We start from the raw sequence: 114172 nt of genomic DNA on the forward strand, positions 1-114172 counted from the left end.
GCCTGAGGTGATGGCAGAACAAGGGCCGCTTGAAGTTCGCCACGCGGCGCGGGCATTTAACGCCATGCAGACGCGTATTCACGACCATTTACAGGAGCGGGCGCGGATCCTCGCGGCGATCTCTCACGATCTGCAAACGCCAATTACCCGTATGAAGCTGCGGGTTGAGATGGCGGAGCGGCCGGAACTACGCGACAAGCTTCTGGAGGACCTGGACAACATGACCCGCCTGGTCAGAGAGGGGATCGCTTTTGCCCGCTCCACCCAGCCGCTGGAAGAGACGCGCCAGCGCCTCAACCTGAATGATTTTCTCGACACTATCGTCTGTGATTATGCTGATGTTGGCAAAGCGGTGCGCTTTATTCCCGGCGCTATCCAGCGACCGGTGCTGATTCAGCCGCAGGCGCTGCGGCGCATTATGAGCAATCTGATTGATAATGGGCTGAAATTTGGCGATAGCGTCACCGTTAGCCTCGAAGATGCGCAAAATGGTGATATTACAATTAAGGTTGCCGATGAAGGGCCAGGGATCCCCGATGATCAACTGGAGGCGGTGCTGCAACCTTTTTATCGGCTGGAGAATTCGCGCAATCGCGATACCGGCGGCACTGGGCTGGGTCTGGCAATTGCCGCACAGCTAGCCAGTCAGATGGCGGGCAAGCTGACGTTGCGCAACTGCTCAAGCGGCGGTCTGGAGGCCTCGGTGCTGCTGTTTGCCACCGCTTTGTATCCTTCTGTATCCCCGAGCGCTACAGATAACTAAGCTGACAAATTCCCGCGATTTCAGACACTTTAGCCATACATACGCCTGCTGTAATGGGTTGGCTGCCGCTTCAGGCAGCTAACTCATCTGAGGAGAGCGTGTATGTCCATTCTGATTGCTTTTTTCGGCGGTATGCTGACGCTGCTGAGCCCCTGTACCTTGCCGGTTATCCCGTTAATTTTTGCCAGCGTGCGCGGTAAAAGGGCTCATCTGCTGCTGATGCTTAGCGGCATGGTGCTGATGTTTACCGCCGTTTCGCTGCTGGTGACGGTTGCCAGCAGTTGGGTGGTGAGCCTGACGCTTGCCGGACGCTGGCTGGCGCTGCTGTTTTTGGCGCTGGTCGGAGTGAGCCTGATATCCACAAAGGCCGCGCAACGCCTGGCGGCTCCGGTGGTGGCGTTAGGTAATCGTATTAACGCGCGCAGCTATCAGCACGCCGGAGGGGCGGGCGCGCTGCTGGCGGGTCTGGCCACCGGCTTGCTGTGGGCACCGTGCGCCGGGCCGGTACTGGGCGCGATCCTCAGCCTTGGATTTATTCAGGGCAGCTCGGTCACTAGCGGATTACTGCTGCTGTCTTACGGCAGCGGCAGCGCGCTGATGCTGGCTCTGTTGTGGCTGTTCGGCTCCCGGCTGACTGCGCGTTTGCGTAAAGGTCTGGCTTTTAGCGAACGCCTGCGTCAGCTGGCGGGCGTGGCGATGCTGGCATCGGTGGTGCTGATAGCCCGCGGGGCGGACAGTTTTCTACAAGGGGCTAACGGATTGACGCAACGGCTGGAGCAGCGTCTCAGCGCTGGTTTGCCGCAGCCGGAGCAAAAAGCGGTTCTACAGCCGGTTGTTGCGCCGCAGCCAACCAGCGAAATGCCTGCACTGGAAGGTGGTAGCGCGTGGATCAATAGTCCGCCGCTCAGTAACGCTTCGCTAAAGGGCAAAGTGGTGTTAATCGACTTCTGGACCCGAGATTGTATTAACTGCCAGCATACGCTGCCCTACGTGCGCGAGTGGTCGAATAAATATCGCGCTGCCGGGCTGGTGGTGGTGGGCGTACATACTCCGGAGTATCCGTGGGAGCGTTCGCTGCCCGCGCTGCGTGAAGCGGTCACAAAATGGCAACTGACTTACCCTATTGTGGCGGATAACGGTTACGCCATCTGGAACGCGTTTGGTAATCAGTATTGGCCCGCGCATTATCTGTTCGATGCCAAAGGCAAGCTGCGCTATACGGCTTTTGGCGAAGGAGACTACGTCCAGCAGGAGAAGATGATCCAGCAGCTGTTACAAGAGGCGAGAGCCTGACAAAGGTTTTAGTGACAACGTCACTTATTTAAATGTAAAAATAAATATCCTCCGGCATAGCCGGAGGTTTTTCATATGCGCCTATAAGGCTCTGTTGCCAGCCGCGCCCTAACAGGCGCATCGCGATCTGACATTTGCATTTATGGATTACTTACGGCCCGTAAACGGGCTGCCCGGATAGGGGATCGAGAGTTGCTCACCCATTTTATCCTCTTCCAACTGGTGCTTTATGTATTCTTGTATCCTGGCTGTATTTTTCCCAACCGTATCAACGTAATACCCTCGGCACCAGAATTCCCTGTTACGGTATTTGAACTTCAAATCGCCAAACTGCTCATAAAGCATCAGGCTGCTCTTTCCCTTCAGGTATCCCATAAAGCCCGACACACTCATTTTGGGCGGGATTTCCAAAAGCATATGGATGTGATCCACACAGCATTCTGCTTCCAAAATATTCACGTTTTTCCATTCGCACAGCTTTCTTAAGATACTGCCTATCGCTTTGCGCTTTTCCCCGTAGAACACCTTTCTTCGGTACTTCGGCGCAAAAACTATGTGATATTTACAGTTCCATCGCGTGTGCGCTAAGCTCTTTTCGTCCCTCATTGGGACCCCCTTTTGATTTCTTGTTGAACGTTTGCAGTTGCCAGACCGCAAACTGTTTTAACAAATCAAAAGGGGTTTTTATAACTGGCTCAAAGCTGAAAGCTTTACAGAACCTCCAGCCTAGCTGGAGGTTTTCTGTGCACAAAAAAGCCGATAAAGTGAATTATCGGCTTTTCAGCGTTTATTGTGAAACTAGCTTACTGCGCCAACAGTTCCTGGGCGGTGCGTTCTACCAGGCTCAGCAGCACCTTCACGTCATCTAAGGTGACGATCGGGTTCAGCAGCGTCAGCTTCAGGCAGGTCACGCCATTGTGTTCGGTCACGCCGACGTTCGCACGACCGGAGGCCAATAGCGCATCGCCAACCCGCTGGTTGAGCAGGGCGATGGCGGCATCGTCGCTGCCCGCCATCTGCTGCGGACGCGAACGGAACAGCACGCTCGCCAGCTGCGGCTGCATTACCAGCTCCAGCGTCGGCTGCGTCTCGATGTAATCCGCCACGTTCAGCGCCATCGTTACGCCGTGATCGATGATCTCCGCGTACTGCTTCTGGCCCAGCGCCTCAAGACCCATCCACAGCTTCAGCGCATCGAAACGGCGGGTGGTTTGCAGCGATTTTGACACCAGATTTGGCACGCCGTGCTCTTCATCGAACTCAGAGTTCAGATAGGCAGCCTGATAGCGCATCAGCTCATAATGGCGGGCTTCTTTTAACAAAAACGCGCCGCAGCTGATGGTCTGGAAGAACTGTTTGTGGAAATCCAGGGTGATGGAATCCACTAATTCAATACCGTCCAGACGATCGCGATATTTCTCCGACATCAGCAGTGCGCCGCCCCAGGCTGCGTCAACGTGCAGCCAGATCTGATGCTCTGCCGCTACTGTCGCGATTTCCCGCAGCGGGTCAATCGCCCCCGCATCGGTGGTACCTGCGGTGGCGACGATTGCCATAATCTGCTCGCCGTTAGCCTGGGCTTGCGCGATTTTCGCTTTCAGGTCCGCAACGTCCATTCGCGCGAATTCGTCGGTTTTCACCAGCGTCACGGAACGGTAGCCAAGGCCCATCAGCGCCATATTCTTCTGCACCGAGAAGTGGGCGTTTTCAGAACATAGCACTTTGTACTGGCGAATATCGCCCGGCAGACCATCCTGCTGGATGGAATGACCCATACGTGCGAAAAAGGCATCGCGCGCCAGCATCAGACCCATCATATTGCTCTGGGTGCCGCCGCTGGTGAATACGCCTGCATCGCCAGCGCCGTAGCCTACCTGAGCGCGCAGCCACTCAATCAGCTTGATCTCGATGATGGTCGCTGACGGGCTTTGGTCCCAGGAGTCCATGCTCTGGTTTGTGGCGTTAATCAGCACTTCCGCCGCCTGGCTAATCACCAGGCTCGGGCAGTGCAGGTGCGCCACGCACTGTGGGTGGTGTACCGACAGGCTGTCTTTCAGGAAGTACTCGATCGCACGTTCAATCGCCGCCTGGTTGCCCAGACCCTGTTCGTTGAAATCAAGGGTGATGCGCTCACGCAGCTCGTCAACGCTTTTCCCCTGATACATCTCAGGTTGCTGCAGCCACTGCGCTACCGCCTGGCTGGTCTGAGCAATCGCTTGCTGATAGGCGTCAATACTCTGCGCGGAACCAGCAAGAATTGGATTCAATTTGGACATTGCGGTCACTTACTCCACTCAGACCGGTTTTACGCCGGCGGCCAGCAGGGCCTGTTCAAATTTGTCGAAGAAAATTTCCAGTTCCGCGTTGCTGATCAGCAGGGACGGCAGCAGACGCAGTACGCAGCCGTGACGGCCACCGCGCTCGAGGATCAGGCCCGCTTCGAAGCATTTCTTCTGCAGCAGTGCAGAAAGCTCGCCATCAGCCGGGTAGCTACCCATGTGATCCGGCGCTTCGTTCGGTTTGACGATCTCGATACCGATCATCAGGCCCAGACCGCGCACGTGGCCGATAACCGGGTAACGTTTCTGCATCTCGGCCAGTTTGCCTTTCAGCCACTCGCCCTGGGCGGCGACTTTATCGGCAATGTTGTTGTCTTTCAGGTGACGCAGTGTGGTCAGGCCGGTAGCCATCGCCAGCTGGTTACCGCGGAAGGTACCGGTGTGGTGACCTGGTTCCCAGGCGTCGAACTGCTTCTTGATACCCAGAACGGCCATAGGCAGACCGCCGCCTACCGCTTTAGACATCACGATGATGTCCGGCTCAATGCCCGCGTGTTCAAAGGCGAAGAATTTACCGGTACGGGCAAAGCCCGCCTGGACTTCGTCGATGATCAGCAGAATGCCGTGTTCCTGCGTCACTTTACGGATGCGCTGCAGCCACTCGACCGGAGCCGGGTTCACACCGCCTTCACCCTGAACGGCTTCGAGGATCACCGCAGCCGGTTTACGCACGCCGCTTTCAACGTCGTTGATCAGGTTTTCGAAGTAGTAGGTCAGCGCTTTCACGCCTGCGTCACCGCCGATACCCAGCGGGCAGCGGTACTGGTGCGGATAAGGCATAAACTGCACTTCCGGCATCATGCCGTTGACGGCTTCTTTTGGTGACAGGTTGCCGGTGACGGACAGCGCACCGTGGGTCATCCCGTGGTAACCGCCGGAGAAGCTGATGATGGAAGAACGGCCGGTGTATTTTTTCGCCAGCTTCAGCGCCGCTTCCACGGCGTCAGCACCGGTCGGGCCGGTGAACTGCAGGCAGTATTCTTTGCCTTCGCCCGGTAACTGGGAGAGCAGGTATTCACAGAAGCGATCTTTTAACGGAGTCGTCAGATCGAGAGTATGTAACGGCAAGCCGCTGGTAATGACACTTTGGATGCTCTGCAGCACATCAGGGTGGTTGTGACCGAGTGCCAGAGTACCGGCGCCGGCAAGGCAGTCCAGGTACTGTTTGTTATCCGCATCGGTCAGCCAAACGCCTTCCGCTTTGGTAATCGCAAGGGGTAGCTTGCGCGGGTAGCTCCTGACATTCGATTCGAATTCAGCCTGACGGGCCAAAAAGGTATCGTTGTTTGCATCTAATAAATCTGCGCCTAAAGTATCAATACGGACTTTATCCGTCATCATATCACTCCCACAACCAGCGTTACGGTTGAATGCTGGTTGAATAAATTGGTGTAAGAAATTGAATCGCTATGCATAAAGCGGGCACAATATATGGCTTTTTAAATCCGCATTCAACGTTTTATTGATTGCGGTATTTTTACGTTATTTTTACATTGTTAAAAATGGGGGTAACTCATTGATAGAAGTGAAGTGTTTTAAAGGATGAAAGACCTTTAAAATTGTAATTATTAGTGAAGTAATTTCTCATTTTTTATTACCGCTTCGCTGACGTTGCTGGCGAAAAAATTTCCGCCAGCACCAGGATGAATCAATGCAGTTCAAGCGCATAATTTGCTAAAGGTGTGACTTTTTTCACCAACTTGTTGTTATATAAAAACTGTTCGTAAGCTTCATAACGTGGTTTATCCAGCTCGGCCGGATTGGTAGCAAACAGAGGAATGGTTTTCAGCCATGCCTGCTTATTGAGCTCGGTGTTGAGCTCCGGATGCGCGGCGGCGAACGCCAGCCAGGTCTCCTGCGGATGGGTGCGCAGGTAGGTGACGCCTTTTTGCAACGCGGCGAGGAATGCTTTGATTTTCGGGGCGTTAACTTCATCGCGGTTGGCGACAATCACCAGTTCGTCATAGGCCGGTACGCCATAGTCCTCGACGTTCATCACCACAGGATCTTTCCCCTGAAGCTTAATTTCCAGCGCTTCTATATTACGGTAACCGCCAATGACCGCATCAACCTGACCGGCCAGCAGGGCACTGGTTAACTGGAAGTTCACATTGATAAGCTTAATGCTATTGGGATCGATTTGCGCGTGCTGCGCCATGGTTGCCAGCGTCGCCTGTTCAATACCGCTGACCGAATAACCGACTTTTTTACCTTTCAGGTCAGCCGGAGTTTTGATGTTTTTATCCAGCGCAATGACCGTGTTTAGCGGCGAGTTAATCAGCGTGCCGACACGCACCAGCGGCAGTCCTTCATCGGCAAAAAAGTGCACCTGTGGCTGATAGGTGATTGCCAGGTCGGCCTGACGGGCGGCCACCAGTCGTGGCGGCAGCGCCGGGTCGGATGGTGGTACAATTTTAACGTCCAGGCCCGCTTCTTTAAACGCGCCAATCTGCTCGGCGACCATTATCGGCGCATGATCGGGGTTGATATACCAGTCCAGCACCAGGGTGAGCTTCTCGTTAGCCAACGCCTGAGCGGTGAGCAGCGCGGTGAAGGCCATCCCGGTGAATATATGTTTATGCATCATTACTCCTTGTATTTCGAAAGGGTTATTCCGGCTTCCAGTTGATCAACCGGTGTAAAAAAGCATCCACCGCCAGCCACAGCAGGACTGTCAGCAGTACCAAAATAAACAGGGCGGCAAAACAGATATCGGTTTGCAGGCGGGCGTTGGCGTTGAGCATGACGTAGCCCAGCCCTTCGGCAGAACCGACCCATTCACCGATAATTGCGCCGATGGGGGCCACGGCGGCGGCCATCCGCAGGCCGGAACCGAGCGCCGGGAGCGCCGCCATCATCCGCACGTGGCGCAGTTGAGCGCCAAAAGATGCCCCCATGGTGCGCGCCAGATCGAGATAGTCGTTGTTGACCCTCCGCAGACCATCAAAAAACGCCGAAGTGACGGGGAAGAAAATCACCAGCACCGCCATCATGACCTTGGCGCTCATGCCGAAGCCAAACCACAGCACCAGCAGCGGGGCGAGGGCAAAGACCGGGATCGCCTGGCTGGTCAATACCAGCGGCATCAGCCAGCGCTGAAGACGCGGCGAGACGATCATGCACAGCGCCAGAACCACGCCGAGCAGGACGCCAAGCAGCAGTCCGCTGAGAATTTCACTCAATGTGATGAGCGAGTGCCAGCCGAGATAAGCCCGATTGACCCATAGCGCATTGCCGACTGCCGACGTTGATGGAAGTAAAAAGGCGGGAATGCCGCTACGACTTGCCAACCACCAGAGCAGCAGCAGGCCGCAGAACACCACGCAGCCACGAAACAGTTTCCCGCTCATCCGTTAGCCCTTATTAGCTGTTGCAATAGTTCCGCCTGGCTCGATAGCAGGTGAGGATCGTCGGGTGCACGCGGCGGAACGCCGGATAAGCGGTGTGAATCGTCGATATTACCGGGGGCGGGAGAGAGCACCAGCAGGCGATGGCTGAGCCGACAAGCCTCCATCGGATCGTGGGTAATCAGCACCACGGTGCGGTTCACCAGCAGCTCGGCGGCCAGCGTCTGAATTTTCGTGCGGGTGATGGTATCGAGCGCTGAAAAAGGCTCGTCCATCAGCACAATGGGTCGGTCTTCATACAGGGTGCGAGCCAGCGCCGCCCGCTGGCGCATACCGCCGGAGAGCGAGGCCGGGCGGTCGTTAGCGCAATGCTCAAGGCCAACCTGCTGTAATAAAGTCGCAACCCGCTGGGTATCAACCCGTTCCCCGCGCAGACGCGCGCCGAGGGAGACGTTGTCACGCACGTTTAGCCAGGGGTAGAGCAGATCTTTTTGCCCCATCCACGCCAGCCGTTTAGCTATCGGCTGACCATCGCTGGCGTGAACCTCGCCCGCAGTGGCTTTTGCCAGCCCAGAGAGAATGCGCAGCAGGCTGGTTTTCCCGGCACCGCTGGCTCCCAGCAGCGAAACCCACTGACCGCCGGGGATATCAAACGTCAGATTGTCGAAAACCAGCCGCGAACCGAAGCGCAGGCTCAGACCGCGCACCGTAATGCCGGGTGCAATCACGCCGGGCGCTCCGTGACGACATTCAGCCCCATTTGCCAGAAGTTAGCTTCCAGCCGCGTGGCGGTGGTAAAAATAGCGCTGAGTTCAGCAAAACGCGCCTCGCCGCCGCGCTGTTGCCAGAGCGTTTCCAGCAGGCTAATGGCGGCATTAACGCCGTTCAGGTAGCCCTCATCACCGTAGTTACGGATCCAGGATGCGTAAGGATTAGTGGTGAGGTTAGTCGCCGGATCGTGCAGCAGACCGAGGCCGATTTCCGCGTATCCGGCAACGCAGGGCATCAGCGCCGCCAGCAGATCCAGCGCGTCGCCGGAATGACCGATATCCAGCACGTAGCGGGTGTAGTTGAGGGTTTCCGCGGCTTCCGGTTCGCAAGCCATTGTCGCCTCATTCAGCCCCCAGCTGTTGCAGTAGCCAACATGCAGCGGGAGTTCGTCGAGGATGGCGTTCATCGACGCGGCGGCGGTACGCATTTCCGGTAGCGTACGCAGTTTACTGACCAGCAACGCATAGCTGCGGGCAAAGTGGATCAGAAACAGGTAGTCCTGGGTCAGATAGCGGCGGAAAGCGGGTTCGGGCAGGGTGCCGTCGGCGAGTTGGCGCAGAAAGGGATGGGCGACGTAATGTTGCCAGTCATCACCGGCCTGCTGACGCAGACGACCGTAAAGACCTTGAGTAAACGCGGGAAGAATCACAGGACCTCCTGATTAAGGGGAGATCCGGGCGTGCTGAAGTGTGAACAGGCAATGGCGCAAAACTGGCGGAAATGCCAACCCGTCCCTTCGCTGGCATGACCCAGATCAGGTTCAAAGGGTTCGGCTTACGCCATCTCAGCCCTCACGGGACACCCCTCGGTTTGGCCAATGTTATACGACATTCGCTTTTTGATTACAATGCTGTGAATTTGGCGAATTTAAGTGACATTGTCACGTTTTAATTTGCCGGGTGGCGGCGAGCCGCCTTACCCGGCCTACGCCAGGATTGTCGCCGTTATCGGTTCGATATTAACGAAACTCAACCCAACTGGCGCCGTTATCTGCTGAACGCACGCAGTTCTCCACCCAATGCACGCCGAGCGCACCGGCTTTCGCATCCGGATACCAGAAGTTTTCCAGCAGCGCGGCGTCGCGGCGATCGGTCGCATCCATGGCGATAGCGAAACGCCGGTACAGATTCGACCAGGCCTCAAACAGCCCTTCGGGATGACCGCCGCCGATCCTGTCGTCCTGCAAGGCTAGCGGATCGAGATAGGCCATCCCGCGTTCCAGAATACGTACCGGCTCGCCCTGGATTTCATAGCGCAGCTGGTTTGGCTGTTCATCCCACCACTCCAGGCTGGCTTTTTCACCGACGATACGTACTTTCTGCCCGTGCATTGAACCGCTGTTGATCGCCGAGCACCACATCGAGCCGATCGCGCCGTTGTCGTATTCCATCAACACATGGGCGTTATCCTCCAGCGGGGCGCGGCTTTTGACAAAGCTCTGGCGAGAGCACATCAGACGGGTGATGTTGAGCTTCGGGGCCATGGTTTCTGCCAGAAACAGCGGATGCGTGGCCAGGTCGCCCAGGACATAGCTGGGACCGACAAATTTCGGATCAACGCGCCAACGGGTGCTGGGGTTTTCCTGCTCTACAGGCTGATTGTGGAAACCGTGTGCGAACTGCATATTGACGATACGGATCTCGCCCAGTAGCCCTTGTTCAATCATCTTTCGGGCCTGCAAAATCAGCTGATGCCCGGCGTAGCCATAGGTGACGCCAATGATTTTGTGCTGTTTTTCGCTAAGCGCCACCAGCGCATCGGCCTCTTCGCCAGTAAAGCACAGCGGTTTTTCGCAGACTACATGCAGCCCGGCTTCCAGCGCCGCCCGGCAAATCTCGTAATGAGTGTTGTTCGGCGTAGCGATGGAAACAGCTTCAATGCCGTCTTCTCGCGCCGCTTCTTCACGAAACAGGGTTTTATAGTCGGGATAGCAACGTTCAGCGCTCACCCCCAACTGCTGACCAAATTCTCGCCCGCGCTGGGCATCAATATCGAATGCGCCTGCCAGCAGGGTAAACGCACCGTCGCGCAGCGCCGCAGAGCGGTGAATATAACCAATCTGGCTGCTTCCGCCGCCGCCAACCATACCCCAGCGTAACGACCGGCCTACAGGTTTTGTACCGTTAATCATGTGGTTATCTCCTGATTAAAATCCGACGGAGCGCAGGTAGCGCAGGCTTTCCGTGACCGCCTGCAAACTGCCTTCGACGTTGCGCGGGTCACGTTCCTGTTCGATGGTTATCCAGCCCTGATAGCCGCGCTTATCCAGAAACGCGTGAACCGCCGGATAATCAATAGCGCCGCTGCCAAGCGGGCACATCACACCTTCCGCGCAGGCGGCGAAGAAGTCGATACCGCGGGAAATCACGCTATCGAACACTTCCGGGTCGACATCTTTAAAGTGCAGGTAGTCGAGCCGGTCAAAGTGGCGATCCAACCAACTAATCGGGTCCATACCCGAGTAGTAGAGATGACCGGTATCAAGGCATAGCCCGGCAACGTCGTGCGGGATCTGCGTTGCCAGCAGGTCTATTTCATCGGCAAATTCGATACAACCGCCCGCGTGAGGGTGGATAACCGGACGAACGCCGTACTCCTGCCACGCCAGTTTGCTGATGGTGACAATGTGGCTAATCATCCGCTTCCAGTCGGTGGGGGAAAGCCGTGGTGCCAGGTCGCTGCGTCCGGCGTATTTGGCCCGTTGCGGATTACCGAAATCAATGATCACCAGGTAGGGCGGCTGGAACGAGTTTCCGGGCGTTTTTTCCGCCGTTGGAACCTGCGACAGATTGCGGCAGAGGTTGTGCGTCAGTTCGACAATGTTCGGGAAGTTCTCTTCGCTGACCAGATCGTCAAAGATCGTACCGGCAACCAGCGAAAGCCCGTGTTTGCTCAGCGCGGCGCTAAGTTCATCAGCCTGAGTCGGCAGGTAGCTCCATGGCCCCAGTTCGATACTCTTGTAGCCCGCGGTCGCCGCTTCCTGCAGCACCTGTGACCAGGGTGGCAGATAGGGGTTTTTGGGATCATCGACGCCCCAACTACATGGCGCATTGGCAATATGTATGGTCATGATGGATTCCTTTGCAGATTGAGGAGAAAACATGACCAGTATTGAATGAATATTTCAAAATCAACAATGATGAAATTTAAATTCCTTGATGTGATTCAAGATTTATTTTGATAGTTAAATTGATGGTTTTTTATCAATCTCAGGCGCGAGAAGGCGCGCAGAGAAAGTGCGCGCGTTGCGGGTAACGCAGGAAATCAGAGATTTTCTTTGGTGAGCAGATCGAAAGGTTGTAGCGCGGAGGTAAACGTCGCCTGCGACTGGCTGGTTGCCTGCACAAACTCGCGTATTGTCGCGGCGGCAAACTCGCTCAGCCGATGCGCAATCATCAAATCAATAGTGCCGTCGATTAACGCCAGCTCGCCGTTCTCCACGGGACCATGGCAAATCAGCGTGACCTGATGCTGACGCTGATGGGCATGTAGCGCGGCGATGATACCCTCAACGCCGCCGCAGGGCGCGTAAATCGCCGTCAGTGAAGGGTATTGTTGCAACATTTTGTCCGTTACCTGATGGGCAATATCAGTCCTTTCATGGCAGCGTACCGGCTCCAGCACCCAATTGCCTTTACCGTGTTCGCGCAGGTAAGAACGGAAGCTAATTTCACAGTTTTCCTGACAGATAAACCGGTTATCGCCGACGATAATGCCGATTTCCCCTTCGCTGTGGCACAGCCGGTCAACCGCCCAGCCAGCAGTGCGGCCTGCTTTCTGATTATCGAGGCCGATGTAGCCGCTGCGTTGCGCGACGGCCATGTCGGAGAGCAGGGTTAATACGCGCACGCCTTTATCGGCGGCCAGGGCGACGGCGTGGCGGATAAGCGGGTTATCCAGCGCCACAATGCCAATGACATCAACTTCATCGCTCAGGCGAGAGATACCAGCGACCATTTCATCGATAGCATTAATATCATAATGTAGAAAAACGGGAGCCTGATTTGGGGCATGCCAGGGCATCGCCGCCAGTTCGAGCGCTTGCGCCAGCTGAGAATAAAAAGAGTGCGATTGCTGAAGCAGGATAAATCCCATTCTGAGAGGAACTGCCGACTGACCGGCGGCCAGCCGATAGTGCGATTGCTCCAGGGCAAACCCTAAGCGGCGCGCGGATTCAAGCACTTTGCGTTCTGTACTTTCTTTGACCGGGGTACGCTTGTTAAGCACTCTGTCCACCGTCGCAATGCCGACTCTGGCATCTCTGGCAATGTCGGTCATGGTCACTTTCTTCGCAGACATAAATGTCACTCCTTATCCGTTAATGATAAAAATCTATCATTATTTGGAACGATAAAAAGCGAAGGGACTCTGGTTTCAGGAAAAGAGAGCTGACACGACATGGTTTTAATGCATATTTCTTCTTAAAAAGATACTATCAGATCCGTGTTCCTTGCTTATCCTCTTGAAATTAAGAAAAATCTCATTTTTATTTCAAATGAAATGCCATCCTGCAATCGCAAACAGTCTTTTGTTTGGCAAAACGGACTATACTTGGCAATCTTCCGGCAATACGTTCAAAAATATATTAATTATTGTTAATTTTACGCTCAATGCATTACCTGCTCATATGATGTGGTTGTTGAAGTGGAAGGTTTGGAAGGGCGGAGGTTTGTATGCTATTAAAAGAACTTGTTATTTTTGACTTATTAAGCACCCCCGTTTGGGTAGTCCATCCTTTCAATGAAAATATCATCTTCGCCAACCAGGCATCTAAGACGCTGTGCGGCAATATGACCCTCGCTCAAATGCGAAAAGGGACCTTCTCAACCTGCCCGGAAACCGCGCTACAGCACTATTTGCGCTACTTGCAGAATATTACCGAAGTTTATGAAATATGGACCATTGAAACCGCTGAGGGACTGGCCTCTATCAGCTGTAAAACGACCCTGATTAACTCAGAGGAGCAGGGAGTCTTAATTCTCTTTGAGGCGGTAAAACTGCTACCGCAGAATAGATCGGTTAATACAGCCTCTCGTTCTTATCAACGGCGTAATAATGGTTTCTTTGCCCGCTTTTTTATGACTAACTCGGCACCGATGCTATTAATAGACCCTAATAAAGATGGGCGCATTGTAGATGCTAATATTGCGGCGCTGCGCTTTTATAACTATACCTCTGAAGAAATTCGCACCAGGCATACCTGGCAGATAAATACCCTCGGTCGCGACGTCCTGCCGATTATGCATAACGTGGTGAGTTTACCCGGGGGGCATAAACCGCTTAATTTTACCCACATACTTTCCGATGGGTCGATACGCCATGTCCAGACCTACGCCGGGCCGGTGATTTTATACAACGTGCGCCTGATGCTGTGCATCATTCATGACATCACCGAAGAGGTGCATTTAAAGAAAGAGCTGGAGTTCTCTGCCTCGCACGACTCGCTCACCGGACTGCTTAATCGTCGCGAATTTTACCGCGTCGTGGAGTCGCCTTCGTTTAAACCGGAAGGATTTTGCCTGTTACTGGTGGATATCGACCATTTCAAGCTGATCAATGACGATCACGGGCACCAGAAGGGTGATGAAGTTCTGCTGGCAATTTCCGCTCTCCTGGCCGCTGCCGGGGGCGTCGACGATAAAATTTATCGTTGGGGCGGTGAGGAGTTTTTACTGTTCCTGCAAAATGCATCGCTGGAAACGGCGCTGGAGATGGCGGAGAAAATTCGCTATGCCGTCAGCGAACATCAGACGCCAGACCTGCTGGTACCTGTCACGGTCAGTATTGGCGTTGCGGAACATCAGCATGGCGAAGAGATAGACCAGTTGTTTAATCGCGTTGATAAAGCGTTATATGCGGCTAAAAAAGCGGGGCGTAACATAGTTCAATTGCATCTGATTGAGAAGTGTTAGCTTCATTGACCTGATATTCAAGTGTAAGGGTCTACAATAAGTGCATCACAAAGACAGGAACAGGATGTCATGACGTATTCAATCTCGAAGAAATTTCTCACTGCAACCTCAGCGCTACTGCTTCTTTCGATGAGCTCTCTACCGGTTATTGCGGATGTGATTTCTCCACTCAGTGAAGAGCACGGATTAAGCGAAGCCGCGAAACAGTATCTCCTGCATTATCCTTCCCATAGCGGCGTTGATGGCAAAACCGTGCGCGAAGATACCGCCGCCGTATTTATTCCGTTCGGCGAAACCCCGACAGGCGGATGGCCGGTGGTGGTCTGGGCCCACGGCACCGTTGGCGTTGCTAATCACTGTGCACCTTCGTTAAACCCGCGTAGCGATCGCGACAAGCAGTATTTGAATACGTGGCTGTCGTTAGGCTATGCGGTGGTTGCCCCGGATTATGCCGGACTGGGTTCTTCGGGTTTACACCATTATCTTAATGCTCGCGGTGAAGCGTGGAGTATTCTGGATGGCGTTCGCGCGGCCCTGAAACAATTTCCGCTTAAGAATGAGCTTATTCTGGTAGGGCAGTCCCAGGGCGCGCATGCGGCGTTCGCCAGTGCGGGATATCAGCCTGAATATGCACCAGAGCTGAATATTCGCGCAACGGTATTGACCGGTACGCCTTATTTTGAAAAAGGGACCACCGCTGCTGACATTCTTCCGCCTGCGGGTGGCAAAGTCCAGATTGGTGGCGATCCGAAAATTCCCTATATCTTCTATATCTATCTTTCAGCCGCCGATGCTAATCCGCAGCTAAATCCCGCCGACTATTTCCAGGCGAAAGCGCTGCCGCTGCTTAAAGAGGCGACCAACCTGTGTATTACGCCATTAAACGATGAAGTGATGAAGGCAGGGCTTAATGCCGGCAATTCTCTCAAGCCGGGTATCGATTCGCTGCTCAGCGCCAGCGTAGGCACGATGCTCTATCCAACGTTAAAAATCGATCATCCGGTATTTATTGGCATGGGTAGCGTTGATGTGAATGTGCCAACGGCGATGCAAAAACGTTTTGCTGATGCGGTGATAAGCGCGGGAACGCAAGCGGATGTGCATATCTACGAAGGACTGGATCATAGCGGTACGGTAAACCCGTCATTGCGCGATTCGGTGCCGTTTTTGATTAAGACGTTAAATAACCAGCAGCAGTAGGCATAATTCTGTGAGCCGCCCGAACAGATGGGCGGTTCAACACAGGTATAACGTAGATTACCAGTACTTAGGAATTAAGTAGCCATACATCACGACCGCGACAACAATCATCACCGTAATAATCGCCCAGTCTGCTTTTAGTGATTTTACTGCGTTCATAAGCTTCTCTTTTTTCAATGAATGACCCTGTCAACTTACCCCCGTCGCGCATGCTGAAGGGTGATGAAGATCACACAATGATATTTGTCGTACAAATCAATAATCACTCGCCAACGCTCACCCAACGCCTACCGACCAGAATCGTCAGCGCCATAATTGCTACTATGGCGGCCAGGTGCATCACGAAATCCAGGGCGTGCAGATGTACCGGGTGACAAAAGGCCAGCAGGCTCACCGCCAGGCTGGCGATCCCCAATCCCGCCATCGCCAGGCTGCGTACCGGGTTGAGCGCGCGGGTGCGCCGCAGGCTGGCAATCATCAGTACTATCATCGGCGAACTTACTGCCAGCAGAAAGGTAAAGCAGCTAATGCTGTCGTTATCGTGCATCACTGGCGTATCACCGGGAATACTGCGCAGGCTTAACCCGAGCCACATCAACCCGATGGGCAGCAATGCTTTCCAACTTAGCGCCTGCCGCCCGGCAATACTCATAGTGAAAGCGCTGCGGATGGCCAGCGTCCCGAGCAAAAAGGCCAACAGTAGCTGCGCGACAGCCCATATGGCCCCCGGCTGTGACCAATCGGTTAACCCTCGCGGTAGCAAGTAACTTACAGCGATAGCGCAGGGCAGCGCCACTACCAGCCAGCCGAAGACCCGTTTGTCTGTTGGCCACGGACGCTTTATCGGCTGCATCTCGCGGCTGAGTTTTTCAATCAACACATTATGATCGGTCATGATGGGCTCCAAAACGGCGCAGATTCTTCAGCGCCCGATGCAGTAGCGACTTCACCGCCGCAACGCTTAGATTGTTATGCTCGGCGGCTTCTGTCAGGCTCATTTCTCGCAGATGCACGTGTTCGACGATTTCACGCTGGCGATCGGGTAGCTGGCGCAAATAATCCGCCAGCTCCTCCTGGGTATCCTGATTTTGCCCAGGCGGCGTGGAGGGAACGTCCGGCAGAGTCTCTTCGTTAATTTCCCAGTGCTGATGACGACCGCGCCGCCGTAGCGCATCAATCACGCGCGCTGAGATAATCGCCATCAGCCAGGGCAGAAAGGGAAATGCCGGATCGTAGGTATGGCGAACCCGATGTACCGTCAGCAGGACATCCTGAATCACATCCTCGACTAGCGTATCATCGCTGATTTGTTTACGTATTTGCGAACGGATCACCGGCACCAGCGCTTTTAACAGCCGGGTGTAGGCGAGCCTGTCGCCCGCCTGCGCCCGTTCCATTAGCGCGGGCCAGCTTTCACGCGCGCTATCGTTTGTTTGCATAATCCGCCTTGTGCTATGACGCTTTTTTACCGGCAGCCTGATTAAGTGCGTTGACCACAATGCCAGGGGTAAGAACCTGCGGCAGCACCTTCGGTGGGCTACCGTCCGCCGGATAAACCACGTATAACGGCAGGCCGCCCTGGCCGAACTGGTTGAGCGCGTCATCGACATCGGGGTTAAATTTTGTGGAGTCAGCCACCATATACAGGGTCCCGGTTTTTGCCAGCGCCTCTTTAACTGCCTGGGTAGAGAGCGACGTTTTTTCATTGACCTGGCAGGTGATACACCAGGAGGCGGTAAAGTTAACGAAAATGGGTTTTCCCTGTCCTCGCTGTTGCGCGACGGTTTGCGGCGTCCACTTCTGCGCGGTCACGTCGGCAGTTTGAGCCTCGGCGGGCGACGTGCCTTCGGCTTTCATGACCCCCGGAAGCGGGACAATAACCGCAGCCACCAGAACCGCGGTGACCGTAAACAGCACCTTGTGACCTTTACCGTGAAAACGACGCTGCTGGGCGATGCCGTACAGCCACGCGGCAAAACTTAGCACGACGGAGGCCGCAAGTAATGCCGCCAGCGCGCTGCTTCCGGCCTGCTGTGCTAGCACCCAGACCAGCCAGGCGTAAGCGCCGAACATCGGAAACGCCAGCACGCGCTTAAGAATATCCATCCAGACGCCGGGACGCGGCAACACTTTTGCCAGCGCCGGGAACAGTGAGATGAGAGTAAACGGTGCCGCGAAACCCAGCGCCAGGGCCAGAAAGACCGTCAGTGCCACCGCAGGCGGCTGCACTAAAGCGTAGCCAATGGCGCTGGCCATAAAGGGGGCGGCGCAGGGCGTTGCGACGACTATAGCCAATGCGCCAGTCAGCGCGGAACGTATAAATTCGCCTCGGTTAATATTCAGCGCCCCGACGCGCTGCGCGGCTAAGCCCACTTCAAATACGCCAAGCAAATTGAGCGCCGCGGACAGAATAATCAACGACAGTAGGGCGATAACCAGCGGTGATTGCAACTGAAAACCCCAGCCAACCGCAGTACCACCGGCTCGCACCGCCAGCAGAATGCCTGCCAGCGCCATCATGGTTATTACCACTCCGAGCAAAAATGCGAGTCCTTCGCGCCGTGCGCTGGCGGCATTATCTGAGTGACGCAGCAAACCCAGCGCTTTCAGCGAGACGACCGGAAATACGCAGGGCATAAAGTTGAGGATGATGCCGCCAATAAAGGCGGCCAGCATGGCAGTTAACATCGCTGGCCTCTGTGCTTAGTGGGTTTGCGGGTGAGATGCGTCGTACTGCTTAACGGCAGCCAGGGTTTTCTCAATATGCGTTTCCGGGTTTCTATCAGTGTAACTCAGTAAGATGTTGCCATCTGGCGCAATCACGTAAGAGGTACGGTCGGAAAGCGTTTTGCCTTTCATCTCCATCAGCGTTTGATACTGCGCCGCGACTTTGGCACCTGGGTCGGCTGCCACGGTGAATTTATCCCGACACTCTAGTTTGGAGAAATCGCTCACCTGATCGGTGTTGCCTGCGGTGACACCAACGACCGTCGCGCCCATTTTGTTGAAATCATCGGTGGCTTCAGCAAAATCATGCGCTTCGATGGTACAGCCTGCGCTAAAGGCCGCCGGGAAAAAGTAGAGCACCACGGGACCTTTTTGCAACGCGTCTTTAAGTGAGAATGTCAGCGATTTACCGGCCAGCGCACCCTGCAGCTCGAAGTCAGGGGCTTTAGCTCCTGCTGGCAGCGCCGCGCTGGCGCTGAATGCAGGTAACGCGATGACGGCGGCGAGGGCCAGGGTAGACACGAGGGTTTTTATTGATTTCATTATCAGCTCCTGCGATGGATGGACAATCTGGGTTTTGGTCAACTCAGTTATTCAATTCGCAGGAGCAGGCAGAAAAGTTGCGCTTAGATGAAAAAAATTTACGGTTTATATTCCCAGGCCGAGAGAAAGACGCTAATCGCACACTCCGCAAGCTGGTCCAGCTTCTCTGGCTCCACCGCTTTTTGCGCAATTAACGCTCCCGGGAGCAGATAGCCCATAATTGCGCCGAGAAACGCGGTAGCCTGGAGGTTCGGGTCGCTCATATTCAGCAGGCCCTGGTCGCGTTTTTGAGTCAGTATTTCGCTTAACGCCTGTAATACGCGACCTGAAGGTCTTTGTTCGAGAGTGAGGTACAGCTCAGGTTTCTGCACCAGAACCTGGATCAGTAACCGCTGAAAATGGATATTTTCCGGCGTATAAAAGTGTTGCTGTACGACTTTCGCGAAACCGCGCAGCAGCGCCGGGAGATCCTGCTGACTTTCCTGTAAGAGCTGGCGCAAAGGCGGCTGCATTTTATCATTGAGAAACTCAAACGTTTCCAGCAGCAGCGCGTCTTTTCCGCCGGGGAAATGGCTGTACAGCGTCGGTCGCGAAGTTCCCGCTTCGGCGGCGATAGTGTCCAGAGATACATCAAGCCCATGCTGAAGAAACAGTTCGCGGGCAGTTTGTAAAATGCGGGGGCGGGCTTTCATTGGTCGCCCGCGTTGATTCGCCATCGATTCAATCCTTACGGTTTGCGTCTTTTCAGTTGCACGATCCCTTGCTGAACCAGCAAGAAAAATAGTGGGACGAAAAGCAACGTCAGCAGGGTCCCGGTGAGCATACCGCCGATCACCGCAGTCCCTATCTCTTTTTGGCTGGAAGCGCCTGCACCGGTAGAGAGTACCAGAGGGATAACGCCGACAACAAATGCGAGTGAAGTCATGACGATAGGGCGCAATCGCAATCGCGCACCTTCCAGGGCCGCTTCAGCCAGCGTTTTTCCTTGTCGGAACTGCGTCAGGGCGAACTCCACGATGAGGATCGCATTTTTGGCGGAAAGGCCCATGGTGGTCAGCATGCCGACCTGAAAGTAGATGTCGTTTTCGAACCCGACCAGCCTTGATGCGCCCACGGCCCCCAAAATACCAAGAGGGATGATCAGCATCACGGCGATCGGGATAGACCAGCTTTCATACAGCGCAGCCAGGCATAAAAACACGAATGCCAGCGACGCCAGATACACCCATAACGTTTGCGTGGATGATGCCTGTTCCTGAAAGGAGAGGCCGCTCCATTGTATGTCGAAGCCGTCAAGAGCGCCCGCCAGTCCGCTTATCTCCGTCATTGCCTTGCCAGAACTGAGGCCCGGGGCCGCGCCGCCCTGAAACTGAACGGCGGATAAACCATTAAAGCGCTGCAACATCTGCGGCCCGGTGGTCCAGCGCGATGAGGCGAAACTGTCGAAAGAGGCCATATTGCCGCTGCTACCGCGCACAAACCAGGCGGATAAGTGTTCTGGCGCTGAACGCCACTGCGCATCACCCTGCATATAGACGCGTTTAACGCGCCCGCGATCGATAAAGTCATTGATGTAAACCCCACCCCAGGCCGCGGAGAGCGTACTGTTGATATCGACCTGATCCAGACTTTGCGCCAGCGCTTTTTGTCGGTCGACATCCACCTGTAGCTGGGCTTTTTCTTCGAGGCTGTTGATTCGCACGGCGTTCAGCTTAGGATTTTCTCTGGCCGCGTTAAGCAGAGCGGTTTGCGCTTCGGTAAGGGCGCGATAGCCATTTCCCGCGCTATCCTGCAACCACAGTTCAAAACCGCTGGATTGCCCAAGGCCGCGAACCGTAGGCGGAGATGTGATGCTGATGGTGGCAATCCGGGACGTTTGATTAAAGTGCTGGTTTGCCCGCGAGATAATGGCCTGTGCGCTATTGAACGCGCCGGGACGGTCATCCCAGTGTTTTAATTCGGCAAAAGCCATCCCCACATTTTGCCCGCTGCCGGCGTTATTTCTCCCGGTCACCATAAAGATAACATTCAGGTTGTTCGCCTCCTCGGTCATAAAATAGCGCGTAATCTCAGCACCTACCTCTTCGGTCATCGACATCGGTGAGCCCGAAGGGAGGGTAAACTGAACCATCACCGCGCCCTGATCTTCCTCGGGGAGAAACCCTGTCGCGAGCTTCTGATATTGCCAGAGCATCAATAGCGACAGCATCAAAGCCAGCAGCACAAAGCGAAAAGGGCGACCGGATATTTGCCGAAGCAGAGCAAGGTAGCGATTCTGGCTTAACTCAACGCCACGATTGAAACAGGTGAAAAATATCCCTTTTTTAACGTGCCCGGGCCGTAGCAGATGGGCGCACAGCGTTGGCGTCAGAGTCAAGGCGACCAGCGCAGAGAGCGCCATTGCGGAGACAATGGTCACGGTGAACTGGCGATAAATAATCCCCACAGATCCGCCAAAGAATGCCATCGGAATAAAAACGGCGGAAAGAACTAACGCGATACCGATGATCGCGCCGGTTATCTCCTGCATGGAGCGCAGAGTCGCCTCCAGCGGCGTGAGTTCTTCCTCCGTCATTAAGCGCTCTACGTTCTCCACTACTACGATCGCATCATCAACCAGCAAGCCGATCGCCAGAACCATTGCAAATAGCGTCAGGGTGTTGATGTTGTAGCCCAACAGGCTAAGAATGCCGAAGGTCCCCAACAGGACAACCGGAACCGTGAGCGTTGGGATCAGCGTCGCCCGCCAGCTCTGGAGAAAGAGATACATCACGGCCACCACAAAAAGAATCGCTTCAATCAGCGTATGCACCACGCTTTCGATCGAGACCGTCACAAATGGCGTGCTGTCTCGCGGGTAAGCGGCGATAACGCCTTGCGGGAAGCGCGGCGTTAAACGCTCTACCTCTGTCCGGACTTTCTCCGCTGTTTCCAGCGCGTTGGCGCCGGATGCTAACTGAATGGAGATCCCGGCGGCAGGGAAACCGTTAAGCGTCGTTTGGTTCTGATAGTTTTCAGCGCCAATCTCAACGTGCGCAACGTCGCGCAAATAGACCACGGAGCCGTCGCTGTTGGTGCGCAGAATGATGTTTTCAAATTGTTGTGGACGCTCAAGGCGTGATTGGGTCGTTACCGTCGCATTCAGATACTGCCCATTTAGCGTCGGAAGTGAACCGATTTCCCCGCTGGTAACCTGCGTATTCTGCGCTTCAACGGCGGCCTGTACATCGGAAGGCATCAGGTTATAGCTGGTGAGTTGCAGCGGATTTAACCAGATGCGCATGGCATACTGCGCGCCAAAAACGGTCGTCTCTCCGACGCCATCAACCCGGCTGAGTGGCTCCTGAAGAGTGCTGATAAGAAAGTCGCTGATATCAATACTGGTTAACTGATGACTTTCATCATACAGCGCGACCACCATCAGGCTGTCACCCTGCGATTTTGTCACCGTGATCCCTTGCTGTTGAACCTCCTGCGGTAAACGAGTCATCGCCTGATTGACGGCATTCTGCACCTGGACCTGCGCCATATCGGGATTGATATGTTGATCAAAACTGAGGCTGATCCGCGACTGTCCGGCTGAGCTGCTGCTGGAGGAGAAGTAAAGCAGGCCATCAATGCCTTTAATCTGCTGTTCAAGAACTTGCGTGACGCTGTCCTCGACGGTTTCAGCGGAGGCTCCAGGATAGTTCGCCGTGACATTGACGCCCGGCGGGGCAATATCCGGGTATTGTTCGACGGGAAGCGTCAATAGCGCAAGGGTTCCGGCGGCCATAATACAAATGGCGATGACGGCGGCGAAAACGGGTCGGAAGATAAAAAAGCGGGCCAGCATCGCGATCACCTCGGATCAGTTAATGGGTTCTTGCAGGGCGAAAATAGGCGGCGGTTCAATAAGACTGGAGTCGGGGCGTTGCCCTTGAAAAGGCGCCGGGCAGTTCAGCACATCGCAGGCTTTGGCAACGAGATATCGATGGATTTCAATGCATGACTTCGTGCGCTGATATTCACTCCAGAGATAGTCGTAGGTCTGGATGCTGAAAATATTCTGTTGTAACAGAACGCGCAGATCGTGTTGCCGTTTCTGCGCATATTCATAGATGAAGAGGGTGCGGCAAAGTTTAGCCTCTGCCGGATCCTGTTCGGGTGAGCACGCCTCCAGTAGATGCGCCTCGCTGGGAACTGGTTTCAGCAACGAGGCGCTTAGCAAACATGGAAAAAGTGATAATCCAATGAAAAAAAACAGCTTTGCCCATTTTTTGCCGCTGAACATCATTTTCTCCCCGCTTATTTATTTACTTTACAGTAAGGTAAATAAATTGTTTAAACAAGTCCTCAATACGATCAACGAGGCTAAGGGAAGAGAGAAGGCCAACGAGAGGTGCTCCGCTGGCTGGTGGGTCAAAACATGCTATTGCCGCTGGCGGTCTTTTCTGGAACGGTTTGGGTGACATCCCAGTGTTCGATGATTTTATGCTGCTCGTCGACGCGGAAAATATCGATGATTGCGCGCGTGACGCCCGGTTCGCGCCCGGTAACCTCGACGTGCAGGATCACGTGATCCCCGTCGACAAACGCCTGCTTAATTTCGCTGTGCGAGTCGGGATATTTGTTCTTCAGGAAAGCGATAAACTGCTGAAAACCCTCCTCGCCATCTTTCGCCATCGGGTTGTGCTGAATGTAACGATCGCCGAGGTAGGGCTTCGCGGCAGCAAAATCTTTGTCGTTTAACGCTTTGTTATAAAACTCAATAACGTTCTTTTTGTTTAACTGTTCACTTTCGCTATTGCCCGCAAAAGCAGCGGGCGATAGCGCGCAAAACAGAGACAGAGCAATGAGCGATTTCTTGAACATAAAACCTCCAGCGATGGTTGTGGTATCAGGCATCTAGCCTGTCAGGTGACGCAATCAACCGCCCCAACGGCTTTTCAGGTAGTTAACGGCTTGCTGGGTTTGTGGTTGATTCAGATAGTTCTCTCTGAACAAAATCGTGCCCTGAATTTGCGGCATTGATTCATTCAGATCAAGCTGCTTTTTCAGTTCAGGCACGCCGCCGCTGACCATCCAGTCGGGCTCGTTCTTTGACGGTTCGCCTACTTTGTAGAGCGCTACGCCGATGTACAGACGGGTATTGGTGGGCTTCACCACGTCAGCCCACCACTTTGCCAGTACATCGTAGCGAGCCGCGTCGCGAGCGAAGGGCCAGTAAATTTGCGGGGCGATATAATCCAGCCAACCCTTCTGAACCCACAGACGGGTATCGGCATAAGACTCATCGTAGGCCGCAGCGCCTCGGGTGTTGGAACCCGCCGGATCGTGCGACAGATTGCGCCAGACGCCCGCCGGACTGACGCCGAATTCCACGTCGGGATTAAGCTGTTTGATGGTGCGGGAGACCTGTTCAATCAGCAGTTGGGTATTGTGCCGCCGCCAGTCTGCCTTCGAGGCAAAACCCTGGCCATACTGTTGGAATGTCCGGTTGTCGTTAAGCGCCGATCCCGGCGATTCAGTGTAGAAATAATCATCGAACTGTACGCCGTCAACCGGATAGCGTTCAACGACTTCAGCAACAATACTGGTTATCCAGTCACGCGCTTGCGGAATGCCCGGGTCAAGGACAAAGCGGTCTCCGGAGGTGCGGATCCATTCCGGGTGCAGGATATATACGCTGGCGGGAACCTGCGAAAGCGTGCTGTTAAGCTCGGTCACGGTTTTAGGACGGGTATTGACGGAGACACGATAAGGGTTAAACCACGCATGAACGCGCATTCCACGCTTATGCGCTTCATCGAGCATAAACTTCAGCGGATCGTAGCCAGGATCCTGACCAATTTTCCCGGTCAGCATGTCGGACCACGGCAAAATCTTTGATGGCCAGAGCGCGGTGCCGTCCGGTTTCACCTGGAAGAACACGGTATTGATCCCGAGATTTTTCAGATTATCCAGCTTGGCGATCAGCGCTTCCTGCTGCAGACGAATGCGGCGACTGGCGTCGATGCCGCCGTTAACGGATTCCAGCGGCGGCCAGTCGAGGCGCGATACGGTCGTTAACCAGACGCCGCGCACCGGCTCATGGCTTTTGGGCAACGTTGGCTGCTTCGCTACGGGCGGTATCGGGGTGACCAGAGAAACAGGTGGCTTACTGGTACAGTGAGCCAGTAACAGAGCGGCGGCTATCACTACACCGGATATTTTCAATTTAGTCAAAAGAGAGCTACGAGAGCGGATCATCATATTTGCCAGCTTTTCTGGTCGTCGTACAAAAGGGTCATTTTCGTATTATTCGATATTAAGTCAATAGTTTAGCTGCATGTGTCGCCGCGTAGATGCGTGAGTCGTAGAGCGATAAATTTTTCCTCGCATCACGTAACTGTTTGCCATGGTATATCATTGATATGCATTAAAACTTGATTGGTTCAGGGCAAGTTTAAACAGGGTTTGTTAAAATTTGACCAAACAATTGACCACCAGTCTTTCATGGTGAGTCGAACTGGGTTAACACAATGAAATATTCATCTTTACGCCGCCATCTGTGGATATTCTTATTTCTGATTACGGTACTGAGCCTGGGTACGGGACTTTGCTACTGGCAAATGCAAAAAAAAGTCGATAAGGATATCCATTCGCGGCTCCAGCAGGCGATAGCCAGTCTCGATGTCACGGTTTCACAAGCGGAACAGGCCGCTAATATGGCCGAACCTTTTATGGGGAAAAACTGTGATGAGAATGTCCTGGCAGAGTTGCGCACCCTGGTTGCCACCATTCCTGATGTGCGGACGGTGAATTTTGGTAAGAATAATGAAATATACTGCACCTCGGTATTTGGGGGACGGAAGTTTCAATTCGATCGGACTCAATATACGCAAGGTGCTCTGCAATTATTCAGCGGTAATGAAATCACGCCTATGCATCCATTGATGGTGTATAGCGAACAGGATGATAAAGGAAATACGGTTCTTGTCGGTGTTGATGGTTATTATTTATACAATATTCTGACCGTTCTTGATGGCGACTCGCATTTGTATCTAAAGGTCGGCGATCGGGTGATGACGCGTAAGGGGGAAGTCATCGCCACGCCAGATATCAAAGCCCCCGTTAGCTTAAAGTCAGAGCAGTTTAACTTCTCGGTCATTGCCGATCGTGCCTGGGCATCCGGGGTGAGGGTGTTTATTCGCTATGAGCAACATACGTTGATCGCGATTATCCTGGCCTCCTTGTTGCTCACGTTTTTATTCAGGAATTATCTGCGCTACCGCAATACGATTGAGTATCAGCTCAGACAAGCGATCGAACTTAAACAGCTCAAACCGTATATTCAGCCCATCGTCAGCGATGAGACGGGAAGGGTGGTTGGCGGGGAAGTGCTGGTGCGTTGGGAGCACCCAAAATTGGGGTTTATTGCGCCGGATAAGTTTATTTCTGTCGCAGAGCAGACCGGGTTGATCAAAGAGATCACGGCGATTTGTTTCGCTGAGGTCATTCGCCAGTTTCGCCGCCAGCAGTCAATGATCCCAAAAGGGCTGTTTATCTGTTTTAACACCAGCTCGGTAAACTTCCAGGACGACGAGATTGTCGCGCTATGCCAGACGTTTATTCAGCAACTGAAAGACTTGCAGGCACGCCTTGTGCTGGAAATTACTGAACGGGAATCGATTGAAAATACCTTGCAAACGTCGGCAGTGACGGATCGGCTCAGAAAAATGGGCGTACAGTTTTCACTGGATGATTTCGGTACCGGGCACGCTAATTACAATTACATTCAGCAGTTTAACCCTGAAATTATCAAAATTGATAAGGTGTTTACTTTTAACATTGTGACCAATAATGCCTCTGCGCTGGTGGTCAAGAACATGGTCAATCTGGCGAAGAAATTTAACTGCCAGGTCATTGCGGAAGGTGTTGAGGATAAGGGCCAGCTTGAGGTGCTTAAGGATATGGGGATCGCTATCTATCAGGGATACTACTTCTCGAAACCGGTACCGGTTAATGAGTACATTCAGATGCTTTCACGCTCGTTTCGCTAAGCAAGAAAGAGAATGAGTGACTTCTGTTCCTACCAAAACACAGGAAATTAAAAGGTGATCAACTCGGCAAAACCGAGTTTTAATTTCCTGTTTTGGCTGAAAATTTGGCACTATTAAGAAATAACTCAACAACATGGAGGTTGTCTTGTTCGAAACTCACCTGAATATTTTTATCCGCGCGGTGTTCGTCGAAAATATGGCGCTCAATTTTTTCCTTGGTATGTGTACCTTTCTGGCTATTTCGAAAAAAATTGATGTAGCTTTTCGTCTCGGATTGACGGTGACGGCCTTGCTGGCGATAGCAACGCCCATTAACAACCTCATTTACAATTATCTTTTAAAAGAGAATGCCCTGATCGACGGGGTTGACCTGAGCTTTCTCGATTTCATCACTTTTATCGGCGTTCTCGCTGCATTGGTGCAGATTCTGGAAATGGTTATCGACAAATACTTCCATGCGTTAAACCATGCCCTTGGTCCGTTTCTGCCGCTGCTGACCATTCACTGCGCCATTTTTGGCGCGACGATTTTTATGGTCCAGCGTGAATACACTTTCCTTGAGTCGCTGACCTACGGCACCGGATGCGGTATCGGCTGGATGCTGGCGATTGTGGCATTGGCCGGGATCCGCGAAAAACTTAAGTACGCGAATATGCCTAAGGAAGGTGCGAACAAGTCCCTGATATGAGATCATGTTTGTCATCTGGAGCCATGGAACAGGGTTCATCATGAGTCATCAACTTACCTTCGCCGACAGTGAATTCAGCAGTAAGCGCCGTCAGACCAGAAAAGAGATTTTCTTGTCCCGCATGGAGCAGATTCTGCCATGGCAAAACATGGTGGAAGTCATCGAGCCGTTTTACCCCAAGGCTGGTAATGGCCGGCGACCTTATCCGCTGGAAACCATGCTACGCATTCACTGCATGCAGCATTGGTACAACCTGAGCGATGGCGCGATGGAAGATGCTCTGTACGAAATCGCCTCCATGCGTCTGTTTGCCCGGTTATCCCTGGATAGCGCCTTGCCGGACCGCACCACCATCATGAATTTCCGCCACCTGCTGGAGCAGCATCAACTGGCCCGCCAATTGTTCAAGACCATCAATCGCTGGCTGGCCGAAGCAGGCGTCATGATGACTCAAGGCACCTTGGTCGATGCCACCATCATTGAGGCACCCAGCTCGACCAAGAACAAAGAGCAGCAACGCGATCCGGAGATGCATCAGACCAAGAAAGGCAATCAGTGGCACTTTGGCATGAAGGCCCACATTGGTGTCGATGCCAAGAGTGGCCTGACCCACAGCCTAGTCACCACCGCGGCCAACGAGCATGACCTCAATCAGCTGGGTAATCTGCTGCATGGAGAGGAGCAATTTGTCTCAGCCGATGCCGGCTACCAAGGGGCGCCACAGCGCGAGGAGCTGGCCGAGGTGGATGTGGACTGGCTGATCGCCGAGCGCCCCGGCAAGGTAAGAACCTTGAAACAGCATCCACGCAAGAACAAAACGGCCATCAACATCGAATACATGAAAGCCAGCATCCGTGCCAGGGTGGAGCACCCATTTCGCATCATCAAGCGACAGTTCGGCTTCGTGAAAGCCAGATACAAGGGGTTGCTGAAAAACGATAACCAACTGGCGATGTTATTCACGCTGGCCAACCTGTTTCGGGCGGACCAAATGATACGTCAGTGGGAGAGATCTCACTAAAAACTGGGGATAACGCCTTAAATGGCGAAGAAACGGTCTAAATAGGCTGATTCAAGGCATTTACGGGAGAAAAAATCGGCTCAAACATGAAGAAATGAAATGACTGAGTCAGCCGAGAAGAATTTCCCCGCTTATTCGCACCTTCCCTAAAGCATTACGCGGATTAGGCAGCGTATTTATTACCGCCGGGTTGATGTCGCTAGGTTTTATGTCGTTTTCCGGTATCTCGTTGTAGGCTTGAGGGAGCAGGGCGAACCCTGCTAACTTACTTGCCCGGTAAAGTTCGATTTATTCAATCAAATCTTTGATGCCACTCAATGGACTAACGGTGCTTATGCCATAGGAAACTTTTTCCTTGTTCCCCTGAAAAACCGCCATATTAATACAAAGACCGGATTAACAGTATTCGGTGGAATATTAAAGCTTACTGGCAGACTTTCTCAGAACAGTGATATCCCTTTTAGGCGACACCTCAAACATCCTCGTATATTCACGACTGAAATGGGATAAGCTTTCATAACCGACAGCAAATGCCGCCGTGGTGACATCATAATGCTCATTCAGCATCAGTCGTCTTGCCTCATTAAGGCGCAGCCATTTCTGGTAACGGAGTGGACTCATTCCCGCAAGTTGCCTGAAATGGTGATGAAAAGAGGGCGTGCTCATCTGCACCCGACTCGCCAGCTCCTCGATACGCAAAGGCGATGCTATATTGGTCTTCAACCAGTCAATGGCTCTGCCGATGCGGTAACCATGTCCGTCTACGGCTGCAATTTGTCTAAGATGATCGGTCTGGTCACTCATCAACAGGCGGTAATGTATTTCCCGCTGAATAAGTGGGCCGAGAACCGGGATGGCTCCGGGCTCGTCAAGCAATGCAAGCAGACGGCAGAAAGGCTCCAGCAGAACATCCGTCACCGTTCCGATTCCAACACCTGTCCCCACGTTTCTTTTTTTGACTGGTGGCAGACCTCCCTGAGCAATTAACTCCATTAATACGCGTTGGTCGAGTTTATAGGCTATACCGACGCACGGCCGTGATGACGATGCTTTAAGTACTTCTGAACTGGCGGGCAGATCGAGAGACGTTACCAGAAACTTTTCCGCATCATATTCGTAGGGTTCACCGCCAACCCACATGGTCTTCGCGCCATCGGTCACCAGAACCACGCTGGGAGGGACCGGGCAACTGACCGGAGAAGCAGGCTCATCTCGTCGGAATAATTCCAGTCCTTCGATAGCAGTGGGGAAATCTCCGGTACCAGGCGTGCGTTGCGCGATATCCTGGGTGAGCATCCTGAGTAAATCCCCAACCGATCTGTCTGAAATCATTTTGTATGCCTCAATTTTGCGCTATCTCTGCGATGTTAACTTACCAGCCAGAAAAATAGAAATAAACGCTTTCACTGCAGGTTCATAGGATCAGGCAAAAAACAAAGAGTATTTTAATAACACATTTCTTCAGGGGCACCCAAAATAGCAATACTCAAATCAGACTCTGGCCCGGTATATATACGCCGATGTTGTGTCTGAATGAATCATGTATACCGTTTGAAAACAGCCCCTTTATCAACGAATGAAAGGTTTCAATATCATGACAATAAAATCTTCAAAGCGCTTTTTCAATAGCGCACTCCTCGCGGGAGCACTGTCCATGATTTCTACAGAATCTGCGCTCGCCCAGCCTGTGTCCGGCACATCAGACCCTTCGGTACGTCTGGTTCAGACGTGGGATAAAACCTTCTCAAGGAGTGACAAAGTGGAGCATCAAAAAGTGACGTTTAAAAACCGTTACGGCATGACGCTAGCCGCAGATGTGTATCTTCCTAAAGATCGCGGCAACAAGAAACTTGCTGCTATTGTTCTTTCGGGGCCTTTCGGTGCGGTAAAAGAGCAGGCCTCTGGCCTTTACGCTCAAACGCTAAATAGATGCGCGGAATAGTAGATCACTGAAAGGGAACTCAGCCCGGATTGTGCGATCTGATCAATCGCCAAACCAACCAAAACCACCAACCGGACTGAGCGATGCCGATCATAGCACCAATACCCCGTGGCGAACGACGCCTGATGCAGAAAGCTATTCATAAAACGCGCGATAAAAATCATGCCCGCAGACTCACGGCCATGCTGATGCTTCATCGGGGTGAACGGGTCAGCGATGTTGCCAGAACTCTCTGTTGTGCTCGTTCATCCGTTGGTCGCTGGATTAACTGGTTTACGCACTCAGGTATTGAAGGCCTGAAATCCTTACCCGCAGGGCGCTCCCGACGCTGGCCTTTTGAACATATCTGCACCCTGTTACGTGAGCTGATAAAGCATTCTCCCGGCGATTTTGGTTATCAACGTTCACGCTGGAGCACCGAATTACTGGCAATAAAAATCAATGAGATAACCGGTTGCCAGTTACATGCAGGAACCGTTCGCCGCTGGTTGCCATCTGCGGGGCTTGTATGGCGCAGGGCCGCGCCAACTCTGCGTATCCGTGACCCACATAAAGATGAAAAGATGGCGGTAATCCACAAAGCGCTGGATGAATGCAGCGCAGAGCATCCGGTATTTTATGAAGATGAAGTGGATATCCACCTTAATCCTAAAATCGGTGCGGACTGGCAGTTGCGCGGACAGCAGAAACGGGTAGTGACGCCGGGGCAGAACGAAAAATACTATCTGGCCGGCGCACTGCACAGTGGCACGGGTAAAGTCAGCTACGTGGGCGGCAACAGCAAAAGTTCAGCGCTGTTTATCGCTCTGCTGAAGCACCTGAAAGCCACTTACCGGCGGGCGAAAACAATCACGCTGATCGTTGATAACTACATTATCCATAAAAGCCGCGAAACACAGCGCTGGTTGAAAGCAAATCCCAAGTTCAGGGTAATTTACCAGCCGGTTTACTCGCCGTGGGTGAATCATGTGGAACGGCTATGGCAGGCACTTCATGACACGATAACCCGTAATCATCAGTGCCGCTCAATGTGGCAGTTACTGAAAAAGGTCCGCCATTTTATGGAAACCGCCAGCCCATTCCCCGGAGGAAAACATGGTCAGGCAAAAGTGTAGCGGTATTAGGCGCAGCTATTTAGCCGAGCGCGGATTCGTGACGCTGGCTTTTGATCCGTCTTACACCGGGGAAAGCAGTGGGGAACCACGCAATATTGCCTCTCCTGATATTAATACCGAGGACTTTATGGCCGCGGTCGATTTCATTGGATTGCAACCTTATGTCGATCGTGAGCGCATCGGTGTCATCGGTATTTGTGGCATGGGTGGTATTGCACTGAACGCCGTTGCAGTTGATAAACGCGTCAAAGCCGTTGTTGCGAGCACCATGTATGACATGAGCCGGGTTATGTCCAAAGGCTACAATGACAGCGTAACCCCGGAGCAACGCGAGCAGGCGCTTGAGAAGCTGAGTCTTCAGCGCTGGGACGATGCGGCAAACGGTGAACCTGCCTATCAACCCCCTTACAACAAACTGAAAGGCGGTGAAGCGCAGTTCCTCGTGGAATATGCGGACTACTATATGACAAAGCGTGGATACCACCCGCGTGCGGTAAACTCAGGAAATTCATGGTCGGTAACAACCCCGATCTCCTTTATGAATTTCCCACTGATGACCTATATTAAGGAAATTTCTCCACGTCCGGTCCTGTTTATCCATGGTGAAAAAGCACACTCGCTTTATTTCTCCAAAACGGCCTATGAAGCGGCAAATCAGCCAAAAGAGCTTTTGATTGTCAAAGATGCTACACATGTTGATTTGTATGATCGGATGGATAAAATTCCGTTCAACGACATCGCAGCATTCTTTAATAAGAATCTTAATAAATAAGTAATAACAGACCCAGCGCAGCCAGGTCATCAAGGTCTAAATATGCAAAATTTTATCTATCATAACACTGCGAAAATTATTTTCGGTCAAAATCAAATATCCGCAATTGAGCATGAAATTGCCGCGGATAAAAGAGTGATGATTAGTGAATGAAGTTATATTTCACGTACTCACAACGTTGTTTAAAAGAGGAAAGGTAGATGTCCTGGAACTTTGACCTGTTAGCAAAAATTGATGCGGCTGATGATCTCAAAATCGCCCCGTTTCATCCTGATATGATGACCACCGGTACGCCAACATGGATTTGGGAGGTGAGGGTAGATAACCGCCTTTTCGTGCGTGCCTATAGTGGCACGGGTTCTAAATGGTATCAGGCAGCGCTGGACCAACAGGCTGGTAAGATACGGGCTATTGGGCAGGAGTTTGACGTCATATTCGTGATGACATCAGATCCTGTGCTTCAGAACAAAATAGACCAGGCCTATCTAACAAAATACGCCAGCAGTCGCTATGTTTCCGCAATGACCGGGACAAGAGCCAGGGCGGCTACCGTCGAAATAGTACTTGCCTGATCGATGCCATATTGGAGTATTTGGGTTTTATATCGTTTTCCGGCATCTTGAAACCCTAACTACACGTTTTGAGAGTGGTTAGGGTTTCCTGACGCTGCGTTTGACGTTGATTGAAGTACGCGTCTTTATTTTATGTATTAATCTGTTATAGCAAGCGGAGTAAATAACTCAATCAAGTTTTCCTCCGGATCGTACAGATGAACTACACGCATACCCCATTCGGGCATATCCATTGGCTTGTTAATGAATTTAATCCCTTTTGCTAAGAATGCCTGATAGCTTTCATCGACGTTATTTACCTCGAAAGATATCATTGATTTTTCTCGATATCCTATAGGGTGTGCTTTTTCGGTGTTTCCAATAACCGGTGCCATCAGGTCGGATGTAAATAGGGCGAAGCCTTCTATTCCTTCAGCTACTTTGAAGCTGGCATAGCAATCTTCAATATCCCAGACCGCTTCCAAACCAAGTTGCTGGGTGTAGAAGTTAAAACATTTGCGGTAATCTTTGACTAATAGCCTTACGTTGCTGAATTTCATATCGACTTCCTTATAGACATCTATGTTTTATTTAGACGGGATAAAAGAGCTATGGGCGAGTTGCGACACACGCTGTGTCAGTTCGGAATGAAGTGAAGTAAATGTACGACAGACCTAATGCAATAAAAGGGAGGTAGCTCAAAATTCACAACATGCTGATTTCTGTGGCTGCTCCAGTGAATCATGATGGCTATTTAACATAATATACATTATGCGCACTGAGGCTGTAATGGCTCAATAGTAATGTCCGCCTGTGGCTCAATTCAGATGTCCGCGCTATGGTAAGCTTCACTGGTCCGTTTAAACTACCGGGAGGCATATCATGAGCGCAGAAAGCTCAGGAGTGTTTACTTTGAAAGAGATCAACCGGATCAAGATTATACAGGACGTCATTGAACGTCGCATCACAACGCGCCGTGCGGCCGAGCACCTCGGTATCAGCGACAGGCAATGCCGCAGACTTCTTGCCCGTTACCGTGAAGGCGGACCGCTTGGTATGGCCAGCAGACGATGTGGCATGCGTGGTAACCGCCAGTTGCCACCCGGGCTCGCAGATCAGGCTCTGGAACTGATCAAGACGCGTTATGCTGATTTCGGTCCGACTCTGGCGCGTGAAAAGCTCGAAGAACTCCACGGACTGTTTCTTGGCAAAGAAACTGTCCGGCGCATCATGGTGCGGGCTGGCTTATGGGTTCCCCGTAAACAACGTGCCGCAAGGATCCCTCAACCACGGTACCGGCGTCCGTGTACTGGTGAGCTGATACAAATAGATGGCTGTGATCACGACTGGTTTGAAGGCCGTGGCCCGGCCTGCACCGCGCTGGTCTATGTTGATGATGCAACCAGCAAACTGATGGAACTGTTGTTTGTTAAATCGGAGTCCACGTTTTCTTACTTCGAAGCCACGCGGCGCTATATCGATAAGCATGGTAAACCGCTGGCACTGTACAGCGATAAAGCCGGTGTTTTTCGTGTTAACAATAAACACGCCACAGGCGGAGACGGGCATACTCAGTTTGGGCGAGCCATGCATGAACTGAACATCCAGACTATCTGTGCAGAAACCAGTCCCGCCAAAGGGCGTGTAGAACGAGCTCACCTCACTTTACAGGATCGTCTGGTCAAAGAGCTGCGGTTACAGGGCATTTGTTCAATGGAGGCTGCAAATGACTTCGCTGAGGCCTATATGGCTGACTATAACCGCCGTTTTGGCAAAGTACCGCGACATGATTTTGACGTACACCGTGCTGTAGAACATGATGAGGACCTGGGGCTTATTTTCACTGTTCGTGAAAAACGTAAAGTCTCAAAATCGTTGACGATACAATATGATAAAATGTTGTACCTGATTGAAGACAGCGAACTGAGTCGCCGTGCAATAGGTAAATATATCGATGTGTATCACTATCCTGATGGCAGAAAAGAGCTGCGCCTGAACGGTACGCTACTTCCCTACTCTACCTACGACCGACTGTCAGAAATCGACCAGGGCGCGATTGTCGATAACAAGCGTCTTGGCCGAACCCTGGAGTTTATCAGTCTGGTGCAGAGCAAGCGGGATAACACGCGCTCTCAGTCAATTCCCGCTGGAGATGGCCCTTCCCGACGACGGCCAAAGCAGGAAGGGAAGAAATCCCAGCGCTCACTGGATAATGATGACATGCTCGAAGCACTCAAACAGCTTCAGTCACGTTCAGAGGACATTTTTGGTAAAAGAGCCCGCTGATGGTACTCACTGGCCGGACAGTGGTTGCTCACCAGTTGATATTGTCCGGCCAGACCCATGATGTATTATTCATTTCGTTCAGCATCTTTATGTCCTGCTTTTCACGGGCATACTTACCCCATAATGAATGAAAAGAACGAACAATACTGATTAACTGCTTTTTTCTTTGCTCCGGAGATAGGCTGATAAAATAGCAGCACCTGCTGTCAATATTATCCTCAATGAAATTAAAATCAGAGTCTGATGCATATTTTACTGTTAGCATAATATCATTCGACGTTGTTCTCTCAGACTCTGTTAATGCTGATTCTATCAGGTATTCAAAGGCATACATGACAGACAGCTGGTTTTTGTCTGTCTGAATATAACCCATTGAGTTTCTGAGTATTGAGGACTGTACCAGGACCAGAGGCCATAAAAGCTCAACACCATAAAGCTTATATGTATCATGTTGATCATACTGATGTTGCTCAACACGACGATTACCTTCCCGTGCTTTACGAATATCATAGGCAAGGGATAACATAAATCCGTCTTTAACTTTAATCAGTGGGCTTTCATCCACGATGTAATGAATGAGTTCATGTAATTCATTCAGGGCTTCTGAATCTCCCCACAGTATAAAACCTGCATTGTTCGGCGTTAACTCGTATCGAAGCATGGGCTCAATCATCCTGTTGTTTCAGTCGGAGGAAAGTCTATCAGTAAAGAGAATGAGAGATCAAAGTGGTCATTTTAATTGAGCTGGATAACGGACATTTCAATTGAGCCTTGACAGAGGCTGTAATGGCTCAATAGTAATGTCCGCCTGTGGCTCAATTCAGATGTCCGCGCTATGGTAAGCTTCACTGGTCCGTTTAAACTACCGGGAGGCATATCATGAGCGCAGAAAGCTCAGGAGTGTTTACTTTGAAAGAGATCAACCGGATCAAGATTATACAGGACGTCATTGAACGTCGCATCACAACGCGCCGTGCGGCCGAGCACCTCGGTATCAGCGACAGGCAATGCCGCAGACTTCTTGCCCGTTACCGTGAAGGCGGACCGCTTGGTATGGCCAGCAGACGATGTGGCATGCGTGGTAACCGCCAGTTGCCACCCGGGCTCGCAGATCAGGCTCTGGAACTGATCAAGACGCGTTATGCTGATTTCGGTCCGACTCTGGCGCGTGAAAAGCTCGAAGAACTCCACGGACTGTTTCTTGGCAAAGAAACTGTCCGGCGCATCATGGTGCGGGCTGGCTTATGGGTTCCCCGTAAACAACGTGCCGCAAGGATCCCTCAACCACGGTACCGGCGTCCGTGTACTGGTGAGCTGATACAAATAGATGGCTGTGATCACGACTGGTTTGAAGGCCGTGGCCCGGCCTGCACCGCGCTGGTCTATGTTGATGATGCAACCAGCAAACTGATGGAACTGTTGTTTGTTAAATCGGAGTCCACGTTTTCTTACTTCGAAGCCACGCGGCGCTATATCGATAAGCATGGTAAACCGCTGGCACTGTACAGCGATAAAGCCGGTGTTTTTCGTGTTAACAATAAACACGCCACAGGCGGAGACGGGCATACTCAGTTTGGGCGAGCCATGCATGAACTGAACATCCAGACTATCTGTGCAGAAACCAGTCCCGCCAAAGGGCGTGTAGAACGAGCTCACCTCACTTTACAGGATCGTCTGGTCAAAGAGCTGCGGTTACAGGGCATTTGTTCAATGGAGGCTGCAAATGACTTCGCTGAGGCCTATATGGCTGACTATAACCGCCGTTTTGGCAAAGTACCGCGACATGATTTTGACGTACACCGTGCTGTAGAACATGATGAGGACCTGGGGCTTATTTTCACTGTTCGTGAAAAACGTAAAGTCTCAAAATCGTTGACGATACAATATGATAAAATGTTGTACCTGATTGAAGACAGCGAACTGAGTCGCCGTGCAATAGGTAAATATATCGATGTGTATCACTATCCTGATGGCAGAAAAGAGCTGCGCCTGAACGGTACGCTACTTCCCTACTCTACCTACGACCGACTGTCAGAAATCGACCAGGGCGCGATTGTCGATAACAAGCGTCTTGGCCGAACCCTGGAGTTTATCAGTCTGGTGCAGAGCAAGCGGGATAACACGCGCTCTCAGTCAATTCCCGCTGGAGATGGCCCTTCCCGACGACGGCCAAAGCAGGAAGGGAAGAAATCCCAGCGCTCACTGGATAATGATGACATGCTCGAAGCACTCAAACAGCTTCAGTCACGTTCAGAGGACATTTTTGGTAAAAGAGCCCGCTGATGGTACTCACTGGCCGGACAGTGGTTGCTCACCAGTTGATATTGTCCGGCCAGACCCATGATGTATTATTCATTTCGTTCAGCATCTTTATGTCCTGCTTTTCACGGGCATACTTACCCCATAATGAATGAAAAGAACGAACAATACTGATTAACTGCTTTTTTCTTTGCTCCGGAGATAGGCTGATAAAATAGCAGCACCTGCTGTCAATATTATCCTCAATGAAATTAAAATCAGAGTCTGATGCATATTTTACTGTTAGCATAATATCATTCGACGTTGTTCTCTCAGACTCTGTTAATGCTGATTCTATCAGGTATTCAAAGGCATACATGACAGACAGCTGGTTTTTGTCTGTCTGAATATAACCCATTGAGTTTCTGAGTATTGAGGACTGTACCAGGACCAGAGGCCATAAAAGCTCAACACCATAAAGCTTATATGTATCATGTTGATCATACTGATGTTGCTCAACACGACGATTACCTTCCCGTGCTTTACGAATATCATAGGCAAGGGATAACATAAATCCGTCTTTAACTTTAATCAGTGGGCTTTCATCCACGATGTAATGAATGAGTTCATGTAATTCATTCAGGGCTTCTGAATCTCCCCACAGTATAAAACCTGCATTGTTCGGCGTTAACTCGTATCGAAGCATGGGCTCAATCATCCTGTTGTTTCAGTCGGAGGAAAGTCTATCAGTAAAGAGAATGAGAGATCAAAGTGGTCATTTTAATTGAGCTGGATAACGGACATTTCAATTGAGCCTTGACAGAGGCTGTCAGCACAAAGCGTTATTGTCGTCTCAGCACAATTCACACGCGTCGTGTACGCTAAGCCTTCATTTTGCTCAGCACAGGACCGCGATCTTATGTTGGTGACTATGACAGACAAAGAACTTTACCGGCTTGGCATCATTCAGCGAGTATTTGACCGGGCTTTGCTTCAGCGCGACGCAGCAGACATACTTAAGCTCAGTGTTCGTCAGGTGCAGCGTCTTGTGCGTCTGTACCGGACAGATGGCGCAACCGCATTTGCATCTTCCCGCCGTGGACGTCCTGCAAACAACCGGATCGATGAAGAAACACGCTGTAAAGCCCTGGATTTGATCCGGTGCCACTATTCAGATTTTGGCCCAACGCTCGCAACCGAAAAACTGGCTGAACGCCATCATATATATCTCTCTGTTGAAACCATCCGTAACTGGATGACAGCCGACGGTCTCTGGCGTCCTCATTCCCGCCGGCGAACCCGGGTTTACCAGCCGCGCTATCGTCGCGACTGTTTCGGCGAACTGGTTCAGATCGATGGCTCTCACCATGACTGGTTCGAAGGAAGAGCCCCAAAATGCTGTCTTCTGGTCTTCATGGATGACGCCACAGGTCGCCTGATGCACCTGCGATTCTGTGATTCAGAAAACGCGTTTGACTACATGATGGCTACCCGGCAATACATTGATAAACATGGTAAACCTGTCGCATTTTACAGCGACAAGCATGCGGTGTTCAGGGTCAGCGGACCCGAAAGCCGACGTACCGGCACAACCCAGTTCGGACGGGCTCTCCGGGAACTGGCGATCGAATTGATTTGTGCCAACAGCAGCCAGGCAAAAGGTCGCGTGGAACGGGTAAATAAAACGCTCCAGGATCGACTGATTAAAGAGATGCGCCTGCAGAACATCAGCTCGGTTGCTGAAGCCAATCAGTGGATTGAACATTTCATGTCTGATTTTAACCGTCGTTTCTCCCGGCCGGCAAAATACCCTAAAGATCTGCACCGTGCGGTCACACAGAGTCCACTGGAGCTGAATGATATCTTCGCCTGGCAGGAGCTACGGACCTTATCGAAAGCACTGACTTTTCAGTATGATAAAGTCATGTATATCATTGAACCCACCGAACAAAATACGCGCATAGCAGGTGAAAAAATTACCGTTTATGATTACCCTGACGGAAGCATTACTTTCCGGCATCAGCACCGGCCACTGGGTTATAAGATTTTCGATAAACTGACCTGCGTTGATCAGGGGGCGGTTGTTGATAACAAACGACTGGGTGCCGTTCTGAGGCTGGCACAGCAGAAACAGGACGAGCTGGAGGCTGAAGGAAAGCGAATGCGCAGTACAAAAATGCCCCGCAGGCGCGCTCAGGAGCGTGCACTGGAAGAGCTCAGGGCGATCAACCCGGTGCTGGCCAGTCCGCAGGATTTTATCCCCAGCCTGAAGCGATGAGCCCTTCCCTCACCTGCGGATCTGATATGGCCGACAGATGAGAGAAAAATGGACGACAACAAACCAGTGCTCCTGACACTTCACGAAGCGCTACGCCTGGATTTGATTGAAGCCTATATGGCGCGGGAAATCACGCTGGCAGAAGTGGCAGAGTCCATGGAGCTCACCCGTCGTCAGTGCTCCCGCCTGATTAAGCGCTATCGCGAGCTGGGGCCAGCCGGTCTGGTCAGCCGGCGCCGTGGAAAGCCCGGCAATCATCAGTTAAACACCACCATCAGAGATCAGGCACTGCAGCTTATTCGCTCACGCGGCCGGGGTATGAATCCGTCAGCCATCTGGCGAATTCTGATCACAGAATACGGTGTCCGGATTTCAAAAGAGACCGTACGTAAACTGATGATAGCCGAGAAAACCTGGCAACCACGTTCTTCCTCCAAAGCCTGACTCAACCTTAAAAAGGCATTGTCCAGACTCTCCACTGACGTCAGGTCAGCTTTGTTTTCAGCACGACATTTCAACATTGGCTAGACAGAGGCTGTAGAGGCTCAATGCTAATGTCTATTTGTGGCTCATTGAATGTCCAGGCTATAGTTTTCAAACCTGTATGTCTGGTCAACGACTCACTTTTCCTGATGAGGAGTTTTCTATGGCTATACATGACGCCGGGATGTTCACCGTGAATCGCCACGGATAATCTAGACACTTCCGAGCCGTTGATAATACTGGTTTTCATATTCTGTCGGTGACATCTGTTCGCTAGAACCATGCCGACGCTTACTGTTATAAAACATTTCGATGTAATCAAAAATATCACTGCGGGCTTCTTCCCGCGTTCCGTAGATCTTTTTCTTTATCCGTTCGCGTTTCAACAACTGGAAAAAGCTTTCTGCAACCGCATTATCATGGCAGTTACCGCGACGGCTCATGCTGCCTTCCAGGCCGTGTGATTTCAGGAACGACTGCCACTCATGGCTTGTGTACTGACTGCCCTGATCCGAATGAACCAGCACCTGTTTTTGGGGATTACGCCGCCATACAGCCATCAGCAGTGCGTTCAGGACAATGTCCTTTGTCATCCGGGATTGCATGGACCAGCCGATAATTTTGCGTGAGAACAGATCAACAACCACGGCAAGATACAGCCAGCCTTCGTGGGTCCTGATGTAGGTTATGTCCGTTACCCAACGCTCATCCGGAGCATCCGGATTGAACTGTCGCTGGAGCCTGTTGGGCGACACGATACTGGCCTCGCCTTTACGTGCCCGCGGGCTCCGGTATCCGACCTGAGCCTTTATCCCGACACGTTTCATCAGTCGCCAGACCCTGTTCACTCCGCACTGTTGCCCGCTGTCACGCAGATCCAGATGGATTTTGCGATAACCATAGACGCATCCCGATTCCAGCCAGAACTGTTTAATCTGTCCTGTCAGTCTCAGGTCTGCCTGATGGCGTTGTGAATGCGGCTGCTGAAGCCAGGCGTAAAAACCACTGGGATGAACATCCAGCACCCGACAGAGCAGGCGAACAGGCCAGCAACAGGTGTTGTCACGGATAAAGGCGTACCTCAGTCGGACAGCTTTGCGAAGTACGCCGCGGCTTTTTTTAATATGTCCCGTTCGTCGGTAACCCGCTTCAGCTCTTTCTGGAGACGGCGGATCTCGGCCTGAGCATCTGACTGTTCTTTATTTGTGGAAGAATCCGGACCGTACTTCTTTATCCAGGCGTAAAGGCTGTGGGTGGTGATATCGAGACGTGTTGCAACGCTGGCAACAGAATAACCGCGATCAACAACCTGTTTGACTGCTTCAGTTTTAAACTCTTCGGGATAACGCTTACCGCTCATGGGCACCTCTCTTTAAGCCATCTTAAATGACTCTAAGGTGTCTGTTAAACCCGTGGCGATTCATATGCATCCATCTTGCATGCATAGAACCAGACATATTCAGAGCCAAACATCATCAACCCATCGCGAACTTTCCTGGCCCTGAAATTACGGGACTCACCCGGTTCGATACCGAAAATATAGTTGCTCAATGGCTCAGGTGACTGATCCTTGAACATTCGCTGGACTGACTGCAGTTTTGCCTCAAAAAGCTCGTTATAAAAATGGTTATATTGGTAGTTTCCTTGCTGATATATCTTTTTCTGCGACCCATCCGCATGATGGTAGAAACCTTTGACTATCATGCTGGCTTTCTGTTTTTGAATGTTAATTTTTACCCACAGGTCCATGTACTCGCCGGGTTTCATATGGATCTTCTGCTGGCCGCTACAGGAGTATTTGTCGCTATCGTTGTTAAAAAATGCCATAGCCACAAGCAATATTGCCAGAACCACAGTCACGGCGACGATAGGCTTGAACATTTTATTATTTATCATGCTCCCCCCTGAAGAGATAGTTTTTACATACATCACCGGCGCTTGCAGAAGAACGGCAATGAACTAAAGACTCGAATAAAATGTCTACTGAATCATTCTCAAGATAATAAAAAACATCTTGTTCATCACACTGAAATGATTCCGCTTGAATGAGCGCCGCAATACGCTGCTTCGCCTCTTCACTTTTACTGAGCACCTGTACTTTACAGCCAGCGATAGTCTCCGCAGCACTCAATGGCAACGTGCCTAATTGACGCAATGACTGTAAATTGAATAAACCAAAAAATAGCGGTATTAGCAGCAAAGACCACATTATGTAGAATGGCTTTATGCAAGACTTCAGCCCTTTTACCACAGGTAAAGGCTGACTCTCCTGGCGAGTCGTTGATGTGACTTTCACGTCTTCAGGCAGCAGAAGCCCTATCCTGGGTTTAGTCACCAGAATATCTTTATCCACTCCCAGATCGCGGAATCCTTTTCTCAGCATTGAGATATTTTGACTGAGGTTACTGTCGCTATCCACTAGCTCGTTTTTTTTAAAAATATCATCCAGCAGCGTATCTCTGGCGATAACCGCCCCTTGATTTTTAATGAAGTACTCAAGTAAGACGCTGACCGACGTAGCTAATGAGATATTGTCTTTTGTTTCGAGATGGGTCAGAGAGCGATCTAAAGCATCGAATCGTATTGTATCTTCGAAAATATAATTCATATTTCCCCCCCAAAAGTATGGTGGGTAATGTAACAATTTAAAACTAGATAAATTTAGGGATTCTTCTATCTATGAAACATTATCTTTTCTTATGTAAGGTAAATGATAAAGTGCTGATGTTTATCCATAAATTGATTACATCTGCTTATTCTATTGTTTATATATTGAAAAAAATTAACAATGCGCAAAGAGAGAACCAATAGATAAATTTATTTATTTTATTAACAATGAGTTATCGTGTTTCAATTATGTAAAATCATGTTCTTTTTTTACCAAATATTGGCATGAAAATCGATTCAGCACTCCTTCGTCTTTCAGACTACACGAGTCAGAAAACTGTCCTTTTATGTTCTACTTGAGCAGGTGGCTTAAGTATATACACAAAAATAAAGGGGATTGGTCACTTACCGTACGTTATTCTATCTATTCATCTGCCTGAGGTCTAACAGACTCACTCATTTTCAGAATATTCATTTGGCTTAAACTTATCTTCAATGCCCGCGATGAGGTCATCCTTAGAGCAGTAAAGAGGCGGTGTGCGGGGAATATCCCAGAAGGTAGCATGAACCTCCCATACCCGCACTGAAAGAGTGGCAGGCAGGAGATGAATTTATACCCTTATAAGAAGGAGTGTTATTTTTGATATTCCTTGTTATTCTGCTGAATTGTTGTCCAGGTAATTATCATTCAACATGCTGTTCATTCAGGGAATGACCTGGCCACGAAGTTGTACTTGCCGACTCGATATCCAGACCAACAAAGCGAAGTCCGGCGAGCTTATTCACATCTGCCAGACAGGTGTCTTTACCCCAGGGAGAATCACCGTGAAATTTGCATCAATCCCTTTCAATCAAAATCAGGTGGGATGGCCGCTTAATGAGATTGACCGCCAAATACAACCGCAGTTGAGCGGAGACATCAACGCTGATTGGGTCGTCATCGGCTCCGGCTATGCTGGTGTGAGTTTTGCCCGCAGGCTGGCCAGCCTCAACCCGCAGCTGAACATTGTGCTTATTGACGCCGAATCTGCGGCGACCAGTTCCTCTGCCCGAAATTCAGGGTTTGTTATTGGCCTGCCGCATAATATCGGTAGCTCTACCGCCGAGTTGAAAAAAGCGCAGGACTATCGCGCCCTGCTCCAGGAAGGGATCCGCCTGTTAGAAGAAACGGTGACCGCACAGCAGATTGAGTGCGAGTGGGAAAACGTTGGCAAATATCACTGCCAGATTGACCCATCCAGCGAAGCCATTATGCAGGAGTACGTTGATAATCTTCAGCTTATGCAGGAACCCTACAGCCTGTTGAATAGCGAAGAGCTGTATCAGAAGCTGGGAACCCGGATCTACAGTAAAGGTATCTATACCCCCAGCTGTATTCTGGTGAACCCGGCGAAACTGATTGCGGGCCTCGCGCGCCATCTCCCGGAAAACGTCACGGTTTACCATCAGACGCCAGCGCTGGCTATTCACAACGAAAACGGCGGCATCAGGGTGACAACCCTACAGGGGACGATTCAGGCCAGGCAGATTATGCTGGCGACTAATGCGCTTTCTCGTGAGCTCTCTCCCGTGATAAGTCGCCAGGCGTCAATGGCGACCTATGCCAGCATCACCGCCCCGCTTACGGCTGAACAGCGCCAGCGTCTGCCCGCAATGGAAAGCTGGGGGCTGACGCCGGTGAATGCCATCGCCGGAGCCACGCTGCGCTATACCCGAGATCATCGTTTTCTGATCCGCCAGCATGTCGATCCGGCGCTGCGGGGCGTCATCACTGCGGGACAAACTGCCAACGCCGCGCGGCAGCATCTGGCGTTATTCCACAATGCCTACCCGGAACTGCGAGATGTACCGCTGGAAAGGACGTGGTCCGGGACTATTAGCGTCACCCGCAACGGTGCGCCGGTCTGGGGGCGACTTGCGCCGCAGGTGTGGAGCGCCGGAGGCTGTAACGGTGCCGGGGTGTCAAAACAAACCATCGCCGGGACGCTGCTCGCCGACATGGCTCTGGGGCAGGATAACCCGCTGATCGCGGCCATGCAGTCGCTGGGGCAGGCAAACTTTATGCCGCCCTCCCCGTTCCTCGATATCGGCGTAGCCGGTGCATTGTGGAAAGAGCGCTATATGGGACGTAAAGAGACGGCGATGTAGTCGCCACTGGCGGGAGTTAAACAGGTTTCAGTCGGTGGGATTGAAACCTGTTGTCTGGCTTAGTCCGGGATCGCTTCACCTTTACGCAGCGTCAATACCTCAAACCCCTGTGCAGTAACGGCAATGGTATGCTCCCACTGCGCCGAAAGTTTTTTATCGCGAGTGACCACCGTCCAGCCGTCTTTTTTGTTTTTTATCCGGCTATCGCCCTGATTCACCATCGGTTCAATGGTAAACACCATCCCTTCTTTAAGTACGGCACCGGTACCGGGTTTGCCGTAGTGCAACACCTGAGGATCTTCGTGCATCTCTATACCGACGCCGTGTCCGCAGTACTCTCTAACCACGCTGTAGCCGTTGCTTTCAACATAGGACTGGATCGCATGGCCGATGTCGCCCAAGGTCGCGCCCGGTTTAACGACCTTAATGCCCTTCCACATCGCTTCATAGGTTTTCTTCACCAGCCGACGAGCCAGTGGTGAAACATCACCAATCAGGTACATCTTGCTGGAGTCGGCAATCAGCCCACCTTTTTCCAGCGTAATGTCGACGTTAACAATCATGCCGGATTTCAGATGTTCCGTTTCCTTCGGCATACCGTGGCAAACCACGTCATTGATCGACGTATTTAGCACGTAGGGGAAATCATACTGCCCCTTACTGGCCGGGCGCGAATGCAGCTCGTTGACGATGAAATCCTCAACCCGATTGTTGATGGCCATGGTGGTGACGCCAGGCTGAATAAAGGTATCCAGCATATCAAATACCGAGGCCAGCAGTTCGCCTGCGTGGCGCTGGCGGGCGAGTTCGTCGGTGGTTTTAATGGGAATTGATAGCATTGATCACCTCCAGCAAACGATCGGAGCCGGACTTCAGCATCATCAGTTTAATTTGCTGATGGTTAAGCTCAGGATAAAGCTCGCTCATCATCCCAAGGCGGATCCAGTACTCCGCCTGCGCGTTGACCGAACGCGACATCGCCTTGCTGGCATCACGGATGTCGTCATGCAGCAGGTCAGAAATTTTCACAATACCCATTTATACGTACCGTAACGATTTATATATGTATCGTATATTACGCCACCACGGTTAAGCGGACAACTTTGGCGACTAAGAACCGTTCCTTCTTAATTTCACGAACTCACCTCGCGTACCTGGCAACTCATCAGTATGTATTGAGCATCTTTACACTTATGGTGATCTATTAACGGCACAAGTCGCCTGAAATGTTCACTTGCACAATGCCGGTCAAGCGCCGCCCGATCCGGCCACTCTTCGATAAAAATGAAATGACCCGGATCTTTTTCATCAATATACAGATCATAAGCGATGCAAAGAGGTTCCTTTTTAGTGGACGCTATTAACTCGCGGTACAAAGGCATAACAGCCTCAATATCCTCAGGTTTTATAAAATCTTCGGCGATGACTTTTAACATTCCAACCTCCATGAAAAAGAAGAATTTGTACACTATGGCGTAAAGAGATTTTTGGCAAAGGTAACAATGGCCGGAAAAATTGCAGGAAGCCAGGGGATGATCCCGAGGTTTGCAACCGACGATCCTGACTCACGAGTCGGCTATTATAGCGCTGGCGATGTTGGGAATGGGCGTTTTGCTGCCGCTGTTTCGCTTTCTGGTCCCGCTGGTTTATTTCTGGCCGCATCCCTATGCCCAGATCATTCTTTTGCTTAGCGATTTTGTGCTGCTGACGGGCGGCTTGTTATTTGTGACGTTTCACTCCATGCTCGAAGGGATCAGAGCGGAAAATGAGAATAAGGAGTTCATCTGACTATGGCAGTGGTGGTTAATCTGGACAAAATGCTGGTGGAGAGAAAAATGACGTCCAGGGCGCTGGCGGCTTATGTCGGGATCACCGAGCAGAACCTGTCGCTGCTCAAATCGGGAAAGGTGAAAGGTATTCGTTTTGATACGCTGGCAAAAATCTGCCAGGCGCTGGAGTGTCAGCCAGGCGATATTCTCGCCTGGGAGGCGGATTAACGCCCCTTATCAATCATACAGTTCCACTGTTGGCTCACGCTGCTCTGGCTGGTGGCGATCTGTAGCGACAGGCTGGCATCAAGGGTATGCGTGACGCTGTATTCAAGCACCACGTCATCCAGATCGCGGGCGACTCGCTCAATGCGAAACAGCGGGCGCCCCGGCTCAATATTTAACAATCCCGCCGTGCGGGTATCGCAGCAAACCGGCGTATAGCGCTCCGTGGCGTTGGCTGGCGAGTAGCCGAAGGTTTCCCGCAGCTGCTTATACAGCGACCGGCTGCCGTCGACGTGGCTGAGATCGTTATAAATCCGCCCATTTAGCCAGGTCAGAACGTGGCCGACCGGTTTTTCCCCCTGCACCAACAGCCGCTCCAGGCGCATCAGCTGGCTGCCTAAATCTAGCCCCATCTGCTCCGCCACGTCCTTATCTGCCATGGTCGAAATTAGCGACAGCACGTCCACTTCGACGACACCTGGCGCATCAAAGGTGGTCAGTACATCCGGGAGGTCGGTGTAGTATTTCTGCAACGCATCGCGGTTAATAAAGGTCCCTTTACCCTGCTCCCGATACACCATGCCTATGCTTGCCAGCGAATCTATCGCCTGTTTAATGGTGCCGCGCGCGACCTTGAATTCCCCGGCGAGCAGCAGCTCACCCGGGAGTTTATCGTCATAGGTAAAAGAGAGGATCCGCTGCAGGATAACGTCTTTTATCCTTAAATAGAGAGGGAGTCCATCCGACTCAAACATACTTGTGCTCCACTCAGAGGTAGTGTATCTGGCTCCTGTATGTGCTCAGTATATCCTGATTTATCGCCTGATTACCGTCTATGTTTGCGCTGGCGAGAATGGGCGGCGTGCACTCATTTTCCAGCATGATTTCGCAAATGCGCAGTACCAGACTGTTGGCAATCGTCGCGCCCATAATGGTGGATAACGGCGCGGCTTTTTGCGCCAGGCCCGGCAGGCTAACGGACGCATCGCCGTACTCGCAGTGGTTATCGATGGTAATGTCGGCAATATCGACCAGCAGCTTGCCGCTGGAGTGGCGTGATGTCACCCGCGCCGCCGTTGCGAGGCTGGTAATAGCAATAACCTTTGCCCCACAGGATTTCGCCGCCAGCGCGACATCAATCGTAATCGCGTTTCGCCCGGAGACTGAGTGAATCAACAGCGTATCACCCGCCCGCAGCGGCGACTGCTCAACCAGCACTCGCCCCAGATTTTCCACATTCTCCACCGCGCTGGTCAGGGTTAATGGCCTGACGTTAAGCATCAGTGCGGGAGTGAAAAGCGGATTGATAATGGCCAGACCGCCTGCCCGATAACTCATCTCTTCCGCCAGAATTCCGGCGTGGCTGGCCCCGAAAACAAAGATATTGCGCTGTGCCAGGATGCTCTGCGCCATCATTTCCGCCGCCTGCAGTAGCTCATCTGGGCGTTGTTCGAGAAAAGCCAGCTTCTGGCGGATTTGGCTGTAATACTGCTTCAATGCATCGCTCATCTATTTTCTCCCCGTCAGAACATCAGCATGCTGGTCAAAAGGTGAATAAGCGGCGCAAGAACAAACATATCGCTGTCGCCGGCCCACAATGCGGTATCGGGAATGGTGTTGTTGATAAAACCAGTCACGCAGAAATATTGCCCCCACGCGACCACCGTCGAGGTGATAAATCCCGCCAGTAGCGCACCTTTATAGCCGCCGGTAATATTGCCGAAAACGCCTGCCGTTCCGGCGTGGAAGAAAATCACAATCATACTGGGAATAAACACGTAGCCGGTGTAGCGGCCAATCAGGGTCAACCACAGCAGCGAACCAACAAACGCGCCGACAAAGCCTAACACCACCGCGTTTGGCGCAAAGTTAAACAGAATCGGGCAATCCAGCGCCGGTTTTGCGCCAGGAACCAGCCGCGAACCAATGCCGTTAAACGCCGGTACCATTTCACCAATAAACATGCGCACGCCAAGCAGCACCACGGCGATGCCGCCGGTAAACATCAGCGACTGTTTGAGCGCGTAAATATAAAAGCTCAGATCCCCCGATTGCGCGAGAATTTCAGCCGCCTTCGCCGTGCCTTTTATTTGCAGAATAAAGGTGCCGATAAAGAACAGCAGCGACATCGTTAATGCGGTCACTACGTTGGAGTCACGAAGAAAACCGAGTTTTTTCGGGACTTTGATATCCTCAGAACTAATTTTATTACGCGCAAATAGCTGTCCAAACAGCGCCCCAAGCAGAGCCACCGAGGCCGAAGTATGCCCCAGCGCCACGTTGTCGTTACCAGTAATTTTGCGTACCCAGGGCTGGACCAGCGCGGGTTGTAACGTCCAGTACAGGCCCATAATCACCGTCAGCATTAGCGTTAACTGCACCGCTGAAATACCGGGTTCGGTGTTCACCATTACCCCGGCAAAAATCATTGTGGTCCAGAACATCATGTGCCCGGTGAGATAGATATATTTAAAGCGCGTGAGCCGGGCCAGCAGCAGGTTGATGGCGAATCCCCCGGCGATGGCGATCGTCACGCTGCTGCCGTAGCGCTCGCTAAAACGCGCCTGACCGATAATATTGGTCAGGTTCATCGAACTGAGGCCGAATACCTCGGTCCAGATAGGCTGAAATATCAGTAAAGCGGAAACGATAATCCCGGCTCCCGCGCCGATGATCAGAAAGCCCAGAATCCCTTTCAGGGTGCCGGAAACAATATCAGCGAGCGGTTTCTTTTGCAGCACCAGGCCCAGCAACACAATCAGGCCAATTAAAATCGACGCCTCACCAAAAATATTGATCGTTATCCAGCGCAGAACGCCAAGAAATTCACTCATGACGACGCTCCCGGTTTCAGAATATTGGCCTGCGTCAATGCCCGGATTATTTCAGCGTTGTCGATATAGTTATTCACCACCACCACCGGGCAGGATAGATGTTTTAGATTGTCCACCAGCTCGGCGTTGGTGATCACTACATCGGCATTGGCCGATGCGGCTGAAGAAACATCCATATGTTCAACGGAGGCCTGAATACCGTGCTGTTTTAACACCGTTTCGACGTTCATTTTTAAAATCAGGCTTGAGCCCATACCTAAACCACAGACTGTCAGAATTTTCATCGCTATTCACTCCGTGTTAATTAAGCTACAAACGCTGCGAGCAGCCTACGACGCGCTGGCTAACAGCTGATAAAGTTGTTCAGGATCGTGAGAATGCATCAGGGTATGCAGGTTATGATCATCGCTCAGCACGGTGACGATATGCTGGATAAGATGGATATGCGCATCGCTGCTGGTTGCCGAAAGCCCCAGCACCACCTGCACCGGGTCGTTTTCCACATGACCAAACGCCAGCGGCTCGCGCAACCTGATTAGGCTGATTTGCGCCTTAATGGCCCCCTGTTCGGGGCGGGCGTGAGGCAGCGCCAGCCCTGGCGCAATGACAAAATAGGGGCCAAGCTCACGGTAGCTATCAACCATGGCCTGAACGTATTGCGGGCTACAGGCTCCCGCGCGACAGAGCGCGTTCCCCGCTTCGCGGATCGCCTCCTCCGGGCTGCTGGCCGGGCAATCAACCTTTATCGACTGACTTTCGATCATCGGCGGCTCCTTGCGTTAAGTGATGGCGAATAGAGGCCAGGGTAGTCTCCAGCGCCTGCTGAACGAAGGCACGGCCTTTCTCTTCGCAGGCCCTGGTGGGGTCACCCAGCACGGCGTAATCAGAAAACTCGGTCCAGCGTATCGGTTGATAGCGGAAATTCTGTGGAAATACCGGATAGTGCTCACGGGCGTTAGCCATGGTGACGAACTCCGGGGCCAGCGCCAGCATCAGCGAGGTTTCGACCTCATCGGCATGCATATAGCCGGGATAAGCCACCGCCGAGGTTTGCCGCTTTTGCACCTCCTGCTCCATACCTGCCCAGCTGTAGCTGAGCAGCGTGATGTCTTTCTCCTTTAGCTGGCGGGAAGCCGCTTTAATAGCGTCAAAATTGCCGTAATGTGCGTTGATCACCGCCGTGGTGGTAATGCCGTAGCTGGCCATATTCTCCGCCAGCGACACCAGCATCGACGTCAGTTGTTCATTGCCGATATCAATCGCGCCCGCATGCCCGCGCAGCGACCACACCTGGCTGTAAGAAATAACGGGCAGGCTCAGCGCGCACTCGCCTAACTGTTCATCGAGCAGCGCGCAAAAGCGCTCGGCCAGCAGGTTGTCGGTATCCAGCGGTAGGTGATCGCCGTGTGGCTCGACCGCACCCAGCGGTAGCAAGGTAATCTGCGCCTTCTGCAGTGCGAGCCGGGCTTCACGTTCATTTAAATGGTGCAGTTTCATTGCACCTCTCCTTAACCAAAAGCGAAGTAACGCGCCGGATTTTCGACAAAGAAATCATGCAGTAACGCTTCGCCGTCAAACCCGGCCTCCCGCGCCTCTTCGACGAATCTTGGCCGCCAGTCGCTGAGGATAAACTTCAGCCCCAATCCCCCTTTGCCGTAATGCGCGCTCATCGATTTGCGGGCAAAATCGCCGCCGATGAGGATTTGCTTTTGATAACCTTGCTGGCACAGCGCCAGAATGGCCTGGGTGCGGATATGTTCAGGGTAATATTTGATGCGGCTGATACCGTCAAAAGAGAGAAACGCCCCGGTGTTGGCGATCTGACGGTGTAGCCAGGGATCGGGGTTGCGATCCATATGAGCGAAACATAAGCGGGAAAGATCCAGCCCCAGACGGGTAAATATCTGCGCCTGTTCTAATCCCATCGTCCCCATTTCCGTATGGCTGTGCATCGGCGCGCCAGTGCGTTGCTGGGCGCGGACAATGACTTCCATGGTTTTTCTCTCTAACGGAGAAATCGTGTTATATCCCGTACCACACTTCACCACCCCGGCCCGATGCGGGGTTCCTTCGATCCCCTCGGTGACCTCGTGGCAGACGTGCTCAACCAGTTCATCAATTTCTGAGTTGGCAATCCAGTCAGCAAAGCTTTGTGAAGAGCCTGGACGCAGGCTGCTCCACAGAAAGCCTTTGTTAAAACCGGCGGTGGCGATAATGTGCAGTTGCTGACGCTGGGCCATTTCGGCGACGGTTGCCGCATGGCGACCATAATCCGGGGCGGTGGCGTCGTAGATAGCGTTGCCACCAGCAAGACGGAAATCACTTAATTCACGCTCGGAAGCCTGCGGGTCATCCAGCAAAAGGTCGTCATCCTGACGTTCTGCCCAATAAGGCGGAATACAGTAGATATGATCGTGGCTGTAGGTCACGCCCAGTTGATTAGCGGCAATGTCGCCGTTTAAGGTACGAATGATGCCCATGTTTCTTGCTCCCCGGAACGGATAAGAAGGTGCTTTCAACATAGGTGAGCGCCACTTGTCCAGTCAAGTGATCAAGTTCGCATCAGTAATACAAAATTCTTATCTGTGAGCCAGGTCTGATGTTCACGTTTTAACCCGTCGAGCGTGCCCACTTATCACTTGAATACGTTTTTTGCATTTCAGAGTATGTGACGTTGTCACATACGATTTTATCAAAGAGAAAGTTATTCTAATGGAATTAAATCTGCCCCTTTGCGTCATGAATTAATTATTTCCCTTGTAAAAACAAACAAATGCGCACTCAAGCAAGACGGTAAGTTTCAGGCTAATAATTACGTTAATTGATTAAAATGTTTAATTGAATGAATCGATAAAAGGAGTATTGTTAAAAACAATGATGAGCGGAGATAAGTAAATGTTACGAGATTTTTTGTTGGTAGAAAAAGAAGATCGCCTGGTTGAACAACAATGCGCAAGCGACGATATGATAAACGCAACGGATGTCACTGAATGGATCATTATCAATAGCAACGGCGACAAAAAAGGCCGTGTGGCCTTATTTAATCAGTTTACTACCCGTCGTTCGTATTGTGTGAATTACCGCATAACGCAGTTTGATAATAGTGGACGAGTTGTTGTCGACCGTCTGGCGGATTCCATTTAATTACTAAAACCCCACCAGCGGCTAAGAGCCTAATGGGATAGGCTCTTAGTTACGCCCCCCCTCCCCAGCGCCTGAAATTCCTCTGCCTGTAACATAAACGCGACACCGTTCTCATTACCATTTCATTGCTGTGGTTAATCTAAACGTGTGTGTCTTCGTACACACGTTTTTCTATCAACAAGGAAGGTACATGTTTCCAGAACACAGAGAGTTGATTTCTCGATTGAAAACCTCGCACTCACGCTTTCAATCGCTATTCGAAAAACATAACGCGCTCGATCACGATATTTCCCGGATAGAAGGAGCTGACGGCAAAGGATACAGTCTTGAGCTTGTTCATATGAAGAAAGAAAAACTTCTGTTGAAGGATGAGTTACTGAAAATCCTCCAGCATGAGAGCCTGAATCAGGCCTGACGCTTCGATTAAGGCCGCCAGATAGCGGCCTTTCTTCTCTCAACTTCCGGCTACGAACGGATAAACGCCAGCAGATCGGCGTTAATCACATCAGCATGGGTGGTATGCATACCGTGCGGGTAGCCGGGGTAAATTTTTAGCTGGCTATCAGACAGGAGTTTATCCTGCAATATCGCCGCGTTCTGATAGGGAACAACCTGATCATCATCCCCCTGCATAACCAGTACCGGTAGCGTAATGGCTTTTAAATCCTCGGTCTGATCGGTTTCAGAAAACGCCTTAATCCCCTCATAGTGTGCCTTCGCACTGCCAATCATACCCTGCCGCCACCAGTTCTGAATGGTGCCTTGCGACACTTCTGCGCCATCGCGGTTAAAGCCATAAAAAGGCCCGGAAGCGACGTCGAGATAAAACTGCGCGCGGTTAGCAGCCAGCGCCTGGCGAAAACCATCAAAAACTTCAACAGGTGTCCCGCCTGGATTGTTGTCCGTTTTGACCATCAATGGCGGAACCGAACTGATAAGCACCGCTTTAGCGACGCGTCCCTGCGGTTGGCCATACTGTGCAACATAGCGCGCAACCTGCCCGCCGCCGGTAGAATGCCCGATATGCACGGCGTTATGCAGATCCAGATGTTCCGCCACAGCCGAAGCGTCCGCGGCGTAATGATCCATATCATGACCTTCACTCACCTGGTCTGAGCGACCGTGACCGCGCCGGTCAATAGCAATCACCCGGAAGCCTTCCGCCAGGAAAAACAGCATCTGGTTATCCCAATCATCCGCGCTTAACGGCCAGCCATGGTGAAATACAATGGGCTGCGCATCTCTGGAACCCCAGTCTTTATAGAAAATATTAACGCCGTCTTTGGTTGTCACAAATGCCATGCTACAAACTCCTCTAATGAGAAAACAAGGCTGCTGGCTGACGCCTGCAGTGAGTCGGGTATAAGGGGTGAATGTTCTGTCTGGTGGCTATCACGTCTCGTGGGTATGAAAATGGTTTGGCTGAAAAAGTGTAGATGATTTTTGGCGATGCGGGGCGTTCGCATTTCATTGTGCGTTTGAAGGCACCAGATGCTTGATCGGGATGAGTGTCGTGTTACGTGATAATGAATCCATTTCGCCAATAAGAATAAGCTCAATAAGGAAATATTTTTACAACCACAAAACATATTATCGAATTAGCCAACATCACTAACTAACGACCCAACACTGGCTATATCTGCAGACATAAACACAGCATTCCTTACTCAATTTTTGCTTTTTTTTGGTTTTACCCACAAGTTTATGGCTACTATCACACCGCCAAAATACAGAAATATTACATTTGTATTCAGTGAGGTGAGGTATGAAAAAACAGCGCCATCATATAATAATGAAATTTATCAGCATCGAAGGTTTTGTTCGTGTCTCAGCGCTTGCGGATTATTTGAATGTTACGAAAGAAACAGTCAGATCCGATCTCAATGAGCTTTGCAAAAAAGGTTTTGTTAATCGCTGTCATGGTGGCGCGTATATAGACATAAATACGCTTGATTGTGTCACCAGAAATGAAATTATCCACGTCCTTGAATCAGGAGATTCATACGGCGTGGTAAAACGAGGCCCTCCTGTCATGAAAAACAATGTATGCGTACTTGGATCGTTTAATGTTGACATCATCAGTTATCTTCCAAGACTTCCTAATGCTGGAGAGTCGCTGCTTTCCGATAAACTCATATTCTCTGCGGGCGGCAAAGGATGTAATCAGGCGCTGGCCGCCAGCTATGCGGATGCAAATGTTAGCTTCATAACCAAAATTGGCTCCGATCATTTTAGCGAATATGCCAGTTCATTTATTAACGCTTCATTAATCAAAAAACCCGTTATTTACAAGTCTGGCGACGTACAAACTGGCACCGCCACGATTTATGTTGATGAAACCACGGGCGAGAATATGATCGCGATATTCCCTGGCGCCAATATGACGATTACAGCTGATGAGGTATTGCTGCAAAAAAACGCAATTATTGATTCAAATATCGTTCTTTTACAACTGGAGACAAATCCGGACGCGCTAACAAATACAATCCATATCGCCCATGACGCTAATGTTCCGGTGATTATCAACCCTGCTCCCTACAATCCCTGTATTAATCAGTTTCTGGATGGACTGGATTACCTGACGCCCAATGAGACAGAGGCTGGATTACTGACCGGCATCGCTGTCACTGATAGCGCATCGGCCATGGACGCGGCACAAGAGATTCATCGCCGCGGAGTAAAAAATGTGGTGATTACTCTGGGTAAAAAAGGCTCGATGGCCTTTGACGGAAGAAGATTCATTTTCTCCCCTGCATTTCCTGCGGTTGTGAGGAATACCGCAGGTGCCGGCGATGCATTTAATGGTGCTCTGGCTGCAGAACTGGCCAGAGGGCGGTCTCTGGAAAATGCGCTGATTTATGCCTCAGCATTTGCTTCACTGGCGGTGGAAACACCAAACGCATCAGACATGCCTGATAACCAGGCCGTGCTTCATCGAATTAATACCACTCAGTATCACCAAACTTTTTCAGAAAAGAAAAAATAAGGAATCTATTATGAATGCTATCAACAAACCTTTAAATATTCTTTTTATTGGTGAATCATGGCATATTCACATGATCCATTCAAAGGGATATGACAGCTTTACTTCAAGTAAATATGAAGAAGGTGCAACATATTTATTAAAATGTTTACGCGATGCCGAGGTATCTATCACTTACATGCCAGCTCACCAGGTGCAGATTGCCTTTCCAGAAGATTCGGCAGAGCTGGATAAATATGATGCCATTGTTATTAGTGATATTGGCAGCAATACCTTCCTTTTGCAAAACGATACATTCTATCAGTCCAAAATCAAACCTGATGCTCTGGATATGATAAAAGAATATGTTTGCCATGGTGGCGGTTTATTAATGATTGGCGGCTACCTCTCTTTTATGGGTATTGAGGCCAAAGCCAACTATAAGAATACCGTTCTTGCTGATGTTCTTCCGGTCATTATGTTTGATGGCGATGATCGCGTTGAGAAACCTTCGGGGGTATACGCCAGTCCTGTTGAAAGTGGGCATGAAACAGTCAATGAATTTACAAATTGGCCCGTTTTCCTCGGTTATAACAAGGTGGAATCGAAGGACAACGCGACCGTTGCACTGACTATAGACAACGACCCTCTCCTTGTTTATGGCAATTTTGAAAAAGGTAAAACCGCCTGCTTTATGAGTGATTGCTCGCCACACTGGGGAAGTCATGAATTTATGAACTGGAAATACTACACCAGTCTTTGGGTAAACATTCTTCGCTATATATCCAAAAACTAAAATATCGGGTTCGAAGACATTATCTTCGGGCCCACCGCCTGACATATCAAGATACAGGATGGATATATGAACCAACGTAAATACTCCGTTCCATTACTGATGCTGGCAACAATTCTGGCTGGTACGCTGTCACCTATGCAATCAGCGGTAAACGGCGAGCTGGGTCACTGGCTCAATGACGGCAATGCCTGCGCGGTTATTTCATTTGCCAGCGGCCTTGTGGTGATGTTTTTCATCATCATGGCTAAAAAAGAGACCAGACAACAGTTTGCTTCTATTCCTTCACTAATAAAGCAGAAAAAAATACCGCTGTGGAATTGGTTTGCTGGTCTGTGTGGTGCCATGGTGGTGTTCTCTGAAGGGGCCTCCGCCAGCGCTCTGGGCGTCGCGACATTCCAGACGGCATTGATTTCAGCGCTCATTCTTTCCGGATTACTGTGTGACCGCTTTGGCATCGGCGTTAGTGAGAAGAAATATTTCACCTCGTACCGGGTTATCGGCGCTATTTTCGCGGTTGTCGCCACGATATTTGTTGTTTCTCCCCAATGGCGATCCACATCATTCATCCTTCTGGCCATTCTGCCGTTTATGGCAGGCTTGCTGGCCGGATGGCAGCCGGCAGGCAATGCCAACGTTGCGCAAGCGACGGGGTCGATGTTGGTTTCTATCACCTGGAATTTTATCGTCGGCTTCACGGTTCTGGGTACCGCCCTGCTTATTCGCATCGCCCTTGGACATGTGAGTTTCCAGTTGCCTGATACCTGGTGGATGTATCTCGGTGGACCTCTGGGGCTGATGTCAATCGGGCTCATGGCGATTCTGGTTCGCGGACTTGGCTTGTTGATGCTCGGCGTCGCATCCACTGCCGGACAGTTGTTAGGGTCGATACTGATTGACGTGCTCGTTCCTGCTCTGGGCAATACTGTTTATTTTGTCACCCTCGTCGGCACGGTTTTCGCGCTTGTTGGTGCCATTGTCACCACCATCCCTGACTTTAAAGCCGCGCGACTGGCTAAAGCGGAGGCTCAATCATGAAAGGCTACATTCAAACCGTGACAGGCCCAGTTAAGAAAGAAGATATGGGTCTCACCCTGCCTCATGAGCATCTCTTTAATGACCTGTCTTCTGTGGTGGATAAACCCTTTTACGCCTGGTCTGAGCAGATGGTGGACTCCTGCGTTTGCGCGCAGAAGCAGTGGGCATTGAAACACGATCCCTACTGCTGCGCGGATAACATGAGCCGCAAAGACATTGAGGATGTCATTGAGGAGATTAAAAGCTTTATGGCGTTCGGCGGGAAAACCATTGTTGATGCCACCGGGTCGGAATCGATTGGTCGCGATCCTTTATCACTGCGGGAAGTCGCCATCCGGACCGGAATCAACATCGTTGCCTCCTCTGGCCCCTACCTTGAAAAATTTGAAGGAGACAGGTTGCACCAGCAGGTCGATACGCTGGCAGACATCATCGACAGAGAGTTGAACCATGGAATAGCGGATACCGATGTTCGGGCAGGCATGATTGGCGAAATTGGCGTATCGCCGGAGTTTACGGACGCAGAGAAAAACAGCCTGCGCGCGGCATCTCTTGCGCAGATTAACAATCCGGGGGTATCCATCAACATCCATATGCCCGGTTGGCTGAGGCGCGGCGATGAAGTGCTGGACATTGTCATCAATGAGATGGGGGCATCCCCGGAGAAAGTGTCACTCGCCCATTCGGACCCGTCAGGGAAGGATCTTGATTATCAGCGGCGGATGCTGGATCGGGGCGTCTGGCTGGAGTTTGACATGATAGGACTCGATATCACCTTTCCTAAAGAAGGTATCGCTCCGGGCGTTCAGGAAACGGCCGATGCCGTTAGTCGGCTTATCGAGTTGGGTTATGGGAACCAATTGGTATTAAGCCATGACGTTTTCTTAAAACAGATGTGGGCTAAAAATGGAGGGAACGGCTGGGGCTTTGTGCCTAATGTCTTCATGGGCTATCTGGCCACTCGCGGTGTTGATCAGGACACCATTAAGAAACTCTGCATAGACAATCCTGCGAATTTACTCGCCTGACTTAACAGATAAGGCAGCCCGGCTAACGGGCTGCCTCCCAGGAGAAGTTTATGGCTCCTCATCGCACGTGATAGTCACCACTTCAGCACCTGACAGGTTAAGTGAGGTAAGCCCTTGCTCCACCCTTCCCAGCTTTATTAAACCCGGTGAATGGCGGTAATCTTCACGAAAAATAGCCAGATTTCCCCAAGGCGCGTAATACGCGATATCACCCCGCTTCGGCGTTATCGATTCCCGGACGTCTGCCTGGCGCAACTTCGCCGGTAGCCAGGCGATTTTCTCGGTTGAGCCGTAATCCTCAAGCTTCACCGTCAAGGGTAACTGCGCCAAAAACTCGCGTGCGACGGTGCTCTCCTCCAGAGAGCCAACCACTTTCACCCCGTTAAAAACAAACTGAATTTTCACCCTGTTCTCCTGCCCGTTAGCCGATGCGACACCCGTCAGCGCGGCAAAGATAAATAGCGCGGTGCTGAGAGTTTTAAACATAGTCTCACCCGACCAGACCGCGAGCACGCAGCACTTCGCCAACCACCGGCGCGGCGGAAAACGCATTGGGCCATCCCGCATAGAACGCCGCGTGAGTCACTATCTCCCCGGCCTCTTGCGCCGTAAGACCGTTGTCCATCGCCCGATTAAGATGATAGCCAATCTGCGCACTTTGCCCGGCAGCAATCAGCGCACTCACCGTCACCAGGCTGCGATCGCGCGGCTTCAGCCCCGGTCTCTGCCACAGGTCAAGGAAAAGCGGATCGGTGGTGAACTTTACAAGCCCTGGGGAAATGGGGCCGACGTTCTTTTCTACCGTGGCCGAACGCTGGTTTTCAACCTCCTGATTGAGGGGAAGCAGCGCCGGTGAGGCCGCCGCCAGCTGCTCGTGACTAATACCACGAGCGGCAAAAATATCTTTCGTCACGGCGATGGCGGACATGGCGTTTGGCCAGCCGGAATAAAACGCAAGGTGAGTAATCACCTCTGAGACTTCAGCCGGAGTGACCTCGTTATCGAGGGCGATTTCAACGTAATGCTTCAGCTCAGCGGGCTGATTGCGGGCAATCAGAATAGCGATGGTCACGATGCTCCGGTCGCGCAGCGAGAGTTCATTTCTCTTCCAGAGATCCTCAGCCAGGACTTCATTGCCAAAACGTGCAAGCGCCGGGGAGACCGACTGGATATCCGTAGTCGACAATACGGATGGAGTAAATGGAGTCATACTGGTACCTCTTTTTTCTTCAGCACAGGCAAGGTTGCCCAAAATAAGTGACATCGCAGCAACGGCAATAAAACCTTTCATGGTCAACTCCTTGTGGGCAAATTAATTTGAGAGTCTTTCCACTAGCTGGCGCTGATACTCAGGCAACTGGCTGCGAGTGGCGCTCTGAAACACCAGCGGTGGAAGCCAGGTCATTCCAGTATGCAGGGCGCTGGCCTTCATCGGCATAAATACGTCGGCAAGGCTGACGCCAATTCGACCGGACTCGCCGTAGGTCGTGTCGCCTCCCGCTGCGGTGGTCACAATCAGCATTTCCTTACCCTGCCACGACCCTGGTCCCACGCTGCCCCAGGTATCGTTCATCCAGGCTTTCATCATCGGCGTAATGTTGAACCAGTGAGTGGGGAAAATGAAAACAATGCGCGAGTGTTCACGCATAAGGCGTCGCTCTTCATCGGCATTGATTTTTCGCGTGTCATAACCGTAAAGCGTCTCCAGATTGCGCACGGTCACGCCGGGTACGCTTTGCGCTGCGGTCTCAAGACCTTTGGTCATGACCGATTGTTCCGGATAAGGGTGAGAAACAATCACCAGGGTTTTTGTCTCGGCGGCCGCGTGGGTACTGAAAGATCCGATAAAAAAGATGACTGCGGCCAAAAAGCAAAATAGTCCGGGGATACTGCGGTGTTGTAATTTCATTGAGGTCTCCTTCTCTTTTGCCTCAAGGGTAAGGCGCGCATTGCGAAGGAGCCAGCCCCGCTTATCGAATGGGGTTGTGAGTAATTTTCATCAATCAGGCTACAGGCCCAGCGGTTTTAACTCTCTGACAAGATCAATTAATAAGCGCAGCCCTGCGGGAAGCTGATGACGGCTGGAGTAATAGATATAGAACCCCGGCCCGGAAGAAGCCCAGTCGGTGAGGACCAGGCGCAAACGCCCTTCGCTAACGTGCTGAGAAATAAGCGGTTCCGGGAGATACATCAAACCGAATCCCTGCAATATCGCCACCACCCCGGTTTCCGCCTGATCGACCGTCAGCAAAGGGGGGACCTTTATGGTGAGCTGCTCCTCACCGCGCTCAAACTCCCATTTATAAATACGATTATTCCCCAGCCGGTTGCTAACACAGCGATGGTGATGCAGATCGTCTGGATGCTGAGGTTCTCCAAACCGCGCGAGATAGGTCGGAGACGCTGCGACAACCCAGCGAACATCGGCGGAGAGGCGCTGGGCCACCATATCCTCAGGTACTGTTCCGCCGTAGCGGATCCCGGCATCAAAACGCTCTTCCGTCACATCAATAATGCGGTTGCTGGCGGCAATATCCAGTTCAATGTCGGGATAGCGCTCGGCAAAAATCGGCAAAATGGGAGCCAGAAGCAGCGTGGCGGCTTCAACGGCGACGTTAAGACGAATGCGTCCTGCGGGTGAGTCGCGGAACTGATTAAGCTGCTCGATCGCCGCATCGATCGTGGCTACCGGTTCGCTCACCGCGCGGGCCAGGCTCTCACCCGCCGCCGTCAGAGTGACGCTTTTGGTGGTGCGGTTCAGCAAACGTACGCCCAGTCGCGCCTCAAACCCCTTCAGGGCGTGGCTGAGCGTCGAGGCGCTGACGCCAAGCTCGATGGCTGCCTTGCTAAAACTGTGATGGCGTGCGATGGCGCAAAAATAGATAAGATCGGCCATATCGGCACGGTTCAAATTCATACGGTCTCGCTAACGTGGTAGAAAATCAGCTGAAAAAACCACGGTACCTCGACTTGATGCATTGAAGCAATGTGCTGTTTCACGTTTGCGCTGACGAGAAAAATCGCAATGTTCGATTCTTGGTATCAATAATTCCAAAGTTGACATTGACCTCTAGAACTAGTTTACTAGTACAAATTCTTTTTTCCAGGTATCGAAAAATGCAACGCGTGATCATGATGACTCTGCACAGCTGGTGGCGCACTTCCCGTTAACGGGCAGTATCGTCACGTCTGCAGTTTGCACACCGATACCCGGCCCGCCAATAAGCGGGCTTTTTTTTGTCCAGATTTTACGTATGCGGCGCAGGAAAACAGCCCGCGACCGCTGCGTAGTACCCGATTTCACTTCACGTGCAGAGTCCTCACCGGGAGAGATGGAACCCGACTCAGGTACTGCGCATATATTAAGGAGCAATAATGAGCACATTACTTAACCCCTACTTTGGCGAATTCGGTGGTATGTACGTTCCGCAGGTTTTGATCCCGGCGCTACGCCAGCTGGAAGCGGCGTTTGTCAGCGCACGCGAAGATCCGCTCTTTCAGGCTGAATTTACCCATCTCCTGAAAAATTATGCCGGTCGTCCAACGGCGCTAACAAAATGCCGCAATCTTACGCAAGGAACCCGCACAACGTTGTACCTCAAACGAGAAGACCTGCTGCACGGCGGCGCGCATAAGACCAATCAGGTTCTTGGCCAGGCGCTGCTGGCAAAACGCATGGGCAAAACGGAGATTATCGCCGAAACTGGTGCCGGACAGCACGGCGTAGCATCGGCCCTGGCCAGTGCCCTGTTGTGCCTGAAATGCCGCATTTATATGGGCGCGAAAGATATTGAACGCCAGTCGCCTAACGTCTTCCGTATGCGCCTGATGGGTGCGGAAGTGATCCCCGTTCACAGCGGTTCATCCACCCTGAAAGATGCGTCGAACGAGGCTCTGCGCGACTGGTCCGGAAGCTATGAAACCGCCCACTTCATGCTCGGCACCGCCGCGGGGCCGCATCCTTTTCCAACCATCGTGCGTGAATTCCAGCGCATGATCGGCGAAGAGACCTGGGTACAGATGGGTCTTCCCCGATCATGGTGGGAGACTCAGAAGTCCATGTTTAACCTGCCGTAATGGAACATCACAGCTACTTTGAACCGCTCCTTGTTCCGGTATCCCCTCGACTTGATCCGCAGCAGTCTGATCTTGCTGTTCAGCGATTCTGCATTGCCGTTTGATACCCGATGCTTCATCGCATTCAGGATACCGTACAGCCGTTTACGTAACGTTCTGGCGGCACTACTCAGCAGCGGGACGCCAACATCTTTTGCCATCGCTATCCATTCCTGCCACAGGCGTCTGCTGTGCTCGTCATACCGACGGTTCCAGAGTTCCCGCGCCAGCTCTTTCATTGCCCAGCAACGGCTGGTATCAGGCAGGACCATCTGCGCTGCCTCCAGTCTTTCTGCTATTCGACCATGACGCTTATGACGGCCGTACAGCCACAGATAGCGGGAGCGATGTGCACGTTTTCGGGCCTGCAACGGGATCGTTTTCATCTCTGACTGCCGTGTTTTATCCACCACGGCACAGAGCATTTTGGCTACATGGAAGTGATCGAAGGCGATTTTTTCTACTGCGTTGGGTAAGTGGATCCGGGCCGCGCTGATATAGGCCGGGTTCATATCCATCGACAAGGTTTTGATGGATTCGAGCTGGCGGTCACCCAGGTTTCGGAGATAACCGGCAAGACTCTCAACACCACGATCATCCCTTAGCTCAAGCGCTTGTCCCTGCGTATCCGAGATAACGGTGACATACTGATAACCCTTTTTGAAGCTCACCTCATCCACACAGAGGTGACGCGCAGACTGGGGCAACCGTCGGCGCGCCAGTCCTCGCTTTACCGCACGCTGCATGATGTTATCGACGGCATTCCAGCTGAGTTTCAGTTGTTTCCTGACAGCATCAACGGTACTGATTTTCAGCCATGAGAGCACGAAGGATTCGAACAACAACGTATACCGGCTGCCGGGTCCCGCCCACGGAACTGGCAGCGTCAGGCAACCATGTTCCGGGCACATAATGCGGGGGACATCGGCTTCGACTATCGTTGAAAACTGGCAGGTATCGAGATGACGCCATTTGCGATGCCGGTGATCGTGAGCAGGACAGGATTTCCCGCAGGCCGGACAGGTCAACTGAGTATTTTCAGCGATCCCGACAGTAACGGTAACAGACCCCGCATTTTCATCGAGAGAAAGAGACGTTACCTGCCACGGAGCAGACAGGTTGAGGATATGAGCATAGAGGGACTTTTCGTCCATGGTGGTGACCTCTGGCGAATTAATACGCCATTATCATGCCTTTAGCCACCACAACAAGGGAAGACCCGTACAGATACAGGAAAAAGAGGGACGCCTGCCGGATGCCGTTATCGCCTGCGTGGGCGGCGGCTCCAACGCCATCGGCATGTTTGCGGACTTTATCGATACCCCTCAGGTCGGGCTGATTGGCGTTGAACCTGCGGGACATGGCATTGAGAGCGGCGAGCACGGAGCACCGTTAAAACACGGTCGCACCGGCATTTACTTCGGCATGAAGTCGCCCATGATGCAGACTGATGACGGCCAGATCAAAGAGTCCTGTTCTATTTCCGCTGGCCTCGATTTCCCATCAGTCGGGCCACAACATGCTTATCTGAACAGCATTGGTCGCGCAGAATACGTCTCTGTGACCGACGATGAAGCGCTGGCAGCATTTAAAACCCTGAGCCGCGCTGAAGGGATTATTCCGGCACTTGAGTCATCCCATGCGCTGGCTCATGCCTTGAGGATGATGCGCGAAAATCCGGACAAAAAGCAGTTGCTGGTGGTGAATCTTTCCGGTCGCGGCGATAAGGACATCTTTACCGTACACGACATTCTGCAAGCGCGAGGAGAAATGTGATGGAACGCTATAACGATTTGTTTACGCAGTTGGAAAACCGTGGAGAAGGCGCATTTGTTCCTTTTGTCATGTTGGGCGATCCGCAACCGGGGCTATCGCTGCAAATTATTGACGCGCTGGTTGCCGGAGGTGCTGATGCGCTGGAGCTGGGTATCCCGTTCTCCGACCCGCTGGCTGACGGCCCGACCATTCAAAACGCCGCTCTGCGTGCTTTTGCGTCAGGCGTCACCCCTGCCTGCTGCTTCGAGATGCTGGCGGCTATCCGCGCGAAATATCCGACTATCCCCATCGGCCTGCTGATGTACGCCAATCTGGTCTATAACCGAGGGATCGATACATTTTATGCCGATTGCGCCCGCGTCGGCGTCGATTCGGTACTGGTCGCGGACGTCCCGTTCGAAGAATCAACCCCGTTCCGCCAGGCGGCAATGCGCCACAACATTGCGCCTATTTTTATCTGTCCGCCCAACGCTGACGATGAGCTACTGCGCCAGATTGCCGCGCACGGTCGCGGTTACACCTATCTGCTGTCGCGAGCGGGCGTAACCGGTGCGGAAAATCGTGGCGCAGTGCCATTGCAACATCTGGTGGCGAAGCTTAAAGAATACCAGGCTGTCCCGGCGCTACAGGGATTCGGAATTTCAACCCCGGACCAGGTTACGGATGCATTAGAAGCGGGCGCCGCCGGAGCGATTTCTGGTTCTGCTATTGTGAAGATCATTGAGCAACATGTTGACGATCGTGATGCCATGCTGACAGAGCTGAAAGCCTTTGCTGCCCGCCTGAAAGCTGCAACCGTCTGATCAGCATCACGCAACGTTTGTGTATTAAAAATACCGGTCATTGCGGTTAGCCGCAGTGACCGGCAACATCGCCGACCTGCTGAGATGCATGCGTACAGTAGTGTAAAAATTGATGGAGCGCGCTGAGTGAAATGCACACTGTGGCGGTATTCACCAGTGGGTGAAAACCTAATGGTCCCTGTTCATCAACCGAGGCATCAATCAGCACCTTAATTTTCTGAGCCGGATCGTTTAGCAGCGCAAAGGGAGTGACCTCGCCCGGCTCCAGTCCCAAAAGCTGCTTTAGCTCGCCAGGCGTTGCCAGGGAGAGACGGGAGTCACCAATTTCTCTGGCTAACGCCTTCAGATCGGCCCTCTTCTCACCATCGAGAATATAAAGATAGAAATGGCGTCCGCTGTTGTTTTTTAAGAGCATATTTTTAAGCAGTTGCGCAGGAAGCTTCACCGCATAGCGCTCTCGATCGCTGACGCTGTTCATTGCCGGATGTTCAATATAGCGATAATCGATATGCAGATTATTAAGTAGCTGAAGTAATTTATCCCGATTCACAACTTGTATATCCATTTGGCGCGACCAGAGTTCCAGACGCATTAGTATCGATAAACGGCTTCGATATTGTAGCCATCGGGGTCGAGAACGTATGCAGCATAGTAGCCGGCGCCGTACTGGGGCCGTAGACCGGGCAAACCGTTGTCACGGCCACCTGCTTTCAGAGCGGCGTGATAAAACGCCACGACCTCTTCTTCCGAATACGCACGAAAGGCAATATGGGTTCGGGGTACATAAGGGATCCCGACGGTTATCCAGAAGGTTTCCGCCGCCAGCTCCAGCCCGGTCTTTTGTAAATTGCCAAACCCCACCCGCTCGCCCGGTGGAGCTTTACTGATCCCGAGGCCCAGGGCCGAGAGCGCCGAGGTATAGAAAACTTTACTACGTTCAAAATGAGTCACGGTGATGCCGGTATGATCGAACATGAATTTCTCCCTGAAAAATAAGCAAGATGTTCCTTTACTGTGAGTTACCGCAGGAGTCATGCTCAGAGTATTCACAGTTATTATGATAATACCCGTTTAGCATGCATCAGACTGTGATACTACGGACATCGTGACCAGTGCATTCAGCTAATCAACGCTTGCTGCTCTTGCGCTAATATTGCAAAATCGAGCAACAAAACCACCCTGAAAACACCATTCGAGCAATATTGAGCACCTGAATGATTAGTCCTCTCTGAAGGTATCGGCGTGATGCCAACTGAGTACAGGGAAGCCTTACGATCTTACGACAAGGAACATCAATGCACGCTTCTGCTCCAAATGCCAGCCAGTCCCTGGCAACACGTATCGCGTTTTTCATTTCAGGCTTTGCCACCGCAACCTGGGCGGTGATCGTGCCATTCGCCAAAAGCAACACGGCAGTTAACGACGCCATGCTCGGTACCCTGCTGCTGTGTCTGGGTATGGGCGCGCTTATTGCCATGCCGCTGACCGGCATACTGACCAGTCGCTACGGTTGTCGTCGGGTGATTGTGTCGTCAGTGGCTATCGTTATCGTGTCCATGCCTTTACTGGCCATCATTAGCGATGCCCGGCTGCTCGGTTTTGTCCTGCTGATATTTGGTGTGGGCGTCGGCGTGACCGACTGCGCCATGAATATTCAGGCGATTATCGTCGAACGCCAGGCAAACAAACCATTAATGTCCGGCTTTCATGGGATGTACAGCGTCGGGGGAATTGCCGGCGCAGGGGTGATGACTCTCCTGCTGACCGCCGGACTTGCCGTTCTCTCCGCCACCATAACTGTTGCACTGATCGTCACCGGGCTGTTACTCATCTGTACCAAAGGTCTTTTACCGTGGGCCAACCCGTCCAGCGGGACTGCATTTGCTATCCCGCGCGGCATCGTGTTGTTGATCGGCATAATCTGCTTTGCGGTCTTTCTGGCCGAAGGCACGGTGCTCGACTGGAGCGCCGTCTTTCTCACCGAAGTTCGCGGCATGCCGGAAAACCTGGGCGGGCTGGGTTTTGCCTTCTTTGCCATAGCGATGACCGCAGTCCGCCTGAGCGGCGACCGCCTTATCACTCGCCTCGGCTTTGTACCGGTGGTATTTGGTGGTTCCATTCTGGCCGCCATCGGTTTTTGCCTGGTGACGTTTGTCCCCGCCTGGTCGCTGTCGCTGCTTGGCTACGTGCTGGTCGGCGCAGGCTGTGCCAATATTGTCCCGGCGATGTTCTCCGCCGTGGGGCGTCAGCAGGTCATGCCACAATCCGTAGCCGTTCCTGCGATTACCACCATGGGGTATCTTGGTGTACTGGCGGGACCTGCGTTGATTGGTTATGTCGCGCATCTTAGCTCATTGACCTATGCGTTTATTTTTATCACCGTGTTGATGCTTATCGTTGCTGCAATGTCGCGCACGGTTGCGCCGGAAAGGTAGGCGTACAGGCAAGAAACAATCAGAAGCGAGCAACCATCTTGACGGGCTCTGACACACTGACCCAGTTCAGGATGGTTCTCAATTTCTGACAAACTCATTTTTATCCAACAGAGGCGTATTTATGTTACCTGATTGCGATAAAGCCATCGTTCTGCTGCATGAAATTTACGGCATCAATGCGCATATTCAGCGAACCGCAGATATATGGAAAAGACGCGGTTTCGATGTTTATACCCCAATGCTCTTTCCCCACTCAGCGCCTTTCCGCTATGACCAGCAAGATGAAGCCTACCGCCACTTTAGCGATAAAGTCGGCTTTGATACGGCGGATGTCGAGTCCCTGCTAGCCGGTCTAAGGGAAAAATATGACACGGTACTGGTGATCGGCTATAGCGTGGGTGCAACGTTAGGCTGGCTGGCCGCCAGAAGCGGACTCTGCGACGGTGTTATTTGCCATTATGGCTCACGGATCCGTCAGCACAGTGACATTGCGCCGCCCTGCCCGACGCTTGTTATTATTGCCAGCGATGAACCGGCATTCGATCCCCACACAATGCAAAATGAACTTGAGAAAAAGTCGTCTGTGTCCTGTCGAATGTTCAATGCACAGCACGGCTTTTGTGATGCCGATAGCCAGGTGTGGGACGCATGCCTTGCGCAGCAGGCAGCCGAGGCCGCAGAACTATTTATATCCCTTATTCAGCAGAAACAGGAGGCATGATGCATCAGGCATTTCACTGGATGAACGAACCGACAACATGGGCCGATAAGGATGGCGTCCTCAGCGTGGTAACCGACGCGCAAACTGACTTCTGGCGTGAAACCTGGTACGGGTTTGAGCGCTTTTCCGGGCATATCTACGCAACGGAGGTCTCCGGCGATTTCACCTTCCAGGTTCGGGTACGCGCTGATTTCGACACCCTGTATGACCAGGCGGGGATTATGCTGATGCAGGATGAGCGACATTGGCTTAAGGCGGGCATTGAGTATAACGACGGCGCACCCGCCATCGGCAGCGTACTGACGCTGGGGAAATCAGACTGGGCAACCGGCAACTATTCAGGAGATCCCCGAGAGTTCTGGCTGCGCCTGACCCGCCAGGGAGAAGCGCTACGTTTGCAATATTCCACGGACGGTCACCGTTGGCCGCTGCTGCGCCTGTGCCCTTTTCCAACCGGGACGGCAAAGGTCGGCGTGATGTGCTGTACGCCGCAACGCAGTGGACTCAAGGTCGATTTCCACGACCTTTCGCTGCTGCCGCCGAATGGTAAAGATTTGCACGACCTGAGCTGAGACGCCGGGAGGGCACCCTCCCGCCTCTGCTTCTACTCAAATGTCATAACCATCGAATCAAAATCAATCGTCCACTTATAGTGCCTGAGGAATTCACAGGTAAGAGCCCGCGCTGGTTAATCACGATCAATGTAGAACTTTTGGCCCGCCAGGCCTCGTGTCACCGCCATTGCTGCTAGATTGACATGTTACTCAGGCGAAAATCCAGGAGGCTCCATGTTTTCCTATATCATGCTTGGCACCAACGATCTGCCTCGTGCTATCCGTTTTTACGACCCGTTGATGGAAATGCTGGGACACCCGCAGAGCGGTCGGGGCGATGAAGGCGCGTCATGGGGGACATTCAGCGAAAACCGCACCATCGGCCTGTGCGTTGGCAGGCCGTTTAACCAACAGCTGGCAACAACCGGCAATGGCGTGATGGTTGCGCTGAATGCGCGTTCCGTTGAACACATTCAGCAGCTTTATGCGCTGGCGCTAAGCCTGGGGGGAACCGATGAAGGGGCACCAGGACACCGCCCGCAGTACGGTGAAGGTTTCTATAGTGCCTACGTCAGAGACCCCGACGGCAATAAGCTGGCGTTCGTTTATTATGCTGATGTGCACTAAGCACGCAAAACCAGGCCCCTCTTTCTGACGCGCTTTGTATCGCATCAACCTTCAGGAAACATTCCCGATGTAAACGCCGCTCTCATCGCTGCAATCTCCTTTTCCTGCGCCGCGTCTAATGCGGCCAGCATATTGCAGGTAAAATCGACAAAACCGACACCGTTGGCAGTCACCAGATTGCCGTCACGCACGGAAGGGACGTTCTGGTACCGCGCTTCGCCACGATAGGCTGACCCCGCTCTGCCCTGGAGATAGGCCAGGCTGTTTGATGTATGAGCAACCTCATTGAGAAAACCGTTGGCACCTAAAAATGCCGATGCATCACAAATAGCCCCAACCACTAACTGCCGGGCAAGCGCCTGTTCGACCAGAGGCACCACTCGCAGTGCCTCTTCACCCCACCAGTTAAGCCCGCCTACCAACACCAGGGCGGCGTAATCTTCTGGCATCGTCTGGAAGGTATAGTCCGGCAGGCAGCGAACACCACCGATAGAGGTGACAGGGCCCTCATCCGGTGCGACGATTTTGACGTCGTAATGCGGTTCCCATACGCCAAACCCCCTACGTAACCCCGGCGCTAATAATGCAAACTCCCAGTCGGCATACTCTGGGATCAGCACAAACAACACTTCTTTGCGGGTATCCATAGACATCGTTCTCTCCTTTGTAGACACAGATTTCGCCGTGACGGCGTTCGGGTTGCCTGGCGTCGATCTTGCAATCGACGCGATTGACGTGTTGTTACACGCGCTGAGACTGTATAAATACCCAGTAATAAAGGCAAGGTCATTTTTCCTCTCATGGCAACCAGAGTTAATTTTTGCGAGGCAGCTCCCCGGATAGAATAACTATCCGGGGTACTGGCTATTTTCTCCTCAGATCAGCTCCTGCAGACAATGGAATACGCCTGTGCGCCAGGAGAACTTCCGTAGCGATATAAAGCGTATATCCTTCTGGCCTTAATCTTCGTGCTTTCAACGTCTTCAACGTAATACCCACGATATCTCCCGAATCAAGGCGCTTGCGGATTTCGTTGCCGCTCAGGCCCAGATGACTGCGCAGCACCGCCAGCAAGCTGACCTGAAAAGTACGTTCCAGTCTGACTCTTACCCTAACGAGAGAAGTGCGAAGAAGGCTGATTTGCCACCGCTCTTCAACAACGAATTCAGGCGAACCTGATAGCGTTGCGCCGTTGCGCCGCAGAACCTGCAGATCGTGAGAATAGTGCTGAACGGCAGATTCAGCGTTAGCGACAAGTTGCCCATAGAGTTGCGGATTGATTTTGCCGATCGGCAAACGAGAGAACAGGCTGATATTCCAGGTGTAGGCACAGCGCACGCACTTATAGATACTCCAGACATCCAGTACCTTTTTTTGCGAATTGATCCGGAAGGATCCGGATGGCGTGAAATCCTGCGCCCCATGACATGAGGGGCAGCGTTTGCTAATCAGCTGGTAGCCCACAGGACTGACGTTCCATGTGACTTTCATGGTAAACCTTTTTTTTAACCCATACAAAAGCGGAGCCGTCTATAACGGACCGTGATTTTTTGCGATGTGAAAAATATTTAGAGAATACTTTTCAGTGGGTTAAAAAAAGATTTCCAACACGACTACCCTGTCTGACTGCGAACGAATAGGCCAAGAGTAACAAAATGATTGAGCGTTCAATCATGCATGAAATCAATAAATATCAAATTTCATTCACAAACCACCTTGATTACATCTTGTTCACAAAACGAGAAACCGCTCACTGTTCTAACAAACCTAAACGTTTATGTTTTACATCATAAACGTTTAGGTTAATGGAATAATCGTTTATATCACCAGTTGATGCTCATAAAGATAGAGAGTGGAAAATGCGAAAAGCGACAATGCGGGACGTCAGTGAGGCAACAGGATTCTCAATGTTTACCGTCTCACGTGCGCTAAACGGCGGAGATGGCGTTGCGGATGACAGCCGGGAACTGATACTCAAGGTGGCGCGGGAACTTGGCTATGTCCCTAATCGTGCAGCCCAGGCGCTACGCCGTTCCAGCAGGGATTCCGTGGCGGTTATCACCGCACACGCCTCGAACTCCTACTACCTCAACCTGATGTCCGGGATTCAGCATATGCTGCAACCTTCGCAATGGACCGTGGTTCTTGGGGATATTGCGGTAAACGGTATCTACGATCGGACCCAGGAAGATCGCATGATTAACCGTCTGATTGAATCCCGAATGGCGGGTATCATTTCGACGGTGACGCTCCATCCGGAGAGCCTGAGTCTGCTGGCTAAATGGGATATTCCGGTGGTTTTTGTCGATTCCCCTCCTCGGGGCGATCATAATTTTCCCAGCGTGACCACCGATAATTATCATGCCAGCCTGTTAGTCGGGGAACATCTGGCACAGCACGAATATAAAAACTGGCTGCTGCTTATCTACCCTGAACGCTGGACGACACGCTTTGAACGCGAACGCGGGATCCGCGAATCGGCAGAATGCTGCGGCGCAACGCTGCGAGTGCTGGAAACCGAAAACGACGCGCATTCAGCTTCTGAAAAACTGAGTCAATACCTCGATAGCCAGGCGCAGTTGCCCGACGTACTTATTGCCGGTAACAACCCTATTCTGCTGGGTTCGCTTCAACAGCTTCAGCAACGGCAAATCGCCATTCCCGACGATATAGCCCTTATTGGCTATGACGAATTTGACTGGGCGCCGCTGCTAAATCCACCGCTCACCGTACTGAATGAAAATAGTGAAGAAATTGGCAAGCAGGCTGCAGAAATGCTGATCCGATTAATAAAAGAAGAAGGAAAAGGAGACACCACAACGCAACTCAGAGTGCCCGCCGAACTGGTTGTTCGCCAGTCCTGCGGCTGTAGCAAAACTAATAAGAAATAAAAGACGCATTTTCATCTATACCCTAAATAATTCGAGTTGCTTAAAGGCGGCAAGGGAGTGAATCCCCGGGAACATAGATAACTATGTGACTGGGGTGAGCGAGTGTAGCCAACACATAAGCAACTTGAAGTATGACGGGTATATTTAAATAATGGCTGAGCGTTCAGCCAATATTACAAAACAACATCAGGGGATTATTTCTGAGGTTCCCCCATACCTGGCCGTACCGTCATACAACGAGATAATTACAGGAGCAGAACATGACTAAACTTCGCAAAGCATGGCTGGCTGTCGCGGTTACAGCGGTCATTGCCACCATGACCGGCTTTTCTCCCACCGCCAGCGCCGCGTCGCAGGAGGGCAAAAAAATTGCCCGTATTGGACTAATGGTGCAGGACATGTCCAACCCGTTCTTTTCGGCAATGGAGAGAAATGCTAAGCAAGCTGCTGGTGAGATCGGTGCCTCCATTAACGTACAAGACGCGCAGGTCGATTTAGCAAATCAGAACACCCAGATTGATGCGTTTATTCAGCAAAAAATGGATCTCATTATTATCTCTGCGGTTGACGAATCCGGGATTGAGCCCGCAATTCAAAGGGCAAAAGCCGCGGGCATCATCGTTATTGCGGTCGATACGCCCGCTAAAGGTGCTGACGCCGCCATCATGACCAACGCCATCCAGGCCGGAGAAACCTCCTGTGAATATCTGTTCAGCCAGATGGGCGGCAAAGGCAAAGTGCTGCTGGTTGATGGAACGCCGATCCAGACGATTATCGACCGTATTAAAGGGTGTAAAAACGTCGCTAAAAAATACCCGGATATCAAAATCGTCGGTCAGCAGGCATCGCGCAACGACCGTGCTTCCGGCCTGATGGTCACCACCGATATGCTCACCGCCAACCCGGATGTCTCCGGTATTTTCGGCATGAACGATCCCTCTGCTCTGGGCGCCGTACTGGCCGTTGAACAGGCGGGCAAAGCAAGCACTATCAAAGTCACTGGCGTAGACGGCAGCCCGGAAGCAGTTGATGAGCTAAAACGCAGCGGCTCACCGTTTATCGGTACCGCAACGCAAAACCCAGGAGAAATGGTCCGCCAGGCCATATCGCTTGCTCAGGATATCGTGGCGAATAAACCCGTACCTTCCCATACCATTTTAATCCCCAGCGTACTGGTCACGCGCGATAACGTGAGTAGCTATCCGGGTTGGTAAAACATCACTCTGAGACGTGACAAACGGGATGAATATTGGGTTCATCCCGGAGGGTAAAGACAATGACCGACAGATCATCACAACCCCTGCTCCGGCTTGAGGGGATCTCAAAACGCTACGGCGCGACGCTGGCGCTGAACAACGTACGTTTTGATTTATTTGCCGGAGAGGTTCACGCCCTGATGGGTGAAAACGGGGCGGGTAAATCCACGCTGATGAAAATTCTTTCCGGAAATGAGCAGCGCGACAGCGGAGCCATTTTTAAGGATGGGCATGAGATTGATATACGCACACCTCGTGATGCCCGCAAGCAAGGTATCGCTATTATCCACCAGGAACTGAATACGGTTGCGGATATGACGGTGGCGGAAAATCTGTTTCTCGGTCAGGAGCCTACGACCTTTGCCGGTATTCTCGACCGGAGACGGATGTACCGGGAAGCAAAGCATAAGCTGGATCGCATCAATGCGGATATTGACCCGCATGCACCGCTCGGGTCGCTCAGTATCGGGCGCCAGCAGATGGTGGAAATCGCCCGTGCCGTCAGTGAAAACGCCAAAGTGCTCGTGCTTGATGAGCCAACAGCGGCCCTGTCGCGAACGGAAACGCTGCAATTATTTCGCTTGATTGAACAGATGCGTCAGGACGGCGTCGGGATGGTCTATATCTCACACCGCATGGAAGAAGTATGGCAGTTGGCCAATCGGGTAACGGTGTTCCGCGATGGCACCTGGATCGGCACGGAAACCATGGGCAGCGTCTCCACCACTGATATCGTACGCATGATGGTGGGAAGGCAAATTGTCGACTTGTATCAACACGAACCCCGCACGCCTGGAGATGTGCTGCTGGACGTCAGGGAGCTGGCGGGTAGTGCAACCGGCCCGGTGACTTTTGACGTCAGGGCCGGAGAAGTGGTCAGCATGTCCGGACTGGTCGGTTCCGGGCGCACCGAAGTCGCCCGGCTATTATTCGGTGCCGATCCGCGAACCCACGGTAGCGTGCATATTGATGGCAAGGCGATCCATCCTTCAGACCCTACCGCCGCCATCGCAGAAGGTATTGGGATGGTGACTGAAGACCGAAAAACGCAGGGACTGTTCCTGGGGCACTCGGTTGAGCACAACATTGATATCAGCTCTCTCGATAACTTTGTCGCCAGCGGCGTCGTCAAACGTCAATCCATCCGCACGGCGGTTCTCGAACAGATGCGCAGACTTCGGTTGCGAGAAAATGCAGTCGAGCTACCGGTCAGCGCCCTGTCCGGCGGCAACCAACAAAAAGCGGCGCTGGCGCGTTGGCTGCTACGCGATTCACGGTTGCTGATCCTCGATGAACCCACGCGCGGCGTCGATATAGGCGCGAAAAGAGAAATATACGAACTGATCGACAAGCTCGCCCGCGCCGGAAAAGCCATTCTGGTTATCTCTTCCGACCTACCCGAGGCCATTGGGATCAGCGACCGACTACTGGTCATGCGCGCTGGCCGTATCGTTCACCAGTTACCTTCACATTCAGCAACGGAAGAAGAAGTGATGCTGCACGCAACAGGAACCTTCACCAGTCAACCCGGAGAATGCCATGGACCACAATAAACCAGTGACGGAACTGCCGGTCAACGCGCCGTTTGATTTTGCAAAATGGTGGGATCGGGTGGGGATCCTGATCGTTCTGCTGGTACTGCTGATCCTGATGTCGACCTTTGCCCCTAACTTCAATCGGGTCGATAACTTGTTGAATATTGCCAGATCGATTTCCGTTAACGCCATCCTGGCAGCAGGCATGACCTTCGTGATTTTAACCAGCGGCATTGATTTATCCGTCGGTTCCATCGTCGCCGTCTCCGGCGTGGTCTCGGTCGTTGCTGCGATGGCCGGTATCCCGGCACCGTTGGCGATTCTGGCCGGCGTCGGCGTTGGCGCTCTCTGCGGGCTGCTCAATGGCGTCCTGTCCGCTTATCTCGCCCTCGCCCCCTTCATTGTAACCCTCGGCACGATGACGTTTCTTCGCGGTATGGCCTACACCATTACCGAAGGACAACCCATTGTTTCGAGTAGTCTCAGCTTCCGCGAACTGGGAAATGGTTATATCGCCGGTATCCCTGTTCCAGTGATTATCATGCTGGTGGTTTATCTGCTGGCGTGGTTCATCCTTGAGCGTACCCGATTCGGGCGTCATATCTATGCCGTCGGCGGCAACGCTCAGGCTGCTCGTCTTGCCGGTGTACGGGTGAAACGTGTTCTTGCCGCCGTCTATATGATTGCCGGTGTTTGCGCAGGTTTAGCTGGCATTATCTTTGCCGCGAGGGTCATCTCCGCCCAACCTACCGCCGGGACGGGCTATGAACTGGACGCGATTGCGGCGGTCGTCCTGGGGGGCACCAGCCTTGCCGGTGGACGCGGGCGGATTATCGGCACCCTGATAGGCTCAGTGATCCTTGGCGTACTTAGCACCGGGCTGATCCTGTTGAGCGTCCCCTTCTTCACCCAACTTTTAATCAAAGGCATCGTCATCATACTCGCCGTGGCGATAGACGGGCTGAAGCAGCATCCGGAGCTGTTCACCTTCTGGCGGAAAAAAGAGCTCGCCCGACCACGCTAATTTTCCATGACGCTTTGTTTATCCGCCGCTCAGGCGGCGGGTTTTCGCTTGCTTAAATTCTGATGGAGTATATGGCCATGACATACCAAATTACGCTAAAAGACCCGCTCAACGGCCTTCGGGATCATGAACCCATTACGTTCACTATCCCGGACATTTTGCCAGAACCGTTGTGGTGGGCCACTGCCGAAACGGGAGAGCGGATCCTTTGCCAACGGCTTAACCATTCGGTGGTGGAAAATAGTACAACGTTCATCGCTACGGTCAGCTTTACCGGCACGCTTCATTTACGACTTGAGCGTCCTTGCACTGATGCCGAAACCCGTGAGGCCACGGGCATTCAAAAACTGGACGGTAAAGAGGCAGATTGCTTTGCCCGTCTTAATACCGGCTGCTTTGATCTGGAAATGTGCCGGGGAACCGCTCAGGGGGTAGGCTCATCCAAGTGGGGTCTGCGCCACTTCCGCCGCCGGGAGGACAACATCGAACTTCTTCCTTCCGGAAATAATGCCATCGGCGGATTTTACGGCCCGTTCTTTACCCCCGAAAACGGCCTGATTAACCCGCCTGAACATACCCTCGTTGATATTGAAACGATCGAAGAAGGTCCGGTCTATCATCACTATCGAATGCATGGAACGATTCCCGATGGTTTATTGCCGGAACTACGCGGTAAGCATTTCTCTATTGACTGGAAATTCAGCTGGAATACCCCGTGGTTTCAGCGCCGCTACTGCGTAGATGATTTTTCAACCGTGATTAACGGACGCTCGGTGACCAATAAAATTACCGTTGGCGACGAGTTTGAAAGTGGCCCCGGAAAGCTGGTATTCGATCGCTTCGCCGCTCACGGCGGCACCCGCTATCGCGCAGGCGACCCCTACGCCGAAGAGCTGGTCGCGATGGTCGCCCATACCGTCACTACCTCAGAGAATCAAAGCCCGAAATTTGCCGAATTCCGCGAACAACTTAGCGATATGGCGTCTGCCCACTGGGATCTTTACTGGCGAATGTTCTGTCGCTGGGAGAACGTGCTCGATGAAGTTGAGATCCGTGAAAGACTTGGCTTAGTCCGCGCCAGAGCGCACCTCAGGGCCGATCTGAATGAACGAGAGTGGATACTCACCGATTTGCCTGTGGATGTTTCCGCCGTGCCCGATGAAACCATTTTTCCCGGTCCGGCCAGCAAAACCGTCGAATATGATTCAGCAAGCGGTCGGGCAATGATCTGGTGGACTTCTCAACCCTCCGGCGCTTTCCAGATAGTCCAGCGCCGTCAGTCAGGATGGGTCAACTGGGGAAGTAACGGCGAAAACGAGTGCCCAGAACTGCCTGTTGGGGTTGATATCAAAACTGCCTGCGGAATATTTGCCGATAACTGGATGCATATTGCCAATCAACTTGAAACGCCGCCGTACATATCAGTGAGCAAAGGAGACGACCAATGATCCTGTGCTGTGGAGAAGCCTTAATCGATATGCTGCCCTGTCGAACCCGTGAGAATGCCTCAGCATTTATTCCCTGCGTCGGCGGTGCGGCGTTTAATACCGCGATCGCATTGGGTCGCCAGGGAATGCCGGTGAGCCTGTTTTCCGGTCTCTCAAATGATTTTATGGGCGATATGCTACGCCAGTCTCTTGAAGCTTCCGGGGTTGATTTCTCACCTTCCACGCGAGCGCCGCTGCCGACGACGCTGGCCTTCGTCAGGCTGGTACACGGACAGGCACGCTATACCTTTTACGATGAAAACAGCGCGGGCAGAATGCTGGCAGAAAGCGATCTGCCCAATTTGGGCGACGACGTTACCGCCGTTTTATTCGGCTGCATCAGCCTGATAGCTGAACCGTGCGGCAGCGTTTATGAATCATTGATGGCGAGAGAAGCCCCGCGCCGGGTGATGTTCCTCGACCCGAATATCCGTGAAATCTTTATCCAGGACCGGGAGAAGCATCTGGCCCGTATGATGCGGATGATAGCGCTGGCGGATATTGTCAAACTGTCGGATGAAGACCTTGCCTGGTTTGGCGAGCGCGCAAGCGAAGATGAGGTTATTGCCCGCTGGCTGACGTTGGGTCCAAAACTTATCGTTGTGACCCGTGGTGCGGATGGTGCTGATGCGTGGACGGCTAACTTCAAACTGCATGTTCCCGGCGTCAGCGTGCACGTTGCTGACACCGTCGGTGCCGGAGATACGGTCAATGCCGGGATTTTAGCCAGCCTGTCTCAGGCGCAATGTCTTGAGAAAAGCAAACTAGTGACGCTGTCACGTGAGCAGGTGCGTCATGCCGTTGACCTCGGTATGCGGGCGGCGGCGGTGACGGTCTCAAGGCCAGGAGCGAATCCGCCGTGGGATCACGAGCTGTGAATCCATTTGGATGCTGATGATGACCTGCGAGATGGCTCATACGCAGGTCATCTGACCATTTTTCGCCATATAATTTGTGTCGAGGTAATTGAATGAAACCTAAACCACTCTAATTTATTTATGGATATTGTCGTCTGATTCACTAATATCAGGTTACGTGTACATTTGTCGTCTGAGTCGACATCATTTTTAGGGACAGGATGTCATTAATGAAAAAGAGAAAATGGTTCGCATACCTACGTTACACATCAATTCCGCAACACAAATTTCGTCCGGTGAAATGGCTTGCATTTATTGCTACATTGTTATTTCTGGCGCAGTTTGTGCTCGAAACCCTCCTGTTATCCGAATAAACCCATATTTTCGGTCACACATTCCATCTCAGATTAACCTTAATGAAATATTGTGATGAATCTCTCATTTTCTAAACAAGCGTTGGACAGTAATATCGTAAGCATGTTAGTAATTTAATCAAGCAGGAGAATGGATTTAAATTAAACAGAATTTAAACCCTTCCCAATAAGCTAAAAAAATTTAATTGATAATGGTTTGGATTACTGAACGGTTATCAAAAGGGTAAGTGAATCGAAAGCCCTCAGAGACGAAAGTCTCTGAGGGCTTTTTTTGTTTTTCTATCTCAGGAGTAAAAAAATGTCTAAAGAACGTCGTCTCTCTCGCATTTTCGCAAAAGATGGTAAATCAGTCACTCTGGCACTGGATGGCTACTATTTTTCAACCAAAACAAATGGTATTGATAATACAATAAACCAGCTCCCTACCCTGGTGGAGAGTGGTTTGGATTGTGCGTTGGTTACTTATGGCATGCTCAAAAATTTCCGCGAGGTTTTCAATTGCGTTCCCGTTGTATTACGCGTCGATAGCACGGTGAGTATTTTTGATAATACCGTTCCCGATACGACTCCGGTTTTTTCCATCGAAGATGCACTGAAAGTCGGTGCCGAAGGCGTGGTTTGCATGACCTTCCCCGGTGCATTCAATGAAGAGAAAACGCACATCATGGCGATGCAGCTGGCGCAGGCCGCTGACCGCTGGAATGTGCCGCTGATCGTTGAATCTCTACCGTACGGCTACCCCGTCACCAGCGATGACTCCAACAACCCGGCCATTATCGCCGCCTCGGCGCGCATCGCTGTTGAGCTTGGCGCTGATGTTATCAAAACGCGCTTCACTGGTACCGCGGATGACCGACTGATTGTTGAAGCAAGCGGCGTGCCGGTACTGGCGCTCGGTGGGCCAAAAACCGGTATTGATGGCTACTTCAAGTTTGTCGAGCACTGCATGCAGGTTGGCGCAAAAGGCGTAGCGGTGGGCCGTAATATTACCCAGGACCCACAGCCCGCAAAAGTAGTAGCAGGTCTGAATGCCATCATCCATGAAAATGCCACAGCGGAAGATGCATACAGCCTCTACATGGCTTAATCACACGGATACTAATATGTTTTTAAATAACACCATCATACCGTCAGTTAGAAAATACAAACATTTTGAACAGGCGTTAGCCTGCCCTTCAGAATATGTACTGTTATCCGAAGCGAATATCGGAAATTTGCAATCACTGATTGGCAAATGCCATCAAAGTGGCAAGAAAGTCCTTATTCATCTGGAGTTGCTGGGTGGTTTTAAGCCAGACCAGGCGGGGATCAGTTTGTTAAAAAATTACTACAAGGTTGATGGTGTTATTTCGTCCAATCTCTCGGCCCTACGATTTGCCAAAAAAGAGGGGTTGTTAACAATCTTTCGGGTGTTGCTTATCGATTCGCGTTCGCTGGATCAGTCCATCGATATTGTTAAACATAACCCGCCGGATGCAATTGAGATCTTACCTGCTGAATATGCCTGCCAGTGTCTGGAATTGATTAGCCGGAATTTAAAAGGCTTTGATGTGATATTCATCGCCGGAGGCTTTGTTAAGCGGAAATACCTTGTCGATAAAATATTCCATGCCGGATTTAAGGGTATCACCACCAGCGAACCCGGATTATGGTAACTAATAAGGAGTTCACGAAAATGAACCAACAATATGTCATGGGTATTGATAATGGCGGCACCGTGACCAAAGCGGCTATTTATGACCGCAGCGGCAACGTGGTGGCCATCGCCTCAAAATCAACGCAAATGCTAACGCCAAAGGAATTTCATACCGAGCGCGATATCAACGAACTGTGGGCGGCAAACGTTGAAGTGATCAAAAAAGCTATTGCCCAGTCCGGTATTGACGCCAGCCAGATTACAGGCGTGGCGGTGACCGGCCACGGCAACGGGTTGTATATGGTGGACGAAACCGGTACGCCGGTGCGTAACGGGATTATTTCCACCGACAGCCGGGCGAAAGCGTACGTTGAAAAGTGGTACCGCGAACCAACGTTCTTGACCGATATATTGCCAAAAACCATGCAGTCAATCTGGGCCGGGCAGCCCGTTGCCCTTCTCGCCTGGCTAAAAGACCACGAGCCTGAAACGCTGAGTAAGGCGCGCTACATTTTTATGGTCAAGGATCTGATTCGTTTTTACCTGACTGGTGACGCCTTCCTCGAACTCACCGATATCTCAGGCACCAACCTGATCAACGTCCGCGACCGTGATTATGATTCATCGCTGCTGGCCTGGTGGGGGCTCGCCGAGCTTCGCGACAAACTCCCGCCGATTAAGCTTTCCACAGATTGCTGCGGCTATATTACCGATGAAGTGGCCCGATTAACTGGGTTATGCGCGGGAACGCCGGTCTCCGGCGGCGTCTTTGATATCTCCGCTTCATCCGTCGCTTCCGGTATCAATACCCTGGATAAGCTGGCGATCATCACCGGGACCTGGAGCATCAACGAATACGTGACCGACCATCCCGTTATCGATAAAGATCTGTTTATGACCTCGATCTACCCGATTGAGGGCAAATGGTTAATCACCGAGGCCAGCCCGACTTCCGCCAGCAATCTTGAGTGGTTTATCAATAACTTTATGGAAGGTGACCGCACAACCGCTGCGGCGCAGGGATCATCGGTCTATGAGCTGTGCAATGAACTGGTCTCTACAACCACCGCCGATGAAAGCCACTTGCTGTTCTTCCCGTTTGTATTTGGATCCAACACCATCCCGGATGCTTCAGCGGGTTTTATCGGACTCAATAGTTTCCATAAAAAGGCGCATTTCCTGCGTGCAATCTACGAAGGCGTCGCGTTCAGTCATCTTTATCACACCGAGCGTTTACGCAATATCAACCCAAATTTAAGCCGCACTATTCGCATTGCGGGCGGCGTCACCAACTCCCCGGTCTGGCTACAGGTCTTTGCCGACATTTTCCAGTCCACTCTGGAGATTGTTGACGTTAAAGAACACGGCACGCTGGGCACCGCGATGACCGCAGCAGTGATGGTTGGCTGGTTTGATGATGTCTTTGCCGCCTCAAACGAGATGGTTCACGTTTCACGAACCGTCGCCCCTAATCCGGACAACAACAAGGTCTATCAGGATAAGTATCAGCTCTACAAAAACCTGTTATCGGAAATGCAGTCTCCGTGGAAAAGCTGCAGTAACTACATCACGCATTGAGTGAGGAAAGTATGGATCTGAATTTACACCATCGCACAGCTATCGTTACCGGCGGCGCAACGGGACTCGGCAAAGAGTTTGTCCTCTCGCTGGCCAAAGAGGGAGTCAACATCTGCTTCACGTATATGCGTGATGAAGAGTGCCCGGAGCAGTTGGTCGAAACGGTGAAAAGCATCACCAACGTCGAGATTATTGCGGTTAAAACCGATCTTTCCGATGAGCAAAGCCGGGAGAATCTGTTTGCCACCTGCATCGAGAAATTGGGTAATGCCGATATTCTGGTTAACAACGCCGGGATCTGGCTGAGTGGCTACGTCACCGAAATCACGCCGCAGGACTGGGACAAGGTGATGAATGTCAACCTGAAGGCGGTCTTCCACTTAAGCCAGCTGTTTGTGAATCACTGTCTGAGTAAAGATCAGGCGGGTAGCATTCTGAACATTACTTCCCAGGCGGCCTTCCACGGCTCAACCACAGGCCATGCCCACTACGCGGCCAGTAAAGCGGGCCTGGTGGCCTTTTCTATCTCGCTGGCGCGTGAAGTGGCAAAACAAAAAATCAATGTCAACAACATCGCCGTCGGCATCATGGATACCGCGATGATCCGTAAAAACATTGAACAAAACCCTGACTATTACGTCAGCCGTATTCCGGTGGGCCGGGTGGCCCAGCCGCAGGAAATTGCCGACATTGGGGTCTTCATGGTTTCTCCTAAAACCAGCTATATGACGGGAGCAACTCTGGATGTCACCGGCGGTATGTTGATGCGTTAATTTATGGAGAATCATTATGAAATGTCTGGCAATTGCTGATCTTTTTATCAATACAGCGATGATGGACGCAGGTCTGAAAGCGCTTAAAGATAAAGGTATCGAGGTGGAAGTTCGCGAATGGTCGCATGAATCAATCGAAAAGCTACAGGAGGACAATTTACAGGTTGAGCAACAAGGCGCTGAAGCGGTGGCATTGCCCGCCGCCCTGCTCCAGGGGGCAGAGGACGTTGAGATCCTGATAACCCAGTTCGCCCCGGTTAATGCGGCAGTTTTCGATAAACTGCCAAAGCTCAAGTATGTGGGCGTGCTGCGCGGCGGAATTGAAAACGTCAACCAGGCAGTGGCGAATACGCGCGGAATTGAGGTCATGAACACACCGGGGCGTAACGCCCGCAGCGTGGCGGAGTTTACCGTCGGCATGATCCTGGCAGAAATGCGCAATATCGCTCGTTCGCACGACGCGCTGCGCGATAAGTTCTGGCGCAAAGACAGCCCTAACCACCAGGCCATTCCTGAACTGGGCGGTAAAGTGGTCGGCCTGGTCGGGCTGGGGCACATCGCCCAGCTGGTCGCCGGGTTCCTGCGCGGTTTCGGAAGCGAGATTATCTTTTATGATAAATACGTCTCCGGGCACGATTGCTATGAAAAGGTGGACTCGCTGGACGAACTGGTTCAGCGGGCGGATGTCGTGTCGCTACACGCCCGCATGACGCCGGAAACCGAAAACCTGATCAACGCCCATCATTTTGAGCTAATGAAACCGAGCGCCATTATTGTCAACACGGCACGCTCTGGGTTAATCAACGAACAGGATCTGATTGCCGCACTTCAGGCAGGAAAAATTATGGGCGCAGCATTGGATACTTTTGATGATGAACCTTTGCCGGACGATAGCGCGTTTTATACGTTGAATAACGTCACGATAACGCCGCATATTGCCGGTAGCACGATTGACGCATTCAGCAATTCGCCAAAGTTATTTTCTGAGATCTTATTAAAGAAACTCGGCTAAGTATTAAAAGAACCGATTAAGATTTTTATACGGCCCATTGGGCACGGGTTCGCTCGCGCCCAATTCAGCCGCCTGTTTAAGGAATCTCTATGGATATTATCAACAGCATTATTAGTCTGGGGGCATCAGTAATGATGCCAGTAATATTCTTTATTATCGCACTTTGTTTTGGGGTAAAAATCGGCACCGCATTTAAAGCCGGGATGCTCGTGGGGATCGGCTTTGAAGGGGTTGGCCTGGTGATTGGTCTGCTGTTAACCAACATCGGCCCGGCCTCGCAGGCGATGGTAGAACGCATCGGCCTGCAGCTAACGGTGGTGGATACTGGCTGGCCGACCGCTTCGACCATCGGCTGGGGTTCGCCGTTGATGCTGCCGGTGGTAGTCGGTTTTATCGTTATCAATATTGCCATGCTGCTGCTCAAACTCACCAAAACGGTTAATATCGATATATTCAACTACTGGATTTTCCTGATTATGGGATCGGTAGTGTATGCCGGAACCGGTAACTACTGGCTCTCAGTGGGTATTACTTTCGGTATATTTGTCTTAACCCTGCTGGCAGCAGATTTAACCGCGCCATATTTACAAAAAAACTATAATCTTAAAGGGATTTCTTTTCCCCATCTTACCTGTATAACCTATGTCCCGTTTGGTATTGCCTGTAACTATATTATTGATAAGATCCCGCTAATCAATAAAATTAATTTCGACCCGGAGAGTATTAATAAGAAATTCGGCGTCTTTGGTGAACCGCTGACCCTGGGCTTCGTGCTGGGACTGCTGCTGGCCTTCCTTGCCGGATACGATGTTTCAGCTGCGGTGTCGCTGGCGATTAAAGTTTCCGCCGCTATGCTGCTGCTACCAAAAATGATCGAAATTTTAGTTCAGGGTTTACTGATCGTTCGCGATGCCGCTGAAGCTAAGCTGAAGGCTAAGTTCCCTAACCGCGATTTCTATATCGGGATGGATACCGCGCTGCTCATAGGCGAGCCTTCGGTGCTGGCGACCGGGCTGCTGTTGATCCCAATGGCGGTAGTGCTGTCAATTATCCTGCCGGGCAACCGCGTGCTACCGTTTGTCGACCTGGCCTCGTTGATGTTCCTGCTGGCAATGGTTACGCCGTTCTGTAAACGCAATATGTTCCGCATGTTTATTACCGGTACGCTGGTGATAACCTGCATTTTGTACGTCGGGACGGATATTTCGAAAGAGTACACCCAAGCAGCGGTCAACTCTAATATTCCGGTGCCGGAAGGGATGTCTGAAATCACTAATATCGTCGGAGGAGCAACCACCCCGGTTGGCTGGCTGGCGGTGAAATTCGGTGAGTTTTTCAGTACTGCGCCTTAAATTGCCCTTCTCTCCCTGCCCGGCGCTGGAAACGGCGTCGGGTTTTTTATCGTCCTGTTTCCCCCAAAAAAAATGCCTGCCAGGAGGGTTAGCTGGCAGGCATTGTAGGGTAAAACGCGTGACTTAGAACTGGTAGGTCATACCTACAGCAACGATGTTGTCGGTGCTGATGCTGGCAGCTTTGGTGAACGTATTGTCATCCAGCAGGTTGATTTTGTAGTCCACATAGGTAGACATGTTTTTATTGAAGTAGTAAGTCGCGCCTACATCAATGTATTCAACCAGATCCTGGTCGCCGTTGCGGCCCAAATCTTTACCTTTTGATTTCAGGTAGGCGATGGACGGACGCAGGCCGAAATCGAACTGATACTGGGCAACCACTTCGAAGTTTTGCGCGGTGTTAGCGATATAGCCATTACCGAACTTGGTCATATTGCGGGTTTCAGCATAGGTGGTCGCCAGGTAGATGTTGTTGGCATCGTACTTCAGACCAGCAGCCCACACTTCCGCTTTTTCACCACGAGCGTAGGCGTTTGGATAATCACGACCAGCTTTAACCTGAGCATCGGTACGGTCGGAAGCCGCATAGGCTGCGCCTACGCCAAATCCTTCGTACTCATAAGTTGAAGACAGACCCCAACCATCACCATGTTGTTTCGCCAGATCACGACCTTCTTCTTTGCCCTGATACTGTGCGGCAATGTTCAGGCCGTCGACCAGACCAAAGAACCCGTTGTTACGGTAAGTCGCAACGCCTGTGGTACGACCGGTGGCGAAGACATCCGTCTGCGTCCAGGTATCACCACCGAACTCTGGCAGCATATCGGTCCATGCGCCGATGTCGTAAGCAACGCCGTAGTTACGACCATAGTCCAGAGAACCATATTCGCCAAACTTCAGGCCAGCGAACGCGAGACGCGTTTTGTCTCCAGAATTGTTGCCTTCAACATTGTTAGCGCTGAATTCATATTCCCACTGACCGTAGCCGGTCAGCTGATCGGTGATTTGCGTTTCACCTTTAAAGCCCAGACGCGCGTAGGTCTGGTCGCCATCTTCATCTTTATCGCTAGAGAAATAATGCAGGCCGGTCACTTTCCCGTAGAGGTCGAGTTTGTTTCCGTCCTTGTTATACACTTCAGCTGCCTGCAAAGTTCCTGCAGCAAGAAGTGTAGAGACGGCCACTGTTAGTAATTTTAATTTCATATTATTTCGTCCCTAACTATTATTTATTAAAAGAATATCAAATCTCAGATGCCTTCTGAGCGGATCCATTATGCGATAATTCTCAAGATGACTTGAAATGAAAAGTTCCTGATTTTTACACCAAAAGCTATAACTGTGACAGAAGTGGTGGTTGTTAATTGACGTCCGTCAATTAATCGCACTACCAACACGTAATTATTCTGAATCAAAATACTTTCAACCTGCAAAAACAGAATGTTCAACCAAAATACAGATTTTCACATAAGGAAATTCTAATGATAAGATAAATTAAACATTTAATTTTGTTAAATTTCAATTAAATCAATGATTTGCAGTTTATATCTTGAGATGGAAAAATCCTATATATAAACGAGTTAATTCGCCACATTGGCTTTCAAAAGGTATATTCGGAGTTTTCTATCCTGATTTGATTTCGTCTTATTTTTATTGTCTGTTTTATTTTATCTTTTTTACAAAACTTCAAAGCATTATACCACTGCCGTTTAAGGTTTGTTTAGTATTTCTGTGAAAGGGATGTCGGCTACAGTATTTTTAAGGGATGGCTTTAGTAATGAATAAATTTAGTCCAGAAAATTGCCCGAGAGATTATCTTAATCAGAATATGATGGGGCCGAATGTGCTGAGACTGGTAGAGGAACTCAGCCGATCCCTGGAACTTTGGCCAGGCATGCGTATTCTCGATCTGGGCTGTGGTACGGGGCTGTCATCAATGTATCTGGCAACCGAATTTGGCGTCGAAGTTGTGGCTGCGGATTTGTGGGTTAACGCTGATGATAATGCCCGTCGCTTCGCGTCCGCTAGCATGGAGAACAAAATTATGCCCATCAATCTCGACATCAGCGCCTCCCCAGGGCTCGGGATCTTCGCTCGCGACGCTTTTGATGCGGTTGTCAGTATTAACGCCTGGCACTACTTCGGCACCGATCGCTCTTTTATTGATCAATGCATCGCGCCGTATATCAAAGATGGCGGCATGGTGGCCGTCATTATCCCGGGGTTGCGTACTCAAAACGCAGAAGCACTCCCTGAAATGCGTTCTCTTATTGATAGCGGCGTGAATCTCCTGACCACCGACCGCTGGCGCTCTGTGTGGTCTAAGAGCCAATATCTGACCATCAGCCAGTGTCGCCACATGACCTCCGGTCGCCAGGCGTGGCTGGAGTGGCAGAAGTGCGAAAATGTGTTTGCCGCAGCCGATACGGCCTGGGGAGATGAGGAGACGGGTAAGCAGTTGCGTTTTATTCAAATGATCGGTCATGTTATTAAATAAATAACCAACGTACACTGGGTAGGTCTTTCTGCCGGGTGACGGCTAACGCCTTGTCCGGCCGACAACACCACAATATCAACATGTTATGCGGTAGTCGTAGGTCCGGACAGGCGCGCACTTTTATTCGCCAATATTCCGTTTTTCAACCAGCAGCACATGCTGCGTCGCCATGACGCACTCGTTGCGCTGATTCAAAGCCTCCAGCTTTTCCGTCACAAAGCCGTATTTCTCATTACGCGGGTGATCTTTCATTTCACTAATAGAAATATTGACCCGAATGGTATCGCCAATAAAAACCGGATGCGGAAAACGTAATTTCTCATAGCCATAGGTCATCGCTTTGGAATTAATAACGCCAGCCGTCATGCCAACCGCGACGGCAAAGGTTAAAGTACCGTGGGCAATACGCTGGCCAAAAGGCTGAGTTTTACACCACTCGGCATCCATATGATGGGGATAAAAGTCGCCGGTCTGCCCGGCGTGAATAACAATATCGCTTTCGGTGATGGTGCGCCCCGTTGTTGTCCGACATTCAGACAGGGAAAAATCTTCGAAATATTTATCAATAAACATAATTCATACCTCTTCAGGCGGTTACTCCAGGTGATAAACCTCTTCCATTGATGCCCACAACTCCCCTTCCTTCCTGGTTTCCAGGGGCGTCAGGCACGGAATGCACTCTTCCCACCAACGCTGTGTTACCGGGTCTGCGGCCATCTTCGCCATATCTTTTTGATAATCATCGCCGTGATATTCGTAATAGCTGAACAGCCAGCCATCTTTAAAATAAATAGAGTAGTTTGAGATGTTACAGGCTTTAATCATGGCATTCACTTCAGGCCAGGGATTAGCATGCAGTTGCGCATAATAAGCATATTTTTCAGGTTTAACCTGAATAACACCGCCAAAACGTTGAATGGCTTTCATATTATCCCTCGTAAACTGATTAGATGATGGCGCTTTGCTTCAGCACCTCACGAATTTTAATTTTCCGCTCTTCGCTTAATGGTCCGGTCGGGCGCAACGAATTCACCGGCACATCAAGGCCGATAAGCTGTAATGCGTATTTAATGACGTTATAAAAAGGCACATCCAGGCCGTAGAGCGGTGGGATCCAGGACAACCGCTGCTGCAACGCGACCGCTTCGCTCAGCTCCCCGTTACACCAGTGCTGATAAATGCCGCAGGTCAGCTCCGGGGCAAAGTTAGCACTGGCGGGGATCGCGCCGTCGCCGCCTAAAATCAGGGTGCCAAACAGATATTCATCATATCCGGAGAACACAGCAAAATCCGGGCGCAGCGGTTTCACCGCATGAATCACTTCGCGAATATGATTTAAGGTATCAACGGTATCCTTCAGACCCACGATATTCGGGCATTCCACCGCCAGACGCTGGATGCAGGAAACAGGGATCGACTGACCGGTCAGCGCCGGGAAGTTATACAGCATGATCGGTACCGGTAGCTGTTCGGCGATATAGCGGAAATGTTCGAAAAGATATTCATCGGCCAACGGGTTGTACCACGGGTTGATCACTACCACGCCGTCGGTACCTGCCTCCAGCGCTTTGCGACCAAACTCAATCGTCGCCTGGGTTCCCGAGTGCGAGATGCCAATCAGTACCGGTTTACGTCCCGCGACGTACTCAATGCCAAACTTCATCACCTCCAGGCGCAGGCTATCAGACATATGGGCGAATTCGCCCGCGCTGCCGAGAAAAAAGAGTCCATCCACATCGCTGGCAAGCAGATGGTCAATCAGCCGCGACATCGCCGGACGATCCAACTGCTCGTGCTCATCAAACAATGTAGGGACCGGGGGAATAATGCCGCTAAATTTCGTACTCATGTGTCACTCCTGATGTTCTAAAAGATATCGGTTAAAGACGCCTGCGCGTCATGCTTCCCTCAACCGATAGAGTTCGTGTGCGTTGTGGCTAAAAAAGTTCTCTTGCCAGGCGCGGCCCTGCCCCTCGGTAATGCGCATTAGCGTATCGACCCACGGGATCAGTCCGGTATTCAGTAAGCAAACCGGGAAGTTGCTGGCGAAGACGATCCTGTCGGCGGAAAAGATCTCCAGGCACTGTTCAACGGTCGGACGTACCAGACTGATATCGCCATCAACGGGAATATTGACCCCGGAGACTTTGCACCAGACGTGTGGCTGCTGCGCCAACGCCTGCAAACGTTGCCGCCAGTTCGCCGCGTAGGTTGCCTCCTCCTTCAGCCGGACGCTATCAACATTGCCCATATGATTTAGCACCAGGGTCGTTGACGTCCGTTCAGCCAGCGCCACCGCATCCGCCAGATCTTCATTGCGCAGGCAGACCTCAAAGCAGAGCCCTGCTTTACCCAGCGCATTAACATTATTGAGAAAATCAGAGGTCAGGCAGGCGCCAGGCCGCTGGCTGGCAACATGCAAAACGTGGCGTATACCTTTGATCGCCGAATGGTACTTACCGGCGTCAAGCCAGCGTGAGACCGCATCTGGCTGTTGCAGGTCGAGGGAGATAATGCCGCCCTCGACAAAATTCGCCGGATCTTCACAGAGTTCGTGCAGAAATAGGCTTTCCTCATCTCGCTGCTCGGGCGCGACGTCAACCTCGACGTACAGCGCCCGGTCGATACACCACTTTTCCTGGTCAACCCGCGCGCGATAATCCTGCCAGCTAACATCATGATTCAACGCCGGAACCGCACTAAGCCACGGCAGACGAAAGCGCGACAGATCCCATAGATGAAGATGCGTATCGGTAATGTGCAACATGCCAGACCTCCCGTAGTAATCAGTATTTCACCGCTGTCGCACCGCTAACGGTTGACTGGTAGCAGGCTTCCACCACGCACATGGTTTTCCAGGCGTCATTGATGTCGTTAAGCCAGATATAATTTGGATCCTCAAGTTTGCACTGTAGCCCCGCCATCGGACCAATAAAGGCATCCGGGAACCAGGTCCCTTCAATTGCTAACGTTCGCCACCCTTTGCCATCATCAAGGATGAATTCAAATTTATCGTCAGCGCCCTGCGGATAATTTAAAATAACCCCAATCTGGATTTTAATAGCCCCTTTAGTGCCTTCTATTTTGAAGAAACATTCCTGTTTGTCCGGGGAGTAATCATGACCATGGTTAGTATGAATATTGGCACGAATAACATCGCCATAGTCCATGATAATCGATGAACGAGTTTGCGCCAGCTCCATCATTTTAGGATGCTTCATGGTTTTACAATAAACGGACTGGGGGTCGCCAAGGAAGAAACGAATCGCGTCGATATAATGTATGCTGTGGTAATTAACCTCCATCCGTTCTTTCTCAAAAAGAAATTGCCAAAGATTCCACGGTGTTTGACAAATAACTCGCATTTCAACGTCATGAATATCGCCAAGCAGACCTTCATCAATCATTTTCTTCGCGGCGATCATAAAGGGGGCGCGACGTAGCTGGAAATTAATACCAGCGGTAATATTTTTCTCATGACAACAATCAAGAATAGCTTTCGCCTGTTCAATGGATTCGCCCATCGGTTTTTGAATCAATACGCCAGCCTGCGAAGGGAGTTTCTGTAAAATCGGCAAAATTTCTGAGGCCGGTACGGCGATATCAAATACGCAGTCTTCGGATCCCGCCAGCGATACCAGCTCCTCAATCGTCTGACAGGTATGAGGAATATCCCACTGCGAAGCCACGCTTTGTGCTTTCTGATAATCCCGGTCATACAGACCAAGAACCCGGAATCCGGCTTTGCGATACGCGGGTAAATGTGAGTCAGTGACAATACCGCCAGCACCAATAATGACGATAGGTTTACTGTTTTGCGGCATGTTCAGTTGTGTTGTCATCTCTTTATCCTCTTCTTTATGCTAATCCGTTGGCATATCCAACGATAACGACGGACAGAACCAGAATAACGTTACCCAGCAGCATAACTTTTTTCGGCTTTTCATAGCCTTGCCACTCACCTGTTTTGAGTCCCCAGGCGTTGGAAATAATCAGCGCCCCGGAGAGGAACGCTATCCAACCAATGACCGGCCCCAGCTCGCCCAGCAGCGCTGTGGACTTGGCATATAATCCTAATGCGGCAAACCAGATCCCTCCTGTCAGTAATGCTTTAAACCATGCAAAGGAAGAACCTGGGCGGGCGAAGTCGCTGAACGTGTTGTTTTTTCTCAATACCCACAGCGCATAGCCGATATTGGATATGAAGCCGCCGGAGGCAAAAACGATGACGTAAGCAATCAGGCTGGCGCTCACCGGATTAATACCATCTTCCACTGCCAGCGCGCTGGCCCGACTGGCGTAGGTATAGCCGACGTTCATCGCCGCGGTACCAAATCCCGAGGCCAGCGCCATCAATAGCCCGCTGACAAATTTATCGTTTTTGACCCGCGAAGCATCCTGCTTTGACTCTTTATCTTTGAGAATACCGGCTTTGGTGATAACCCCTACGCCAATTAGCATCACCGCCATTCCGGCCAGCAGCCAGCTCATTGAGTTAGCAGGTGGTATTTTGTTAAGGATAAATAACGGAATTAGCGAACCGAGCGAGCATCCTACCCCGGTATTAATTCCGACGGTTAACGACATGCCAATATTATCAATGCCTTTACCATACCAGATGGCACTAATACCCCAAAGAAAACCGCAGGCGGCGGCGATAGCTAAAATCCAACCGGGCGTCATCAGGATGTATTTTAAAAATCCTGGAACTTCAATCCACGTCCAGACAATAGGAATGATCAGTATGCCGATAATAGAAAATATCACCCAAAAGGCTTCCCAGGAAAATGGCCGGTAATTTTTCATCCCCAGCCCAAAGCTTCCCTGGAACATACAAGCGATCATCAATACAAAAAATCCCGCTAGCATAGAGCATCTCCTGTTAATTAGATTATTTACTCAAGGATTATCCTCATTGTTTTGTTCATATATGTGAATTAATGACCACAAATAAAAACTAATCGAAAACTAACTCTCGTTTTTTTAATGGTCAATCGAAATAAAACTTCAATTATTATTTTTCAATGCTGATCACAAATTCACCTAATCTGACTACAAAAGTATCAGTAGCTGTGACTCAATGGTAGTGCGGTAGTACCAATTTTATGTGAAGTTCATTGCAAAAAGGAGTTGTTATGGTGACGTTGAGGGGCATTACCTGGGGTCATAGCCGCGGATTCACATCCGTTGTCGCAACCGCACAGCGGTTTAGCGAACTGCATCCCGACATCGAAATTTTATGGGAAAAACGTTCATTGCAGGCCTTCGCCGATGGCGATTTGGATGAACTGGCGCGGCATTACGACCTGCTGGTTATTGACCATCCGTGGGCGGGCTTTGTCGCGGAGAAAGCGATCCTTTTGCCTCTGCAAAACCATTTACCAAAAGCGTATCTTGACGATCAGGCGGCCAATTCGGTAGGCGGCTCCCACGAAAGCTATCTATTTAACGGTTTTCAAAGCGCCCTCGCCATTGATGCGGCCACGCCTGTCGCGGTCTATCGGCCCGATCATCTGCAACAAGGGCAGTTCGCCCTGCCAGCAACCTGGCAAGACTTACTCAGCCTTGCCCGCAGCGGCAAAGTGATTTACGCCGGGATCCCGATCAACTTGTTGATGGATTTCCTGATGCTCTGCGCCACCCGCGGCGGCACCTGGTTTGACGAGGAAAACATTACCCACCGCGACACCGGCATCGAAGCGCTTGAAGCGCTGCGCGAACTGGCCAGCCACTGTTCAAAAGAGATTTTTGACTACGACCCTATCGCCGTTCACGAACAGCTTTCGACCCGTGATGAGTGGAGCTACTGCCCCTTCGCCTATGGCTATTCAAATTATTCCCGCGCCGGATATGCTCGCCACCTGCTGAAGGCGACCGATGTGGTCTCCTGGCACGGCGAGCCGCTGAAAACCGTGCTTGGCGGGACGGGACTGGCCATTTCCGCGAAATGTCCGCATCAAGAGGCTGCCCTCGCCTACGCCAGCTATACCGCCTCGGCAGAGGTACAGAAAACCCTCTTCTTTGATAACGGCGGTCAGCCGGGCCATCGCGGGGCCTGGCTTGATAAAGAGGTGAATCGCCGCAGTCTGGATTTCTTCATCGACACCCTTCCCACTCTTGATCGCTCAGCAAAGCGTCCGCGCTACAGCGGCTTTTTGAACTTTCAGGATCACGCTGGCGATGTGGTTCAGGAGTATGTGATGCACGGTGGCAACAGCGCTGCTGTCTTTGCCCACCTGAACGCGCTTTATCAAAAATCACGCGGCTTAATGGGGTAACTATGCTTCCTTTAACAGGTTTAGTGGTACTGGATTTCAGCCAGTTTCTGGCCGGGCCTTCCGCTGCGCTGCGCCTGGCGGATATGGGGGCCAGGGTCATCAAAGTGGAACGTCCTCAGGGTGGGGATGCCAGCAGAAACCTGAGCCTTAATAATCAGTGGATTAATAATGACAGCCTGCTTTTTCATACTATTAATCGCGGTAAAGAGAGCTACACGGCAAATCTGAAAGAGCCCCAGGAGCTGGCTGCGGTTAAGCAGTTGATCGCGCAGGCCGATGTTCTTATCGAAAATTTTCGCCCCGGCGTGATGGACAAAATCGGTCTTGGCTATGAACAGGTGAAGGCGCTCAACCCTCGTCTGGTCTATGCATCCGTGACCGGATACGGGACCGAGGGGCCGTGGGTTAAAAAACCCGGTCAGGATCTGCTGGTGCAGGCCATGTCGGGGCTCACCTGGCTCAACGGCAATCAGGACCAGCCGCCGACGCCGTTTGCGCTCTCGGTCGCCGATTCACTTGCCGGTGCACATCTGGTCGAGGGGATCCTTGCCTGCCTGATTCGTCGGGGGAAAACTCAGCCTGGAGGACGTGTTGAGGTCAGTCTGATGGAGTCGCTGCTCAGCATGCAGTTCGAAGTACTGACCACCTGGCTCAACGACGGACATCAACCGCCTTGTCGTAGCGCGGAAAATAACGCCCATGCTTATCTCGCCGCGCCTTACGGTATTTATCCTACGCAACAGGGCTATATCGCGCTCGCTATGGGCTCAGTGGTTGAGTTGGGCGAAATCTTGGGTTCTCCCGCGCTCGCCGAATATTGCAAACCGGACGAATGGTTCAGCCGTCGGGATGAGATCAAGCAGGTGATTGCTGGGATTCTGGCGACAGATAGCGCCGCGTTTTGGGTCACCCAACTTGAGGAGGCGGGTTACTGGTGCGCTGAAGTTTGCGACTGGCAAACGCTGACGGCAAGCGAGGGATTCCAGGCGCTGGATATGATCCAGCATGTCAAACTTGAGGACGGCAACACGATCGCGATGCTGAAATCCCCGCTGCGCTTTAATGGCGCACGCGCCTCCTCTTCCCGCCCGGCTCCAGCGTTAGGCGCAAGTAGCGCACAAATTCAGGCCGATTTTCATTTACGGGAGGCAGAGAAATGAAACCACTGTCAGGTATTAATGTACTGGATTTCAGCCAGTTCCTTTCCGGCCCGTCGGCTGCGCTTCGGCTTGCCGACCTTGGGGCCAGCGTAATCAAAATCGAGAATCCCGATGGCGGCGACATCTGCCGCAAGCTCTACATTTCCGAACTGGAAATTGATGGCGACAGCTCGTTATTCCACGCCATTAACCGCAATAAAAAAAGCATCACCGTCGATCTCAAAGATGCAGCGCAAAAAAGCAGGCTGCGGCCGCTTCTCGAGCAGGCAGATGTGGTCATCTTTAATTACCGTCCGGGCGTATCAACGCGGCTCGGCCTGGACTATGCGTCGCTGCGGGAGATCAATCCCGGTCTGATATACGGTGAAATTTCCGGCTACGGCGACAGCGGCCCTTGGGTTTCGCGTCCTGGTCAGGATTTACTGGTGCAGGCACTCTCAGGTCTGTGTTGGCTCAACGGCAACCGGGATCAACCGCCGCTTCCTTTTGGGCTGTCCGTCTGCGATATTTTCGCCGGGGAATATCTGGTTCAGGGCCTGATGGCCGCTCTGGTACAGCGGGCGAGAACCGGCACGGGATGCCTGGTCCAGGTGAGCCTGCTGGACGCTATTCTCGATCTGCAGTTTGAAGTTCTCACCACCTGGCTGAACGATGGACGACAGCCGCCAACGAGAAGCGCGGTCAATAACGCCAATGCCTATATTTCCGCGCCTTACGGCATTTATCCCACCGCCGATGGTTTTATTGCGCTGGCGATGGCCCCCATCCCCCGGTTGGGAAATTTGCTGGGCTGCACCGCGCTGCTGGAATTTAACGAGCCGCAGCAGTGGTTTACCCGGCGAGATGAGATCAAGCAAATTTTGCTCGACCATTTGCGGCACAAAAAGAGCGAGGAGTGGTTGAGTATTCTGGAAGCGGAGGATATCTGGTGCGCACGGGTAATGGACTGGGAGCAGCTCATTGCCAGCGAAGGTTTTCAGTCGCTGAAGATGCTACAGGAAGTGCGTTTGCAGAGCGGGAAAACCCTGCAAACCACCCGCTGTCCGATAAAAATCGACGGCGAGATCTTCACCAGCACCGTGGGCGCACCACCACTTGGCGCGCATAATCCGGGGTAATTTCATCACACCCTGCGCTCTTACCCGGGCTACGAGATCGCAGACGGCTGAAGACGGGTAGCCCGGACAGATGCGCAGCATCGCTTCCGGGGAAATTCTGCTCCCCTGCGGCCTTCCTCCCGGGGACGGCGCGATGCGCCTTGCCCGGGCTACGGGATCGCAGACGGCTGAAGACGGCCGCGACCCGGGGGGGGGCAGCGACTATTGCGCCAGTATCCGGCACTCTTTCATCACTGGCAGAATGTCCTCCAGCACCAGTGATTCCCATTCGTAAGCAAGAAACGTCACGCTAAAAGCCGCCACCATTTTGCCATTTGAGGAGTAAATAGGTAGCGCAACGCAGGCCGCGCGTTCATTGGCCTCGCGTTGCTCAATCGCGTAACCCTGCTCGCGTACCTGACGGAGTTCCGCCAGCAACACCGGTAACGAACTTATTGAGTCCACTGTCATTTTTTCCAGCGGCGCGTCGCCATACAACTGCACAAGTTCTTCATCGCGATATTGGCTAAGGAGCACTTTGCCAACGGCGGTACAGTGCGCCGGGAGATGGTTGCCAATATGCCGCATCAGTGAGAGATCGTCCTGAGCCAATGCTTTTGCCAGATAGACCACCTGCTTACCATCGAGAATCGCCGCGTGGCTGGTTTTGCCCAGACGCTTACTTAAAAAAGCGGTCAACAGCCGCAGATCGCGAACCAGGTCGGTGCTCTCAATGCAATTAGCGGCGATTTTTATCAGCGCCAGACCCGCGTGATATAGCCGTGTATCCGGCATATACAGCAGATAGTCGTTATCGAGAAATTCCTGAATCAGGCTGTGGGCGGAGCTTCTGGGGATGTCGAGGCTGGTTTGCAGGTCGGTGAAACTTAGCCCCTCGCGGTGGCTGGCAATCAGCTCCAGAAGGCGAAACGATCTTTCAGCAGATTTAACCTTGGCCATATTAGTTATCTTTATTATCCGCGATGCGATCATAGAATTTGCGTGAAGACTGATAGAACGACTTGAGATTTTTACGCAACTGAACCTTATCCCGCAGAACAAAGGCTTCATGAATATTCAGTCGCAGCTTAAAGCTGTGCGCCATGGCACCGTCGGCATTCAGTAATTTGCGCGAAAATTCCTTACGCAGCATCACGATAGTCTGCATTAACTTGTCATAAATCTGGTTGCCGCACAGGCGTCCCATTAGCAGATCGTACTCATCAAGCAACTGGTGATAGGCCTCCGGCTGACCATCCTGCGAAATCAGTTCCGCCATCTGGTCAATTATCGCCTGAAAACGGATATGGTCGTCGTGAGTCACTACGGTTATCGCGGTGAGATAAACCTCTTCTTCTATAAGCTTCCTCGCCGCATAAATTTCATCGAGGTTATGAATCTCCTTATGGAAGATCCAGGTCATCGTCTCTTCAGGCAGCTGTGGTTTGTTCTCACAAACATAGCTGCCATCGCCTGGTTTTATCTCGATAAGCCCAATCAGCGACAGTGCGCGCAGCGCTTCGCGCACCCGGCTGCGCGTGACATTGAACATCTCACCCATCGCCCGTTCATTCGGCAAACGCTGCCCGGGCTTCAGCTTTCCGGAGGTGATCTGCGAGGCTATCTGCTCCATAATCTGTTCGGTCAGGGTGGTTTTCTTCAGTGCGGTCACATCCATGATATTTTCCATATACGGACAAGGTTCATATCCATGAATTTACGGAAGCCAGGTCCGTTGTGCAACACTTTGATGTTCACTATTCCAGCAGCATCGCAGAATAAATGGGCCACACTGGCGCGGAAAGCGCCTTCACGGCATAAATTTATCGATCATCGAGGATGCATGTAAATAATGAGATAATGCTAAGAGCGAATGAAATGAGTTAAAGCCAAACTTTTCGATTAATTTTCTTTTATAGTTACTATAAACTTTTGGCGAAACGCCAAGTAGATCGGGGTAATCTTTTGCCAGTAAATTAAATTTCATAATAAAAATATACTGAAACTCTCTCTCCGTTAAGTTAACGTCCTCCCCGACGGGAATACCATCGGTCACTCTGGAAATTATGCTGGCGATATGTGCTGTGCGTTTTTTATTTATCAAACAGACAATGTTATCTTCGACTCTGAAGCAGACAAAATTCTTTTTCATTTCAAAGCTATTGATAAGAAAATGGAACTGCGCGTTGGTGTGAGATGTGTACTTAGTTAAACACAAATCAACCAGATTTGCGTCCCTGAATGGCTTGATATCATTTATTTTCAGTTGTATGGCTTTTTTGAAAAAATAGTTGGGGCTGAAAATAGTTAACATCCCTTTCCCTCACGAAAGTTCAATAATCCTTTATAGATGTGCGCATAGCACACTCCATGGGCATATACCCATGAGTGAAGAGGGTGAATTATAAAGTTATTTATTCTTTATTGTCCAGACGGTCAATTTTAAGAAAAATCCATCACTGGTTGAAGTTATTTGAATTCTTAACGCCCGTATGTAGTGACTATTGCTTTTGTGATTTTAGGATTTTTCTCATCACCTCCCTGAAATGTGCGTTGATATAGATTAATATTCTAAAAATAAGCGATAACTAACAAATTAAATCACTTAAAGTTAATTTATCAACATATAAAGCCGTGCTTATGAATATTCTGCGTCAGAGAGTGTAAAACGTTGGTACACCTTCTAAACGTTTGTTTGCCATTCGTTTAGAAAGTGTAAGTTCACTTTTTAGCGGAATCATCAGGCATGACGAATGCGTATGCTGATTTTTGTGATGACGCTAGGTTCTGTTTCTGGCCAGCAATATAATAATAAACAGGCCGCCGATTCCCGCAGTGATAATGCCAATCGGCAGCTCCTGCGGGGCCAGCAGCGTCCTGCTGACAATATCGCCGCCGCATAAAAGTACCGCCCCCCACAGGCCGCATAGAGGGAGCAAAAGCCGATGCTTAACGCCGGAAAAATAGCGGCACATATGCGGCACCATCAACCCGATAAAACCAATCACTCCGGTTAACGCCACCAGCAAAGAAGTGGCCAGCGCGCAGCAGAAGAAAACCTCCATCCGCAGGCGACTGACGTTAATGCCTAATGATTGCGCCGTCTGTTCACCGGCCAGCAAACCATCCAGCGAACGCCAACGTAGCAGGACAAAAGCGCCGAGAAACAGCAGACTAAATATGGCATAAGGCAGATTATCCCAACGCGCTAACCCCAGCCCTCCCAGCGACCAGAACAGCACCGAACTGGCGGCCCGCTGATCGCCGGAGAAGATCAGATAGCTGGTCAGCGCACCAAATAAAAAAGAAATAGCCAGCCCGCAGATAACCAGATGTTCAGCACCGCGCTGTTTTTTAAAATGAAACAGCAGCATCACCGCCACGGCGGAACAAATCCCGCCGACAAACGCCGATACCGGTAGAGTTAGTGCGCCAAGCCGCTCGCCAAATCGGGTGATCACCAGTACCGCCCCCGCCGATGCGCCGGAGGAAAGACCGAATAAAAAGGGATCGGCCAGATCGTTGCGGGTGGTGGTTTGCAGCAGTCCCCCCACCATCGCCAGAACAGCTCCCGTGAGTACGGCGAGCAGCGTTCTCGGGACGCGTAGATCAATCACAATGCGCCTGACCATCTCAGAGACTGGAACGTCCATGAGCCCTAATGCGCCCAGTACCTGAATCAGCGATAACGGTACGCTGCCTTTGGCAACGCTGAGCAGCATTAACCCAGCTAAAACAAGCAGCGCACCCCATATTGCCCAATGGTAACGGTATGCAGAAAAGGTCATTGGTTTGCCGTCGGGTACATCGCGCGCGCCAGCTTCTCTACCGCTTTAATATTGGCCGGCCCCGGGGTCAACTCAGCGTATTGCAACTTCAGATAACGCTGATGCTTCACCGCCGGTGTCATCTTCATTAACGGGTGATTTTCGAGGAAATGACGAAGCGTATCCGCCCCGCTTCCGGTCTGATAATCCAGGAGAATAATAAAGTCCGGTTCCGCTGTCGCAACGCTCTCCCACGAGGTCGTCCCCCAGCTAATATCCAGCCCGTCCATCACGTTTTTACCTCCGGCAGCTTCGATAATCGCCGTTGGCATAGCGTAGCGACCGCTGGTGAAAGGTTTATCCTCGCCCGAATCATAAACAAACACTTTCAACGGTTGAGTACCCTGCGGCGGTTTTGGCAGCGCACTGAGCGTTTTTTTCCAGCCGTCGACTAACACCTGCGCTTCTTTCTGCTTGCCGAAAATCTTACCCAGCGTCAGCTCATCGTTATACAGCAGATCCATACTCGCTTTGCGTTTATCGCCAGAAGTAAAAACGCAGCTTTCACTTAATACGAAGGTCTTAATACCATATTTATCAAGGACGGTTGGCGTCACCTCGCCGCCCACTTTCATACCGTAATTCCAGCCTGCGAAAAAGAAATCGGGATTCACTGCCAGCAACGTTTCCAGTGAAGGGTATTTAGGGGCCAGTTCGGGAATTGATCCCATCGCCTTTTTAAATTCCGCCGTCATTTTATACCAACCGCTAATACCGGTTAGCCCAACAATGCGGTCCTGTAAACCGAGTGCGAAAGCCATTTCAGACATATTAAGATCATGGATAACTGCCCTCTTTGGGGCTTGCGTGAATGTCACTGGCGTCCCGCAACTCTCAATGGTGACCGGATAATCAGCAGCGCACACCGCAGTAACCGACATAATAGCAATAATACCCACAAGCCACTTATTCATTACGATCCTCATATATTTATCAGGCATAGCCTGGTACCTCAAAAATACGCAGCGCCTTACCCGTATCAGGGTGCGGTACGGTAAAACAGGTCAAGCCGAAAACGGGATAAAGCTGTTCAGAGACAAGTACCCGCTCCGGTATATCCCAGGCCACCGCACGCCCTTGCGACAAAAGCAAAACGCGATCGGCAAACGACTCAACCAGTGATAAATCATGCAGCACCGCCACCACCGTGATTCCTTTACTTTTTACCAACGAAAGCAGTTCCACCCGGCCTGGAGGATCCAGATGATTAGTTGGCTCATCCAGCAACACCAGCGCGGGTGACTGAGCCAACACCCGAGCCAGCGCCGCTCGCTGCCTTTCTCCGCCGGAAAGCGCAGACAGCGAACGCTTTCGCAACCTCTGCAATCCTGTATCGTTAATGGCCCGGGTCACGATGGTTTCATGTTCACAATGCGGCATATCGCGGGCGTGGGGAATGCGCCCGAGAGCGACGTAATCCTCAAGAGCCAGCCTCATATCGGGGGTATCATTCTGCGCGAGCACCGCAATCTGCTTAGCGCGCTGCTGTCGCGACAGTTCGCTTATGGGGCGTCCGAACAGCAGGATGTCGCCATTCAGCGTGGTCAGTTCTCGATCGATCGCCCGCAGCAGTGAGGTTTTACCGCTGCCGTTTGGCCCAATGACCGCCAGACACTCACCCTTTTTGGCTTCAAAATGGACGCTGGATAGGAGTTCCCCGCCTCCGGGACGCGGTAATGATGCAATATTGACGCTGAGCACCGGGTCAACAGTCGTACAACACGTTGTCAAACTCTCCTCCATTAGCAGGCTCTTCTCCTCTCTTCAGAGTGGATTGCTGAAACACTCAATTTTTTCATCTTTCTCCGCCCAGAAAAGATGATAATCATTATCATTTAAAAAGAAAGGCGAATAGTCACATATTTCATAATGATTATTTATATATGTTATAACATAACATTTAATCATGATAATTGACAACCTAGTCTCCGGCCTGACCCGGAATACAAAAACTCAATCGCTTCCTGCACTGTTCACCCGCAATTTTGCCAACTCCCTCACAAAATTCTGCGTCTGAAAATTCTGTCCATATGGTCGGGATTCTTGCCTATCACGCCTTTTCTGCCACCTCCTTACAGTAAGCCCATGTCATTCACATCGTAACGTATGTTTTTTCAGCCAACAGGAGTAGTGGTACATGATCGATTTTAATGATCCCCGTCAGGTCGCAAAGGCCATCCAGTTCACCAACGTCAACCCGGACTTAACCCGTGAAGGTCTTATTCAGCATCTGAATGTCTGCATGGAGTATCAGTTCGATGCGGCAATGATCGCACCGTGCTGGGTCTCCGTCGCCAAAGACGTAATGAAAGGAACCGGCATTCGCGTCGCCACCACCGTGAACTTTCCTCAGGCCAACGACACGACGGCAATGAAAATCGCCGTGGTTAGAGAGCTGGCCAAAGAAGGCGCAGATGAATTTGATTTCCCACCGAACCCTGGCTTTTTGCTCGGCGGAATGGATGACCTCTATTTCAACGAACTGAAGGAAGTCACCCACATCGCCCACGACCTGGGAATGAAAGTGAAGGCAATGCTGGAATTTGGTTTTATCACCGAAGAGGCGATGAAAATCAAAGCCACTCGCTACGCCTATGAAGCAGGTATTGATTGGGTGAAACAATCCAGCGGCTGGGGCAAAGGCGGCTGCGCGGCAACGGTAGAAGATGTTCAACTTCTCAAAGCCAATATCCAGGCCCCTTGCCGGGTCAAAGTATCCGGTAAAGTGAACACTCTGGAGAAGATGAAAGAGATGTTCGTTGCAGGCGCAGAGCTGGTTGGAACCAGTTCCGGACCCGAGCTGGTGAAAGGTCTGGTCGGCGACATCAACGCCTATTAACCGAACGGTACCGCCGGAAATGGCGGTACCACACCCGCACAATTTAAGGAGTATGTGATGAGTGTATTTATTCTCGGCAGTTATGCAAAAGCCCTGGTGATGACCGCCGAGCGCATTCCGCTGGCTGGTGAGACGCTAATCGGGCATGACTTCCGCCAGACCTGGGGAGGAAAAGGCTCCGATATGGCGGTTCAGGCTGCCCGCCTGGGAGCTGACGTGGTCTATAGCGGCGTGGTGGGTAAAGATACTTTTGGTACCGAATTCGTTGAATTGATGCTGGAGGAAGGGATCAATATCGATGGTCTCACCCTGACCACCGAGCTGCCGACCGGCGCTGGCTTGATTATTAAAGATAAAGAAGCCCGTAACGTCATCGTCGTGGATATGGGAGCGAACAAACTCTTTACCCCGGCGCTGGTGGATAACGCCCTGCATCAAATTAAAAGCTGCGGCGTGGCGCTGGCTCAGCTGGAAATTCCGCTGGAAACTGCGCTCTACGGGCTGAGACGCGCAAAGTCGCTGGATAAAATCACCATTCTTAACCCCGCGCCGGCCAGAGATCTCCGCGGTCTCGATCTGAGCGCGATCGACTACCTCACCCCCAATGAAACCGAAGCGCGCGTTGCGCTGGGCCTGGCGCCGGACGACGCTCGTAGCAACCGGGAAATCGCCAGCATGCTGCTGGAGACGGGCTGCCGTTATGTGGTGATGACGCTGGGCGATGCGGGATCCGCCGTGTTCGGCCCGCAAACCACGCAGGAAATTCCCCCTTGTCTGGTTGAGGTGGTTGATAGCAACGGCGCGGGCGACAGCTTCAACGCCGCCCTTGCGGTGGCGCTGGACGAAGGTCAGCCGATAAGCGAAGCGGTCCTGTTTGCCAACGCCACCGCGGCGCTGTGCTGTTCTGACTGGGAAACCGTGCCCTCTTACAAATACCGCACCGACGTCGATGCCTTTTTGCAATCGCACGCCGTGATCGAGGAATAACAATAATGAGACCCGATAGAATCTTACACCCTGAACTTGCCGCTGCCCTGGCGACCCTCGGCCATACCGATATTGTATTGGTAACCGACGCCGGTTTTCCGATTCCCGCCAGCGCGAATCGCATCGATCTTGGTCTGTGGCCCGGCACCGTTGATGTCCGTGACATCCTGCGCGTTTTGCGCAAAGAGATTTTCGTTGAAGAGGTGCATTTTGCCAGCGAAGTGCGCGACTGCCATCCGCAGCTGTATCGCGAAGTGCAAACTATCTATACCGGCTCAGGCGCGGAGTTTCTCGCCGCCAGCCACGAAACGCTATGCCACGACATCGCGCACAAAGCCAAGCTGATTATCCGTTCCGGATCGTTCGAACCGTGGGCCAATTTCGCCCTCGTCGCCAGCACCGATCCTTTTGCCTGGTTTACCGACGCTTCAGGTGTACAGCCCCTGCCCGCTTATGTCGCCCGACGTCAGCGGATTAACGATAACGTCACGCCGCAACTGAACTGACGGGAGGTCATGATGAAAGCAGCTGTAGTGAGTCACAGTCATCCCGGTCAAGTCGAGATTCGCCAGATGCCGGTGCGGCCGTTAGTCTCCGGCGAAGCGCTGGTCGACGTTGAGTGCTGTGGCGTCTGCCATACCGATCTCCACGTCGTGCAAGGCGATTTTGGCCCGGTGCCGGGACGCATTCCCGGCCATGAAGGGATCGGCATCGTTCGCGCCGTCGCCGATGACGTGACCTGTCTGAAGCCCGGCGACCGGGTGAGCATCGCCTGGTTTTATGAAGGCTGCGGCGTGTGCGAATACTGCGTCAGCGGCCGGGAAACCTTCTGCCGCAGCGTGAAAAACGCCGGATACAGCGTCGATGGCGCGATGGCTGAACAGTGCATCGTGAAAGCCAACTACGCCGTTAAAGTCCCGGACGGCCTCGATCCGCTGGTTGCCAGCAGCATCACCTGCGCTGGTGTCACCACCTACAAAGCCATTCGCGTTTCCGGCGTTCGCCCAGGGCAGTGGCTGGCGATATGGGGAGCAGGAGGGCTTGGCAATATGGCAATCCAGTTTGCCCGCAACGTCTTTAACGCCCGCGTTATCGCTATTGATTTACAGGACGACAAGCTGGAGCTCGCCCGCGAGTGCGGCGCAGAAATCACCCTCAACCCGAGCCGGGACGACGTTCCCTCGCGCATTCAGGAGATAACCGCTGGCGGTGCGCATACCGCCGTGGTGGTCGCCGTCGCGCGCGCCGCCTTTCACCAGGCGGTCAATAGCGTCAGGGCCGGAGGCAAAGTGGTTTGTGTCGCAGTCCCGCCGGGCGATCTTGACCTGAACATCGTCAAAACCGTGCTCGATGGTATTCAGATTGTCGGCAGCCTGGTCGGTACCCGTCAGGATCTGGCGGAAGCTTTCCAGCACGCGCTGGCCGGACGCGTTCGCCCGATAGTACAGACCCGCAAGCTGGAAGAGATCAACTCTATTTTCAACGAGATGGACAACGGCACCATCCAGGGACGCATGGTGATTGATTTACGCACCTCGCGGCAGAAAGAGGAGTCCGGCGCATGAAAATCACCGGCTGGCGCACGATTAAAACCTGGCATCGCTGGGGACGCCCGATTGGCGATGTCAACGGATCCCTCACCTCTGGCGTGACCGAAGTTCCAGTGTTAATCCTCGAAACCGATGAAGGCATTAGCGGTATCGGCGTTGGCGGACACGCGGATATTGAGCGTATTTTCCCAGCTATCGAAGGCGAAGACCCACGTGCGGTCACTGCGCTCTACGACCGGATGCAGGCCTGGGTCTTCAAAAGCGGCCATGCGGGCAGCGTTTTCGGCGCGATTGGCGTGGTCGATATGGCGCTGTGGGATTTGAAAGCCAAATGTGCCGGGGAACCGCTCTGGCGCCTGCTCGGCGCGAGAAGCCCGTTTGTTCCCGGATACGCCTCGGGGCTGGATTTTCCGTTGTCGCTGGAGGCGTTAACCGCACTGCATCAGCGTTTTGCCGAGCGTGGATTCAGCGCCTTTAAGCTCAAAGGCGGTCTCGACGTTGAAGAGGACTTACAGCGCCTGCTGGCGGTGCGCGAGGTGTATCTCGTCAACAGCCCCTCTCCGGCGGTAATGATTGATGTTAACGAGTCGATGAGCGCCAAACAGGCGGTGCGCTACGTCAGCCGTTTACAGGAAGCGCTGGATCTGAGCTGGATTGAAGAACCCGTGCGCCGCTGGGATGCCGCCGGACACGCCGCGATCCGCCAACAGGTGCGCTGCGCGGTCGCCACCGGGGAGAACCTCACCGGCCTCGAGCAGTTTCTGCCGCTGCTGAAAGAGAACGCGGTGGATGTTCTTCAGGCGGGCATGTGCTGGGGCATCAGCCATTTTCTGCGCGTGGCCAACCTGGCGCAGGCCTTTAGTCTGCCGGTCAGTCCGGTGGGCTACAACGCCAACCCGGTGGCCCACGCAGCAGCGGCGGTAAGCAATCATCTGAGCTGCGAAATTCAGGACCTCAGCTTCCCCACCGGACTACGCGTGGATCAGCGCATCGAAGACGGCGGTATCGTGCTGGGCAATGAACCGGGATTGGGGATCGCCATCGATGAAAACGCGCTGCAACAGCAGCAGAACGATGGCAGTTGGACGATAGCACAAGGCCCACACGTCAGGCCCGAACGCGCGGGGCTGCGCCTGAGCCTACGGACGTCCGCCAACGATTAATCATAAGGAACAAATAATGAAAACAGTACCTTTTGGACGCACGGGGATTCAGGTCCCGGTGCTGGCGATGGGCGCGGCCTCGTTAGGCAGCATCTATCACCCGGTATCGCAACAGCAGGCCAACGAAACCGTGGCGACGGCTCTCGCCCACGGCGTGAACTATTTCGATGTCGCTCCCTATTACGGGCTAACCAAAGCGGAAACCGCGCTGGGCATCGCGCTGAAAGGCGTACCGCGCGACAGCTATACCCTGGCGACGAAGGTCGGGCGCTACGGCGACAGCCTGTGGGATTTCTCCCGCGAGGCTACCCTACGCAGCGTAGACGAAAGCCTGACCCGGTTAGGCTGTGATTACATCGACGTGATTCAGTGTCACGACATTGAATATGGCGACATGCAGCAATTACTCGATGAAGGATTGCCGACGCTGCGCGAACTGTGCGAGAGCGGCGTCGTGCGCCACGTTGGCATTACCGGCTACGACCTGGCGCTGCTGGAGCGCGTCGCCTGCGAGCAAAAAGTGGATAGCGTGATGGCCTACTGCACCTGGACCTTACAGGACAGGCGGCTGGGGGCAGTAGCGCAACGTTTGAATCAGGCGGGTATCGGCGTCCTCAACGCCTCACCGCTTTCGATGGGGCTGTTGACCCGAGGCGGCGCGCCCGACTGGCATCCGGCGCATCAGGATGTGCAGGCTATCTGCCGTAAAGTTTCTACATTGTGCGACAGCCACGGCGTAAATATTGCCCAGGTCGCCCTGCAATTTGCCCTCACCACCGCGGCGGATAACGGCATTGCCTCCACGGTGATCGGCACCGCCAGCGCCGACAATATGCTGGATAATATCCGCTGGTGTACGCAGCCGCTGGATCCGGAGCTGCTCGCGAAAATCGATGAATTAATGGCTCCGGTGCTGAATATTGGCTGGGACCTGCTGCCGGGCAACGGTGGGAAGGCGCAAAAATGAAGATCCTCGACAGCCATCTGCATCTCTGGGATCCGGGCGTGCTGCGCTACGACTGGCTGCGCGATCTCCCGGCGCTTAACCGGCCTTTTTTGCCTGCGCAGCTGGCCAAAGCCGCTCAATCGCCGGATGCCGCGATTGTGGTTCAGGCCGACTGCGCTGCGCAGCAGGCGCTTTTGGAGGTGGAGTGGATAAACAAGCAGGCGGAAACCAGCCCCATTGAGCTTGTCGGTATTGTCGCCTGGGCTCCGCTGGAAACGGGCAATGCCGTGGTGCCTTACCTGCGTCATTTACATGAACTACCGCGCGTGCTGGGTATTCGGCGCTCCTTGCAAAACGAGCCCCTGGAGCTGTTTTACAACACCGATTATCGCGACGGTTTACTGGCTGCCGCTCGTGAGGGTTTTGTGCTGGATATGTGCGTCAGGGCCTCTCAGCTGATTGCGCTTCACGATTTACTGACGTGGCTGTATCAACACGCACCTGATGCTCGCGTGGTGCTGGATCATATGGGGAAACCTGCTATCGCCGATAACCAGTGGCAGACCTGGCAGGAGACATTTATCGCGCTGGCCGCCTTTCCTCTGCTGGCGTGCAAAATATCCGGCTTACCGACGGAATCCGACTGGCAACGCTGGCAGCCGGAGCAGCTTCAGCCGTGGATCCAGCAGGCGATAACGGCATTTGGCCCGCAGCGCTGTTTATTCGGCGGCGACTGGCCGGTGGTCGAACTGGCTGGTGGCTACCCGCGCTGGAGAGCATGCGTGATGGCGGCGATTGCCCATTTATCGCCGGAGGATATTAACGCCGTCATGGGCGAAAACGCGCACCGTATATATCTGACGAAATCAGAAGGGGGAAATAAATAAAACCGGAGTTTATAACGTTTATTTTCAATTCACCCTACTGAATAATAATGAGGAAATAAGCATGTCCGATAACATCAATTCATTGCCTGTCGGCAAGGTTGACGATAAACCTGATAGCGTATCGTCAGAAAATAACAACAGAGTCACGGGGCGTAAGAAAAATATCCTGCTGGCCTCGCTGTTTACCAATTTCTTTGTTCTGCTGGCGCTGTATTGCGGGGTTATCTCGGTTCTTCTCCCCAACCATGTGGCGCAAATCGATCCTGCCAATAAGGCTAATAACCTGGCGATCGTGATGACCTCAGCGCTGCTGTTTACCATTTTTGCCCAGCCGATTGCCGGGGCGTTATCCGACCGCTGCCGCTCAACCTGGGGGCGTCGTTCACCGTTTATCGTTGGCGGCGCGTTAATCGGTGGGCTGGCTATCTTCGGCATTTCAATGACCACCACGATTGCCGGTATTGCGGTGTTCTGGTTGATGGCTGCCGTCTCGCTTAATTGCATGAACGGTCCATTAGCCACCGTGATCGCCGACCGGTTCTTACCTGAAAATCGCGGTATCGCCTCCGGTTTCGTCGGCGCGGGCTCGACTGCCGGCGGTACGGTGGGGATTATCCTCGCAGGCTATCTGGCGTGGAACCTGCAACTGGGCTACCTGGTATTTGCGCTGGCGATTGCCGCCTGCTGCGTGGCTTTTGTCCTTATCAACCGCGAACCCTCTACCCGAAACATGGAAGTTGAACCCTTCCGCTGGGGCTCGTTCTTCAAAAACTTCTGGGTCAGTCCGCGTAAGTACCCGGATTTTGGCTGGGCGTTCTTTGGTCGCTTCGCCATGTATCTGGGCTACCAGGGGGTCGTAACCTATCAGCTGTATATTTTGCAGGATTTCATTGGCTTAAGCGTTGAGGAGTCTAACTACGCCATCGGCACTATCTCGGTGATCACCCTGGTGACGTTACTGTTCTCCGGCCTGGTTTCCGGCGTGCTCTCGGACAAACTGCAGCGGCGAAAAATCTTTGTCTTCCTTTCAACCCTGTTAATGGCCGCCGGTTTGTGTGTGCCTCTGTTTATGCCAACGCTTACCGGGATGTATATTTATGCCGCCATCATGGGGCTGGGTTATGGCGCTTATACCTCTATCGATATGGCGCTGATGACGCAGGTATTGCCCGGCGGCGGTAAACAAGCTGGTAAAGACATGGGCATTCTGACGATTGCGACCGTATTACCGCAATCTTTCAGCCCAATATTATCCGCCTGGCTGCTGGCGACCTTTAATAATGATTATTCGTCGCTGTTTATTGCCGCCATTGTGTTTGTATTCGCATCATCATTTTTTGTATTACCGATTAAATCCGTTAAATAAATAACGCGTAGTTTGCAGGCGAGAACACACTCAGCGATGAGTGTGAAGGCCCTCGCCTGCGCCTGGTACAGGAATACGCGACAGGAGAATTATAATGACTCAGCCTATTTTTCGCGGGGTGATCCCCCCGGTTCCGACGTTATTTACCGCGCAGGGAGAATTTGATCAACCCGCACAAGCGCGCTTAATTGAACACCTGCTGGCCTCCCCGGTCGACGGCCTGTTCTTCCTCGGTAGCGCGGGGGAATTTGCTCATATGTCCGATGCCCAGCGGCGGCAAGTCACGGAATTTTGCATTACCACGGTCGCCGGGAGAAAACCGGTGCTGATCGGTATCGCCAGCTGTGGGACTCAGCAGACGATTGCGGCTGGCGAACATGCGCGACTGGCGGGAGCCGACGGCGTCGTGGTAGTCAATCCCTGGTACAACCCTCTGAGCGAAAGCAACCTGCTGCGCCACTTCACCACCATTGCTAACGCTCTGCCGCTGCCGATTATTCTCTATAATTTCCCGGCGCTGACCGGTCAGTCAATTCCACCATCGGTTATCAAAACGCTGGCGCAGAACTGCCCGAATATCGTGGGATTGAAAGATACCGTTGATACACTCTCGCATATCCGGGAAACCCTGCATGCGGTCAAACCGCTGCGCCCGGATTTCGCGGTATTCGCCGGTTATGACGAATATCTACTGGGCACCCTGATCCTCGGCGGCGACGGCTGTATCCCGGCCAGCGCCAACTTTGCGCCACAGCTCACCTGCGGAATACTCGCAGCCTGGCAGCGTCAGGATTTTGCCGAAGCGGTCGCCCTACAGCAGTCTCTTTCCTGGGTCCCGCCGCTCTACAGCATTGACGTGCCGTTTTATAACGCTGTGAAATATGCCCTACAGCTGACCGGTCTGGATATTCCCGTTTATTCCCTGCCTCCCGCATCCCCATTAACGGAAGAGATGAAAGTCGATATTAAACAGATTCTGCAACGTGCCCACGTTATTAATAAGGATGACAACGATGAGTAAAATTCGCCGCTTCGGCTGTGTGGTTAAAGTCCGCCCGGAAAAACTGGATTATTATAAAGAGCTGCATGCTAATCCCTGGCCGGAAGTCAACGCCATTATTAAAGAGTGCAACCTACGCAACTTCTCAATTTATTATAAAAACGGATTGTTATTTAGCTATCTGGAGTATGTTGGCGATAACTATGAAGCCGATCAAGAAAAAATGGCCGCACATTTAAAAACCCAGCAGTGGTGGCGAGAAACTGGCCCATGCCAGATGCCTCTGGACGGTGAGCCGGAAGGTACGCTGTGGGTCGAGATGGAAGAAGTTTACCACTTAGATTAGTAGAAAGATAAATAACAACCTCTCTGCGCTTATTAATAAGCGCAGGGTTTCCTGTCTTTTTTATTTATGATAGCGACTTATGAGAATAATATGAAAATTACCTCTATAACCCTACCCGGTTTCTGTCTGATAAATATACTGACGATCCCTTATGCTTTATCTGCGTCCAATATCAGCGTTGAACAACGACTTAATCAACTGGAATTGCGGCTCCAGCAGGCGGAAAACCGCGCAGCTATCGCGGAACAAAAAAACGCGCAATTAGCGACTCAGCTAAAACAAACTGAAGAGGGATCGCACCAGGCGCAGAAAAAAGTCGAAGACCTTGAAACCCGCACGCAAAAAATTGAAAAAATCACCCCGGACGATAATGGTTATTTTGAACTTCACGGCTACGCGCGCGCCGGGATGATGACCAACCACAACGCTCGCCATACCCAGGGTGGCCCATTTATGACCCCTGCCGGGCAAACCGGCGGCGCGATTGGCCGTTTGGGTAACGAACCTGACACCTACGTCGAAGTCTATCTGGAGAAAAAACAACGTCTGGATAATGGCGCGACAACCCGTTTTATGACCATGATCGCCGACCAGCAAAAGAGCTACAACGACTGGACCGCCGACTCCAGCACCCTAAACGTCAGCCAGGCGTTTGCCGAAATTGCCTCCCTGCCGAGTTTCACCGGGCCGCTCAAAGACACCACCTTATGGGCCGGGAAGCGCGTTGACCGCGACAACTTTGAAATTCCGTGGCTGGACTCCAAGTTCGTGGCGCTCAACGGCACCGGCGGCGGCATCTATGACGTTCGCTGGTCAGAGAACACGCGCAGCAACTTCTCCTTTATCGGGCGCAGCTTTGGCGATGTCGACGTGGTGAATAACGATGTGCAGAACTACATTCTCACCGCCAACAACTATTTCGGCCCGGTACAGCTTTTCGTCAGCGGCATGCAGGCCAAAGACAACGAGGAACGCGAGACGCTCAGCGGCTATAAAGTCTTCAACGCCGCTAATAAAGGCTACACCGTACTGCTCGGTTATCAGGGCGATAGCTTCTATGGGATGGCACAAGGCGAATCACGCAGCGTGCTGTCATGGGGGCAAGGGCTGGGCGCGGAGGTGAAAAATATCGGTACCGACCCGGCGCTGCTTTCTGACGCCAGCACCCTGCGGTTTGCCAGCTATGGCATGGTTAACCTGGCCCGCAACTGGGATTTCGCACCTTCAATTCTTGCGCAATACAGCAGCGATCGCTACGTCAAAGGCGATGACTATCGCTGGGTAACGTTGAACGGTCGCGTCATGCAAAATATCACGCAGAACTTCGCGCTAGGCTATGAAGCCACCTGGCAGTATATGGATCTCGATCCTAACGGCTATCAGCAGTACCAGAAGGTCCACGGCAACTACTACAAGCTCACCTTTGCTCCGACCTTCCGTCCGGACGATGTCTCGCCGTTCTTTACCCGTCCGGAACTGCGCGTTTTTGCCACCTGGATGAACTGGGATAAGGCGCTGGATAACTACAGCCCCAACGATACGCTGGGCCAGAAAGGCTTTACCTCTGGTGGAGAGTGGTCGTTTGGTATTCAGATGGAAACCTTCTTCTGATCGCAGCGAACGGCTTCCCTGGCGAAGCCGTTCGTATTCACGCGCCATCCGAAAGCTGTTTTTCCTGACGGCGAAATTCACTTGGCGAAACGCCTACCGCGCGATGAAAGTCGCGCGAGAAATGCAGCGGATCGTTATAACCCACCTGCCCGGCAATTTTGCTAATTGTGTCATCAGTTTCGACCAATAACCGCCGGGCCTGAGACAGACGATAATTTTTCAGCCATTTTAACGGGCTTTGATTAAAGGTCTCCTGAAACAGGCGAAATAGCTGCGATTTACTCACCTGGCAGTACTGCATAAATTTTTCAATATCCCACTCGTCATTATAGTGGCTGTGGATCTGATATATAAGCCGCCCCAGGCCGCGATGGGTAATAACCGGGGATTTCTCCGTTTCCTGGCTGCGGTTCTCCAGCAAGGTAAAAATAAGTTTTGCGCACAGCGCATCGCAGTGCGCGTCTGAAACCAGAGTATGGCTTTTCATTAAACTGAACAGTTGATAATAAATTTCAGTCACTTTCTCCGGTTGCTGGAAGGCAAATACGGGTTCCTGAAGAACATTAAGAATCTGCATGATATTATTTAATTTTGAGCTATCAATTCTCAGCCATAATATTTCCCACGGTTCAGCGCTATCAGGATAATGTTCATGCGGCCAACGTACCGGTAGCCAGGCCAGATTTCCTTCCTGCACATGATGCAGATTATTTTCCAGTCGAATAACCCCACGCCCTTTAAGGCAAAATATAAGTTCATGCCCGACAACCGACTGACGTTGAATATGGAAATTGCCGTTTGTCCGGATATGGCCCGCCCTGAGAACCCGATAATTCACCAGCGTCGAAAAATCATCGGACTCGCGATACCAGTTTTCGATGACCTGCGTTCGCTGCACGAGTGATGTCATATGCCACTCCCCAAATAATCAATATTCATCAAGTCTATGGATATCTATCGTGACACGGTATGT

Annotated in this window: 114 protein-coding genes, 6 pseudogenes, 1 riboswitch and 1 other annotated feature (1 of these 122 only partly in view); of the genes and pseudogenes, 59 read left to right on the plus strand and 61 right to left on the minus strand. The window is 52.0% G+C overall.

The genetic code is table 11. The features are described 5' to 3' along the window. Positions 1 to 763: the 3' portion of an ATP-binding protein gene (locus HV213_RS14440; protein ID WP_181486200.1), read on the plus strand. 581 nt of this gene lie to the left of the window's left edge; only the last 763 of its 1344 coding nucleotides appear in the window; the start codon falls outside the window, past its left edge; it ends in the stop codon at positions 761 to 763. A gap of 102 nt (positions 764 to 865) precedes the next feature. Next, positions 866 to 2056: a cytochrome c biogenesis protein/redoxin gene (locus tag HV213_RS14445; protein WP_181486201.1), complete on the plus strand. Its 1191-nt coding sequence runs from the start codon at positions 866 to 868 to the stop codon at positions 2054 to 2056. 147 nt (positions 2057 to 2203) lie between these two features. Here the strand turns inward: HV213_RS14445 and tnpA are convergent, their stop codons facing one another. The 10 genes from tnpA to HV213_RS14495 form a co-directional block, all read right to left on the minus strand. After that, positions 2204 to 2662: an IS200/IS605-like element IS1541B family transposase gene (tnpA, locus tag HV213_RS14450; protein ID WP_141132629.1), complete on the minus strand. Its 459-nt coding sequence runs from the start codon at positions 2660 to 2662 to the stop codon at positions 2204 to 2206. A 197-nt stretch (positions 2663 to 2859) separates the two neighbouring features. Next, positions 2860 to 4341 carry a pyridoxal phosphate-dependent decarboxylase family protein gene (locus tag HV213_RS14455; protein WP_181486202.1) on the minus strand — a complete coding sequence of 494 codons (1482 nt, stop codon included), beginning with the start codon at positions 4339 to 4341 and terminating at the stop codon, positions 2860 to 2862. A gap of 9 nt (positions 4342 to 4350) precedes the next feature. Continuing rightward, a complete protein-coding gene (locus HV213_RS14460) occupies positions 4351 to 5736 on the minus strand; it encodes a diaminobutyrate--2-oxoglutarate transaminase (protein ID WP_181486203.1) in 1386 nt (461 codons plus the stop codon). Positions 5737 to 6043: 307 nt separating this feature from the next. Further along, positions 6044 to 6979 carry an ABC transporter substrate-binding protein gene (locus tag HV213_RS14465; RefSeq protein ID WP_181486418.1) on the minus strand — a complete coding sequence of 312 codons (936 nt, stop codon included), beginning with the start codon at positions 6977 to 6979 and terminating at the stop codon, positions 6044 to 6046. 25 nt (positions 6980 to 7004) lie between these two features. Next, entirely contained in the window at positions 7005 to 7745 is a 741-nt protein-coding gene (locus tag HV213_RS14470; RefSeq protein WP_181486204.1) for an ABC transporter permease, read from the minus strand. Next, entirely contained in the window at positions 7742 to 8470 is a 729-nt protein-coding gene (locus tag HV213_RS14475) for an ABC transporter ATP-binding protein (protein ID WP_181486205.1), read from the minus strand. The genes HV213_RS14470 and HV213_RS14475 overlap by 4 nt, the downstream gene beginning before the upstream one ends. Next, the gene (locus HV213_RS14480; RefSeq protein ID WP_181486206.1) at positions 8467 to 9162 is read right to left on the minus strand and encodes a TenA family protein; all 696 of its coding nucleotides are present in this window, start codon (positions 9160 to 9162) and stop codon (positions 8467 to 8469) included. The genes HV213_RS14475 and HV213_RS14480 overlap by 4 nt, the downstream gene beginning before the upstream one ends. 65 nt (positions 9163 to 9227) lie before the next feature. Further along, positions 9228 to 9329: riboswitch (TPP riboswitch) on the minus strand. A gap of 142 nt (positions 9330 to 9471) precedes the next feature. Next, positions 9472 to 10644 carry a Gfo/Idh/MocA family protein gene (locus tag HV213_RS14485; protein ID WP_181486207.1) on the minus strand — a complete coding sequence of 391 codons (1173 nt, stop codon included), beginning with the start codon at positions 10642 to 10644 and terminating at the stop codon, positions 9472 to 9474. A 15-nt stretch (positions 10645 to 10659) separates the two neighbouring features. Continuing rightward, positions 10660 to 11583 carry a TIM barrel protein gene (locus HV213_RS14490; RefSeq protein ID WP_181486208.1) on the minus strand — a complete coding sequence of 308 codons (924 nt, stop codon included), beginning with the start codon at positions 11581 to 11583 and terminating at the stop codon, positions 10660 to 10662. Positions 11584 to 11777: 194 nt separating this feature from the next. Next, a complete protein-coding gene (locus HV213_RS14495; protein ID WP_181486209.1) occupies positions 11778 to 12812 on the minus strand; it encodes a LacI family DNA-binding transcriptional regulator in 1035 nt (344 codons plus the stop codon). A gap of 374 nt (positions 12813 to 13186) precedes the next feature. On the opposite strand from HV213_RS14495, the gene HV213_RS14500 reads away from it, so the two are divergent. Beyond that, positions 13187 to 14425 carry a sensor domain-containing diguanylate cyclase gene (locus HV213_RS14500; protein WP_181486210.1) on the plus strand — a complete coding sequence of 413 codons (1239 nt, stop codon included), beginning with the start codon at positions 13187 to 13189 and terminating at the stop codon, positions 14423 to 14425. Between the two features lie 69 nt (positions 14426 to 14494). Beyond that, the gene (locus HV213_RS14505; protein ID WP_181486211.1) at positions 14495 to 15625 is read left to right on the plus strand and encodes an alpha/beta hydrolase; all 1131 of its coding nucleotides are present in this window, start codon (positions 14495 to 14497) and stop codon (positions 15623 to 15625) included. 57 nt (positions 15626 to 15682) lie between these two features. Here HV213_RS14505 and ykgR read toward each other — a convergent pair whose 3' ends face one another. The 10 genes from ykgR to HV213_RS14550 form a co-directional block, all read right to left on the minus strand. Continuing rightward, a complete protein-coding gene (gene ykgR / locus HV213_RS33585; RefSeq protein WP_275944290.1) occupies positions 15683 to 15784 on the minus strand; it encodes a small membrane protein YkgR in 102 nt (33 codons plus the stop codon). Positions 15785 to 15887: 103 nt separating this feature from the next. Continuing rightward, positions 15888 to 16520 carry an NrsF family protein gene (locus tag HV213_RS14510; protein WP_181486212.1) on the minus strand — a complete coding sequence of 211 codons (633 nt, stop codon included), beginning with the start codon at positions 16518 to 16520 and terminating at the stop codon, positions 15888 to 15890. After that, positions 16507 to 17064 carry a sigma-70 family RNA polymerase sigma factor gene (locus HV213_RS14515; RefSeq protein ID WP_181486213.1) on the minus strand — a complete coding sequence of 186 codons (558 nt, stop codon included), beginning with the start codon at positions 17062 to 17064 and terminating at the stop codon, positions 16507 to 16509. The genes HV213_RS14510 and HV213_RS14515 overlap by 14 nt, the downstream gene beginning before the upstream one ends. A gap of 13 nt (positions 17065 to 17077) precedes the next feature. Beyond that, on the minus strand, positions 17078 to 18313 hold the full coding sequence (locus HV213_RS14520) for a protein-disulfide reductase DsbD family protein (RefSeq protein ID WP_181486214.1): 1236 nt from the start codon (positions 18311 to 18313) through the stop codon (positions 17078 to 17080). Positions 18314 to 18328: 15 nt separating this feature from the next. Then, positions 18329 to 18895 (minus strand): peroxiredoxin, encoded by a 567-nt coding sequence (locus HV213_RS14525; RefSeq protein WP_181486215.1) that lies wholly within the window; start codon positions 18893 to 18895, stop codon positions 18329 to 18331. Between the two features lie 98 nt (positions 18896 to 18993). Then, positions 18994 to 19611, minus strand: a complete 618-nt coding sequence (locus HV213_RS14530; protein WP_181486216.1) for a TetR/AcrR family transcriptional regulator — start codon at positions 19609 to 19611, stop codon at positions 18994 to 18996. 11 nt (positions 19612 to 19622) lie between these two features. Continuing rightward, positions 19623 to 22730 (minus strand): multidrug efflux RND transporter permease subunit, encoded by a 3108-nt coding sequence (locus HV213_RS14535; RefSeq protein WP_181486217.1) that lies wholly within the window; start codon positions 22728 to 22730, stop codon positions 19623 to 19625. Between the two features lie 15 nt (positions 22731 to 22745). After that, on the minus strand, positions 22746 to 23171 hold the full coding sequence (locus HV213_RS14540) for a hypothetical protein (RefSeq protein ID WP_181486218.1): 426 nt from the start codon (positions 23169 to 23171) through the stop codon (positions 22746 to 22748). Positions 23172 to 23296: 125 nt separating this feature from the next. Continuing rightward, complete coding sequence (locus HV213_RS14545; RefSeq protein ID WP_181486219.1) at positions 23297 to 23749, minus strand: nuclear transport factor 2 family protein; 453 nt, start codon at positions 23747 to 23749, stop codon at positions 23297 to 23299. A gap of 54 nt (positions 23750 to 23803) precedes the next feature. Next, positions 23804 to 25126 (minus strand): glycoside hydrolase family 10-like protein, encoded by a 1323-nt coding sequence (locus tag HV213_RS14550; RefSeq protein ID WP_442788167.1) that lies wholly within the window; start codon positions 25124 to 25126, stop codon positions 23804 to 23806. A gap of 272 nt (positions 25127 to 25398) precedes the next feature. Here HV213_RS14550 and HV213_RS14555 point away from each other — a divergent pair, with 272 nt between their 5' ends. From HV213_RS14555 to HV213_RS14570, 4 genes and pseudogenes are all read left to right on the plus strand, one after another. Then, on the plus strand, positions 25399 to 26919 hold the full coding sequence (locus HV213_RS14555) for an EAL domain-containing protein (protein ID WP_181486220.1): 1521 nt from the start codon (positions 25399 to 25401) through the stop codon (positions 26917 to 26919). Between the two features lie 133 nt (positions 26920 to 27052). Continuing rightward, positions 27053 to 27577: pseudogene (nqrE, locus tag HV213_RS14560) on the plus strand (NADH:ubiquinone reductase (Na(+)-transporting) subunit E); the annotation flags it as partial. A 70-nt stretch (positions 27578 to 27647) separates the two neighbouring features. Further along, positions 27648 to 28628, plus strand: a complete 981-nt coding sequence (locus tag HV213_RS14565) for an IS5-like element IS5 family transposase (RefSeq protein ID WP_000019403.1) — start codon at positions 27648 to 27650, stop codon at positions 28626 to 28628. 145 nt (positions 28629 to 28773) lie between these two features. Further along, positions 28774 to 28863: pseudogene (locus tag HV213_RS14570) on the plus strand (NADH:ubiquinone reductase (Na(+)-transporting) subunit E); the annotation flags it as partial. A 182-nt stretch (positions 28864 to 29045) separates the two neighbouring features. Here HV213_RS14570 and HV213_RS14575 read toward each other — a convergent pair. Then, the gene (locus HV213_RS14575; RefSeq protein ID WP_181486222.1) at positions 29046 to 29960 is read right to left on the minus strand and encodes an AraC family transcriptional regulator; all 915 of its coding nucleotides are present in this window, start codon (positions 29958 to 29960) and stop codon (positions 29046 to 29048) included. Positions 29961 to 30204: 244 nt separating this feature from the next. On the opposite strand from HV213_RS14575, the pseudogene HV213_RS14580 reads away from it, so the two are divergent. From HV213_RS14580 to HV213_RS14595, 4 genes and pseudogenes are all read left to right on the plus strand, one after another. Continuing rightward, positions 30205 to 30552 (plus strand): annotated as a pseudogene (locus HV213_RS14580) (alpha/beta hydrolase); the annotation flags it as partial. 101 nt (positions 30553 to 30653) lie between these two features. Then, positions 30654 to 31685 (plus strand): IS630-like element ISEc33 family transposase, encoded by a 1032-nt coding sequence (locus HV213_RS14585; protein ID WP_046092923.1) that lies wholly within the window; start codon positions 30654 to 30656, stop codon positions 31683 to 31685. 16 nt (positions 31686 to 31701) lie between these two features. Then, a pseudogene (locus tag HV213_RS14590) lies at positions 31702 to 32457 on the plus strand (alpha/beta hydrolase); the annotation flags it as partial. Positions 32458 to 32657: 200 nt separating this feature from the next. Further along, on the plus strand, positions 32658 to 33029 hold the full coding sequence (locus HV213_RS14595; protein WP_181486223.1) for a DUF2255 family protein: 372 nt from the start codon (positions 32658 to 32660) through the stop codon (positions 33027 to 33029). Positions 33030 to 33166: 137 nt separating this feature from the next. On the opposite strand, the gene HV213_RS14600 is transcribed toward HV213_RS14595, so the two are convergent. Next, a complete protein-coding gene (locus HV213_RS14600; protein ID WP_181486224.1) occupies positions 33167 to 33568 on the minus strand; it encodes a VOC family protein in 402 nt (133 codons plus the stop codon). Between the two features lie 322 nt (positions 33569 to 33890). Between HV213_RS14600 and HV213_RS14605 the strand changes: the two genes are divergently transcribed. Beyond that, the gene (locus tag HV213_RS14605; RefSeq protein ID WP_001567368.1) at positions 33891 to 35294 is read left to right on the plus strand and encodes an ISNCY-like element ISKpn21 family transposase; all 1404 of its coding nucleotides are present in this window, start codon (positions 33891 to 33893) and stop codon (positions 35292 to 35294) included. Between the two features lie 28 nt (positions 35295 to 35322). On the opposite strand, the gene HV213_RS14610 is transcribed toward HV213_RS14605, so the two are convergent. After that, on the minus strand, positions 35323 to 35955 hold the full coding sequence (locus HV213_RS14610) for a DUF6904 family protein (RefSeq protein WP_001567369.1): 633 nt from the start codon (positions 35953 to 35955) through the stop codon (positions 35323 to 35325). A gap of 218 nt (positions 35956 to 36173) precedes the next feature. On the opposite strand from HV213_RS14610, the gene HV213_RS14615 reads away from it, so the two are divergent. Then, on the plus strand, positions 36174 to 37577 hold the full coding sequence (locus HV213_RS14615) for an ISNCY-like element ISKpn21 family transposase (RefSeq protein ID WP_001567368.1): 1404 nt from the start codon (positions 36174 to 36176) through the stop codon (positions 37575 to 37577). 28 nt (positions 37578 to 37605) lie between these two features. Here HV213_RS14615 and HV213_RS14620 read toward each other — a convergent pair whose 3' ends face one another. After that, positions 37606 to 38238 carry a DUF6904 family protein gene (locus HV213_RS14620; RefSeq protein ID WP_001567369.1) on the minus strand — a complete coding sequence of 211 codons (633 nt, stop codon included), beginning with the start codon at positions 38236 to 38238 and terminating at the stop codon, positions 37606 to 37608. 225 nt (positions 38239 to 38463) lie between these two features. Between HV213_RS14620 and HV213_RS14625 the strand changes: the two genes are divergently transcribed. Further along, on the plus strand, positions 38464 to 39810 hold the full coding sequence (locus tag HV213_RS14625; RefSeq protein WP_077253535.1) for an ISNCY family transposase: 1347 nt from the start codon (positions 38464 to 38466) through the stop codon (positions 39808 to 39810). 48 nt (positions 39811 to 39858) lie between these two features. Then, entirely contained in the window at positions 39859 to 40254 is a 396-nt protein-coding gene (locus HV213_RS14630) for a helix-turn-helix domain-containing protein (protein ID WP_181486225.1), read from the plus strand. Positions 40255 to 40505: 251 nt separating this feature from the next. Here HV213_RS14630 and HV213_RS14635 read toward each other — a convergent pair. From HV213_RS14635 to HV213_RS14645, 3 genes are all read right to left on the minus strand, one after another. Then, positions 40506 to 41653 (minus strand): IS3 family transposase gene (locus tag HV213_RS14635; protein ID WP_139155089.1). Its coding sequence is split into 2 segments (ribosomal slippage): positions 40506 to 41416 and positions 41416 to 41653, totalling 1149 coding nucleotides; the frame shifts between segments, so codons are not numbered across the junction. A 44-nt stretch (positions 41654 to 41697) separates the two neighbouring features. Continuing rightward, complete coding sequence (locus tag HV213_RS14640; protein WP_181486226.1) at positions 41698 to 42189, minus strand: hypothetical protein; 492 nt, start codon at positions 42187 to 42189, stop codon at positions 41698 to 41700. Continuing rightward, positions 42179 to 42901 carry a winged helix-turn-helix domain-containing protein gene (locus HV213_RS14645; protein ID WP_181486227.1) on the minus strand — a complete coding sequence of 241 codons (723 nt, stop codon included), beginning with the start codon at positions 42899 to 42901 and terminating at the stop codon, positions 42179 to 42181. The genes HV213_RS14640 and HV213_RS14645 overlap by 11 nt, the downstream gene beginning before the upstream one ends. A gap of 824 nt (positions 42902 to 43725) precedes the next feature. Between HV213_RS14645 and HV213_RS14650 the strand changes: the two genes are divergently transcribed. Beyond that, positions 43726 to 45048 (plus strand): NAD(P)/FAD-dependent oxidoreductase, encoded by a 1323-nt coding sequence (locus HV213_RS14650; protein WP_181486228.1) that lies wholly within the window; start codon positions 43726 to 43728, stop codon positions 45046 to 45048. Between the two features lie 59 nt (positions 45049 to 45107). On the opposite strand, the gene map is transcribed toward HV213_RS14650, so the two are convergent. The 3 genes from map to HV213_RS14665 all read right to left on the minus strand — a co-directional run bounded on the left by map (position 45108) and on the right by HV213_RS14665 (position 46484). After that, complete coding sequence (map, locus tag HV213_RS14655) at positions 45108 to 45887, minus strand: type I methionyl aminopeptidase (protein WP_181486229.1); 780 nt, start codon at positions 45885 to 45887, stop codon at positions 45108 to 45110. Further along, the gene (locus HV213_RS14660) at positions 45868 to 46086 is read right to left on the minus strand and encodes a ParD-like family protein (protein WP_004102160.1); all 219 of its coding nucleotides are present in this window, start codon (positions 46084 to 46086) and stop codon (positions 45868 to 45870) included. Before HV213_RS14660 ends, map begins: the two co-directional genes overlap by 20 nt. Positions 46087 to 46181: 95 nt before the next feature. Further along, positions 46182 to 46484: a putative quinol monooxygenase gene (locus HV213_RS14665; RefSeq protein WP_181486230.1), complete on the minus strand. Its 303-nt coding sequence runs from the start codon at positions 46482 to 46484 to the stop codon at positions 46182 to 46184. 109 nt (positions 46485 to 46593) lie between these two features. On the opposite strand from HV213_RS14665, the gene HV213_RS14670 reads away from it, so the two are divergent. Next, a complete protein-coding gene (locus HV213_RS14670; protein WP_228288617.1) occupies positions 46594 to 46836 on the plus strand; it encodes a hypothetical protein in 243 nt (80 codons plus the stop codon). A 2-nt stretch (positions 46837 to 46838) separates the two neighbouring features. Beyond that, entirely contained in the window at positions 46839 to 47045 is a 207-nt protein-coding gene (locus tag HV213_RS14675; protein WP_181486231.1) for a helix-turn-helix domain-containing protein, read from the plus strand. Here the strand turns inward: HV213_RS14675 and HV213_RS14680 are convergent. The 7 genes from HV213_RS14680 to HV213_RS14710 are packed head-to-tail and all read right to left on the minus strand — an operon-like array spanning position 47042 to position 52356. Then, positions 47042 to 47797, minus strand: a complete 756-nt coding sequence (locus HV213_RS14680; RefSeq protein ID WP_181486232.1) for a GntR family transcriptional regulator — start codon at positions 47795 to 47797, stop codon at positions 47042 to 47044. The genes HV213_RS14675 and HV213_RS14680 overlap by 4 nt on opposite strands. A gap of 13 nt (positions 47798 to 47810) precedes the next feature. Continuing rightward, positions 47811 to 48551, minus strand: coding sequence for a sugar isomerase domain-containing protein (locus tag HV213_RS14685; protein WP_181486233.1), 741 nt, complete (start codon positions 48549 to 48551; stop codon positions 47811 to 47813). A gap of 14 nt (positions 48552 to 48565) precedes the next feature. Next, positions 48566 to 49876, minus strand: a complete 1311-nt coding sequence (locus HV213_RS14690; RefSeq protein ID WP_181486234.1) for a PTS ascorbate transporter subunit IIC — start codon at positions 49874 to 49876, stop codon at positions 48566 to 48568. Next, the gene (locus HV213_RS14695) at positions 49873 to 50160 is read right to left on the minus strand and encodes a PTS sugar transporter subunit IIB (protein ID WP_181486235.1); all 288 of its coding nucleotides are present in this window, start codon (positions 50158 to 50160) and stop codon (positions 49873 to 49875) included. The genes HV213_RS14690 and HV213_RS14695 overlap by 4 nt, the downstream gene beginning before the upstream one ends. A gap of 45 nt (positions 50161 to 50205) precedes the next feature. Next, positions 50206 to 50640: a PTS sugar transporter subunit IIA gene (locus HV213_RS14700; protein WP_181486236.1), complete on the minus strand. Its 435-nt coding sequence runs from the start codon at positions 50638 to 50640 to the stop codon at positions 50206 to 50208. Next, positions 50612 to 51373, minus strand: a complete 762-nt coding sequence (locus HV213_RS14705) for a creatininase family protein (RefSeq protein ID WP_181486237.1) — start codon at positions 51371 to 51373, stop codon at positions 50612 to 50614. The genes HV213_RS14700 and HV213_RS14705 overlap by 29 nt, the downstream gene beginning before the upstream one ends. An 11-nt stretch (positions 51374 to 51384) precedes the next feature. Further along, positions 51385 to 52356, minus strand: coding sequence for a phosphotriesterase family protein (locus tag HV213_RS14710; protein ID WP_181486238.1), 972 nt, complete (start codon positions 52354 to 52356; stop codon positions 51385 to 51387). Positions 52357 to 52771: 415 nt separating this feature from the next. Here HV213_RS14710 and HV213_RS14715 point away from each other — a divergent pair, with 415 nt between their 5' ends. Beyond that, positions 52772 to 53020, plus strand: coding sequence for a hypothetical protein (locus HV213_RS14715; protein WP_181486239.1), 249 nt, complete (start codon positions 52772 to 52774; stop codon positions 53018 to 53020). A 190-nt stretch (positions 53021 to 53210) separates the two neighbouring features. Next, positions 53211 to 53435: a YdcH family protein gene (locus HV213_RS14720; protein ID WP_080828775.1), complete on the plus strand. Its 225-nt coding sequence runs from the start codon at positions 53211 to 53213 to the stop codon at positions 53433 to 53435. 50 nt (positions 53436 to 53485) lie between these two features. Here HV213_RS14720 and HV213_RS14725 read toward each other — a convergent pair whose 3' ends face one another. After that, positions 53486 to 54322 (minus strand): alpha/beta fold hydrolase, encoded by an 837-nt coding sequence (locus tag HV213_RS14725; protein ID WP_181486240.1) that lies wholly within the window; start codon positions 54320 to 54322, stop codon positions 53486 to 53488. A gap of 463 nt (positions 54323 to 54785) precedes the next feature. On the opposite strand from HV213_RS14725, the gene HV213_RS14730 reads away from it, so the two are divergent. The 4 genes from HV213_RS14730 to HV213_RS14745 all read left to right on the plus strand — a co-directional run bounded on the left by HV213_RS14730 (position 54786) and on the right by HV213_RS14745 (position 58841). Beyond that, positions 54786 to 56006, plus strand: coding sequence for a PfkB family carbohydrate kinase (locus HV213_RS14730; protein ID WP_181486241.1), 1221 nt, complete (start codon positions 54786 to 54788; stop codon positions 56004 to 56006). Positions 56007 to 56016: 10 nt separating this feature from the next. Next, the gene (locus tag HV213_RS14735; RefSeq protein ID WP_181486242.1) at positions 56017 to 56778 is read left to right on the plus strand and encodes a glutamine amidotransferase; all 762 of its coding nucleotides are present in this window, start codon (positions 56017 to 56019) and stop codon (positions 56776 to 56778) included. A gap of 66 nt (positions 56779 to 56844) precedes the next feature. Beyond that, entirely contained in the window at positions 56845 to 57813 is a 969-nt protein-coding gene (locus HV213_RS14740; RefSeq protein WP_181486243.1) for a DMT family transporter, read from the plus strand. Next, a complete protein-coding gene (locus tag HV213_RS14745) occupies positions 57810 to 58841 on the plus strand; it encodes a phosphotriesterase family protein (protein ID WP_181486244.1) in 1032 nt (343 codons plus the stop codon). Before HV213_RS14740 ends, HV213_RS14745 begins: the two co-directional genes overlap by 4 nt. Positions 58842 to 58889: 48 nt before the next feature. Here the strand turns inward: HV213_RS14745 and HV213_RS14750 are convergent, their stop codons facing one another. The 4 genes from HV213_RS14750 to HV213_RS14765 all read right to left on the minus strand — a co-directional run bounded on the left by HV213_RS14750 (position 58890) and on the right by HV213_RS14765 (position 61758). Next, positions 58890 to 59327 (minus strand): cyclophilin-like fold protein, encoded by a 438-nt coding sequence (locus HV213_RS14750; RefSeq protein WP_181486245.1) that lies wholly within the window; start codon positions 59325 to 59327, stop codon positions 58890 to 58892. 4 nt (positions 59328 to 59331) lie between these two features. Beyond that, positions 59332 to 60132: a carboxymuconolactone decarboxylase family protein gene (locus tag HV213_RS14755; RefSeq protein WP_181486246.1), complete on the minus strand. Its 801-nt coding sequence runs from the start codon at positions 60130 to 60132 to the stop codon at positions 59332 to 59334. A gap of 21 nt (positions 60133 to 60153) precedes the next feature. Beyond that, entirely contained in the window at positions 60154 to 60750 is a 597-nt protein-coding gene (locus HV213_RS14760) for an NAD(P)H-dependent oxidoreductase (RefSeq protein WP_181486247.1), read from the minus strand. Between the two features lie 99 nt (positions 60751 to 60849). Next, positions 60850 to 61758: a LysR family transcriptional regulator gene (locus HV213_RS14765; RefSeq protein WP_181486248.1), complete on the minus strand. Its 909-nt coding sequence runs from the start codon at positions 61756 to 61758 to the stop codon at positions 60850 to 60852. A gap of 227 nt (positions 61759 to 61985) precedes the next feature. Continuing rightward, positions 61986 to 62080 (plus strand) — a sequence feature (Trp leader region). A gap of 136 nt (positions 62081 to 62216) precedes the next feature. Here HV213_RS14765 and HV213_RS14770 point away from each other — a divergent pair. After that, positions 62217 to 62864: pseudogene (locus HV213_RS14770) on the plus strand (pyridoxal-phosphate dependent enzyme); the annotation flags it as partial. A 26-nt stretch (positions 62865 to 62890) separates the two neighbouring features. Here the strand turns inward: HV213_RS14770 and HV213_RS14775 are convergent. Further along, positions 62891 to 64111, minus strand: a complete 1221-nt coding sequence (locus HV213_RS14775) for an ISL3 family transposase (RefSeq protein WP_086816680.1) — start codon at positions 64109 to 64111, stop codon at positions 62891 to 62893. A 70-nt stretch (positions 64112 to 64181) separates the two neighbouring features. On the opposite strand from HV213_RS14775, the pseudogene HV213_RS14780 reads away from it, so the two are divergent. Together HV213_RS14780 and trpA are read left to right on the plus strand one after the other, a co-directional pair. Further along, positions 64182 to 64733: pseudogene (locus HV213_RS14780) on the plus strand (pyridoxal-phosphate dependent enzyme); the annotation flags it as partial. Continuing rightward, positions 64733 to 65536 carry a tryptophan synthase subunit alpha gene (trpA, locus tag HV213_RS14785; RefSeq protein ID WP_181486249.1) on the plus strand — a complete coding sequence of 268 codons (804 nt, stop codon included), beginning with the start codon at positions 64733 to 64735 and terminating at the stop codon, positions 65534 to 65536. The pseudogene HV213_RS14780 and the gene trpA, both read left to right, overlap by 1 nt. 46 nt (positions 65537 to 65582) lie before the next feature. On the opposite strand, the gene HV213_RS14790 is transcribed toward trpA, so the two are convergent. Together HV213_RS14790 and HV213_RS14795 are read right to left on the minus strand one after the other, a co-directional pair. Further along, complete coding sequence (locus tag HV213_RS14790; protein ID WP_181486250.1) at positions 65583 to 66101, minus strand: prolyl-tRNA synthetase associated domain-containing protein; 519 nt, start codon at positions 66099 to 66101, stop codon at positions 65583 to 65585. A 26-nt stretch (positions 66102 to 66127) separates the two neighbouring features. Beyond that, positions 66128 to 66511, minus strand: coding sequence for a VOC family protein (locus HV213_RS14795; protein WP_181486251.1), 384 nt, complete (start codon positions 66509 to 66511; stop codon positions 66128 to 66130). A gap of 320 nt (positions 66512 to 66831) precedes the next feature. Here HV213_RS14795 and HV213_RS14800 point away from each other — a divergent pair, with 320 nt between their 5' ends. From HV213_RS14800 to HV213_RS14815, 4 genes are all read left to right on the plus strand, one after another. Then, positions 66832 to 67971 carry an MFS transporter gene (locus HV213_RS14800; RefSeq protein ID WP_181486252.1) on the plus strand — a complete coding sequence of 380 codons (1140 nt, stop codon included), beginning with the start codon at positions 66832 to 66834 and terminating at the stop codon, positions 67969 to 67971. Between the two features lie 121 nt (positions 67972 to 68092). Continuing rightward, complete coding sequence (locus HV213_RS14805) at positions 68093 to 68692, plus strand: dienelactone hydrolase family protein (protein ID WP_181486253.1); 600 nt, start codon at positions 68093 to 68095, stop codon at positions 68690 to 68692. Next, a complete protein-coding gene (locus tag HV213_RS14810; RefSeq protein WP_181486420.1) occupies positions 68692 to 69264 on the plus strand; it encodes a DUF1349 domain-containing protein in 573 nt (190 codons plus the stop codon). The genes HV213_RS14805 and HV213_RS14810 overlap by 1 nt, the downstream gene beginning before the upstream one ends. A 216-nt stretch (positions 69265 to 69480) precedes the next feature. Continuing rightward, entirely contained in the window at positions 69481 to 69873 is a 393-nt protein-coding gene (locus HV213_RS14815) for a VOC family protein (protein WP_181486254.1), read from the plus strand. 44 nt (positions 69874 to 69917) lie between these two features. Here HV213_RS14815 and HV213_RS14820 read toward each other — a convergent pair whose 3' ends face one another. Then, positions 69918 to 70520 carry a DJ-1/PfpI family protein gene (locus HV213_RS14820; RefSeq protein ID WP_181486421.1) on the minus strand — a complete coding sequence of 201 codons (603 nt, stop codon included), beginning with the start codon at positions 70518 to 70520 and terminating at the stop codon, positions 69918 to 69920. Between the two features lie 217 nt (positions 70521 to 70737). After that, positions 70738 to 71364 carry a DUF1062 domain-containing protein gene (locus tag HV213_RS14825; RefSeq protein ID WP_181486255.1) on the minus strand — a complete coding sequence of 209 codons (627 nt, stop codon included), beginning with the start codon at positions 71362 to 71364 and terminating at the stop codon, positions 70738 to 70740. 368 nt (positions 71365 to 71732) lie between these two features. On the opposite strand from HV213_RS14825, the gene HV213_RS14830 reads away from it, so the two are divergent. From HV213_RS14830 to HV213_RS14885, 12 genes are all read left to right on the plus strand, one after another. Further along, a complete protein-coding gene (locus tag HV213_RS14830; RefSeq protein WP_181486256.1) occupies positions 71733 to 72764 on the plus strand; it encodes a LacI family DNA-binding transcriptional regulator in 1032 nt (343 codons plus the stop codon). Positions 72765 to 73024: 260 nt separating this feature from the next. Next, the gene (locus HV213_RS14835) at positions 73025 to 73978 is read left to right on the plus strand and encodes an ABC transporter substrate-binding protein (protein WP_181486257.1); all 954 of its coding nucleotides are present in this window, start codon (positions 73025 to 73027) and stop codon (positions 73976 to 73978) included. A 62-nt stretch (positions 73979 to 74040) separates the two neighbouring features. Beyond that, positions 74041 to 75573, plus strand: a complete 1533-nt coding sequence (locus HV213_RS14840) for a sugar ABC transporter ATP-binding protein (RefSeq protein ID WP_181486258.1) — start codon at positions 74041 to 74043, stop codon at positions 75571 to 75573. Then, a complete protein-coding gene (locus HV213_RS14845) occupies positions 75560 to 76579 on the plus strand; it encodes an ABC transporter permease subunit (RefSeq protein WP_181486259.1) in 1020 nt (339 codons plus the stop codon). Before HV213_RS14840 ends, HV213_RS14845 begins: the two co-directional genes overlap by 14 nt. Positions 76580 to 76656: 77 nt before the next feature. Then, the gene (locus HV213_RS14850) at positions 76657 to 78027 is read left to right on the plus strand and encodes a hypothetical protein (protein WP_181486260.1); all 1371 of its coding nucleotides are present in this window, start codon (positions 76657 to 76659) and stop codon (positions 78025 to 78027) included. Further along, positions 78024 to 78944 carry a carbohydrate kinase family protein gene (locus HV213_RS14855; protein ID WP_181486261.1) on the plus strand — a complete coding sequence of 307 codons (921 nt, stop codon included), beginning with the start codon at positions 78024 to 78026 and terminating at the stop codon, positions 78942 to 78944. Before HV213_RS14850 ends, HV213_RS14855 begins: the two co-directional genes overlap by 4 nt. A gap of 651 nt (positions 78945 to 79595) precedes the next feature. Further along, the gene (locus tag HV213_RS14860; RefSeq protein WP_112214963.1) at positions 79596 to 80384 is read left to right on the plus strand and encodes a class I fructose-bisphosphate aldolase; all 789 of its coding nucleotides are present in this window, start codon (positions 79596 to 79598) and stop codon (positions 80382 to 80384) included. A gap of 16 nt (positions 80385 to 80400) precedes the next feature. Beyond that, a complete protein-coding gene (locus tag HV213_RS14865; RefSeq protein WP_181486262.1) occupies positions 80401 to 80952 on the plus strand; it encodes a glycerol-3-phosphate responsive antiterminator in 552 nt (183 codons plus the stop codon). 20 nt (positions 80953 to 80972) lie between these two features. Next, positions 80973 to 82511: an FGGY-family carbohydrate kinase gene (locus HV213_RS14870; protein ID WP_181486263.1), complete on the plus strand. Its 1539-nt coding sequence runs from the start codon at positions 80973 to 80975 to the stop codon at positions 82509 to 82511. Positions 82512 to 82522: 11 nt separating this feature from the next. Further along, complete coding sequence (locus HV213_RS14875) at positions 82523 to 83284, plus strand: SDR family NAD(P)-dependent oxidoreductase (protein ID WP_181486264.1); 762 nt, start codon at positions 82523 to 82525, stop codon at positions 83282 to 83284. A 16-nt stretch (positions 83285 to 83300) separates the two neighbouring features. Next, positions 83301 to 84296: a 2-hydroxyacid dehydrogenase gene (locus HV213_RS14880; protein WP_181486265.1), complete on the plus strand. Its 996-nt coding sequence runs from the start codon at positions 83301 to 83303 to the stop codon at positions 84294 to 84296. Positions 84297 to 84385: 89 nt separating this feature from the next. Next, entirely contained in the window at positions 84386 to 85648 is a 1263-nt protein-coding gene (locus HV213_RS14885; protein ID WP_181486266.1) for a PTS galactitol transporter subunit IIC, read from the plus strand. 123 nt (positions 85649 to 85771) lie between these two features. On the opposite strand, the gene ompC is transcribed toward HV213_RS14885, so the two are convergent. Beyond that, on the minus strand, positions 85772 to 86851 hold the full coding sequence (gene ompC, locus HV213_RS14890; RefSeq protein ID WP_181486267.1) for a porin OmpC: 1080 nt from the start codon (positions 86849 to 86851) through the stop codon (positions 85772 to 85774). A 688-nt stretch (positions 86852 to 87539) separates the two neighbouring features. Here ompC and HV213_RS14895 point away from each other — a divergent pair. Next, a complete protein-coding gene (locus tag HV213_RS14895) occupies positions 87540 to 88142 on the plus strand; it encodes an SAM-dependent methyltransferase (RefSeq protein WP_249415945.1) in 603 nt (200 codons plus the stop codon). A 120-nt stretch (positions 88143 to 88262) separates the two neighbouring features. Here the strand turns inward: HV213_RS14895 and HV213_RS14900 are convergent, their stop codons facing one another. The 6 genes from HV213_RS14900 to HV213_RS14925 are packed head-to-tail and all read right to left on the minus strand — an operon-like array spanning position 88263 to position 93011. Continuing rightward, entirely contained in the window at positions 88263 to 88715 is a 453-nt protein-coding gene (locus tag HV213_RS14900; protein ID WP_181486269.1) for a MaoC/PaaZ C-terminal domain-containing protein, read from the minus strand. Between the two features lie 21 nt (positions 88716 to 88736). Then, on the minus strand, positions 88737 to 89069 hold the full coding sequence (locus tag HV213_RS14905; RefSeq protein WP_197975062.1) for an L-rhamnose mutarotase: 333 nt from the start codon (positions 89067 to 89069) through the stop codon (positions 88737 to 88739). Between the two features lie 19 nt (positions 89070 to 89088). Then, entirely contained in the window at positions 89089 to 89991 is a 903-nt protein-coding gene (locus HV213_RS14910; RefSeq protein ID WP_181486270.1) for a dihydrodipicolinate synthase family protein, read from the minus strand. A 48-nt stretch (positions 89992 to 90039) separates the two neighbouring features. Further along, complete coding sequence (locus HV213_RS14915; RefSeq protein WP_181486271.1) at positions 90040 to 90909, minus strand: amidohydrolase family protein; 870 nt, start codon at positions 90907 to 90909, stop codon at positions 90040 to 90042. Positions 90910 to 90928: 19 nt separating this feature from the next. Continuing rightward, entirely contained in the window at positions 90929 to 91984 is a 1056-nt protein-coding gene (locus tag HV213_RS14920; RefSeq protein ID WP_181486272.1) for a Gfo/Idh/MocA family protein, read from the minus strand. A gap of 16 nt (positions 91985 to 92000) precedes the next feature. Continuing rightward, positions 92001 to 93011 (minus strand): L-rhamnose/proton symporter RhaT, encoded by a 1011-nt coding sequence (locus tag HV213_RS14925; RefSeq protein WP_110274674.1) that lies wholly within the window; start codon positions 93009 to 93011, stop codon positions 92001 to 92003. Positions 93012 to 93277: 266 nt separating this feature from the next. On the opposite strand from HV213_RS14925, the gene HV213_RS14930 reads away from it, so the two are divergent. From HV213_RS14930 to HV213_RS14940, 3 genes are read left to right on the plus strand one after another with little or no spacing between them, the layout of a single operon-like run. Beyond that, positions 93278 to 94420 carry an extracellular solute-binding protein gene (locus HV213_RS14930; RefSeq protein ID WP_181486273.1) on the plus strand — a complete coding sequence of 381 codons (1143 nt, stop codon included), beginning with the start codon at positions 93278 to 93280 and terminating at the stop codon, positions 94418 to 94420. 2 nt (positions 94421 to 94422) lie between these two features. Further along, a complete protein-coding gene (locus HV213_RS14935) occupies positions 94423 to 95580 on the plus strand; it encodes a CaiB/BaiF CoA transferase family protein (protein ID WP_181486274.1) in 1158 nt (385 codons plus the stop codon). Next, entirely contained in the window at positions 95577 to 96698 is a 1122-nt protein-coding gene (locus HV213_RS14940) for a CaiB/BaiF CoA transferase family protein (RefSeq protein WP_181486275.1), read from the plus strand. The genes HV213_RS14935 and HV213_RS14940 overlap by 4 nt, the downstream gene beginning before the upstream one ends. A gap of 201 nt (positions 96699 to 96899) precedes the next feature. Here the strand turns inward: HV213_RS14940 and HV213_RS14945 are convergent, their stop codons facing one another. The 6 genes from HV213_RS14945 to HV213_RS14970 all read right to left on the minus strand — a co-directional run bounded on the left by HV213_RS14945 (position 96900) and on the right by HV213_RS14970 (position 102247). Then, the gene (locus HV213_RS14945; protein ID WP_110274678.1) at positions 96900 to 97637 is read right to left on the minus strand and encodes an IclR family transcriptional regulator; all 738 of its coding nucleotides are present in this window, start codon (positions 97635 to 97637) and stop codon (positions 96900 to 96902) included. A 1-nt stretch (position 97638) separates the two neighbouring features. Next, on the minus strand, positions 97639 to 98355 hold the full coding sequence (locus HV213_RS14950) for a FadR/GntR family transcriptional regulator (protein ID WP_181486276.1): 717 nt from the start codon (positions 98353 to 98355) through the stop codon (positions 97639 to 97641). A 132-nt stretch (positions 98356 to 98487) separates the two neighbouring features. Next, positions 98488 to 98991: a hypothetical protein gene (locus tag HV213_RS14955; protein ID WP_181486277.1), complete on the minus strand. Its 504-nt coding sequence runs from the start codon at positions 98989 to 98991 to the stop codon at positions 98488 to 98490. A gap of 466 nt (positions 98992 to 99457) precedes the next feature. Then, positions 99458 to 100465, minus strand: a complete 1008-nt coding sequence (locus HV213_RS14960; RefSeq protein ID WP_181486278.1) for a FecCD family ABC transporter permease — start codon at positions 100463 to 100465, stop codon at positions 99458 to 99460. Then, entirely contained in the window at positions 100462 to 101418 is a 957-nt protein-coding gene (locus HV213_RS14965; RefSeq protein ID WP_181486279.1) for an ABC transporter substrate-binding protein, read from the minus strand. Before HV213_RS14965 ends, HV213_RS14960 begins: the two co-directional genes overlap by 4 nt. A gap of 19 nt (positions 101419 to 101437) precedes the next feature. Further along, positions 101438 to 102247 (minus strand): ABC transporter ATP-binding protein, encoded by an 810-nt coding sequence (locus HV213_RS14970; RefSeq protein ID WP_181486280.1) that lies wholly within the window; start codon positions 102245 to 102247, stop codon positions 101438 to 101440. A gap of 394 nt (positions 102248 to 102641) precedes the next feature. Between HV213_RS14970 and deoC the strand changes: the two genes are divergently transcribed. From deoC to HV213_RS15025, 11 genes are all read left to right on the plus strand, one after another. Beyond that, entirely contained in the window at positions 102642 to 103343 is a 702-nt protein-coding gene (deoC, locus tag HV213_RS14975; protein WP_181486281.1) for a deoxyribose-phosphate aldolase, read from the plus strand. 57 nt (positions 103344 to 103400) lie between these two features. Further along, entirely contained in the window at positions 103401 to 104330 is a 930-nt protein-coding gene (locus HV213_RS14980) for a ribokinase (RefSeq protein WP_181486282.1), read from the plus strand. 5 nt (positions 104331 to 104335) lie between these two features. Continuing rightward, positions 104336 to 104836, plus strand: a complete 501-nt coding sequence (gene rbsD / locus HV213_RS14985) for a D-ribose pyranase (RefSeq protein WP_142513723.1) — start codon at positions 104336 to 104338, stop codon at positions 104834 to 104836. Between the two features lie 12 nt (positions 104837 to 104848). Next, positions 104849 to 105895 (plus strand): alcohol dehydrogenase AdhP, encoded by a 1047-nt coding sequence (gene adhP / locus HV213_RS14990; RefSeq protein WP_181486423.1) that lies wholly within the window; start codon positions 104849 to 104851, stop codon positions 105893 to 105895. Next, positions 105892 to 107043, plus strand: a complete 1152-nt coding sequence (locus tag HV213_RS14995; RefSeq protein ID WP_181486283.1) for a mandelate racemase/muconate lactonizing enzyme family protein — start codon at positions 105892 to 105894, stop codon at positions 107041 to 107043. Before adhP ends, HV213_RS14995 begins: the two co-directional genes overlap by 4 nt. A 16-nt stretch (positions 107044 to 107059) precedes the next feature. Continuing rightward, positions 107060 to 108010 carry an aldo/keto reductase gene (locus HV213_RS15000; protein WP_197975063.1) on the plus strand — a complete coding sequence of 317 codons (951 nt, stop codon included), beginning with the start codon at positions 107060 to 107062 and terminating at the stop codon, positions 108008 to 108010. Next, positions 108007 to 108876, plus strand: a complete 870-nt coding sequence (locus HV213_RS15005; RefSeq protein WP_181486284.1) for an amidohydrolase family protein — start codon at positions 108007 to 108009, stop codon at positions 108874 to 108876. The genes HV213_RS15000 and HV213_RS15005 overlap by 4 nt, the downstream gene beginning before the upstream one ends. A 61-nt stretch (positions 108877 to 108937) precedes the next feature. After that, on the plus strand, positions 108938 to 110242 hold the full coding sequence (locus tag HV213_RS15010) for an MFS transporter (RefSeq protein WP_181486285.1): 1305 nt from the start codon (positions 108938 to 108940) through the stop codon (positions 110240 to 110242). Between the two features lie 94 nt (positions 110243 to 110336). Continuing rightward, the gene (locus HV213_RS15015; RefSeq protein WP_181486286.1) at positions 110337 to 111263 is read left to right on the plus strand and encodes a dihydrodipicolinate synthase family protein; all 927 of its coding nucleotides are present in this window, start codon (positions 110337 to 110339) and stop codon (positions 111261 to 111263) included. Beyond that, positions 111256 to 111588, plus strand: coding sequence for an L-rhamnose mutarotase (locus tag HV213_RS15020; RefSeq protein WP_181486287.1), 333 nt, complete (start codon positions 111256 to 111258; stop codon positions 111586 to 111588). Before HV213_RS15015 ends, HV213_RS15020 begins: the two co-directional genes overlap by 8 nt. A gap of 90 nt (positions 111589 to 111678) precedes the next feature. Continuing rightward, positions 111679 to 113199 carry a carbohydrate porin gene (locus HV213_RS15025; protein WP_181486288.1) on the plus strand — a complete coding sequence of 507 codons (1521 nt, stop codon included), beginning with the start codon at positions 111679 to 111681 and terminating at the stop codon, positions 113197 to 113199. Positions 113200 to 113236: 37 nt separating this feature from the next. Here HV213_RS15025 and HV213_RS15030 read toward each other — a convergent pair whose 3' ends face one another. Then, the gene (locus HV213_RS15030) at positions 113237 to 114097 is read right to left on the minus strand and encodes an AraC family transcriptional regulator (protein ID WP_181486425.1); all 861 of its coding nucleotides are present in this window, start codon (positions 114095 to 114097) and stop codon (positions 113237 to 113239) included. Positions 114098 to 114172 lie beyond the last annotated feature (75 nt).

It is taken from the genome of Klebsiella sp. RHBSTW-00484 (assembly GCF_013705725.1).
Classification (GTDB): domain Bacteria; phylum Pseudomonadota; class Gammaproteobacteria; order Enterobacterales; family Enterobacteriaceae; genus Klebsiella.

Bases quoted from the DNA above. Each gene is read 5' to 3' on its own strand.
- HV213_RS14445 (WP_181486201.1), top strand. From the start codon at position 866: ATGTCCATTCTGATTGCTTTTTTCGGCGGTATGCTGACGCTGCTGAGC.
- tnpA (WP_141132629.1), bottom strand. From the start codon at position 2,662: ATGAGGGACGAAAAGAGCTTAGCGCACACGCGATGGAACTGTAAATAT.
- HV213_RS14460 (WP_181486203.1), bottom strand. From the start codon at position 5,736: ATGATGACGGATAAAGTCCGTATTGATACTTTAGGCGCAGATTTATTA.
- HV213_RS14465 (WP_181486418.1), bottom strand. From the start codon at position 6,979: ATGCATAAACATATATTCACCGGGATGGCCTTCACCGCGCTGCTCACC.
- HV213_RS14470 (WP_181486204.1), bottom strand. From the start codon at position 7,745: ATGAGCGGGAAACTGTTTCGTGGCTGCGTGGTGTTCTGCGGCCTGCTG.
- HV213_RS14485 (WP_181486207.1), bottom strand. From the start codon at position 10,644: ATGATTAACGGTACAAAACCTGTAGGCCGGTCGTTACGCTGGGGTATG.
- HV213_RS14490 (WP_181486208.1), bottom strand. From the start codon at position 11,583: ATGACCATACATATTGCCAATGCGCCATGTAGTTGGGGCGTCGATGAT.
- HV213_RS14495 (WP_181486209.1), bottom strand. From the start codon at position 12,812: ATGTCTGCGAAGAAAGTGACCATGACCGACATTGCCAGAGATGCCAGA.
- HV213_RS14500 (WP_181486210.1), top strand. From the start codon at position 13,187: ATGCTATTAAAAGAACTTGTTATTTTTGACTTATTAAGCACCCCCGTT.
- HV213_RS14505 (WP_181486211.1), top strand. From the start codon at position 14,495: ATGACGTATTCAATCTCGAAGAAATTTCTCACTGCAACCTCAGCGCTA.
- ykgR (WP_275944290.1), bottom strand. From the start codon at position 15,784: ATGAACGCAGTAAAATCACTAAAAGCAGACTGGGCGATTATTACGGTG.
- HV213_RS14510 (WP_181486212.1), bottom strand. From the start codon at position 16,520: ATGACCGATCATAATGTGTTGATTGAAAAACTCAGCCGCGAGATGCAG.
- HV213_RS14515 (WP_181486213.1), bottom strand. From the start codon at position 17,064: ATGCAAACAAACGATAGCGCGCGTGAAAGCTGGCCCGCGCTAATGGAA.
- HV213_RS14520 (WP_181486214.1), bottom strand. From the start codon at position 18,313: ATGTTAACTGCCATGCTGGCCGCCTTTATTGGCGGCATCATCCTCAAC.
- HV213_RS14525 (WP_181486215.1), bottom strand. From the start codon at position 18,895: ATGAAATCAATAAAAACCCTCGTGTCTACCCTGGCCCTCGCCGCCGTC.
- HV213_RS14530 (WP_181486216.1), bottom strand. From the start codon at position 19,611: ATGGCGAATCAACGCGGGCGACCAATGAAAGCCCGCCCCCGCATTTTA.
- HV213_RS14535 (WP_181486217.1), bottom strand. From the start codon at position 22,730: ATGCTGGCCCGCTTTTTTATCTTCCGACCCGTTTTCGCCGCCGTCATC.
- HV213_RS14540 (WP_181486218.1), bottom strand. From the start codon at position 23,171: ATGATGTTCAGCGGCAAAAAATGGGCAAAGCTGTTTTTTTTCATTGGA.
- HV213_RS14545 (WP_181486219.1), bottom strand. From the start codon at position 23,749: ATGTTCAAGAAATCGCTCATTGCTCTGTCTCTGTTTTGCGCGCTATCG.
- HV213_RS14550 (WP_442788167.1), bottom strand. From the start codon at position 25,126: ATGATCCGCTCTCGTAGCTCTCTTTTGACTAAATTGAAAATATCCGGT.
- HV213_RS14555 (WP_181486220.1), top strand. From the start codon at position 25,399: ATGAAATATTCATCTTTACGCCGCCATCTGTGGATATTCTTATTTCTG.
- HV213_RS14565 (WP_000019403.1), top strand. From the start codon at position 27,648: ATGAGTCATCAACTTACCTTCGCCGACAGTGAATTCAGCAGTAAGCGC.
- HV213_RS14575 (WP_181486222.1), bottom strand. From the start codon at position 29,960: ATGATTTCAGACAGATCGGTTGGGGATTTACTCAGGATGCTCACCCAG.
- HV213_RS14585 (WP_046092923.1), top strand. From the start codon at position 30,654: ATGCCGATCATAGCACCAATACCCCGTGGCGAACGACGCCTGATGCAG.
- HV213_RS14595 (WP_181486223.1), top strand. From the start codon at position 32,658: ATGTCCTGGAACTTTGACCTGTTAGCAAAAATTGATGCGGCTGATGAT.
- HV213_RS14600 (WP_181486224.1), bottom strand. From the start codon at position 33,568: ATGAAATTCAGCAACGTAAGGCTATTAGTCAAAGATTACCGCAAATGT.
- HV213_RS14605 (WP_001567368.1), top strand. From the start codon at position 33,891: ATGAGCGCAGAAAGCTCAGGAGTGTTTACTTTGAAAGAGATCAACCGG.
- HV213_RS14610 (WP_001567369.1), bottom strand. From the start codon at position 35,955: ATGCTTCGATACGAGTTAACGCCGAACAATGCAGGTTTTATACTGTGG.
- HV213_RS14615 (WP_001567368.1), top strand. From the start codon at position 36,174: ATGAGCGCAGAAAGCTCAGGAGTGTTTACTTTGAAAGAGATCAACCGG.
- HV213_RS14620 (WP_001567369.1), bottom strand. From the start codon at position 38,238: ATGCTTCGATACGAGTTAACGCCGAACAATGCAGGTTTTATACTGTGG.
- HV213_RS14625 (WP_077253535.1), top strand. From the start codon at position 38,464: ATGACAGACAAAGAACTTTACCGGCTTGGCATCATTCAGCGAGTATTT.
- HV213_RS14630 (WP_181486225.1), top strand. From the start codon at position 39,859: ATGGACGACAACAAACCAGTGCTCCTGACACTTCACGAAGCGCTACGC.
- HV213_RS14640 (WP_181486226.1), bottom strand. From the start codon at position 42,189: ATGATAAATAATAAAATGTTCAAGCCTATCGTCGCCGTGACTGTGGTT.
- HV213_RS14645 (WP_181486227.1), bottom strand. From the start codon at position 42,901: ATGAATTATATTTTCGAAGATACAATACGATTCGATGCTTTAGATCGC.
- map (WP_181486229.1), bottom strand. From the start codon at position 45,887: ATGCTATCAATTCCCATTAAAACCACCGACGAACTCGCCCGCCAGCGC.
- HV213_RS14660 (WP_004102160.1), bottom strand. From the start codon at position 46,086: ATGGGTATTGTGAAAATTTCTGACCTGCTGCATGACGACATCCGTGAT.
- HV213_RS14665 (WP_181486230.1), bottom strand. From the start codon at position 46,484: ATGTTAAAAGTCATCGCCGAAGATTTTATAAAACCTGAGGATATTGAG.
- HV213_RS14675 (WP_181486231.1), top strand. From the start codon at position 46,839: ATGGCAGTGGTGGTTAATCTGGACAAAATGCTGGTGGAGAGAAAAATG.
- HV213_RS14680 (WP_181486232.1), bottom strand. From the start codon at position 47,797: ATGTTTGAGTCGGATGGACTCCCTCTCTATTTAAGGATAAAAGACGTT.
- HV213_RS14685 (WP_181486233.1), bottom strand. From the start codon at position 48,551: ATGAGCGATGCATTGAAGCAGTATTACAGCCAAATCCGCCAGAAGCTG.
- HV213_RS14690 (WP_181486234.1), bottom strand. From the start codon at position 49,876: ATGAGTGAATTTCTTGGCGTTCTGCGCTGGATAACGATCAATATTTTT.
- HV213_RS14695 (WP_181486235.1), bottom strand. From the start codon at position 50,160: ATGAAAATTCTGACAGTCTGTGGTTTAGGTATGGGCTCAAGCCTGATT.
- HV213_RS14700 (WP_181486236.1), bottom strand. From the start codon at position 50,640: ATGATCGAAAGTCAGTCGATAAAGGTTGATTGCCCGGCCAGCAGCCCG.
- HV213_RS14705 (WP_181486237.1), bottom strand. From the start codon at position 51,373: ATGAAACTGCACCATTTAAATGAACGTGAAGCCCGGCTCGCACTGCAG.
- HV213_RS14710 (WP_181486238.1), bottom strand. From the start codon at position 52,356: ATGGGCATCATTCGTACCTTAAACGGCGACATTGCCGCTAATCAACTG.
- HV213_RS14715 (WP_181486239.1), top strand. From the start codon at position 52,772: ATGTTACGAGATTTTTTGTTGGTAGAAAAAGAAGATCGCCTGGTTGAA.
- HV213_RS14720 (WP_080828775.1), top strand. From the start codon at position 53,211: ATGTTTCCAGAACACAGAGAGTTGATTTCTCGATTGAAAACCTCGCAC.
- HV213_RS14725 (WP_181486240.1), bottom strand. From the start codon at position 54,322: ATGGCATTTGTGACAACCAAAGACGGCGTTAATATTTTCTATAAAGAC.
- HV213_RS14730 (WP_181486241.1), top strand. From the start codon at position 54,786: ATGAAAAAACAGCGCCATCATATAATAATGAAATTTATCAGCATCGAA.
- HV213_RS14735 (WP_181486242.1), top strand. From the start codon at position 56,017: ATGAATGCTATCAACAAACCTTTAAATATTCTTTTTATTGGTGAATCA.
- HV213_RS14740 (WP_181486243.1), top strand. From the start codon at position 56,845: ATGAACCAACGTAAATACTCCGTTCCATTACTGATGCTGGCAACAATT.
- HV213_RS14745 (WP_181486244.1), top strand. From the start codon at position 57,810: ATGAAAGGCTACATTCAAACCGTGACAGGCCCAGTTAAGAAAGAAGAT.
- HV213_RS14750 (WP_181486245.1), bottom strand. From the start codon at position 59,327: ATGTTTAAAACTCTCAGCACCGCGCTATTTATCTTTGCCGCGCTGACG.
- HV213_RS14755 (WP_181486246.1), bottom strand. From the start codon at position 60,132: ATGAAAGGTTTTATTGCCGTTGCTGCGATGTCACTTATTTTGGGCAAC.
- HV213_RS14760 (WP_181486247.1), bottom strand. From the start codon at position 60,750: ATGAAATTACAACACCGCAGTATCCCCGGACTATTTTGCTTTTTGGCC.
- HV213_RS14765 (WP_181486248.1), bottom strand. From the start codon at position 61,758: ATGAATTTGAACCGTGCCGATATGGCCGATCTTATCTATTTTTGCGCC.
- HV213_RS14775 (WP_086816680.1), bottom strand. From the start codon at position 64,111: ATGGACGAAAAGTCCCTCTATGCTCATATCCTCAACCTGTCTGCTCCG.
- trpA (WP_181486249.1), top strand. From the start codon at position 64,733: ATGGAACGCTATAACGATTTGTTTACGCAGTTGGAAAACCGTGGAGAA.
- HV213_RS14790 (WP_181486250.1), bottom strand. From the start codon at position 66,101: ATGGATATACAAGTTGTGAATCGGGATAAATTACTTCAGCTACTTAAT.
- HV213_RS14795 (WP_181486251.1), bottom strand. From the start codon at position 66,511: ATGTTCGATCATACCGGCATCACCGTGACTCATTTTGAACGTAGTAAA.
- HV213_RS14800 (WP_181486252.1), top strand. From the start codon at position 66,832: ATGCACGCTTCTGCTCCAAATGCCAGCCAGTCCCTGGCAACACGTATC.
- HV213_RS14805 (WP_181486253.1), top strand. From the start codon at position 68,093: ATGTTACCTGATTGCGATAAAGCCATCGTTCTGCTGCATGAAATTTAC.
- HV213_RS14810 (WP_181486420.1), top strand. From the start codon at position 68,692: ATGCATCAGGCATTTCACTGGATGAACGAACCGACAACATGGGCCGAT.
- HV213_RS14815 (WP_181486254.1), top strand. From the start codon at position 69,481: ATGTTTTCCTATATCATGCTTGGCACCAACGATCTGCCTCGTGCTATC.
- HV213_RS14820 (WP_181486421.1), bottom strand. From the start codon at position 70,520: ATGGATACCCGCAAAGAAGTGTTGTTTGTGCTGATCCCAGAGTATGCC.
- HV213_RS14825 (WP_181486255.1), bottom strand. From the start codon at position 71,364: ATGAAAGTCACATGGAACGTCAGTCCTGTGGGCTACCAGCTGATTAGC.
- HV213_RS14830 (WP_181486256.1), top strand. From the start codon at position 71,733: ATGCGAAAAGCGACAATGCGGGACGTCAGTGAGGCAACAGGATTCTCA.
- HV213_RS14835 (WP_181486257.1), top strand. From the start codon at position 73,025: ATGACTAAACTTCGCAAAGCATGGCTGGCTGTCGCGGTTACAGCGGTC.
- HV213_RS14840 (WP_181486258.1), top strand. From the start codon at position 74,041: ATGACCGACAGATCATCACAACCCCTGCTCCGGCTTGAGGGGATCTCA.
- HV213_RS14845 (WP_181486259.1), top strand. From the start codon at position 75,560: ATGGACCACAATAAACCAGTGACGGAACTGCCGGTCAACGCGCCGTTT.
- HV213_RS14850 (WP_181486260.1), top strand. From the start codon at position 76,657: ATGACATACCAAATTACGCTAAAAGACCCGCTCAACGGCCTTCGGGAT.
- HV213_RS14855 (WP_181486261.1), top strand. From the start codon at position 78,024: ATGATCCTGTGCTGTGGAGAAGCCTTAATCGATATGCTGCCCTGTCGA.
- HV213_RS14860 (WP_112214963.1), top strand. From the start codon at position 79,596: ATGTCTAAAGAACGTCGTCTCTCTCGCATTTTCGCAAAAGATGGTAAA.
- HV213_RS14865 (WP_181486262.1), top strand. From the start codon at position 80,401: ATGTTTTTAAATAACACCATCATACCGTCAGTTAGAAAATACAAACAT.
- HV213_RS14870 (WP_181486263.1), top strand. From the start codon at position 80,973: ATGAACCAACAATATGTCATGGGTATTGATAATGGCGGCACCGTGACC.
- HV213_RS14875 (WP_181486264.1), top strand. From the start codon at position 82,523: ATGGATCTGAATTTACACCATCGCACAGCTATCGTTACCGGCGGCGCA.
- HV213_RS14880 (WP_181486265.1), top strand. From the start codon at position 83,301: ATGAAATGTCTGGCAATTGCTGATCTTTTTATCAATACAGCGATGATG.
- HV213_RS14885 (WP_181486266.1), top strand. From the start codon at position 84,386: ATGGATATTATCAACAGCATTATTAGTCTGGGGGCATCAGTAATGATG.
- ompC (WP_181486267.1), bottom strand. From the start codon at position 86,851: ATGAAATTAAAATTACTAACAGTGGCCGTCTCTACACTTCTTGCTGCA.
- HV213_RS14895 (WP_249415945.1), top strand. From the start codon at position 87,540: ATGCGTATTCTCGATCTGGGCTGTGGTACGGGGCTGTCATCAATGTAT.
- HV213_RS14900 (WP_181486269.1), bottom strand. From the start codon at position 88,715: ATGTTTATTGATAAATATTTCGAAGATTTTTCCCTGTCTGAATGTCGG.
- HV213_RS14905 (WP_197975062.1), bottom strand. From the start codon at position 89,069: ATGAAAGCCATTCAACGTTTTGGCGGTGTTATTCAGGTTAAACCTGAA.
- HV213_RS14910 (WP_181486270.1), bottom strand. From the start codon at position 89,991: ATGAGTACGAAATTTAGCGGCATTATTCCCCCGGTCCCTACATTGTTT.
- HV213_RS14915 (WP_181486271.1), bottom strand. From the start codon at position 90,909: ATGTTGCACATTACCGATACGCATCTTCATCTATGGGATCTGTCGCGC.
- HV213_RS14920 (WP_181486272.1), bottom strand. From the start codon at position 91,984: ATGACAACACAACTGAACATGCCGCAAAACAGTAAACCTATCGTCATT.
- HV213_RS14925 (WP_110274674.1), bottom strand. From the start codon at position 93,011: ATGCTAGCGGGATTTTTTGTATTGATGATCGCTTGTATGTTCCAGGGA.
- HV213_RS14930 (WP_181486273.1), top strand. From the start codon at position 93,278: ATGGTGACGTTGAGGGGCATTACCTGGGGTCATAGCCGCGGATTCACA.
- HV213_RS14935 (WP_181486274.1), top strand. From the start codon at position 94,423: ATGCTTCCTTTAACAGGTTTAGTGGTACTGGATTTCAGCCAGTTTCTG.
- HV213_RS14940 (WP_181486275.1), top strand. From the start codon at position 95,577: ATGAAACCACTGTCAGGTATTAATGTACTGGATTTCAGCCAGTTCCTT.
- HV213_RS14945 (WP_110274678.1), bottom strand. From the start codon at position 97,637: ATGGCCAAGGTTAAATCTGCTGAAAGATCGTTTCGCCTTCTGGAGCTG.
- HV213_RS14950 (WP_181486276.1), bottom strand. From the start codon at position 98,355: ATGGATGTGACCGCACTGAAGAAAACCACCCTGACCGAACAGATTATG.
- HV213_RS14955 (WP_181486277.1), bottom strand. From the start codon at position 98,991: ATGTTAACTATTTTCAGCCCCAACTATTTTTTCAAAAAAGCCATACAA.
- HV213_RS14960 (WP_181486278.1), bottom strand. From the start codon at position 100,465: ATGACCTTTTCTGCATACCGTTACCATTGGGCAATATGGGGTGCGCTG.
- HV213_RS14965 (WP_181486279.1), bottom strand. From the start codon at position 101,418: ATGAATAAGTGGCTTGTGGGTATTATTGCTATTATGTCGGTTACTGCG.
- HV213_RS14970 (WP_181486280.1), bottom strand. From the start codon at position 102,247: ATGGAGGAGAGTTTGACAACGTGTTGTACGACTGTTGACCCGGTGCTC.
- deoC (WP_181486281.1), top strand. From the start codon at position 102,642: ATGATCGATTTTAATGATCCCCGTCAGGTCGCAAAGGCCATCCAGTTC.
- HV213_RS14980 (WP_181486282.1), top strand. From the start codon at position 103,401: ATGAGTGTATTTATTCTCGGCAGTTATGCAAAAGCCCTGGTGATGACC.
- rbsD (WP_142513723.1), top strand. From the start codon at position 104,336: ATGAGACCCGATAGAATCTTACACCCTGAACTTGCCGCTGCCCTGGCG.
- adhP (WP_181486423.1), top strand. From the start codon at position 104,849: ATGAAAGCAGCTGTAGTGAGTCACAGTCATCCCGGTCAAGTCGAGATT.
- HV213_RS14995 (WP_181486283.1), top strand. From the start codon at position 105,892: ATGAAAATCACCGGCTGGCGCACGATTAAAACCTGGCATCGCTGGGGA.
- HV213_RS15000 (WP_197975063.1), top strand. From the start codon at position 107,060: ATGAAAACAGTACCTTTTGGACGCACGGGGATTCAGGTCCCGGTGCTG.
- HV213_RS15005 (WP_181486284.1), top strand. From the start codon at position 108,007: ATGAAGATCCTCGACAGCCATCTGCATCTCTGGGATCCGGGCGTGCTG.
- HV213_RS15010 (WP_181486285.1), top strand. From the start codon at position 108,938: ATGTCCGATAACATCAATTCATTGCCTGTCGGCAAGGTTGACGATAAA.
- HV213_RS15015 (WP_181486286.1), top strand. From the start codon at position 110,337: ATGACTCAGCCTATTTTTCGCGGGGTGATCCCCCCGGTTCCGACGTTA.
- HV213_RS15020 (WP_181486287.1), top strand. From the start codon at position 111,256: ATGAGTAAAATTCGCCGCTTCGGCTGTGTGGTTAAAGTCCGCCCGGAA.
- HV213_RS15025 (WP_181486288.1), top strand. From the start codon at position 111,679: ATGAAAATTACCTCTATAACCCTACCCGGTTTCTGTCTGATAAATATA.